Source organism: Variovorax sp. Root434 (genome assembly GCF_001426595.1).
Classification (GTDB): domain Bacteria; phylum Pseudomonadota; class Gammaproteobacteria; order Burkholderiales; family Burkholderiaceae_C; genus Variovorax.
The window spans coordinates 397,155-508,746 of sequence record NZ_LMEK01000012.1 but is presented as its reverse complement, the minus strand read 5'-3'; the positions used below and the strand labels follow the sequence as shown (position 1 = coordinate 508,746).

Sequence of the window (111,592 nt, the reverse complement as noted above, 5' to 3'; positions counted from 1 at the left end):
GCGTAGCGGATGCCGGTGCGCTCGCCGCGCAATTCCTGGCGCATCTCGTCGAACTTGAAGTACTCGCCGCCAAGCTCGGTGATGTGCACCAGGCCCTCGACGTACATCGCATCGAGCGTGACGAAGATGCCGAAGGTCGTGGCGGCGGTGACCACACCGCCGTATTCCTCGCCGAGGTGCTCGCGCATGTACTTGCACTTGAGCCACGCCTCGACGTCGCGGCTGGCCTCGTCGGCGCGGCGCTCGTTGGCGCTGCAATGCAGGCCCGCGGCCTCCCATGCCAGCACTTCCTTGCTTGGCGCCACGGTGGCTTTCTGCGGCTTGTTGGTCGGCGCCTTCACGCGCGACGCAAGCCGCTTGGCCAGCTTGGCGTGCGCCTCGCCGGGCGTGGGCAGCATCGGCAGCTGATAGCGCGTCTTGCCGAGGATCGCCTTGATCACACGATGCACCAGCAAATCCGGATAGCGCCGGATCGGGCTCGTGAAATGCGTGTAGGCCTCGTAGGCCAGGCCGAAGTGGCCGCTGTTGATCGGCGTATAGATCGCCTGCTGCATCGAGCGCAGCAGCATGGTGTGGATCTGCTGCGCGTCGGGGCGCTCTTTCGTGGCATCGGCAATCGCCTGGAACTCGCCCGGCCTGGGGTCGTCGGTGATGCTCAGGCCGACGCCCATCGCCTTCAGGTAGCCGCGCAGGATTTCCTTCTTCTCGGGCGTCGGGCCTTCGTGCACGCGGTACAGGCCCGGGTGCTTGCCTTCGGCGATGAAGTCGGCGCTGCAGACGTTGGCCGCGAGCATCGCTTCCTCGATCAGGCGGTGCGCTTCGTTGCGCGTGCGCGGAACGATCTTCTCGATGCGGCCGGCGTCGTCGCAGATGATCTGCGTCTCGGTGGTTTCGAAGTCGACCGCGCCGCGCTTGCCGCGCTGCTTGAGCAGCGCCTTGTAGACGTCGGCGAGGTTCAGCAGATCCTTGACGCGGTCCTTGCGCTTGGCGGCTTCGGGGCCGCGCGTATTGCCGAGGATGGCCGCCACTTCGGTGTACGTGAAGCGCGCATGGCTGAACATCACGGCGGGATAGAACTGGTAGGCGTAGATCTCGCCGTCTGCGGCCACGAGCATGTCGCACACCATGCACAGGCGCTCGACCTCGGGGTTCAGCGAGCACAAGCCGTTCGACAGCTTCTCGGGCAGCATCGGAATGACGCGGCGCGGGAAGTAGACGCTGGTGGCGCGGTCATAGGCGTCAATGTCGATGCCAGAGCCCGTCTGCACATAGGCGCTGACGTCGGCAATCGCAACCAGCAGGCGCCAGCCCTTGCCGCGGCCCACCTTCGCAGGCTCGCAGTACACGGCGTCGTCGAAGTCGCGCGCGTCTTCACCGTCGATGGTGACGAGCGGAATGTCGGTGAGGTCCACGCGCCCCTTCTTGTCGGCGGGACGGACCTTCTCGGGCAGCGCCTTGGCCTCGGCCAGGCACTCTGCGGAAAACTCGTGCGGCACGCCGTACTTGCGCACGGCGATCTCGATCTCCATGCCAGGGTCGTCGATCTCGCCCAGCACTTCCTTCACGCGGCCCACCGGCTGGCCGAACAGCGCCGGCGGCTCGGTGAGTTGCACGACCACCACCTGCCCCACCTTTGCAGGACCGGTTGCGCCCTTGGGAATCAGGACGTCCTGGCCGTAGCGCTTGTCTTCTGGCGCGACGAGCCAGATGCCGCCTTCATGCAAGAGGCGGCCGATGATGGGCTGCTCGGGGCGCTCGATGATCTCCACCACGCGCCCCTCGGGGCGGCCACGGCGATCCTGTCGCACGACGCGCGCCTTGACGCGGTCCTTGTGCAGCACCGCGCGCATCTCGTTCGGCGGCAGGTAGATATCTGCTTCGCCGTCGTCGCGCTGCACGAAGCCGTGCCCGTCGCGATGCCCTTGGACCGTTCCTTCGAATTCATCCAGCAAGCCGCTGGAAGTGACATTATTTTTGATATGATCTCCTTCTTTCCTGAAATTCAAAACATAACTGCTTCGGCAGTTCTGTGGGCCCAGATGGCGGAATTGGTAGACGCACTAGTTTCAGGTACTAGCGAGTAACATCGTGGAGGTTCGAGTCCTCTTCTGGGCACCAAGTTTAAACAGACCTTTACCAGGTCATTCGATTCAAGCCACCGGCCTCCGGTGGCTTTTTTCATGGCTGCTTGAATTTGCATCGAGCAGCCGGCGCAGCAAAGTTGCTTCGCAAAAATATGTATAATCGCAATCTTTGCTGAAAAGCAAAAACAAGCCCAGATGGCGGAATTGGTAGACGCACTAGTTTCAGGTACTAGCGAGTAACATCGTGGAGGTTCGAGTCCTCTTCTGGGCACCAGATTCAACAAGACCCTTACCAGGTCATTCGATTCAAGCCACCGGCCTCCGGTGGCTTTTTTCTTATCCGCTTGAATCTGAAGCATCAAACAGGCAGCGCGATCAGGTCATGGCCCTCGGCGCCCACGATGCGGGCGCGAGTGAACTCGCCCACCTTCAGCGTCTTGCTGATCTTCTCGGGCGGCAGCAGGCGAACCGTGCCGTCGATCTCCGGCGCATCGGCGTACGTGCGCCCCACCCCACCCTTGCGGCCCATGCCCGGCGCCGAATCGACCAGCACCTGCATCGTCGAGCCAACACGCTTCCGCAGCTTGGCGATTGATACGGCCTCCGCCACCTCCATGAAGCGAGCGCGACGCGCTTCACGCTCCGGCTCGGGCAGCATGCCGGGAATGTCGTTGGCGGTCGCGCCCTCGACCGGGCTGTAGGCAAAGCAACCGGCACGGTCGATCTCGGCTTCCCGGATGAAGTCGAGCAGATGCTCGAATTCCTGCTCCGTCTCGCCAGGAAAACCGGCGATGAAGGTGCTGCGGATCACAAGCTCCGGGCACACCTCGCGCCAGCGCGCCAGCCGCTCCAGATTCTTCTCGCCACTGGCCGGACGCTTCATGCGCTTCAGCACATCGGGATGGCTGTGCTGCAATGGCACGTCGAGGTACGGCAGCACCTGGCCACTCGCCATCAGAGGAATGATCTCGTCGACGCTCGGGTACGGGTACACATAGTGCAGGCGAACCCACGCGCCATACGGCTCGGCGATTTCACCCAGCGTGCGCACCAATTCGAGCATGCGGGTCTTGACCGGCTTGCCATCCCAGAACCCGGTGCGGTACTTCACGTCGACGCCATAGGCCGAAGTGTCCTGGCTGATCACCAGCAGTTCTTTCACGCCGCCTTCGAACAGGGCCTTCGCCTCGCTCAGAACATCTCCGACCGGCCGCGACACGAGGTCGCCGCGCATCGAGGGAATGATGCAGAAGGTGCAGCGATGGTTGCAGCCCTCGCTGATCTTCAGGTAGGCGTAGTGGCGCGGCGTCAGCTTGAGGCCGGCAACGCCGAAGGTGTTCGGCACCAGGTCGATGAACGGGTCGTGCGGCTTCGGCAGGTTCGCATGCACCGCATCCATCACCTCCTGCGTGGCATGCGGACCGGTCACGGCCAGCACGCTCGGGTGCATCTGGCGCACCAGGTTGCCCCCCTGATCGCCAGTCTTGGCGCCCAGGCAGCCAGTGACGATCACGCGGCCGTTCTCGGCCAAAGCCTCACCGATGGTGTCCAGGCTCTCCTTCACGGCATCGTCGATGAAGCCGCAGGTGTTGACGATCACCAGATCGGCGCCTTCGAAAGTCTTGGCGGTTTGATAACCCTCAGCACTCAGCTGGGTCAGGATCAGTTCGGAATCGGTAAGGGCCTTGGGGCAGCCCAGGCTCACGAATCCGACCTTGGGGGCGGCCGGCGTGGCCGTACGTTCGGGGGAGGCAACTTCGCTCATATGCCTCTATTGTCCCAGCTATCGGTGACGGCTGGGTATTCAAGGGCGCTTGATGCCAAAGGCCCCCAGTACCTGTTCGGTGTTTTTCTGCATCTGCTCCTGCATCTGCAAGAAAACGTTCTTCGATTGCTCGACGTAATTGCCCATCAGCCCCTGCAGCATCGGAGACTGCATGGTCATGAAGCGCGACCACATTTCGGGCGTCAGCCCCTCGGCCTTTTCGGCCAACTGCGCCTGCACCTCGGTCATGGCCTGGATGTTCTTCTCGAGATACGGCCCCATGTAGCCCTGCATAGCCTGCCCATAGAACCGGATGATGTTGGCCAGCACCTGCTCGGTGAACATCGGCGCGCCGCCCGCCTCTTCTTCGAGAATGATCTGCAGCAGGATGCTGCGAGTGAGGTCGTCGCCCGTCTTGGCATCGCGCACCACGAACTGGGCGTTCTGGATGACCAGCTGCTTCACCTCGGTCAGCGTGATATACGTGGATGTCTCGGTGTCGTAGAGCCTTCGGTTGGGGTACTTCTTGATCACACGCTGTACCGGCTTGACCCCGGACTTCTTGCTCTGCACTGCGGACTCCTTCACATGGACGCCCATGTCATCGGATGATTCTAGGGAGCGGTTTTGTTGCGCCGCGACAAGGTTTACCCTGACCGGGCTCGCCGCCTTCCTCAATCCAACGATGTTGCGTACTCCGCGCCGCACGCATGGCAGGCGGCCGACTCGGGCCGCTCTTCGTCGGCCTCCCGAAAACGCAGCGGTGTTTTTTGCCCGTAGACCACCCAGCAGCGCGGACAGTGCTCCTGCCCCACGGTCGGCAGGTAGGCACGAGCGCGCTGTTCGGCGCGCTCTTCGGTCAAGGGCATGCCCTGGCGTTGGGCACGCGCCACTTCGCGCGCCGCCATCGTGTCGGTGCGTCCGCCCGCGTGGTCGTTGATGCCGTAGACAGCACGCGCAAACTCGATGGGAGCCTGCCTCATCAGCGCCGCAAGGCGCTTGTCGGCATGAGCCCGATCAACCAGCGTTGATCGCGTATTCATCGGATCGCTTGTCAAGAAAAATGGAATGAGGATGCAGAGAGGCCAAGGTAGCACAACAACATGGCCGAGGGCTTCTTCTGAATCACCGCAAATGGGACGATATGCGCACCGGGGAACCCGGTGCATGCTCTGTTCAACGGGTCCGGTGGTTGGCCGGGGCTGAAGCAGAAATTGGTAGGCGCGATTGGACTCGAACCAACGACCCCCACCATGTCAAGGTGGTGCTCTAACCAGCTGAGCTACGCGCCTAAGGATGTGTCCGAGAAGCAGCTATTGTAGCAGGAGAAAACGCGCTTTTCAGCGACGACGTGCAGATCGCACACCAATAACTGCAGTGACCAGTCCAAGGACCTGCGTGAGCCGCGCGGCGTCGGCGATTTCAACAGTGAACGTCATCCACGCCGTGCCCTTGATCGACTGCGTCTGCACGCCGATGACGTTCATCTTCTCGCGCGCGAATACGTCGGAGATATCGCGCAGCAGCCCTTGGCGGTCGGCCGCCTCGACGGCCACGTCCACCGCATACACAGGTGCGTCGGCACCCTTCTTCGCAACGCCCCACTCCACATCGATGACGCGCTCGCCATCCTTCGCGGCCATCGTGCGGAAGTTGCTGCAATCGCCGCGGTGCACGCTGACGCCATGACCTCGCGTGACGAAGCCGCGAATCGCATCGGGCGGCGCGGGCTTGCAGCACTTGGCGAGCTGCGTCATCAATGAAGACACGCCCACCACCAGCACGCCACCCTTGCCCGATTTTTCGCTGCCGCGCGCCTTCTTGATAAGCACGCCGTCGTCTGGCCCCGGTGCGGGCTCGGGCGGACGCAGCAGCGTCTCGATGTTGCGCAGCGAGAACTCGTCCTTGCCCACCACTTCGAACAGATGGTCCGCCGACTTGAAGCCGAGCTGCGACGCTAGGTCTTCGAGCCGCACCGCAGTCTTGCCTTCGCGCTGCAGCAACTTCTCGACCGCTTCGCGTCCGCGCGCCACGGTCTCGTGCGTGATCTGTGCGTTGAACCATGCGCGCACCTTCGCGCGCGCACGGTGGCTGGCCAGATAGCCCAGCTCCGCATTGAGCCAGTCGCGCGACGGCCCGCCCTCCTTGGCCGCAATGATCTCGACCGTCTGCCCGTTCGACAGCGGCGTGTTCAACGGCACCATCGCACCATCGACGCGCGCTCCACGGCAGCGATGGCCCAGCGTGGTGTGCACGGTGTAGGCAAAGTCGACCGGCGTCGCACCCTGCGGCAACTCGACGATGGCGGCATCCGGTGTCAGCACATAGATGCGGTCGTCGAACAGGCCCTGACCCTGCAGGCCGCCCGACAGATCGCGCTCCCACGCCAGCAGTTGCCGAAGCACCGCAATCTTCGCGTCGTACTCGCCACTCGCCCATACGCCTGCGTAGCCCTTGTGGCCCGCTTCCTTGTAGGCCCAGTGCGCCGCCACGCCATGCTCGGCGTGGTCATGCATTTCTTCGGTGCGGATCTGGATCTCGATCGGTTTGCCCGCCTTGCCATCCACCAGCTCGCGCACCACCGTGTGCAGCGACTGATAGCCGTTGGGCTTGGGCCGCGCGATGTAGTCGTCGAACTCCTCGTCGATCGGCTGGAAGTGCGAATGCACCCACGCCAGCGCCGCATAGCAATCCTTGACGTCGGGCACCACCACGCGCAGTGCAAGGATGTCGAAGACCTGCTCGAAGTCGAGCGACTTGCCGCGCATCTTCTTGACGATGCTGTAGATGTTCTTGGGGCGCCCCTGCACAGTGGCCTTGACGCCTTCGGCTTGCAGTTCGCGCTCGAGCTGCGAGCGCAGTTGCTCGATGTGCCCTTCGCGCTCGATGCGCTTTTCGTCGAGCAGGCGCGCGATCAGCTTGTAGGTTTCAGGCTCGAGGAAGCGGAACGAGAGGTCCTCGATCTCCCACTTCACCTGCCAGATGCCCAGCCGGTTGGCCAGCGGCGCGAACACCTGCAACGACTCGCGCGCTACGCTCTCGGGCGCAGGCTGCTTGCTTGCGGCCGCATGCCGCAGCGTCTGCAGGCGCGAAGCCAGCCGCAGCATCACCACGCGAAGGTCGCGCGAGAACGCAAGCAGCATCTTGCGCACGTTCTCGGTCTGCGCGCCCGCGCCTTCGACGTGATGCCCCTGCGAGGCGGAGCGGGCCTGCTCCTGCACGCGCACCAGCTTGGTCGTCTCGACGGCGAGCGCCGCGAAGTTGTCGCCGAACACCTTGGCGATCACCTCCTGCGGGCGGTTCAGGTGCTGGCACGAATAAACCAGGTAGCTCGCCGCCTGCATGGCCTCGGAGCCACCCATCTTCGCGACGATGGCGGCCACCGCGTCGGCGTGCGCGAGCGAGTTCTCGCCCGTATCGAGCTTCTCGTCGGCGATCAGCGGTTCGGCGAACGCACGCGCGCGCGCCAGCATGTTTTCCATCACCGGCGCACGGTCGGCCGTTGCCGCGGACAACGGATAGTCGACCATGGCCGCGTCGGACATGGGTGCCGTCTGGAGACTCGAGGAATCGCGCTTCACGCTTCAATCAATCAATCGAACAGGAAGTTGGTGACTGCGGCGATCTGCAGGGGATCGACAAAGGTCGGCGCGTGGCCCACGCCTTCGAACTCGACCAGCGTAGCGCGCGGGCCGCGCTGTGTCATGGCCAGCGCGGTTTCGCGCGACAACAGATCCGATTCGGCGCCGCGCGTGACGAGCGTGCGCGCCTCGATGGCGTCGTACAGGCTCCACATGATCGCGCCGCCCTGCGCCGCGGCCTCGGGCGTGATGGCGCGCAGCGCCACGCCGATGGCAGGGTCGTAGTGAAGCAGCCAGGCCCCCTCGTCGCCGCCAGCCTCGGCCTTGGCCGAACCATCGGCCGTGCGCTGCGACGCGGGCACCACCATGTGCTGCGACAGCGCCAGCCACTGCGCGGGCGTGTGCGGGCCGAAGCTGGTCGACAGCGTCCACATGGCATCGGCCGCCGCTTGCACGCTCGCGTAGGAACCGTTCTTCCCTACGTAGGCGCCGATGCGCTGCACTGCGGCCGGCTCGATCGTCGGACCAACATCGTTCGCGACGAAGCGGCGGATGGGCCGCGCCAGCGGCAGCTCCTTGTGGCCTGCGAGCACGAAGCCGATCAGTCCGCCCATGCTGGTGCCGAGGTAGTCGAGCGTGCCGATGGCCTGCTCGCGATGGAGCTGCGCGATCAACGCGACCATGTCGGCCGCATACACCGGCACCTGATAGAAAGCGGGGTCGCGCAGCCAGTCGCTGCGCCCACGGCCCACCACGTCGGGGCAGACCACGCGCACATTGCCGCCAGCGCGCGCCACGATGGCCTGGGCCAACAGGTCGAAATCGCGGCCCTGCCGGGTCAGCCCGTGCACGCAGATCACGACATGCGCACTGCGCGCGTCGCCCCATTGCCAATAGGCCATGCGATGGCCGCCTTGGGCGTCATCGCACGCCACGTAATGAAGCGTCGGTTCTGTCATGAAAACGAAGTCGTCCTGGTGCGGATAATTGTCTCGTCGCATCCTAATTCATCCGGAGATTGATCTTCATGCTCAAAGGCAAAACCGCGCTTGTCACGGGGTCCACCAGTGGCATTGGCCTCGCCATCGCCAAGGCTCTCGCCCAGCAGGGCGCACACATCGTGCTCAACGGCTTCGGCGATGCCGAAGCTCCCAAGGCCCAGATCGAGGCGCTCGGCGTACGCGCCGAGTACCACGGCGCAGACATGAGCAAACCCGAACAGATCGAAGACATGATGAAGTTCGCCGCGTCGAAGTTCGGCCGCGTCGACATCCTCGTGAACAACGCCGGCATCCAGCATGTGGCCAAGGTCGAAGACTTCCCCACCGAACGCTGGGACGCGATCATCGCGATCAATCTCACCAGCGCATTTCATACGACACGGCTGGCGATTCCCGCGATGCGCGAAGCCAACTGGGGCCGCGTCATCAATATTGCGTCGGCCCATGGCCTCGTGGCATCCGCGCAGAAATCGGCCTATGTGGCCGCCAAGCACGGCATCGTCGGCCTGACCAAGTCGGTCGCGCTCGAAACCGCGACCACCGGCGTCACTGCCAACGCAATCTGCCCCGGCTGGGTGCTGACCCAGCTGGTGCAAAAGCAGATCGACGACCGCGCGGCGCGCGAAGGCATCACGGCGGCGCAGGCGCAGAACGAGCTGCTGGGCGAAAAGCAGCCATCGCTGCAGTTCACCACCGTCGAGCAGCTGGGCGGCCTGGCCGTCTTCCTGTGCTCGCCGGCGGCCGATCAGGTGCGAGGCGTCGCCTGGGCCATGGATGGCGGCTGGACTGCCCAATAAAGGGTAGCCTGCCGGTACGCGCGCCCCTTACTTGAGCTGCACCGAGCCCGACACGTTCACCACCACGCTGGTCTTGCCGGCTTCGACCGGCACCGTCGAGTCGGACGAGAACGACTTGGCCTGCACCGCCATCATGCGCGGGCGGATCGGACCACCGTCGTTCGCGTTCACCGATACCTCGCGCAGCGTGTAGCCGCTGAAGCCGAAGCCCTTGGCCAGCTCGCCGGCCTTCTGCTTGAAGTTCTCGATGGCGATGTTCTGCGCCTCGGTTTCGGTCTTGGCGCGCTGCTCGCGGCTCAAGCCGAAGCCCACGTTGCCCACGCTGAGCGTCGTGATGCGGCCGGCCGTCTGGGTGATGCGCGGGAAGTCGCGCCCCTCGAGCACCAGCTCGGTCGAGCCCTGCCAACCGTTGATCTTGCCGTCCTTGGAATAGCGCGGCGACAGGCTGAAGTTGCCGGTGCGCACGTCGAGCTGGCCCGCCTGGGCGTTCTTCTTCGCTTCGGCCAGGGCCGCGTCGAGCGCGGCCTTCAGCTGCGTCTGCACGGCGGCCGCGTCAGGGGCGTCGCGGGTGGTCACGAGCGTCATGCTCAGCATGTCCTGCTGCACTTCGACCGTACCGGAAGCCGCCAACTGCAGCACGTTCTGCGGTACCGGCGCAGCGGCGTTCTGGGCCAGTGCGGTGTCGGCGGCGGCCAGGGCGGCGCACGCCGCGAGCAATTTGATTGTTTTCTTCAAGACGAAGTACTCCCCTGAATTGGTATGAAAAGACAAGCCTGCGCCCCGCAGGCCCACGCATCAGCGGCGCTGGCTGCGCGGTGCAGTCAAGGACGGGCGAGCTGCGGGCGGTGGCACCGGCACGATCCGCTCGGCCGGCTGCGATTCTGCCGAATTGAGCAAAGCACCCGTCGCGGGCGGGGTCCATTGGCCGCGAACCTGCTGCCGCAGCTCGAACAGTTCGGCGGCGGTCAGGCGCCTGCCGGCGGCCGCCTGTTCGCGGCGGACCTCCTCGCGCTGCGCGGCACGATGTGCCGCCACCGCGTCCCGGACTTCGCTGCGGCGCACGTCGCCCACCCTGAAGAAATCGCCGGACATCGCCAGCGCCGGACCGCAGGCGAAAACGAGGATGAACGGGAGGGCGAAAAATGGACGTCTCATTGAGCGCAAATCATCAGGAAATGGGACTTTGCCACCTCCCCGCTAACGTCGGATGACCAGACCGCGAGCGTCCGCAAGTTTTGTAACTTAGTGTCAAACCATAAGTAAATCCGGCTCAACGGAGGCTTAACGCCTTCAGAATCGGCCCTGTTACAAATTCATCGTTGTAGAAATGACTCAAGTTCCCGCTCGCACCGACAAGATCGTGATCGTCGACGACGACGCCCGCATCCGCGACCTCCTGCGCCGCTACCTGACGCAGGAAGGTTTCGAAGTGATCGTGGCCGAGGACGGCAAGGCGCTCAACCGCATCCTGTTGCGCGACACGGTCGACCTGATCGTGCTCGACCTGATGATGCCCGGCGAAGACGGTCTCTCGGTCTGCCGCCGCCTGCGGGCCGCCAACGACCGCACCCCGATCATCATGCTCACCGCCAAGGGCGAGGACGTGGACCGCATCGTCGGCCTCGAAGTCGGCGCCGACGACTATCTCGGCAAGCCTTTCAATCCGCGCGAACTGCTGGCCCGTGTGCACGCCGTGCTGCGCCGCCGTCCGCCGCTGGAAGCGCCGGGCGCCCCATCTACCGAGAACGAGACCGTCACTTTCGGCCCGTTCGCCTTCGACCTCGGCTCGCGCACCCTGAAGAAGGATGGCGAAGAACTCTCGCTGACCACCGGCGAGTTCGCGATGCTGAAGGCGCTCGTGCGCCATCCGCGTCAACCGCTGTCGCGCGAAAAGCTGGCCCAGCTGGCGCGCGGGCGCGAGTTCGAGCCCTTCGACCGCAGCCTGGACGTGCAGATCTCGCGCCTGCGCAAGCTGGTCGAGTCCGACGCCGCGGCGCCGCGCTACATCCAGACCGTCTGGGGCGTCGGCTACGTGTTCGTGCCGGACGGCACGGCCTGACGCGCCGTTGACAGGTGGCCGTCGGCCAACCCACCAGACCCGGCGCGGCCCAGGAGGACGGCGTGCAGGTCACGATGCCGAGCCCGCTCGAAGCGAGCGCGCAACGTGACCGCCGCCCCGGCCTCAAGCTGGGTTTCAGCCTTTTCTGGCGCACCTTCTTTCTGCTGGCGCTGCTGCTCATCGGCTGCACGGTCGCCTGGCTGCAGACTTTCCGCTCGCTCGAATACGAGCCGCGCGCCATCCAGACCGCGCACCAGATCGCCTCGCTCGTGAACCTCACGCGCGCGGCGCTGGTGTATTCGGACGCGATCACCCGGGTGTCGCTGATCAAGACGCTGGCCGACCAGGAAGGCGTGCGCATCCTGCCGCGCGAACCCAACGACCGGTTCCAGCCCTACACCAGCGGCGCGCTCGACCTGCGCGTGACCGAGGAGCTGATCGAGCAGCTCGGTGAAGGCACCACGGTGGCCAGCCGCGTGAACGACGAGGCGGGTCTCTGGATCGGCTTCACCATCGAGAGCGACACCTACTGGCTGCTGCTCGACCCGACGCGCTTCAGCCGCGTGGGAGGGCGCACCTGGCTGGTCTGGCTCAGCACGGCGATGGCGCTCTCGCTGGCCGGCGCCGCGCTGATCACGCGGCTCATCAACCTGCCGCTCAAGCAGCTGTCGCGCGCGACCATGCAGGTGCGCGAAGGCGAGTACGAGGCGCACCGGCTTGACGAGCGAGCCCGCACCAACGAGATCCGCGCCGTCAACATCGGCTTCAACCGCATGGCGGACCAGCTCGCCAAGATCGAGCAGGACCGCGCCATCATGCTGGCCGGCATCTCGCACGACCTGCGCACGCCGCTGGCCCGGCTGCGGCTGGAAACCGAGATGAGCGTCGCCGACGAGGACGCGCGCGACCACATGGCGGCCGACATCGCCCAGCTCGACGCGATCATCGACAAGTTCCTCGACTACGCGCGCCCCGACCATGTCGATCCGCGCCCGGTGCTGCTGCGCGACGTGGTCGACGCCTGCACCTATGCGGTGCAGGACTACGAGGAGATGAACATCAAGGTCGAGGTTCCGTCCGACCTGCGCGTGATGGGCGACGAGGTCGAGCTCACGCGCGTGATCTCCAACCTGGTCGAGAACGCGCGGCGCTATGGCAAATCGCCCTCCACGGGCGTGGCCGACGTCACGATCCAGGCGCAGGCCAACAACGACGCGGTGCTGATCAAGGTGCGCGACCACGGCGCAGGCGTCGAGCCCGCCCTGCTCTCGCAGCTGACCAAGCCCTTCTTCCGCGGCGACACGGCGCGCACCTCGGCGGCCGGCGCGGGCCTGGGCCTGTCGATCGTGGCGAAGAACATCGAGCGCATGGGCGGCACCTTCGCGCTGACCAGCACACCGGGCCGCGGCCTGGCGGCGCACATCCGGATGCCGCGCGCGATGCCGGCACCGAAGCCGGGCGAACTGCCGGGAGGCAGGAAGCCGGCCTGAGCCTGCGGAGGCCTCAGCGATGCAGAAGTACGGCCGCGCGGGCTTCCATCGCGCGGCCCTCGCCCACCGGGCCGAGCTTCTCGGCCGTCTTGGCTTTCACGTTCACCTGGTCGACCGCAATGCCCAGCGTGCCGGCAATGCGCTGGCACATGAGCGGAATGTGCGGCGCGAGCTTGGGCGCCTGCGCGATCACGGTGCTGTCGACGTTGCCGATCTCCCAGCCCGCCGCGCGCACCCGGCGCGCCGCCTCGGCCAGCAGCACCGACGAATCGGCACCCCGGAACTGCTCGTCGGTATCCGGAAAATGCCGGCCGATGTCGCCGAGCCCCGCGCCACCCAGCAGGGCGTCGGTGATGGCGTGCAGCAGCACGTCGGCATCGGAATGTCCCAGCAGGCCGGTGGTATGCGGCACCTCGACACCGCCCAGGATCAGCTTGCGCCCCGCCACCAGTTGGTGAATATCCCAGCCCTCGCCGACACGGATGTTGAAGGCGCTCGTCATGCAATGCCCTTCTTGCGGCCCTGCAGGACCGCCTCGGCCAATGCGAAGTCCTCGGGGAACGTCACCTTGAAGTTCTGCGCGCTGCCCTGCACCAGCAGCGGCGACAGGCCGATGGCTTCGATGGCGCTGGCCTCGTCGGTCACGGTGTCGCCCGTGCGCTCCAGCGCGTCGAGCAGCATGCCGATGCGGAACATCTGCGGCGTCTGCGCCAGCCACTTGTCGGCGCGCGACAGCGTCTGGGCCACGCGGCTCTCGGCCGTCGACGCCTTCAGCGTGTCCGCCAGCCGGTGCGCCAGCAGGCCGCCGACGGCGTCGTGCTCGCAGGCCGCGATCAGCGCCTCGATCTGGCTCGACGTGACGAGGCAGCGCGCCGCGTCGTGCACCAGCACCCAGTCGTGCGCGCCGGCGCCCTTCTGCCGAAGTGCCACCAGGCCGTTGCGCACCGTGGCCGCGCGGGTCACGCCGCCCACGCGCAGCAGGTATTCGTTCTCGGCGGGAAAGCGCGGCAGCACCGCATCCACGTCGCGATCGTCCGGCGACACCACCAGCGCCAGCCCCGCGAAGCGCCCCGCCAGCGCGCGGAAAGCCTCCAGCGTGTGGGCCACCATCGGCAGGCCGGCCAGCCGCCGATACTGCTTGGGCAGCGTGGACTGCGCATGCCCCGCGCGATGGCCGGAGCCGGCACACGGAATCAGCACGAAAAGTCGGGAAGAGGACATGAGGGCCCGGCGCCGGCGCTGGCCAGCAAGCGAATAAGGGGCCGCCATTCTAGAATCGACCGCTACGCACACCCCTCGCCAACCGGCGCGGGGTGTTGTGCATTTCCAGTAAGCGTTCCATGGACCTCCCCCACCTCACGGCGGGCAAGCGTTTCACGCTGCCGCGCCCCCCGTTGTCGGCCGATGCCCTGCTGCTGGCGCAGTTGGCCATGCGCGAGAAAGCCGCCGGGCGCGCCACGGCGATGTTCACGGCCGACGCCAACGACGCCCAGCGCCTGATCGACGAAATCGCCTTCTTCGCGCCCGAGCTGCGCTGCGCCCTGTTCCCCGACTGGGAAACGCTGCCCTACGACAGCTTCTCGCCCCACCAGGACCTGATCAGCGAGCGCCTGGCCACCCTCTGGCGCATCAGCCAGAAGGAGGCCGACGTGGTGCTGGTGCCCGCCACCACCGCCCTCTACCGCCTCGCACCCCCGGCCTTCCTGGCCGGCTACACCTTCCACTTCAAAGCCAAGCAGAAGCTCGAGGAATCGAAGCTCAAGGCCCAGCTCACGCTGGCCGGCTACACCCACGTGACGCAGGTGGTGAGCCCGGGCGAATATGCGGTGCGCGGCGGCCTGATCGACCTGTTCCCCATGGGCTCGCCGGTGCCGTTCCGCGTCGACCTGTTCGACGACGAGATCGACACGATCCGCACCTTCGACCCGGACACCCAGCGCAGCCTCTACCCCGTGCCCGAGGTGCGGCTTCTGCCGGGCCGCGAATTCCCGATGGACGACGACGCGCGGGCGCGCTTTCGCAGCCGCTGGCGCGAACTGCTCGAGGGCGACCCGACCAAGAGCCGCATCTACAAGGACATGGGCAACGGCGTGGCCACCGCCGGCATCGAGTACTACCTGCCGCTGTTCTTCGACGAGACGGCCACGGTGTTCGACTACCTGGGCGCAGACGCCACGGTGGTGCTGCACGGCGACCTCGAACCTGCGTTCCAGCATTTCTGGCAGGACACGAACGAGCGCTACCGGCTGGTGCGCGGCGACCCCGAGCGCCCCGCCCTGCCGCCCGAGGCGCTGTTCCTGAATGCCGAGCAGTTCTACCAGCGCGCCAAGCCGCACGCGCAGCTCGCCATTCGTGGCGACGTGCCCACCGAAGCGCCCTACGCCGAGTTCGACAAGCTGCCGCCCTTCGCCGTGGTGCGCGGCGCGGAAGACCCGCTGGTCGGGCTCAAGGCCCACATCAGGGCCACGCCGCACCGCGTGCTGCTGATCGCCGAGAGCGACGGCCGCCGCGAGAGCTTGCTCGACTTCCTGCGCGCCAGCGGCGTGAGCCCGCCGGCCTTCGATTCGCTGGCCGAGTTCGAAGCCTCCGCCGACGAGAAGATCGGCATCGCCACTGCCGCGCTGGCCTCGGGCTTCGCCTGGCGCGAACAGGGCATCGACCTCGTCACCGAGACCGAGCTGTTCGCCACCGCGCCCACCACGCGCCGGCGCAACAAGAAGCAGGAGCAGGTCAGCGATGTCGAGGCGCTGATCAAGGACCTGTCGGAACTCAACGTCGGCGACCCCGTGGTCCACACGGCGCACGGCATCGGCCGCTACCGCGGCCTGATCCATATGGACCTCGGCCAGGGCAACGGTCCCGACGGCAAGCCGCTGCTGCAGGAGATGCTGCACCTGGAGTACGCCGACAAGGCCACGCTCTACGTACCCGTTTCGCAGCTGCACCAGATCAGCCGCTACACCGGCGTGAGCGCCGACGAGGCCCCGCTGCACAAGCTGGGCTCCGGCCAGTGGGAAAAGGCCAAGCGAAAGGCCGCCGAGCAGGTGCGCGACTCCGCTGCCGAGCTGCTCAACATCTACGCCCGCCGCGCCGCGCGCGAAGGCCATGCCTTCCGCTACTCGCCGGCCGACTACGAGGTGTTCGCCAACGACTTCGGCTTCCAGGAAACCGCCGACCAGAAGGCCGCGATCCACGCCGTGGTGCAGGACATGATCTCGCCCCAGCCCATGGACCGCCTGGTGTGCGGCGACGTGGGCTTCGGCAAGACCGAGGTGGCGCTGCGCGCCGCCTTCATCGCCGTCACCGGCGGCAAGCAGGTGGCCTTCCTCGCGCCCACCACGCTGCTGGCCGAGCAGCATTACCAGACGCTGGTCGACCGCTTCGCCAAGTGGCCCGTGAAGGTGGCCGAGATGAGCCGCTTCCGCTCGGCCAAGGAAATCACCGCCGCTGCCAAGGGCCTGGCCGAGGGCCAGGTCGACATCGTGGTCGGCACGCACAAGCTGCTGTCGCAGTCGGTCAAGTTCAAGAACCTGGGCCTGCTCATCATCGACGAGGAGCACCGCTTCGGCGTGCGCCACAAGGAGGCGATGAAGGCCATGCGCGCCGAGGTCGACGTGCTCACGCTCACCGCCACGCCGATCCCGCGCACGCTGGGCATGGCGCTCGAAGGCCTGCGCGACCTCAGCGTGATCGCCACCGCGCCGCAGCGGCGCCTGGCCATCAAGACCTTCGTGCGCAACGAAGGCACTGGCGTGATCCGCGAGGCCGTGCTGCGCGAGCTCAAGCGCGGCGGGCAGGTCTACTTCCTGCACAACGAGGTCGAGACCATCGAGAACCGGCGCCAGAAGCTCGAAGAAATACTGCCCGAGGCCCGCATCGCCGTGGCTCACGGCCAGATGCCCGAGCGCGAGCTGGAACGCGTGATGCGCGACTTCGTGGCGCAGCGCTACAACCTGCTGTTGTGCTCGACCATCATCGAGACCGGCATCGACGTGCCGACCGCCAACACCATCGTGATGAGCCGCGCCGACAAGTTCGGCTTGGCGCAGCTGCACCAGTTGCGCGGCCGCGTCGGCCGCTCGCACCACCAAGCCTATGCCTACCTCATGGTGCCCGACACCGAGGGCCTGACCAAGCAGGCGGCGCAGCGGCTCGACGCCATCCAGCAGATGGAAGAGCTGGGCTCCGGCTTCTACCTTGCGATGCACGACCTCGAGATTCGCGGCACCGGCGAGGTGCTCGGCGAGAACCAGAGCGGCAACATGATGGAGATCGGCTTCCAGCTCTACAACGAGATGCTCAGCGAAGCCGTGCGCTCGCTCAAGGCCGGACAGGAACCCGACCTGCTGGCGCCGCTGTCGGTCACCACCGAGATCAACCTGCACGCGCCCGCCCTGCTGCCCGACGACTACTGCGGCGACGTGCACCTGCGCCTGTCGTTCTACAAGAAGCTGGCCACGGCGAAGACGCCCGACCAGATCGACACGCTGCTCGAAGAAATCGTCGACCGCTTCGGCAAGCTGCCGCCGCAGGCGCAGACGCTGATCGACACGCACCGCCTGCGCGTGCTGGCACGGCCCTACGGCGTGGTCAAGGTCGATGCGGCGCCGGGCATCATCAACATCACGTTCAAGAAGGACGCACCGGTCGATGGCATGGCCATCATCCAGCTGATCCAGAAGAACAAGCACATCAAGCTCGCCGGCAACGAGAAGCTGCGCATCGAGCGTGAGCTGAAAGAGCCCAAAGAGCGAGCCCAGATGGTGCGCGACGTGCTGCGCAGCCTGGGCCAACCCCTCGTCAAGGAAACCGTCACCGCATGAGCGCTACCCAAGAAATCTCCCCCGGCCTCGTCATTCAGCGCGTAAAACCGCCGCTGCGGCTCGCCGACTTCAAGCTGATCGCCTTCGACATGGACTCGACGCTCATCAACATCGAATGCATCGACGAGATCGCCGACGCCGTCGGCAAGAAGGCCGAGGTCGCCGCCATCACCGAGGCCACGATGCGCGGCGAGATCAAGGACTTCAAGGAAAGTCTGCGCCGTCGCGTGGCGCTGTTGCAGGGTGTGCCGGTCGAGGCGCTGCAGCAGGTGTACGACGAGCGCCTGAAGCTCAACCCAGGCGCGGCCGAGCTGGTGTCGGCTTGCAAGGCGGCCGGCCTCAAGGTGCTGCTGGTGTCGGGCGGCTTCACCTTCTTCGCGAACCGGGTGAAGGACCGGCTGGGCATCGACTTTGCGCGCTCCAACCTACTCGACGAAGCCGACGGCAAGCTCACCGGCGAGGTGGTCACGCAGAGCTGGGGCGACATCTGCGACGGCGCCGAGAAGCGCCGCACGCTGCTCGAGGTGGCGTCGCTCATGGGCATCTCGCCGCAGGAAACCATCGCCGTGGGCGACGGCGCGAACGACCTGCCGATGATGGGCGAAGCCGGCCTCTCGGTGGCCTATCACGCGAAACCCAAGGTGCGTGAACAGGCAATGGTTGCAATCAACGAAGGCGGGCTGGACCGCCTTCTCGAAATACTGCAATGAGCGGCTGGGGGCGTGGTTCGGGGTGCGATCACGCCGGCGTGACCGATCAGAGCACTTGTTGATCGGCCTGCACAACGCCACGCCCATGGTGCACAGGGCACCGGGTGCTCCCCGCAGCGAAATAAAGGAGGAGCCGAAGGCGGGGGACATTCGCGGAGGGGAGTACCCGGTGGCCTGCGCACGCGCCCTGAACAACAGCGCCTAGAACAACCGACCCAACGAGACAAGGACCACTGACATGACCGACACCACCCCGCTCTATCGCGCCGAAGCCCTCAAGGACTACGCGAGCGCCCTGCTGCAAAAAGCCGGCCTCGCCGCGTCGATGGCCGACAGCGTCGCGCGCACGCTCGTCGAAGGCGACCTGCTGGGACACGACACGCATGGCCTCGCGCTGCTGGCCGGGTACGTCAAGGAACTGGAATCCGGTGGCATGACGCGCGACGGCACCCCCGAGGTGCTGTCCGACCGCCCCGCCGCCGTGCTCTGGGACGGCAAGCGCCTGCCCGGTCCCTGGCTCATGGGCCACGGCATGGACCTGCTGATTCCGCGTGCCCGCGAACTCGGCACCGCCTCGCTCGTCATCCGCCGCAGCCACCACATCGCCTGCCTCGCCGTCTACATGCTGCGCGCGCTGCAGGAAGACATGCTGATGCTGCTGGCCTGCTCCGACCCCAATGCCGCCAGCGTCGCGCCCTTCGGCGGCACGCAGGCCGTGTTCACGCCGAATCCGCTGGCCATGGGTTTTCCGCTCTCGCAAGGCGGCGTGATGGTCGACATCTCGGCCTCCATCACCACCAACGGCATGAGCAATCGCAAGCGCGCAGCGGGCGAAACCTTCGCCGAGGAATGGCTGATCGACGCTGCCGGCAAGCCGTCGAACGACCCGCAGGTGCTGTTCGACCAGCCGCCCGGCACGCTGCTGCCGGTCGGCGGATTGAGCCACGGCCACAAGGGCTACGGCATGGCGCTGCTGGTCGAGACGCTCACGGCCGGCCTCGCGGGCCACGGACGGGCCGATCCGCCCGAGGGCTGGGGCGCGACCGTGCACATCACGCTGTACGACCTGAATGCCTTCGGCGGCAAGGACGCCTTCCTGCGCCAGATGGACCATGTGGCGGCGAAGTGCCGCGGCAACGTGCCCATCGACCCGGCCAAGCCTGTGCGGCTGCCAGGCGAAGGCGGTTTGAAGCGTCGGGAAGCGCAGGCCAGGAACGGGGTGCGGCTGCACCCGTCGATTGCGCGCTCGCTGCAGGATGCGGAGCAGCGGTACGGCCTGCGGCTGGCGCAGGCGCAGGTCTGACGGGGGTTATTCCTGTTCGGAATCGGTGGCAGCGCCCTGTTCGCCTTCAGGCCGCGGCTTGCGTTTGCCGGGCTTGGCCAGGATCTCGATGTAGAACTGCTTGCCGCCTTCCTTCACCACGCCGTCGATGAGGCCCGTGATGGCAGAAAGGTGGATGACTTCGGCGGATTCCTGGGCCGCGCCGAACTTGCAATCGAAGTCCCAGAAATCGCTGCCTTCGGGCAATTCGCGCCGCCGCTCGCGCTTGATGTACTTGCGGATCTCGTGCTTGATGGCTTCGAGGAGACGGTCGGGGTGCTTGCCCTCGACCTGAAGCTGAAAGGTTTTTCTCATGGGTGATCGTAACCAATGTGGATGCCGCCGATTCGGGCGTCATCCGATGCCCTCGATGGGCACCGATCTTGCTCGCTACCATGGCTGCCGAGCAAATTCCACGGCGGCCATGCCGAATCGCCCATGCTGACCTACTTCCATCCAGAGCAGCTGCTGCACCATCCGCGCAGCTATCTGTCGCGCGGACAGATGCGCACCCCGCAGGAAATTCCCGACCGTGCGCTTCGGCTCGTCGCCGCCGTGCAATCGCTCGGCTTCGATCTCCGTACACCGGCCGATGCCGGCATGGCGCCATTGGCCGCCGTGCACAGCGCCGACTACCTGCGCTTTCTCGAGGACGCGCACGACGAATGGAAGCAGATGCCGCCCGACTGGGGCGACGAGGTGATGTCGAACGTCTACGTGCGCGAGCCCAACCGCCTGCGCGGCGTGCTGGCCAAGGCGGCGCGCTACCTTGCCGACGGCAGCTGCCCGGTCGGGGCCGAGACCTGGCGCTCCGCGTACTGGTCGGCCCAGAGCGCGGCGGCCGGGGCGGCGGCCATCGTCGACGGCGCCCCTGCAGCCTATGCACTGTGCCGCCCGCCCGGCCACCATGCGCGCGTCGATGCCGCTGGCGGCTTCTGCTACCTCAACAACGCAGCCATCGCCGCCCAGGCGTTGCGCGGGCACTTCGCTCGCGTGGCGGTCCTCGATACCGACATGCACCACGGCCAGGGGGTGCAGGAAATCTTCTACGACCGCAGCGACGTGATGTATGTCTCGATCCATGGCGACCCGACCAACTTCTACCCTGCCGTCGCCGGCTACGACGACGAGCGCGGGGCCGGTGACGGCGATGGCTTCAACGTCAATTTCCCGATGCCGCACGGGGCGACGGAAGCGACCTTCTTCGAGCGCGTCGACGATGCGGCGGGCGTGCTGCAACGCTTCGCGCCGGACGCGCTGGTCCTGGCCCTCGGGTTCGACATCTACAAGGACGACCCCCAGTCGCAGGTCGCGGTGACGACCGAGGGTTTCGGCCGTCTCGGCAAGGCCATAGGTGCGCTGGGCCTGCCTACGTTGATCGTCCAGGAAGGCGGCTATCACCTCGACAGCCTGGAGGCCAACGCGCGCGCTTTCTTCGGAGGATTTGCAGGCACGGCGTGACGGTCCCGGCGGCGATCGGCGCGGCGCTGTGTACAGTCGGCGCTTCGAACGAAAGCAGGTGAAGACATGGCGCGCGCAAACGACTGGGCAAGCAAGGTGATGGCATTGATCAACGGTGGCAACCCCGCCGCAGCCATCGCGCAGATCAAGGTCGCGCCATCGGTCAAGGACCTGAAGGCGCTGCAGACCATCATGACGTTGTCGAAAATGAAAGGCCGCTATCCGAACGTGGATGCGGCCATTTCAGACAACCTGGACCTGCTTGCAGCGCCCCGGCTGCACCGGTCCCCCTGACCGGATCGACTACAGCGCCTGACCCAGGCGCTTCACGCCCTCTTCGATCTTCGCCACGTCGGCCGTCGCAAAACTCAGCCGCAGCGTGGCCACATCGGGCTTCCCCGCGAAGAACGGCGCGCCGGGCACGAAGGCCACGAGCTTCTCGATCGCTCGTTTCGCCAGTTCGTTCGCATCGGCCAGCTTGCCGTTGGCGCCCGTGAGGCGCGCCCAGAAGAACAAACCGCCATTGGGCTGGGTGAAGGTCACTGCATCGCCCAGCTCGCGCTTGAGCGCCGCGCCCATGGCCTGGGCACGCTGGCCGTACACCTCGCGCACGTGCGCCAGCGTGGCCGGCATGCGGCCGCTCTTGAGGTATTGCGCGGCCGTGGCTTGCGAAAACGTGCTCGTGTGCGCGTCGCTGAACTGCTTGCACATCGTCGCCTTGGCCAGCAGCTCGGGCGGCGCGATCATCCAGCCGATGCGCAGGCCCGGGCTCAGCACCTTGCTCAGGCTGCCGCAGTGCGCCAGCAACTCGCGGCTGCCCGGCACGTCCTTGCTGAGGGCCAGGATGGAGGGCGGAGGTGCTTCGCCGAAATAGAGGTCGCCGTAGGGGTCGTCCTCGACGATCAGCGTCTGGTATTTCACGGCCAGCTCGAGCACCTTCTTGCGGCGCTCCAGCGTCAGCATCGCGCCGCTGGGGTTGCCGAAGGTCGGGATCAGGTAGACGAACTTGGGCTTGTGCTCGGCGATGAGCTTCTCGAGCTCGTCGGTCTTCACGCCGTTGGCATCGATGGGCGCGCTGATGAGCTGTGCGCCGTACAGGCGGAAGCACTGGATGGTCGCCAGGAAGGTCGGGCCCTCGACGATCACCTTGTCGCCGGGCGAGATCATGGTCTTGCCCAGCAGGTCGAGCGCCTGCTGGCTGCCGGTGGTGACGATCAGGCCGCTGGGGTCGACCTCGACGCCCTTGGTCTTCATGAAGGCGCTGAGCTGGCTGCGCAGCGGCTCATAGCCTTCGGTGGCGCCGTACTGCAGCGCGGCGCCGGGTTCTTCGGAGAGCGCCTTCTGGCTCGCCTCCTTGAGGCCCTCGACGTCGAACATGGCGCTGTCGGGAAAGCCGCCCGCGAAGCTGATGATGCCGGGCTTGCCCAGCAGCTTGAAGAGTTCGCGGATGGCGGAGGTCTCGACGTTGTCGAGGCGGGAGGCGAATTGCATGGTCGGTCTCACTTTCTGGGGTGCCATTGTCGCGAAAGCGGCGGGCAATAAAGCTGCGTAAGGCTATCGCCTTTCAACGATATATTGCGCGTGCCGCCCCCACGAAGCCCCATGAAAAAAAACGACATCCCCCTCTTCTTCGCCACCCTGCAGGCGGCCAACCCCGAGCCCGAGACCGAACTCGAATACACAACCCCCTTCGAGCTGCTGGCCGCCGTGCTGCTGTCGGCACAGGCCACCGACGTGGGCGTGAACAAGGCCACGCGCAAGCTGTATCCGGTGGCGAATACGCCGCAGGCCATTCTCGATCTGGGTGTCGAGGGGCTGGAGGAGTACATCAAGACCATCGGCCTGTACCGCAGCAAAGCGAAGCACCTGATCGAGGCCTGCCGCATGCTGGTGGAGCTGCACGGCGGCGAGGTGCCGCGCACCCGCGCCGAACTGGAGGCGCTGCCGGGCGTCGGCCGCAAGACCGCGAACGTGGTGCTCAACGTGGCCTTCGGCGAGCCGACCATGGCGGTCGACACGCACATCTTCCGCGTCGGCAACCGCACCGGGCTTGCGCCGGGCAAGACGCCGCTGGAGGTGGAACTCAAACTCGAGAAGCGCGTCCCACCCGAATACCGGCTGCATGCGCACCACTGGCTCATCCTGCATGGCCGCTATATCTGCGTGGCGCGCAAGCCGCGCTGCTGGGAGTGCGCAGTGGCCACTTTCTGCGCCTACAAGCCAAAGACACCGATGCCGAAGACGGCCTGAGACCGACGACGAATGACGACACGAAAGAACGACTCCCGGGCACTGCTGGTCGCCACGCTGCTCGCCGCCCTCCTTCCGGCCGCGGCATGGTCGCAGCAGGGCGGCGGCCTGCCGCCCGAGGCCATGGCGCTCTACGGCGGCCGCTGGTCGACGAACTGCGCCAACGCGGCCGCACCGACGCTGCAGGTGCGCCAGGACATGCTGATCGCCGAAAGCGGCAAGCGCCGCGTGACCGGCAACGAACCGCAGACCGCCCACAGCTTCTTCGGCAACCGCCCGCCGCCGGCGGGCTTCGACGTGGCGCTGATGAGCAGCGCGGGCAAGTCCGGCTCCATGACCTTCCTCGTCTACCGCGAAGCGCGCGGCCAGTACATCGCGCTGGACGCCGACAAGCCGGTCGCCGGCCAGCTCGGCCCCGACATGATGAAGCTGCGCTACTGGCGCTGCAACGGCGCAGTGCGGGCCGTGGCCCCGCCTGTCGAGCCCGCCGTCAAGGCGCCTCCCCCGCCCACGGGCAGCCCAGCGGCGCTGGCGCGGGGCCCGGCCATGGAGAAGGCCTGGCGCGTCGCCCTGGGCACGCGCGAGAACGACCGCTGGCTGGTGCGCCGCGAAGGTCCGGCGCCCGAGCCGCAATGGGTGACGGTCGAGGGAACGCGCTACCTCCTGCACGCCTTCTGCAAGCCGCACGACTGCTACGACAACAACGCGATCGCGCTCTACGACCAGGGCTCCGGCCGCCTCTACGGCCTGGTGCAGCGCCACGGCAGCAACCGCTTCCTGGGCACGCCGCCGGCTGCGCTGGCGCCGCAGCTGGAGCGGCTCTGGCGCGAACAGTGGCGGCAGAAGAACTGAGCCGCATCGACACTGTCCGACGGCAGCTAATTATCGAAAGTCAGCCAACCGCCGAAGGCCAGTTCCCCAGCAGGCCAGTCGGCGGCGGCTCCGGGGCAGCGGGTGCCGCGCTGCAGCAACGTTACCGCCCGCAGCACGCCTGCATGCGTGATCCACAGCGCATCGCCCTCGCCCGCAAGCCATTCGTCATGCGCGGCGGCCACGCGCTGCATGAATGCGCGCACGCTTTCGCCATGGCCGCCGGCAGGCGCATCGGCGAAATTGCCGGTCCACGCGTCGAATTCCTCGCGTGCGATGGCGGACCACGGCCGCCCTTCCCAGGCGCCGAAGTTCATCTCGGCCAGCCGTGCATCGTGCCGCACCCGAAGATCGGGGCGCAACGCGGCAATGGCATCGGCCAGCCCGGCACATCGCCGCAGCGGCGAACTGCGCACGGTGATGCCCGCAGGGAGCAAAGGCGCGATGCGCTGCGCAGCGGCGAGCGTGGCGTCTGCATGGGCTTCGAGGTCCGTGGCGCCGTAGCACAGGCCGGGCTCGGCCACCACGGGCGCGTGGCGCTGGAGCCAGAGCGTCCTTCGGGTGGCGTCGCTCATGCGCGCCACGCCAGTGCGAGGTAGATCGCCAGCTCGCAGACCTGCTGGGTCGCGCCAAGGCCATCGCCGGTGAAGCCCTGCAGCCGGCGCATGAAAAGACGCGCCATCCAGCCTGCAGCAACAACGGCCGCAAGCACGGCTGCCACGCTGTGCGCCACATCGTGTGCATACAGCAGCAGTGCCACCGCCGGCAGCGCCCACACCCCCGCGATCAGCAACGCGCCACCGCTGATCGCATCCGCCAGCGGCTTCGCCTTGCTCGCCCCGCTGTCGCCCACATAGGGCAACCACCGGATCAGGAACAGCGGCATCAGCCGCGACAGCACATGCGCGCCGACGATGGCGACAACAACCGCCTGCAAGCCGTGCCCCGCCAGCACTGCGAGCAGCGCGCATTTCAGGCCCAGCGCCAGCACCAGCGCCAGCGCACCGAAGGCGCCGATGCGCGAGTCCTTCATGATCTCCAGCGCCCGGTCGCGGTTGGCCGAACCGCCCAGGCCATCGGCCACGTCGGCCAGGCCGTCTTCATGGAAGGCGCCGGTCAGCATCACGGTGGCCGTGGTGCTCAGCACGGCAGCAGCCAGCGCACCGGCGACACCCGGCAGCCCCATGCCCACAGCAACGAACACCAGCGCCGCCACCCCGCCTGCCAGCCATCCGATGCCGGGCAGATGCGCCGCGCTCGAACGCAGCATCTGCGGACTGAAGCCGACCCACGCAGCCAGCGGCCCCGTCACCGGCACGCGCGTGAAGAATTGCAGCGCGAGCAGGAAATGGCGAACGCCGTTCATCCGCTTCAGCTGTCCTTGCGCGACACACCGGCCGACTCGAAGCTCGCCATCTCGCGCAGGATGCGGCAGGCCGATTCGAGCAGCGGCCAGGCCAGCGCCCCACCCGAACCTTCGCCCAGGCGCAGTTCGAGCTTGAGCAGCGGCTCCAGCCCCAGCCGCTCCAGCAGCAGCACGTGGCCGGGTTCGGCCGAGCAATGCGCGGCCACGCAGCGCTGCACCGCGTGCGGCTGCAGCGCCTGCGCCACCAGCACCGCTGCGCTGGCGATGAAGCCGTCGACCACGATCACGCGCCGCTCCTCGGCCGCCTGAAGCACCGCACCGACCAGCGTAGCCACCTCGAAACCGCCGAAGGCGGCCAGCGCGTCCAGAGGCGCGGTCGCGCCAGCGTGCAGCGCCAGCACCTGCCGCAGCACCTCGCGCTTGCGCGCCAGCCCGGCCGCATCGAGGCCGGTGCCGGCGCCGGTGCAGGCGTCGATGTCCAACCCGCCCAGCCGCGAGAGCAGCAGCGCGGCGGACGAACTGTTGCCGATGCCCATCTCGCCGAGCAGCAACGCGTTGCCCGGCAGCACGCGCACCACCTCGCGCCCGTTGGCGATGGCCTGGGCGCACTGCGCGGCCGTCATGGCCGGGCCTTGCGAAGCGTCTACCGTACCTTCGGCGATCCGGCGCGACACCAGCCCCGGGCGCGCCTGGAAGTCGCGCCGCACGCCGCAGTCGACCACCGTCAGCGCCAGCCCGTGCTGGCGCGCCAGCACGCTCACGGCCGCGCCGCCGGCGAGGAAGTTCTCGACCATCTGCCAGGTCACGTCGCTCGGGTACGCCGAGACGCCTCGTGCGGCGAGCCCGTGATCGCCCGCGCAGACCAGCATCTGCGGGGCTTCGAGCACCGGGCTTTCGGTGCCGAGGATGGTGCCGATGCGCAAGGCCAACGCCTCGAGCCGGCCCAGCGCGCCGAGCGGCTTGGTCTTGTTGTCGAGCGCGCTCTGCAGGCGGGCGGCGAGCGCGATGTCGGTGATGTCGGAAATGGTGGGGATGGTTTCGGTCATGCAATCAGTCCGGCAAGCACGCCGGCGTCGAAGTGGGTATCGATGAAGTCGGCCAGACCGTCGAAGGTGGCGTCGAGCGTGGGCACGGAGGCGCCGAAGAGCGCGTGCAGGGCGCGCGGGTCCTCGAACAGGCCGTGAAGATAAATGCCGAGCACGTTGCCGCGCGCGTTCTGCCAGGCCAGTCCGTCGGACATCACGGCCTGGCCGTGCTGCGCCATCTGCGGGTGTGCGGCGGTCTGGCCATGGTGGATCTCGTAGCCGGCGACGGGCACGTCCGACAGCGCGGCCCAGGCGCCGCTCAGCTCGCCGAAAGCCGCGGTGCGGTGCCGCACCGTCTTCTCGCGCGCGAACACCGTCACCAGCGGCAGCAGGCCCAGCCCCGGCGCATTGCCGTCGATGCCGTGCGGATCGACCAGCGCCTCGCCCAGCATCTGCAGCCCGCCGCAGATGCCCAGCACCGCGCCGCCGCGTTCGGCATGCGCGGCCACGGCGCTGTCCAGCCCTTGGGCGCGCAGCCAGGCCAGGTCGCCGCTGGTGTGCTTGGAGCCGGGTAGCACGATCCAGTCGGCGCCGGCCACGTCGGCCGGCGTACGAGCCCAGACCAGCCGCACGCCGGGCACGTTCTTCAGCGCCTGGAATTCGTCGAGGTTGCTGATGCGCGGATATGCCACGACCGCGACCGTGCGCGTCACGGTGCCGCTCGCACGGCTGCGGTCGTCGAATACGCCGTCTTCTTCGGGCAAGCCGTGCTGCCACCACATCGGCAGCGTGGCCACGGTGGGCACGCCGGTCAGCTCCTGCAACTGTTGCGGCGCAGGCGCGAGCAGCGAGGCGTCGCCGCGGAACTTGTTGAGCACGAAGCCGCGCAGCAGCACGCGGTCGGCCTCTGGCAGGAGCGCCCAAGTGCCGTACAGATGGGCAAAGGCGCCTCCGCGGTCGATGTCGGTCGTGAGCAGGCAGCGCGCCTGCGCGTGCCGGGCGATGCGCATGTTGACGATGTCGCTGGCCATCAGGTTGATCTCGGCCGGCGAGCCCGCGCCTTCGATCACCACCACGTCGTTTCCGGCGCGCAGTTCGTCGAGCGCCTGCGCGATCTGCGGCCAGACGCGCTCGCTGCGGCCGCGCCAGGGCAAGGCCGAGAGTTCGTCATTCACCTGCCCCATCAGCACCACCTGGCTGTGGGTATCGCGCTCGGGCTTGAGCAGCAGCGGATTCATCCGCACCTCGGGCACGGCATTGGCGGCCAGGGCCTGGAAGTACTGGGCGCTGCCGATCTCGCCACCGTCGACCACGCGGGCGTTGTTGCTCATGTTCTGCGCCTTGAAAGGCGCCACTTTCAGGCCCTGCCGCGCATACCAGCGGCACAGCGCCGTGGCCAGCCAGCTCTTGCCGGCGCCGCTGGTGGTGCCCAGGACCATGACGCAACGCGCCGGCCCGCTTTTCGCCTTTGAACTCATCGGCGAATTGTCGTTGAGCGCCACACCGGTCCGGGAAAGGCCAAATGGAAGCGACGAAATGCGACATCTTTCACATCGCAGGGCATTGCAAATACATCCGGCGCATCAAACAGTAGCATTTTTTGCGTACACCAGAGGCCACCACACCGCATTGCACCCGGGAACCCATGCCAGCCTTGAATGATTTGGCGCTAGCCGTCGAGGAACGCGAACCGGGCCAGTTCTTCTGGATCCTGCTCGAAGCCCACCATGGCGACGCCGCCTCCGAAACCTTCGACTACCGGGTCTACCGGACAGCGTCGAGGCCGCAGGCCAGCTATTCAAACGCCCTGGCCGTGGGCGCGGTGGAGCTGCAAAAAATAAGCGCCGCCGCGAATCCAGCCGGCAAGAAAACCGACTGAACCCACGGCGGCGCAAGACCGCCTTGCGGCGCTCAGGCTTTCAATTTCAATCCTTGATCGCGATTCAGCGCACGGCCACGGCCGTCCGCGCCGGGACAACCGCGACCGGCGCCGGCGCTTCCCAGCCGCCGCCGATGGCGCGGATCAGCCCCACCGCCGCCTGGTACTGCGCCGACTTCACCTGCAGTGCCTGCCGGCGGTTGCGCAATTCGCTGCGGCGCGCGTCCAGCAGGTCGAGCTGGCTGACGTAGCCGTTGCGATAGCGCGTGTCCGACAGGCTGGTGGCGCGCTGGGCCGAGGTCACGGCCTGTGCCTGCACGACCGACTGCTCCTGCAGGATGCGGATGGCGGCCAGTTGGTCTTCGACTTCCTGGAACGCCACCAGCACCTGCGTGCGGTAGCTCGCAAGCGCACCGTCGAGCTGGGCATTGGCACCCTGCACGCCGGCCTCGCGGCGGCCGCCGTCGAAGATCGGCAGCGACAGCAGCGCGCCCACGCCCCACGAGCGCGCCGACCACTTGAAGAGGTCGCCGATCTCGGGCGAGGCATAGCCGGCGGCGCCGGTCAGCGAGATGTCCGGGAACCACGCGGCCTGCGCCACGCCCACGCGGGCCTGCGCGGCCAGCACGGCGCTCTGCGCGGCCGACACGTCGGGGCGGCGCGTGAGCACCGTGGCGGGCACACCCGGCGGAATGGACGGGAGCGCCGTCGCCCACTCGTCGACACGCAAGCCGAAGCTCGAAGCCGAATCGCCCACCAGCACCGCGAGCGCATGCTCCACCTGGGCGCGCTGGCGGTCGAGCGCGAGCGCATCCGACTCGGTGGACGACACCTCGGTCTGCACGCGCGCCACGTCGAGCTCGGCGATGTCGCCGGCCTGCTCGCGGCGCTGCGACAGGCGCAGCGTGTCGCGATACGCCTCGACCTGCTCGCGCACCAGGGCGCGCTCGGCATCGAGCGCGCGCAACTGCAGGTAGGTCTGCGCCACTTCGGCCTGCACTGCCAAGCGCGTGCTTTGCAGCAGCGCCTCGCGGCCGGCCGCATCAAGCTTGGCCGCGTTGCTCGCGCCCGAGAGGCGGCCGAACAGGTCGACCTCGTACGAGAACGTGGCGCCGATGTTCGTCATCGTGGCCGGCCGGGTGCTGGCCGTGGCCTTGTCCAGGCCCGCGCCGCGGTTGGCGCCAGCGCCCAGGCCGATCTGCGGCAGGCGGTCGGCGTTGGCGCTGCGCGCCAGCGCGCGAGCCTCGGCCAGCCGCGCGGCCGCGGCCTGGATGTTGGTGTTGTTGACGTCGGCCTTCTCGATCAGTGCGTTGAGCGCCGAATCGTTGAACGCCAGCCACCAGGCGCCGCGCGGCAGCGCCTCGGAGGGCGCGGCCCGCGTGAAGCCGGCGGGCGGCGTCACCGCCTGGTCCTTGCCCTGCTCCTTGAACTGGGCGGTGGTCGTGATCTCGGGCAGGCCCGAGGGCGCGGTGGCACAGCCGGCGAGCACCAGGGCGGCCATCAGCGGCAGCAACGCGGTACGAAGCGGCTTCACCAGAGGTTGTACTGAAAATTTCATGATGCGCTTTCTCGATCGATCAGTCGTCATGCGAAGAACGCGGCGATGCAGGCACCGGATGCAGGCCGCCACCACCGGCGCCGCCATGCGAAGCCGGATGCCCGGCCGAGACGAAGTCGTCGCCATGCGGCACTTCGCCATGCAGCTTGAGTGGCCGGTTGCCCGCGAGGCGGCGCAGCAGCACGTAGAACACAGGCGTCAGGAACAGGCCGAAGGCCGTCACGCCGATCATCCCGGCGAACACCGCCACGCCCATGGCCTTGCGCATCTCCGAGCCCGCGCCGGTCGACAGCACGAGGGGCAACACGCCCATCACAAAGGCCAGCGAGGTCATGAGAATCGGGCGCAGGCGCAGGCGGCTGGCTTCGATGGCGGCCTGTATGGGTGTGCGGCCGGCAAATTCGAGCTCTCGGGCGAACTCCACGATAAGAATCGCGTTCTTCGCACTCAGCCCCACCAGCACGATCAACCCGATCTGCGTGAAGACGTTGTTGTCACCCCCCGATATCCATACGCCGGTCATCGCGGCCATGATGCCCATGGGCACGATCAGGATGATCGCGATCGGCAGCGTCAGGCTTTCGTACTGCGCAGCCAGCACCAGGAACACCAGCAGGATCGCCAGCGGGAACACCAGGAAGGCGGAGTTGCCGGCCAGGATTTCCTGGTAGGTCAGCTCGGTCCACTCGAAGCTCACGCCCTTGGGCAGCGTCTCGGCCGCGATCTTGGTGATCGCGTCCTGCGCTTGGCCCGAGGAGTAGCCCGGTGCCGGGCCGCCGTTGATGTCGGCGGCGAGGTAGCCGTTGTAGCGCATGGCGCGTTCCGGACCGAAGGTCGAATTCACCTTCATCAGCGCGGCCAGCGGCACCATCTCGCCCGAGGTCGAGCGCACCTTCAGCAGGCCCACGTCCTCGGCACGGGCGCGGTAAGGCGCATCGGCCTGGACGCGCACGGAATACGTGCGGCCGAACTTGTTGAAGTCGTTCGCATACAGGCTGCCGAGGTAGATCTGCATGGTGTCGAAGATGTCCGTCACGGGCACGCCGAGCTGGCGGGCCTTGGTGCGGTCGATATCCGCATAGAGCTGCGGCACGTTGACCTGCCAGCTCGTGAACATGCCGGCCAGTTCGGGCGCCTGGTAAGCCTTGGCCATGAAGGCCTTCACTGCCGCGTCCATCTGGTCGTAGCCCACCGAGCCGCGGTCTTCCAGCTGCAGCTTGAAGCCGCCCGTGGTGCCCAGGCCCGCCACCGGCGGCGGCGGGAACATCACGATGAACGCGTCCTGGATGCTCGAGAAGGCGCCGTTCAGCTGGCCCGCCACCGCACCGCCGCTCTGGTCGGCGCGCTTGCGCTGGTCGAAGGGCTTGAGCGTGGCGAACACGATGCCCGAGTTCGAGCTGTTGGTGAAGCCATTGATCGAAAGGCCCGGGAAGGCGATGGCGTCTTCCACGTTCGGGTTCTTCTTCATGATCTCGCCCATGCGCTGGATCACTTCGTCGGTACGGTCCAGCGTGGCGCCGTCGGGTAGCTGGGCGAAGCCGATCAGGTACTGCTTGTCCTGCGCCGGCACGAAGCCGCCAGGCACCGCCTTGAAGAGGCCGAAGGTCACGGCGATGAGCGCGACGTAGATCGCGAGCATCAGCACCTTGCGCGAGATCACGTTCTTCACGCCGCCGCTGTAGGCCTCGGAGCCGCGATGGAACAGCTTGTTGAAGCCGCGGAACAGCCAACCGAAAGCCTTGTCCATGCCGCGCGTCAGCGCGTCCTTGGGAGCGTCATGGCCGCGCAGCAGAAGTGCAGCGAGCGCAGGCGACAGCGTCAGCGAGTTGATCGCCGAGATCACCGTCGAGATCGCAATCGTCACCGCGAACTGGCGATAGAACTGGCCCGTGAGGCCGCTGATGAAAGCCAGCGGAACGAACACGGCCACCAGCACCAGCGCGATCGCGATGATGGGCCCGGACACTTCGCGCATGGCACGGTACGTGGCTTCACGCGGCGTGAGCCCGGCCTCGATGTTGCGCTCGACGTTTTCCACCACCACGATGGCGTCGTCCACCACGATGCCGATCGCCAGCACCAGCCCGAACAGGCTCAGCGCGTTGATCGAGAAACCGAGGACGTGCAGCACCGCGAAGGTGCCGATCACCGACACCGGCACGGCCAGCAGCGGAATAATCGACGCGCGCCACGTCTGCAGGAACAGGATCACGACCAGCACCACCAGCATGATGGCTTCGAGCAGCGTGTGGATCACCGATTCGATCGATGCGCGCACGAACTGCGTCGGGTCGTAGGCGATGCGGTATTCCAGGCCCTCGGGCATATTCTTGTTGAGCTCGGCCATCGTCTTGCGCACGTTGGACGAGATGTCCAGCGCGTTGGAGCCCGGCGCCTGGAACACGCCCATGCCGACGGCCGGGTCGTTGTTCAGCAGCGAGCGCAGCGAGTAGTCAGCGGCACCCATCTCGAGGCGGCCGATGTCGCGCAGGCGAGTCACGGCGCCATCGGTGCCGCTCTTGACGATGATGTCGCCGAACTCTTCCTCGCTCTGCAGGCGCCCTTGCGCATTGATCGACAGCTGCATGTCCACGCCCGACAGGCCCGGCGATGCGCCGACCACGCCGGCCGCGGCCTGCACGTTCTGGCCGCGGATGGCGGCCACCACGTCGCTCGCCGAGAGGCCGCGCTGCGCGACCTTCTGCGGGTCGAGCCACACGCGCATCGAGTAGTCGCCGCCGCCGAAGATCTGCACCTGGCCCACGCCTTCGATGCGCGCCAGCGGGTCCTTCACGTTCAGCACCGCGTAGTTGCGCAGGTAGTTGATGTCGTAGCGGTTGTTCGGCGAGACGAGGTGGACCACCATCGTCAGGTCGGGCGCGCTCTTGACGGTCGTGATGCCGAGCCGGCGCACTTCCTCGGGCAGACGCGGCTCGGCTTGCGAGACGCGGTTCTGCACGAGCTGCTGTGCCTTGTCGGGATCGGTGCCGAGGCGGAAGGTCACGGTGAGCGTGAGCACGCCGTCGGTCGTTGCCTGGCTGCCCATGTAGAGCATGCCTTCGACGCCGTTGATCTGCTCTTCGAGCGGCGTGGCCACCGTTTCAGCAATCACCTTCGGATTGGCACCGGGGTACTGGGCGCGCACCACCACCGAGGGCGGCGCGACTTCCGGGTACTCCGAGATCGGCAGGCTGCGCAGCGCGATCAGCCCGGCTATCAGCATCAATAGCGACAGCACGCCGGCAAAGATCGGCCGGTCGATGAAGAATTTTGAGAGATTCATGTTGGTTCTCCGGTGGGTGCGACTGCACTCCCCTCCGAGTTCAGGACTTCGCGGCCTCGGCCACGTGTTCCGGTTGCTTTGTGTCGGCCTTGGCGTCCATGGTCACTTGCTTCGGCGCCACCAGCGCACCCGGGCGGATGTGCTGCAGGCCGTTGACCACGACCTTGTCGCCGACCTTCAGGCCCTTGCTCACGACACGCAGCCCGTTGATCGACGCACCGAGCGTGACTTCGCGGTAGACCGCCTTGTTGTCTTCGCCCACGACCATCACGAACTTCTTGTTCTGGTCGGTACCGATGGCGCGCTCGCTCACGAGAAGCGCGGTGTCGTTGCGGGCCTGTCCCATGCGGATGCGGGCGAACTGGCCGGGGATGAGCGCGCCGTCCTTGTTGTCGAACGAAGCACGCACACGCACCGTGCCGCTCTTGGCATCGACCTGGTTGTCGATCAGCTGCAGCTTGCCGGTGAAGGGCGTGCCGTCGAGGCCGGCGGTGCCCATCTGCACGGGAATGCTCTCGATCTGGCCTCGGGCGCTGGAGCCGCTCGGCAGGTCTTTCAGGGCTCGCGTGATGACCTGCTCGTCGGCGTCGAAGCTCGCGTAGATCGGGCTCACCGACACCAGCGTGGTCAGCACCGGCGCGCCGGGGCCCGCGGCGACGAGGTTGCCCACCGTCACTTCGAGCTTGCCGATGCGGCCCGACACCGGCGCCCGCACCTGGGTGTAGCCCAGGCTCAGGCGCGCGGTCTGCAGCTGGGCCTGGGCGGCGCGCAGGTTGGCATTGGCTTCGCTGCCGGCATTCACACGCTCGTCGTACTCGCGCTGGGCAATGGCCTTGTCGTCCCACAGGCGCTTGGCGCGCTCCTGCTCGCTGCGGCTGAACGACTGGCGGGCCTGTGCGGAGGCCACCTGCGCTTCGGCGCGCTCGACCTCGGCCGCGTACGGCGCGGGATCGATGGTGATCAGCAGGTCGCCCTGCTTCACCAGTGCGCCTTCGCGAAAGTGCACCGACTGCACGGCGCCTGCGACGCGGGAGCGCACATCGACGCGCTGGACGGCTTCGAGCCGGCCCGAGAACTCGTCCCAGGCGTTGATCTCGCTCGACGCCACGGTGGCCACCGACACCGGCGTGGCCTGCGGCGCCGCCGGTGCGTTGTTGGCCTCGGCCTTGAAACTGTGCATGCCCAGCACGGCGGCCGCCACGGCCAGCAGTGCGGTAATGCCGGTCACGGCGGGCCACAGGCCCTTGCGGGCGACGGAAGACAGCTTTTTCTCGTTGTTCGACATGATGGTTCGTCCTTCTCGATGACTTCAGGGATGCAACAGGCCATCCCGGCGCTTTTGGCACCAGGCGGCGGAATTCAGAAAAAACAAGGCCCTCGCACGCTGCCGCGCTGGCGGCGTGTCGATCAGGCAGCCGGGATCGGCCGGGAACTAGCTGGGGTGGTTCGGCGCCGCACCCGGTGGCGTGGTCGCGCTGAAAAACTCGCGGAAGTGCTGCTGCACCGTGGCCTCACAGGCCACGCAACCCGTGTTCTCGGTGTCGTAGAGCGCCTTGGGCCAGTTGGAGGCGCTGGGCAGCACGCTGCTCGTGACCTCGATGCCGGCGGCACGCAGGCGGCCGGCGAAGGTCAGCGCCTCGTCGCGCATGGCGTCGTCCTGTCCCACCAGCACCAGCGCGGGCGCCAGGGCCGACAGCCGCAGCGAACCGCTAGGCACCGCATAGGGATGCGTGGCGTTCGAGGGGCAGCTCAGGTACTTCTCCCAGCCACTGGCCCAGCGGCATTCGGCTGCATCGCTGGTGGCCTTGCGCAGGGAGGCGGTGCCGGCGCACGGGTCGAGCATGGGCGACAGCAGGATCTGGCCGGCCACCGGCGGATGCGCCCGGTCGCGGGCGATCAGCGCCACCGCGGCCGCCAGGTTGCCACCGGCTTCCTCGCCGGCCAGGTACACCTGCGCGCCCTTGCCACCAAGCTTGGTGCGCTGCTTGTAAAGCCATTCGAGGGCGGCATAGCCCACCTCGATCGGCTCCGGGAACGGCGATTGGGGCGCCAGCGGATAGGCCACCGACACCACCACCGCCCCCGCGCCGGCCAGCAGCCGGGCCACGTTGCGGCCGTTGTCGAGGTCGCCGCACACAAAGGTGCCGCCATGGAAATGCAGCACCAGCGGTGCGACTTCCCCCTTGGCACGCTGACCGTACACACGGGCACCAACCGGTTCGCGGCCGGGCAGCTCGATCGACAGATCGGCTTCCACGCCCTGTACCGCCGCACGGGCGGCGGCTTCGGCAGAGCGGGACGATGGAACGGGTGACATGGGCGACCTCAGGGAATTGGGCGATGGTTGAAATATAAGTCGCCCGGTGCAGCGTTGAAACAGGCAAGCCGGCCCTACTCTGTTTCCAAACCGATAACAATCGGGGCCACCGCGAAGGGTTTGGCCGCTTGTGTGAGAATCCGCCTCCCCCGGTGTGGGCCGGGTACCAAGAACAGGCATTCAATGGATCAAATCCAGGCCATGCGGATCTTCGTCCGCGTCGTGGAAGCCGGCACATTCACCCGTGCGGCGGACTCTCTCGCCCTGCCCAAAGGCACGGTCACCAAACAGATCCAGGCGCTCGAATCGCGCCTGCGCGTGAAGCTGCTCAACCGCACCACGCGGCGCGTCACGGTCACACCCGACGGCGCGGCCTACTTCGAGCGGGCCGCGCGCCTGCTCAACGACTTCGACGACATGGAAGCCAGCATGACGAATGCGCAGGCCAACCCCACGGGGCGACTGCGCATCGACGTCGGCACCTCGGTGGCAAGGCAGATCATTCTGCCCGCGCTGGCCAGCTTCTGCGACCGCTACCCAGACATCCAGGTCGACCTGGGGGTGAGCGACCGCACTGTCGACCTGATCAGCGACAACGTCGACTGCGTGATCCGTGCCGGCGAGCTCAACGACCAGTCGCTGGTGGCGCGGCGCATCGGCACGCTGCACTTCGTCACCGTGGCATCGCCGGCGTACGTGAAGCGCTACGGCGTGCCGCAGCATCCGAGCGACATCGAGAAGCGCCACCACGTGGTGAGCTACTTCTCGGGCACCACGCGGCGCGTTTACCCGCACGAGTTCAAGAAGGGCGACGAGCAGATCGAGCTGAACGGGCCCTACCGCGTGTCGGTGAACGAGAGCAACGCGCACATCACCGCGGTGCTGGGCGGCTTCGGCATCTCGCAGTGCATCACCTTCATGGCCGAGCCGCTGCTGGAAAGCGGCGAGCTGATCGAGCTGCTGCCCGATTGGCATCGCGACCCGTTGCCGATCCACGTGGTGTACCCGCCCAACCGGCACCTGAGCGCGAAGGTGCGCGCGTTCGTGGACTGGGCGGCGGAGCTGTTCGCCAAGAATCCGCGGCTGCAGCGCCGCTGAATCGAACTACACCGGCTCGCAGCGCACCTCGGTCTTCACCGAGTTGGCGATGAAGCATTCTTCATGCGCCCGGTGGTGCATCTGCTCGATCTGCTCGCGCGTAGGAATGTTCTCGCCCGAGAACGCAACCTCCGGCCGCAGCGTGACCACCGTCATCGCCATCTTGCCGTCGGCGTTCTTCTCCATCACGCCGGTGGCCGCGTCGAAGTAGCGGTCGACCACGAACCTGCGCTTCACGGCCATCGTGAGAAACCACAGCATGTGGCAGTTGGAAAGCGAGGCGACGAACATTTCCTCCGGATCGACCGCCGACGCATCCGACATCGGCAGCGGCACTACGTGCGGGGACGACGAGGCCGCCACCTCCGCACCGCCGTCGAAGCGCAGCACATGCCTGCGGCTGTAGGTGTTGCCGAGAAAGTCCTGATCGCCCCGCTCCCAAAGGATTTCCGCGGTGTACTGGGCCATGGGTCGTGCTCCTTGCTCGAAAAAATTTCAGAGATGGATGAAGTATCGGTACTTGGTGAGGCTGCCCTGGCTGGGCAACGTGACGAAGGTCTCGGCCAGGAGGCCGCCATGGGCCGCGATCACCTTCTGCGACGCGAAGTTGTCCGGGCTGGTCGTGATCTCGACGCGGCTCAGCCCCTCGCGCGCGGCCAGCGTCAGCATGGCACCGAGTGCGCGCGTGGCGTAGCCTCTGCGCTGCTTCCACGGCACCACGTTGTAGCCGATGTGGCCCAGGCAGTAGATCGGCAAGGCGTCGGTGCCGGGCTGCCAGCGCAGGTCGATGCTGCCGCAGAACTCGCCGTCCCACATCCAGCACTTGTAGCCCGGCAGGCGCGGCACCTGCGTGCCGTCCGGCATGGTGATGGGCGCGCCCCTGGCCTCGCGGTCGACCAGGCTCGCGAGGAACAGGGCGGGGTCGGCCTTGATCGCGGCGCGTTCCTCGGCGCCCGATTCGGGGCGCGTCTCGTCGCGCGACCAGCCCCTGTTCAACGCCGAGACGTAGCCGGCCAGGTAAGGCCTCGCGGGCCAGACGAGCTCCATCGGCCGGGGATCGGTGACGGGACGGGATCGGTACAGCGGCACCTTCACGCTCCCATCAGTTTGACGACCAGCGGCACCAGCAGTGCGGTCGCGATGCCGTTGAGCCCCATGGCCAGCGCGGAAAATGCGCCCGCCGTCTCGTTCACCTGGATCGCCCGCGCCGTGCCGATGCCATGCGCGGCAAGGCCGACCGCGAAGCCGCGCACCGCGGGCTCCCTGATGCGCAGCAGGTTCAGCAGCCCCGTCGCCATGATCGCGCCCGAGATGCCGGCAATGGCCGCGGCCACCGCCGCCAGCGAGGGCAGCCCGCCGATCTTCTCGGCCACGCCCATGGCGATGGGCATGGTGGCCGACTTGGGCGCGAGCGACATCATCAGCTCGTGCGATCCGCCCAGCACCCACGCGATGCCGATGGCCGACACGATGGCCGCGACCGAGCCCACGAGCAACGCCACGCCGATGGGCAGCCACAGCCGCCGCAGCCGTCCGACCTGGCTGTAGAGCGGCACGGCCAGTGCCACGGTGGCGGGGCCGATCAGGAAGTGCACGAACTTCGCGCCCTCGAAATACGTGTCGTAGGGCGTGCGCGTGAGCAGCAGCACGCCGACGATGACGATCACCGAAACCAGCACCGGGTTGACCACTGGATTGCGTCCGCTGCGGGTGTGCAGCCACAGCGCGCCAAGATAAGCCAGCAGCGTGAGCGAAAGCCACAGCAGCGGCGACTGCGCGAGGAAGACCCAGATCTCGGAGAGCTTCGCGGGCGCTGTCATTCGGCGTCCTTGCCTGTGATGCGGATCATCCAGCGGAACGTGAGCGCGGTGACCGTCATGGTGAATGCCGCACCGGCGATGCCCGCCGCAAGGAAGGGCAGCCACTCGCGCCCCACGCGCTCGAAATGCAGCATGACGCCGGTCACGGCCGGAATGAACAACAGCATCAGGTTGCGCAGCAAGTGGCCCGAGGTGTCGGCCAGGACCTGTGGCACGCCACGTCGCACCAGCAGGCCGGCGAACAGCAGCACCATGCCGATCAGAGGGCCGGGGATGGGCAGGCCGAGCCACTGCACGAGCAGTTCGCCGGCCAGTTGGCAGATAAAGAGCGTGGTGATGGCGTAGAGCATTTTTTCTCGCGGGTGTATGTGGTCAGGACGTGTTTGTCCAGGCCTGCTTCAGCGCCTGCTGGCTGGCCGGGGGCAGTACGCCGAGGCGCACGTGGCCGGGCAGGCCGAAGGAGGTGCAGTCGCGCAGCTTGATGCCTTCGGTGCGCAGCGCGGCGGCCACGTCTGGGTATGGCCGCTCGGTACGTGCGCAAAAGAAATTGGCGTCGCTCGCAAGACACTGCCAGCCGAGCGATTCGCAGACCGCGCGCTGCCGGGCTTTCCAGCCCTTCAATGTCTGCCGGCTTTGTGCGAGCCAGCGTTGTGCCTCCTCGCCGGTCCAGGCCTCGAGCATCGCCACGCCGTGTGTGCCCAGCGGCCATGAGGGGGCCAGCCGTTCGATGCGTTGCACGAGGCTCGCATCGGCGTCTTGAGGGGCGATCGCGTAGGCGGCGCGGATGCCCGTCAGGCCCATGGCCTTGTTCGGCGTCCACAGCTGCCAGACGCGGTCGCGCTGAGTGACGTCGAGCGAAGCCTGGCCTTCGAGGCGCAACGGCTCATAGGCCAGGTCGAGCACACATGCGCCACCCGGGCTCGCAGCCAGCTGCGGCAGATCGGCTTGCGGCTGCCCCAGCGGGCTCGACGGTTCGCAGCACCAGCGCAGCGCGGCGTCGGTGTACGCCTGGGGTGCGCGAACCGTTTGCAAACCCCAGGCCTGCGCCGCACGCTCATAGTCGCCATAGCTGTGCGCCGGCAGCCAGACGCAACGACCGCCGCCTTGTGCGACAGCGGCGCTGATGCGATGAATGAACTCGCTCGCGCTCGCCGCGATGACGATGCGTGCGGCCTTTACACCATGAAAGGCCGCAAGCCTACTTCGAAGCGCCGTGTACTGCGGGTCCGGATAGTGCGCCGCATCGGCAGCGCGCAATGCGGACAGCACGGCCGGGCACGCGCCCACGGCATTGCCATTGGTCGAGAAGTCGTGCGGCGCGGCGCCGAATGCATCGGGGCCGCCGTGCAGGACCGCGCTCATACCCACCTCCAGCCGGTCGTCGCCGCGATGACCAGCGACGCGAACACGCCCAGCGCTGCAGCGGCGCGTCCGCCCAGTTGCGCAGTGCGTTGCATATCCGCCGCCGAAGGCGCGCGCCCCTCGGCATTCAGCGCATACACGCCCGGCTTGGCCAGCCGCACACCGAGCAGCAGCGCCATCGTCGCCATCGGCCAGCCGCTGTTGGGCGATGGTGTGCGGCGCGCCTCGCCGGACAACCCCGTGGGCCAGCGCCACGCCGCCAGCGCCAGCAGCCCCACGGTGATGCGCGCCGGAATCCACGAGAGCACATCGTCCGCACGCGCGGCCCATTTGCCGAGCCATGTCCAATCGCGGCCGTTGCGCTCGCCGCGGTAGCCCCACATCGCATCGGCGGTGTTGGCGAAACGGTAGAGCGCCGCACCAGGCAGGCCGAGCAGTACGAACCAGAACACCGGGGCCACGAGCGAGTCGTTGAGGTTTTCGGCGAGCGATTCGATGGCGCTCTCGCGCACTTCGCGCTCGCTGAGCCGGGAGACATCGCGGCTCACCAGACGCGCCAGTTGCTTGCGCCCGGCATCGAGCGACACGCTCAACGCCGCCTCGACCGCGAGCACTTCGTCGCGCAGCATGCGCCAGGCGAAAAGCGGCTTGAGCAGCAGGCCCAGCAGCAACGCGCCGGCCCATGCGGGCAGCGACAGCGCGATGAATGTCTGCATGGTCATGGCGACACCCCACACGGCCGCCGCGCCCACGCACCACGTCAGCGCGCCGATGAAGAACATCGGCAGATCCACCGGCTTCGCCTGGTACGCAGGCGGTGCAACGCTCAAACCGATCCAGCCGAGGTAGCGCCCCATCCACACGACCGGATGCAGGCGTGCAGGCGGCTCACCCAGCCAGCGATCGATGGCCAGCGCGAGCCACAGCGCGGTGGCGACAGCGATGCCGTGTTCAGGATTCAGGTAGGGCATGAGAGCCGCCATTCTCGCGAATCAGGCAGGCGCCCTGCCCCGGCGCCACTGCATCAGCGCACCGAGTGCGACAAGCAGTGCGGCGCCCAACGCGACCCAGAGCCGAAGGACGACCGCCTCGGCCTTGGGCGATGGCGCCTCGGCGGGCGTGGGTTCGAGCTTGAGGCCGCTGACGGGATGGGGACTATCGGGTGCAGGCTCAGCCGCCGGTGTTTGCACCGGTGCCGACGCCGATGCAGCCGCGACCACGGGTTCGACCGACGCGCTCGGCTTGTGCGAAGCCGCAGGCGGCGACAGCTCCGCCCGGGCGAACCGCTGCACACCCGCATTGCGCTCGCGCAGCCCGGTCGCGCGCACCGCCTCCTCATAGGCCCGCGCCAGCTCGCGCCGCGTGGCCGCATCCGGCTTCCAGTAATTCAGCCGCACCGCATCGAGCATGCGCTCCAGCGTCTGCGCGAAGGCCGCGCGATTGTTGCCTTCCAGCCATTCGCGCGTGCCCAGCTTGTATCTGTCGCGCACGTACACGTCGTGCAGCGACTGCCACTGGTCCTGCCGCACGGCCTGCGGCGCCGTGACCTGCCAGCCCCAGAGGAACTGCGCGGTCTTCAGCACCTGCAGCGTGCCGCTGTAGCCCTCGGCTTTCTGCGCCTCGATCCACTGCGGGTGCAGGTAGCGGGTCTGCATCTCGCGCGCGATGGCGCCTGCGGCCGTGTCGGTGCGCACCGCGCCGCCGTCGCGCAGGTTCTGTACGTACAGGGCCGGGTCCTTGCCCGTGAGTTGCCGCACGGCCTGCGCGATGCCGCCGAGGTACTGGAACGGATCGTCGTTGGTCAGCACGCCGTAGAGGTTGGAACTGCGCGCCATCAACGCCGCATCGACCTGCACGAGATTGCCCGCGTAGGCCCCCGGCCGCGCGGCGCCGTCGAGGCCCTTGCCGTAGGCGTGGCCCATGCGGTCCATGTAGAGCTGGGCCATCTGCGCGTCGCCGCCGCCGCGTTGCTGGCTCTTCCACACGTCGCTCGCAAGCGCGGCTTCCTCCAGCCCGGCGCCGTAGCTGCCCTGCTCGTTCGAGAACACGCGCGCCGTCGACCAGCGCTGCGCCTCCTGCGCTGAAGCGCCTTCCGCGCGGAGCCTGCGTGCCAGTGCCTCGCTGTGCTGCGCCACGGCGTTGCCCGATTCGTGCAGGGCCGCCACCTGCTGCACGGCCTCATCGAGCCAACGCATCGCGTTGGCAAACTGGTCGCGGTAGGAACCGGTGACACTGATCAGCACATCGATGCGCGGCCGCTTCAGCACCGACGCAGGAATCACCTCGATGCCCGCCATGCGCCCGCCCTCGTCCCAGCGCGGTTTCACGCCCATGGCGTAGAAGGCCTGGCTTTCCAGCACGCCCTGGTGGCGCGAGGCCTCGCCGGCCCAGAGCGTGAAGGCGATCTTTTCCGGCGGCTTGCCGGCATGGGACTTCGCGTGTTCGACGATCCACGCGTCCATGGCGGCCACGCCCGTGTCCCACGCCGCGCGCGTCGGCATGCGGCTCGGGTCGAAGCCGTAGAGGTTGCGGCCGGTCGGCAGACTGTCGGGGTTGCGCACCGGGTCGCCGCCGTAGCTCGATTTCAGGTAGCGCCCGTCGAGCGCGGTCAGCAGGCCTTCGATTTCCTCGTTGTGCGCGAGCACGGCGTCGAGCTTCTGCGCGCGTTCGGCCAGCAGCAGAAGACTTTGCTTCTCGGCGGCGGTCTTGCCCATGGCGCTTGCGGCCTGCGCATCGGTCAGTGCAAGCTCGACCCAGCGCGCGGGCCGCGAATCGGCAATGTTCTTCGCATCGACCAGGAAAGCCTCGTCGATGTCTTCGCCGAGCGCCTCGACCAGCGGCTTGCCGAGAATCTGCAGGATGGTCATGCGGCGGCGCTGCGCATCGGGCGCCTGACCGAAGGTCGCGAGGCCCAGCGACTGCGCGGTCTGTGCAAGTTCGTCGAGGTACGGATGCAGCACGGCGACGAAGCCCGCGAAGTCCACGCGAATGCGCGCGGGTGTCCAGCTCAGGTCGCGGTCGTAGTGCTGTTCGACGAACTCGGCCGCCAGCTGCTTTTCCATCGCGCTCTTCACCGGGCCGGGCGACAGCGTTTCCCAGTCATGCATGCGCTCGTGCATTTCCTGCACGCCGGGCCGGAAGCCGGCGGGTGCGAACATCGGCGTCGAATGGCTCACCATCGTCGCGCGGCCGCGGCGCTTGGCGGTGGTGGCTTCGCCGAGGTTGTCCATGATGAACGGATAGACGTTCGGCAGATCGCCAAGCGCAAGCAGCGGATCGTCCTGCACCGACAGCCCGCGCTCCTTGCCCGCCGACCATTCGAGCGTGCCGTGCGTGCCGACGTGCACCACCGCATTGGCACCGAACTGCGTGCGCAGCCAGAGGTAGGTGGCGAGGTAGCCATGGCTCAACGGCACGGCCGAGCGGTGGTAGACCTGCTCGGCCTTGCCCGCCACCTGAGTGCCGGGCTCGAAGCGCGGCGGCTGACGCAGCACGACGACGTTGCCGAACTGCACGCGCGGAATCACGAAGGCCGGCTCGCCCGCAACGGGGCGCAGCATGGTCGATTTTTCGGGCGAGCTCCAGTAGCTTTCGATGCGGCGTTGCGTCTCGGCGGGCAGCGCGCGAAACCACGCGAGGTAGCGCGACAGCGGCATCGCGTCGGCAAGGTTCCTGTCGAGCAGCGGCTGCAGTTCGTCGCCCTGCCCCGTCGGGTAGTAGGCCTTCATCGTGGCCTGCACCTGCGCGATCAGCGCGTCGGTGCCCGGCAGCTCGGTGCGGTAGCCGGCCAACTTCATCGCCGCGAGCATGTTGCTCACGCTGCGCGGCACGTTGAGGAAAGACGCGCCGAAGTTCGCCTCGCCCGGCGGATAGTTGTAGACCAGCATAGCCACGCGGCGGTCCGCAGCCGGCGTGCGCTGCAGGCGCAACAGCGCGGCGGCCTTGTCGGCCACGGCGTCGATCTGCGCGGGCAACGGCTGCAGCGTGCCGGCCGCGGCATCGCGGGCGCTGACGAGCATCGGGTCGGTCATGCCTGCCAGCTCGCTCGGGCTGTAGTAGGCGGCAATGTCGGTTTGCGAGAGGCCGTCCTTGCTCTGCGCCCAGTGCGCGGCGTCCATCGCCAGCGAAGGCAGCGTCTGCAGCACCGGCACACCGATGCGCTCGAGCTCGGCCTTGCGCTCGTTGGGGCTGAAGACCAGCGAGGCATTGACGATCGCATCGGCCATGCGCCGTTCGCCGGCATGCGTCATGCGGAAGAACAGATCTTTCTGCTGGCGCGGGCCGTAGAAGGCATAGGCGCGCAGGCCACGCCGTTCGAGCGAGGCGATCAGCGTGTCGAGCCAGCCGGTGTCGTCGCCCGTCACGGTGGCGCTGTTGACGGCGATGGCGACCGTGCCGCTGCCGGCCAGCCGCTCGATGGCGGTGATCTCGGTTTCGATGCGAGGCCAGGCCGGGTGATAGAGGCCGGCCAGCGGCAGCGGCACGGCATCGGGCAGGCCAGCGAGATTGCCGGGCTGCGCCAGTGCCTTCATTGCCGCGTCGAGGTTGGCGGTACCGGCAAAGCGCCAGTACTCGCGCACCCGCTGCGCCCACGCCGCATCGACACCGCGTTCAGCCGCCAGCGGCGCGGCGGCGGAGGTCTGCCCCCTGGCCACCAGCGCGAACTCGCCGATCAGCACATACGGCGCAGAGCTCTGCGCAATCGTGTCGCCGAAGCGTGCCGCCGCCGCCTGCGCGACGCTGATGTGCGGCGCATCGATGACGAGCAAACGCGCGCCTTCGAGCGCGGCGGCCAGCGTCCCGGGCGAATCCTGCGACGCCGACACCACCTGCAGCGGCAGCCCCGCCTCGCGCGCCGCGGCCTGCAACCTCACCACACGCGCCGGAGACACCAGCGACGTGCTCAGCACCACGACGCGGGAAGGAGCCTGCTGCGCCTGGGCCGGCGAAAAAACGCCCAGCCCCAGCATCAACAACCAGAAGAGGAATCGCGTCACTTCCCGCCCTGCGCCGGCACCGCATCGGCCGGCACATAAACCATCGTGCCGTCCTTCAGCCGCCATGCCGTGCCGGCCTTCTCGCCGTCGCCCTGCCCCGTCGCGCCGCTAGCCCTGAAGCGTGTGATCTTGCGGCCCTCGCGCGTGACGATCTCCATGTTCGGCTGGCCTTCGTTGCGGATGATCGTCACCTTGTCCTGCGCGAAAGGGTTCATCGGGTTGTTGATGACCGCGATCATCAGCATGCCGATCACCACCATGAACACGTCGATCAGGTTGATGGTCGAGAGCACCGGGTCGTCGTCGTCGCTGTCCAGGCTGCTCAGTATGGAAAACTGGCGACGACTGCTCATGACAGCCGGTCCCGCGCGTCGAGCACCGCCACCAGCTCGCGCATGAGCCAGCGGCGGCGCACGGTGTAGACCACGAAGGCGATCGAGGCCGAGGCCAGCGCCACGATCACGCTCGCGAACGCGGGCGCCAGGCTCTGCGCCACGCCCTGCGATTCGCCCGAGGCCACGGCCACGAGCGCGGGGCCCATCGGGATCATGGTGGCGATCAGCCCCAGCATCGGCGCCACGCGGCTGCACAGGCGCACGCCTTCGAGCTGCTTGAGCACGACCAGCTCCATCTGCTCCTGGCTGGCCTGCGCGTGGCGCTGCAGCACCAGCGCGCGCAACGGATCGCGGCGCCGCTGCAGATACTCGATGCCGAACGCGCCGAGGCAGTACACGGCATAGACGAAAGACAGCAGCACGCCCAGCGTCACCGGCCAGAGAAACAGGCGCGCAAGCTCGAAGAGAACGGTATCGAAAGCCAGCATCAGGTGGGCTCCACGGCAGGCGGTTGATCGAAAAGGTCCGAAGGCCGGCCCCAGCCTTCGTCGAACACCAGCGAAGCGAGCGGCTCGCGCTTCGCCCAGCGTTCGCGCTGCAGCATCGGCTCTTCGTAGAAGCCATGCACGGGGCCAAGGCACAGCAGCGCGATCGGCTCGGCGCCTTCGGGCAGGCCGAGCAGCACCGACACCTCGGCCGGATCGAACAGCGACACCCAGCCCATGCCCAGCCCCTCGGCACGCGCCGCGAGCCAGAGGTTCTGGATGGCGCACGAGGCCGAAGCCAGATCCATCTGCGGCAGCGTGCGCCGGCCGAACACATGCTTCTCGCGGCCGTCGGCCAGCGTCACCGCCAGCAGTTCGGCGGCGTCGAGCAGGCCCTGCACCTTGAGGCGCATGAACTCGTCTTCACGCTCGCCCAGAGCACGGGCCGTGAGCACACGTTCCTGTTCGACGACGTGGTGCAATTTCTGTCGCAGCGCTTCACCGCGAATGCGGATGAAGCGCCAGGGCTGCATGAAGCCGACGCTGGGCGCGTGGTGGGCCGCATCGAGCAGCCGGCGCAGCACTTCGGGCTCGACCTGCCCGCCTGCGAAGTGGCGCATGTCGCGGCGCTCGTGGATGGCGCGGTAGACGGCCTGCGTCTCGTCTTTTGGGAAAGCGTGATGCGTCATTCGGGGTGCGTGCACAGGCCACCGGGTACTCCCCTCCGCGAATGTCCCCCGCCTTCGGCTCCTCCTTTATTTCGCTGCGGGCAGCACCCGGTGCCCTGTGCACAACCAGCGCTGCTCTTGTGCTGGCCGATCAACAAGTGCTCTGAACGATCACGCCGGCGGAGTGCCTTGCGCAGCGAAATAAAGGAGGAGGCCGAAGGCCGGGGGACATTCGCGGAGCAAGGTACCCCGTCGGCGTGATCACGCCCCGAACGACGACGACGACAGCTATTCACCTCAGTCCTCGATGCCGCGCTGCGCCGGGATGCCCGCCTTGAAGGCGTGCTTCACCAGCGTCATCTCGGTCACGGTATCGGCCAGCTCGATGATCTCCGGCGGGCAGCGCCGCCCCGTGAGCACCACATGCACATGCTTGGGCCGCGCGCGCAATGTTTCGAGCACGCCTTCGAGCGGCAGCCAACCGTAGATCAGCGGGTAGGTGATCTCGTCGAGCACCACCAGGAAGTGCTCGCCCGACAGGATCGCCGCCTTGGCCTTCTCCCAGCCGTCGCGGGCGAGCTGGCCCGAACGTTCGAGGTCCTGGCTCTTCCAGCTGAAGCCGTCGCCGAGGCCTTCGATCGGAATGCCGATCTGCTCGAACATGCGGTGTTCGCCGAAGCGCGCCGACGGCACCTTCATGAACTGGTAGATCTTCACGGCCTTGCCGCGGCCGTGCGCGCGCAGCGCAAGGCCGAAGGCCGCGGTGCTCTTGCCCTTGCCGTCGCCGGTGTTGACGATGACGAGTCCGCGGCGTTCGCCGTCGGGCTTCTCGTAGGGCTTCTCGCTGGGAGGGGTTTCTATTTGCATGGGTTCTCTTGTCAGTTTCGGGGCTGCTGTTTCGGGGTGTGCGCGCACCCCGAACAACGCGCAAAAAACACAGCGCACGTCATAGCGGCAACGCAATCCACTGGTCCGCCACCCGGTGCACGCGGATGCGGTGGTCGAACACCTGTTCCAGTGCGGCGTGAGTGATAGGGTCGCCGCAGCCGCCATGGTGAACCACACGGCCGCGGTCCATCACGACCAGCTCGTCGGCAGCCAGCGCCATCGGCAGCTCGTGCAGCACGCTGACCACGGTCTTGCCGCCGGCCACGAGCGCGCGCGCAGTCTGCATCCAGTCGGCCTGGTGCGGTGGGTCGAGGTTGGCGAGCGGCTCGTCCATCAGCAGCAGTTCGGCCTCGACCGCGAGCGCGCGCGCCAGCAGCACGCGCTGGCGCTCGCCGCCGGAAAGCTGGCCCAGCGGACGATCGCGCCAGTCCCAGGCCTGCGTGCTGCGCAGGGCACGCTCCACGGCCTCGCGGTCGGCCGTGCTGGGCGCAGCCAGCCAGCGCTGGTGCGGCAAGCGGCCGAGCATGGCGACGTCGTAGACCATCAGGTCGTCGGCACTGCCCTCGCCCGTGCCGCTCTGGCCGAGCCACGAGAGGCGCTGGGCGCGGATGCGCGCCGGTACCTTGGCCTGCGCCTCGCCGAAGAGCCGCACCTCGCCGCGGTGCGCGAGCAGGCCCGCGAGCGCCTTGAGCAGCGTCGACTTGCCCGCGCCGTTCGGGCCGACGATGCTGGTCCAGCGGGCGGCGGACAGCGCCAGGTCGATGTCGTGCAGGACCTCGGTAGCGCCCAGCGTGGCGCTCACGCGGCGCGCTTCGAGGGCGGGTGTGTGCCGCTCGCTCATGCCACGCCACTCCGCGCGCCGCGCCGGTGCATCAGCCACAGCAGGTAGCTGCCGCCCAGCACCGCCGTGAGCACACCCACCGGCAGTTCCTGCGGCGCGATCAGCCAGCGCGCCAGCAGGTCAGCCGCCATCAGCAGCAGCCCGCCCATCAGCGCCGACAGCACGATCAGCCGCGCGTGCGTGGTCTTGACGACCGAGCGCACGAGGTGCGGCGCGGCCAGGCCGACGAAGGCGATCAATCCGGTTTGCGCCACCGCTGCACCGGTAGCCAATGCCAGCACCACCACCAGCGCCGCGCGCATCGCGCCGAGCGGCAGGCCCAGGCTGCGCGCCGTGGCCTCGCCGAGCGCGAGCCCGTCGAGCACCGGCGCCAGCGCCCAGGCCAGCAGCAGGCAGACCGCGCCGACCATGGCCATCACCGCGCAAGCGCTCCAGCCGACGAGGCCGGTGCTACCCAGAATGAAGCCCTGGATCGCCTGCAGGATGTCGGCCGAGGCGATGGTGATGAGGTCTTTCGCGGCGCCGAGCACCACGCCGACGATCACGCCGGCCAGCAGCAGCCGCAGCGTCTGCTGCACGCCGCGCGCCAGCATCAGCGTGAGCATCACCGCCAGCACCGCACCGAGGAAGGCCGCGCCCGTGAGCCCGAGCCGCATCACCCACTGAGCGCTGGCGGCCGAGCCGCCGAACATCAGCAGCGCCAGTGCCACGCCGAGCGAAGCGCCCGAGGCGCTGCCCAGCAGGTACGGATCGGCCAGCGGATTGCGGAACAGCCCCTGCGCGACCGCACCCGCCAGCCCCAACAGCGCGCCGGCCAGCCATGCACCGAGCGTGCGCGGCAGACGGATCTCCCACACGATCTGCAGCGCCACCGGGTCGTGCCGCGCCGCGAACAGGCTTTCGAAACCGGTGCTGCCGATGCCCAGCCCCAGCGCCATCAGCGCCGCGCCGAGTACCAGCAGGCCCGCGCCGAGCAGCAGGACGCGGCGCAGGTGGGCCGTATGCCTGAGCGCCGCGTTCACCGCTTGCCGCCCTTGTCGCTCAGGCACTGCGCCATCAGGCGCGCAGCCTCGTCCATGCGCGGGCCGGGGCGCACGAGCACGTCGGATTGCGCAGCGTCGAAGCGGCAGATGCGGCCTTCGCGCACCGCGCGGATGCCGGCCCAGCCGGGGCGCTGCTCCAGCCCCTGCGCACTGCGCACGCTGACCATGATGAGGTCGGGATTCGCGCGCACCACGTACTCGGGGTTGAGCTTGGGAAACGGCCCCAGCGATGCCGGCACGATGTTCTTCGCCCCGAGCCGCTTGAGCGTCTCGCCGATGAACGACGACTCGCCCGCCGCATACGGCGCGCTGTTCACCTCGAAATACACGCGCAGCCCCTTCGCACTCGCGGGCACCGACTGCGCGGCGGCCGACACGCTGGCATCGATCACGCGCCACACCTTGGACGCTTCATGCGTGCCCAGCACCTGGTCGAGCTTGTCGAGCACGCGCTGCACATCGGCGTGGCTCTTGGGTTCGAGCACCAGCACCTTCAGGCCCAGCGCTTCGAGCCGCTGCGTCACGCGCGACGACTTGGCGAGCAGCACCGCATCGGGCCTGAGCGCGGCGATGGCTTCCACGTTCGGGTCGATGCCGCCGCCAAGCTGCGGCAGCGCCCTCACCTGCTCGGGCGAATTGGAGTAGCGGTCGACGCCTACCAGCCTGTCGCAGGCGCCGAGCGCGCAGACCGATTCGGTCAGCGCAGGCAGCAGCGAGACGATGCGCTGCGGTGGTTGCGGCAGGCTCACGGTTGCGCCACGTTCGTCGACCACGTCGAGGGCGTGCGCGCCAAGTGCGAACAGGGCCAGGCCCAGCGCAGCCAGTGGAATGCGGATCGTCTTCTTCATGCGGCAGGCGCTTTCAGGCTCAACGGCAGGCCGGCCGCCATCAGGGTGACGCGGTCGCAGGCGGCGGCCACGTCCTGGTTCAGTCGGCCGAGTGCGTCGACGAAGGCGCGCGTCTCGCGGCCCAGCGGAATCACGCCCAGCCCGATCTCGTTGCCGACCAGCACCACCGGCCCGCGCGCCTCGCGCAGCGCGGCCAGCAGCATCGCCACGTGCGTTGCCGGTGTGCGCGTCACGGGCGGGGCGTCTTCGGAAGGCATGGGCATCAGCAGGTTGGTGAGCCACAGCGTGAGGCAGTCGACGACGACCAGCGTCTCGGGCGAGCTCTGCGTGACGATGGCGCGCGCGAGTTCGATCGGCTCCTCGATGGTGCGCATGCCGGGCACGCGCTCGGCACGGTCGGCCTGGTGGCGCACGATGCGCTCCAGCATCTCGTCGTCGTAAGCCTGCGCGGTGGCGATCAGCACGGCGCGGTGCGTGCGAGGCTCGGCGGCGAGCCAGTCGATGGCGCGCTGCTCGGCCCGGCGCGACTTGCCGCTCTTCTGGCCGCCCAGGATGAATTCGTGCTCGGCGGTCTTCGGCTTACTCGGTTGCGGCATCGCTCTCCCACTCGATGGGCATGGCGCCGAAAAGGCGGGCTGTGGCTTGCGGACTGGAGGCAAACCACGCGTGGAAATAGCTCGCGCGCACCGAGCCGTGCACGTACAGCGCTTCACCGCTGCGCGCGCCCACGGCCTGCGTTGCGCCAGGCCGAGCGGTGTGGGCGGCAGGCGCGAGCGTCGTTTCGCAGCGCGAATAGTGGAAGGTGTGGCCGCGCAAGGTGTCGCTGCCGAGCGTGAGCTGCTGGGGGCCGAGGCCCGCGAGCCGCTTCTGCATCGTCACGCGGCCGGGCAGCAGGCCCCAGAGGCGGTGGACCTGTGCACCGTCTTGCGTGGCCAGTTCGTCGAACAGCGCCATCATGCCGCCGCACTCGGCCCAGACCGGCTTGCCCGATGCGGCATGCGCGGCGAGCGATTCGCGCATCGGCACGCAGGCGGCCAGCGCTTCGGCATGGAGCTCAGGGTAGCCGCCGGGGAGCCAGACGGCGTCGCAGGCCGGCAGGGCATCGCCGGCGAGTGGCGAGAAAAAGGACAGCCGCGCGCCCAGCGCAGTGAGCACGTCGAGGTTCGCGGGATAGATGAACGAGAAGGCCGCATCGCGCGCGATGGCGATGGTGCGCCCCGCCAGCAACGCCGGAATGGCTGCTTCAGGTTCAGTCGCTTCGAAGCGCACCTGCGGCAGCTGACTGGCCTGCATCCGGCCGAGCGGCGTGGCGGCCAGCACATCGGCCACCGCATCGAGCCGCGCCATCGCATCGCCGAGTTCGGTGGCGGCAACGAGGCCCAGGTGCCGCTCGGGCAGCGTGAAGCCTGCGTCGCGCGGCAAGGCGCCGAGCCATTGCGAAGGCTCGCGCAATGCGTCCTTCAGCATGCCCGCATGCCTTTCGCTGGCCACCCGATTCGCCAGCACGCCCGTCCATGGCAATCCGGGCCGGAAGTTCTGCAGCCCGTAGGCCAGCGCGCCGAAGGTGCCCGCCATGGCGTGCGCATCGATCACCGCGAGCACCGGCAGGCCGAAACGCTCCGCCAGGTCGGCCGCGCTGGGCGTGCCGTCGAACAGCCCCATCACGCCTTCGACGATCAGCAGGTCGCATTCGGCCGCTGCGGCGCGCAGGCGCGCGCGGCAATCGGCCTCGCCGGTCATCCACAGGTCGAGCGAATGCACCGGCGCGCCGGTGGCCAGCGCGAGCCAGTGCGGATCGAGGAAGTCGGGCCCGCACTTAAAGGCGCGCACCCGGCGGCCCTGGCGCGCATGCAGCCGCGCCAGGGCCGCCGCGATGGTGGTCTTGCCCTGCCCCGAGGCCGGAGCGGCCACCAGCACGGCGGCGCACGAGGCCGCCTCGGCACCGGCGGCGCCGCTTCGTGGCGAGGGTTGGCTTAGTGAGGCGTCCACTTGAGACCGACGTACGCGGTGCGGCCGGCATTGGCGTACAGCCGCGCGTACTGGTAGTCCTTGTTGCTCACATCGTCGACGCGCGCCACGAGGTTGAGGTCGCGCGTGATCTGCGTGGAGGCCGACAGGTTCAGCACGGTGTATCCGCCCAGCTTCACGCTGTTGGCTGCATCGTCGTAGCGGCGGCTCGATGTCTGCACCTCGGCGCCCAGCGTCCAGCCGGCAATGCGCCAGTCGGCGCCCAGGGTGGCGTGGCGCTGCGCGCGGCGGGCCAGCAGGTTGTGGGTGGCGAGGTCGCGCGGGTCCTGGAAGTCGAACGAACTGCGCAGCGTGACGTCGCCGAAGCGCTGGCTGCCCGACAACGTGACGCCCTGGTAGCGGGCGCGCGCGGTGCTCGAGTAGCAGCCGAACGAGGAGGCGCAGCCCTTGGCCGTTCCATCGAACCCGATCAGGTTCCGCACGCGGCTGCTGTAGACGACGATGCCCGCCTGCGTGGCGCCTTCGGTGTACTGCAGGCCCAGCTCGACGTTGCGGCTCGATTCCGGCTTGAGCGTGGCCAGGCCGAATTCGCTGAAGCGCTGATACAGCGTGGGCACGCGGAAGGCCGTGCCCGCAGAAGCCGTAAAGCGCAGCGATGGCGTGATGGCATAGCCGTAGGCCGCGCTGCCGGTGGTCTTGCCGCCGAACTCGCTGTCCTTGTCGTGGCGCACGTGCAGCTGCAGCGAATGCGGGCCCTGCACGAAGCCGTAGCCGAGCGAAATTGCATCCTGCGAACGGTCGCGCGACAGCAGTTTGGATGTAGTGGTGGGCGCGTTTTCGAGTGCGTCCTCACGGCGTTCGAGCGTGGCCGTCAGCAGGTGCGGGCCGAAGCGGAACTCGTTCTGGAACAGGTAGCCGCGCAGGTTGGTTTCGGTGCGGTAGAACGAAGGCTGCGTCTTGTAGACCGACTGCGAATCGGTCACCTGCACGCGGGTGCTGTAGACGTCGTTCCACTTGGCCGACCAGGTCAGGCCGGCGGTGCGCAGGGTGTTGGTCGACTGGTCGTCGCGGAACAGGACGGGCGGCCTGGTCCTGTAGGACACGGCGGCGTCGTAGCCGGCCTTGATCTCGCTGGTGAGCAGCGTGGCATCGATGCGCTGGTCGGGCGTGATCTGGAAGCCCAGCTTCACGTTGCCCGAGGTGCTGGTGTAGCCGTCACGGTCGGGGCTGGCGTAGCCGTCCTTGACCACGTTGCGCTTGTTGGCGGGCTGCACGTTGTAGCCCTTGCTTTCTTCATGCGCCACGCCGAACGAATAGTCGAACAGCCCCGACTTGCCGCTCACGCCGCCTTCGATCTTGCGCAGGCCGTTGCTGCCGAAACCGATGCCCGCGTAAGGCGCCACGCCCTCTTCGCCGCGCCTGGTGAAGAGCTGGATCACGCCGCCGATGGCATCCGAGCCATAGACCGCGGCGGCCGGGCCGCGCAGCACTTCGATGCGGTCGATCTGCGAGAGCGGAATGCCTTCCCAGCCGGCGCCGCCGGTCGATTGCGAGTCGATGCGCACACCATCGAGGTAGACCGCCGTGAAGCGCGTTTCCGCGCCGCGGATAAACACGCTGGTGGCGTTGCCCAAGCCGCCCGAGCGCGAGATCTCGATGCCGGGCAGGCGCGAGAGAACGTCGGCCGCGCCGGTCGCGCCGCTGCGCTCGATGGTCTGCCGGTCGACGATGGACACGTCGCCCACCAGGTCCGACAGCGCCTGCGGCGTGCGGTTGGCCGTGACCACCGTTTCGCCGAGCGTGGGGGCCTCCTGTGCATGGGCCAGGCCGCCGAAGGCGGTAGCCAGCGCCAGCGGCAGGCAGGCGTGGCGGAAACGGCGCGCAGGAGCGCGGCCGCGAGAAAAGCAAACGTGGGAAATCATGGAATGAGCCGAACGAACGTCAATACCCCTCGCCGGCCTCCCCGCCGGCGCCTGGGCGCCATGGCCGCCCCATGCATCGATCACGCATGCGGCAGCCGCCTTGTTGGCCGGTATCCGGGCTGGCAGAACGACCCCTGCCGCCTTCCCAGGCGCCTGTTTCAGGGCACCCAGTGGCTTCGATGGAAAGGGGTTGGCGCCTTGCGGCGCCGTCTGCTTGACCGTTGCGGGGGCAGCGCAGGCGGCTTCGGCCTTGTTCCGACCAGATGAGGTCGGGGGCTTCCACTCCTGCTTCCCGTTGAACCGCGGCGCGTGAACCACGCCGCAGGCACCAACGGACGGGATTTTAGAGCCTGACGGCAGCCAGTTAATTCGAAAGTTGCGGTCGCCGCTAACATCGGCGGCCATGATGCGGCCCGCCTCGGTCTTCCTGGATCTTCGTTCTGCGCTGCAGCGTCTCTTCGGCATCTCGGGCTGGCAGTCGATGCTGCTGTGGTCCATCGGGGCCGGCCTGCTGGGCACGCTGGCGACCGAAGTCTTCCGCGCGGCGCTCCTTGCCTTCGAGCACCTGGTGCTCGGGCCGGGCGAAGGGCTGGTGGCGACGGCCAAGCACCTGCCGTGGTGGGCGCGCGTTGCCTGCCCCACGCTGGGCGGGCTCGTGGCCGGGCTGCTGCTCGTGCTGGCGAAACGCGTCGCGCAGCGCAGCGCCACCTCCGACTACATGGAGGCCATCGTGCTCGGCGACGGACGCATCCCGGTGGCGCAGACGCTGGTGCGCAGCGCGTCGTCGCTGGTCAGCATCGGCAGCGGCGGCTCCATCGGGCGCGAGGGCTCGATGGTGCAGCTGGCAGCGCTGGCGGCTTCGCTGTTGGGTCGGGTGTTTCGCTTTCCGGTCGAGCGGCTGCGGCTGCTGGTGGCCTGCGGCGCGGCGGCGGGCCTGACCGCGGCCTACAACGCCCCTATCGCCGGCGCCTTCTTCGTCGCCGAGATCGTGCTGGGCTCGATCGCAATGGAGAGCGTGGGGCCGATCATCATCGCCTCGGTGGTCGCCAATGTGGCGATGCGGGCGCTGCCCGGCTACCAGCCGCCTTACAGGATGCCGGCGTTCCCGGAGATCCATGGCGCCGAGGTCGTGCTGTTCTGCGTGCTCGGCGTGCTGCTGGGCTTTTCTGTGATCGGCTTCCTGCGTGCGCTGCAGGGCAGCCGCGCGCTGTTCTCGCGGCTGCCGCTGGCGCTGCCGTGGCGGCTGGCCCTGGGCGGGCTGGCGATGGGCTTGGTGTCTGTGCCCGTGCCCGAGGTCTGGGGCAATGGCTACAGCGTGGTCAATGCGGTGCTGCACACGCCCTGGGCGTGGACGCTGATCGCGATGGTGCTGGCGGCCAAGGCGGTCGCCACGCTGGCCACGGCGGGTTCGGGCGCGGTGGGCGGCGTGTTCACGCCGGCGCTGTTCTTCGGCTGCATGGTGGGTGCGCTGTTCGGCCAGGGCGTGCAGGCGCTGTGGCCGGCCGCAAGCTCGGCGCCGTTCGCCTACGCCATCGTCGGCATGGGTGCGTTCCTGGCGGGCGCGACGCAGGCGCCGCTGATGGCGATCCTGATGATCTTCGAGATGACGCTGAGCTACCAGGTCATGCTGCCGCTGATGGCGGCGAGCGTCATCGCGTATTTCGTCGCGCGCTCGGCCAACGCCGGCTCGATGTACGAGATCACCCTGCGCCGCAACGAACAGCGCGACGCGCAGATGCGCCTGCGCGGGCTGCACATGCGCGACCTGGTGCAGCCAGCCGAAACGGTGGTCAGGCCCGAGGCGGACCGCGAGGCGATGAGCAAGCTCTTCCTGCAGCACCCCGTGAAGTATCTGTACGTGGTCGATGCGGACAACCGCTATCTCGGCGTGGTGCCGCTGTCGGCTCTTGGTATGGCACCCATCGAGACGACCGCGGGCGCCCTGCTCTCGCAGGCCATCCTGCCGCTGACCGCCGACACCGGCCTGGGCGAAGCGCTGCAGCGCTTCCTGGAGCACCTGGGCGAGCGGCTGCCGGTGATCGAGAGCGCGGCCAACCCGGTGCTACTGGGCGTTGCAGCGAAGAGCGCGCTGCTCGCCACCTACGTGCGGCTGAGCGAATAGCGCGCCGGCTTCCCCCTTTCTTACTTCTCCGGCTTTTCCGGCTTGGCGCGGCGCACCGCGACCACCTCGATCTCCACCAGGTAGGCCGGATTGGCCAGCGCCGCGACCTGCATGGCCGAGCGCGACGGCAGGTTGGGCTGCGCGGTGGTGCCGAAGAACTGGGTGTAGCCCTCCATGAAGCCGGCGAAGTCCATCTTGTTGTCCTTGGCCGGGTCGCCGACCAGGAACACCTGCATCTTCACCACGTCGCCCATCGTCAGGCCAAGGCCCGTGAGGCTCTTCTCGATGGCCTTGAGCACGCCGACGGTCTGGCCCTTGGTGTCGCCACCGTAGGCTGCCGCGCTGTTCTTCGGTTGCGTCGCGTCCTGCAGCGGCGGCACCTGGCCGGAGAGGTAAACGTTCGTGAAGGAACCCGGTACCTCGACCGCCGCCGAGATCGGGAAGGTGGAGTTCGGAATGCGATGGCGGATGACGTCGTCGGCCGCATGGGCGGCGCCTGCGGCGGCGGTGGACAGGGCGGCGGCGAGCGCCAGCTTCCTTGCGAGGGGGGGCATGGTCATGGGTGTTGTCTCTGCACGGGTGAGTGAAAAAAAGATCTCAAGGCCGCAGCTTCTTGACGGTCTCGGCGGGAATCGCCTCGGGGTACTGGTTGCCGAAATGGGTGCGCGCATAGCCGACCACCGCGGCGATCTGCTCGTCGCTCAGCATCTTGCCGAAGGCCGGCATGCCCTTCTGGCCATTGAGCACCACGTAGAGGGGGTATTCGGGTGCCGCCAGCCTCGGGTTGGAGGCCAGCGCCGGGTAAGTCCCCGCGCCTTTCGCGCCCTGCCCCTGCGCCATGTGGCAGCCCTGACAGGTGGCGCGGTAGATCGACTCGCCCGACAGCTCCTGGAATTTCGGGCCGACCGAGAACGCCGGCTCCGGCGATTGCGCGAGGGCCGTCGCGGCCAGCGCCCCGAGCGAAACGGCGAGCAGCGCGCGCTTGAAAAAACTCATCATGGTCTTGCAGTTGTTCATGGTGGGTATGTCCTTCACTCGGCGGCTACGCGGCAACCGCGCGGGCATGCAGGCGCTGGATGGCGTCCAGCGAGGAGAGCAAGGCCCCTTCCTGCCACGCCGGGATGTAGGACGCGTGTTCACCCGCGAGCGCGATGCGCCCGTCGACCTGGCACAGGTTCTTGTAGTGTTTGGCGCGCGTCTCGTCGGTCCACATGCCGTAGCAGCCATGCGTGCCCGGCACGCGGTGCCAGCCGACGGAGATGCCGTTGTCGAACTCGCTCGCGTACTGCGGATGCAACTGCGTGCCGAACTCGACCGCGCGGCGCACGCGCTCCTCGGGCGCCATGGCGGTGAATTCATAGGAGTTGGGGCCGTCGAACACATAGGCGCCGAGCACCACCGCCTTGCCCTTGGCGCCGTAGCGCGTCGAGGGGTACGAGATGCGCGAGATCGGCAAGTCGGTGTAGCTGATACCGCCGTAGATGTGCTCGTCTTCTTCCCAGAAGCGGCGCTTGAACTGCAGGCCCACTTTCACCGATGCGCCATAGGGCACGGCGTTGATGGCCTCCTGCATCGCGCTGCCGACCTGGATGTCGATCTGGCTGAGTACCGACAGCGGAATGGTGCACAGGCACCAGTCGGCCTTGGCCTGCGTGATTGCGCCGCCCTTGGCCTCGTCGGTGTAGGTGACGGTGACGCCGCGGTCGTTCTGCTCGATCCTGGTGACCTTCGCGCCGTATCGGATGAGGCTGCCGACTTCTTTGGCGAAGGCCTTGGCGATCATGTCCATGCCACCTACGGGCTGGAAGATCGCGCTCTGGAATTCGTAGTCTTGGCCGCTCGCGATGTAACGCCAAAGGTTTGATTGCAGCAGCTCGCTCATGTCCAGCGGCTTCGAGGGCTTGGCCAGCGGCATGAGGCCGCCGCCCGCATCGACTTCGTAGCCGCGGCGGTCGCTGCTGATGGTGCCTTCGCGGTAGCGGAACTGCGTATCGAGCGCGCCCCAGCGGCGCAGGCCCTCGAGCAGCTTCTCCTTGTCTTCCTTCGTCAGCGCCGTGTCGAGGCTGCCCTGCGAGGAGGCCTTGCCGAGCAGTTCGGCCACATAGCCCTGGTAGTCCGCCTGCACATGGCGGTAGCGCTGCGGCTTGCCGCCGTAGGCCTTGCTCGAATGCACGAGCGCGTTGTAGTTGACCTGCACGAAGGGCTCGAGCGCCACGCCCAGCCGCTTGCAGTAGCCGAGCACCGCATGGTGGTGGTAGGGAATGCGCCACGGCCCGGGGTTGAAGTACTCGCCCTCGGCGAAGCCGCAATGCTGCACCGCGCCGCCCAGTTCGGTGAAGGTGTCGCCGCCGCGCAGTGTCCAGCAGCGGCCGCCCGCGCGCTGGCTGAATTCGAGCACCTTGACGGAATACCCGGCATTGCGCAGTTCGAGCGCGGCGGCCATGCCGGCCAGGCCAGCGCCCAGGATCAGCACCGATGCGCCCTTCTTCGCACCGTCGAGCCGGGGCGGCCCCGCGTAGTTGGACTCGGCAGCAAAACCCAGCGAACTCATCGCCTGGTACATCGCACCGCCTCCCGCGGTCTTGCCGATGAGCGTGAGAAGGTCACGCCGGCTGAATAAAGTGTTGCTCTTCGTGGTCATTGGTTGCTTCTGGGAGTTTGAAAGGCAACTGGAAGGCAGCAGAATCCATGCCACGAAGGTGCCGCGCCCGGCCTCGGCGGGACCGCCTCCCCGTGAAACTACAATCGCCAACCATGCCCGCCTCCAGCCCCATCGATCAGATCGCCGAGCGTGTTGAACGACTGCTCGTGCGTCACGAAGAGGTGCAACGCACCAATGCGTTGCTGCAGGAGCAGGTCGATGCGCTCACGCGCGAACGCGACGGCCTGAAATCGCGCCTCGCCGCGGCTCGCACGCGCCTCGACGCCCTGCTCGAACGGCTGCCGGCTGAACCACCTTCCGAAGATTCCCCCGCATGAAGCAGATTGAAGTACAGATCATGGGCCAGAGCTATCTGCTCGGCTGCCCCGATGGCGGCGAGGCGCAGCTACGCGAAGCCGTCGAACGCGTGGACGCGGCCATGTGCAAGATCCGCGATGCGGGAAAAGTCAAGGCCCGCGATCGCATCGCGGTGCTGGCCTCGCTGAACCTGGCGTTCGATCTGGCGGCACAGCAGCAGGCCGCAGCCGTGCCAATGGCGGCGCCCGCCGTTGCCGCCACAGCGGACAGCGGCGACACAGACCCGAAGGCCGCGCAACTCATTCAAAGACTCGATCAGGCCCTGGCCGGCGATGGACATTTACTCTGAATGAATCCCGCAGAGGGACAGACGAAGCGTAAAATCCACTCCGTCTGCAGACTGTGTCGGGCTTAATATTTCCTTGTTCCAATGCTCTCCGGAGCCGGGCTTGGTACATCGCTCGACGGGCGTGATCATCTCGCGTCAGATGAACCCGAAGTCCTGCTGCCCTCGCCCACCTGAACCCTGGTTCAGGATGCGGGTCCGGCACATCACCTGCAGACACCTATTCCTGCCACGGCCCCCTGCATTCACTGCACGGGGCCGTTGCTTTTTCCAAACTCCCCTCGCCTGACCTTCCCGTGAACTTCGCTGCCCTGCTCGACCCCATCCTGATCGCCGAACTCGCCGCCCTGGGCCTGGGCACCGGTTTTCTCGCGGGCCTGCTGGGCATCGGCGGCGGCATGCTGATGGTGCCGTTCATCACGATCATCATGGGCCATCGCGGCGTGCCGGCCGACCTCGCAGTAAAGATGGCGATCGCGACCTCGATGGCGACGATCATCTTCACGTCGGTGTCGAGCGTGCGCGCACATCACAAACGCGGCGCGGTGCGCTGGGACATCGTGCGGCGGCTCGCGCCCGGCATCGTCATCGGCAGCCTCGCGGGCAGCCTCGGCGTGTTCGCGCTGCTCAAGGGCACGGCGCTCGCCATCTTCTTCGCGCTGTTCGTGGGCTTCTCGGCCACGCAGATGTTCCTCGACAAGAAGCCCGCGCCCACGCGGCAGATGCCGGGTGCGGGCGGCCAGCTCGCGGCGGGCGGTGCGATCGGCTTCATCTCGGGCCTCGTGGGCGCGGGCGGCGGCTTCATCAGCGTGCCGTTCATGACGTGGTGCAACGTGTCGATCCACAACGCGGTGGCGACCAGCGCGGCGCTGGGCTTTCCGATCGCGGTGGCGAACGTGCTGGGCTATGCGGTCAGCGGCCAGTCGGTGCAGGGCCTGCCGGCGGGCTCCTTCGGCTACATCTGGCTGCCCGCGCTGGCGGTGATCGCCATTTGCAGCGTGTTCACCGCGCCGCTGGGCGCGAAGGCCGCGCACAGCCTGCCGGTGAGGAAGCTCAAGCGCGTGTTCGCGAGCATCCTGTACCTGCTGGCGGCCTACATGCTCTGGAAGGGGCTGCACGGCTGATCCGTCGGGCGGGCGAAAAGGCCCTTCGCGCCCGAGGTCCGTCCCATTGCGGCGCGCAGGACCGCGCCGTATAACGGCCTCATGAAAATCCTCATCGCCGTCGATGGCAGCGCCTACACCCGCAAGGCGCTCGATTACCTGTTGTCCAACCGGGGCATGTTCGTGGACGGGCATCAGCTGGTGGTGGTGAACGTGTGCACCGGCATCTCGGGCCACGTCTCGCGCCACCTGAGCAAGGAGATCGTCGCGGACTACTACGCGGAGGAAAGTGCAAAGGTGCTCGACCCCGTGAAGGCGCTGTTCGCCGAGAGCGGCGTGAGTAATTACACGGTGGAATCGCGCCACGGCCACGTGGCCGAGGAAATCCTCAAGTCGGCCACTGCAGCGCAAGCGGGGCTGATCGTGCTCGGCACCCACGGCCATGGCATCTTCGGCCGCGCGCTGATGGGCTCGGTCGCCACCAAGGTGATCGCCGAGACGAACACCACGGTGCTGCTGGTGCAGTAGTTTTCTTCGTCGCTACTGCGTGCGCTGCTGCCGCCATTCGCGCGGCGAGCAGCTGAAGCGCTCCTTGAACGCGCGGCTGAAATGCGCCGCGTCGTTGAATCCCCGGCCGTAGGCGATGTCGGCCACGGGGCGGCCCGCGAGGCGCGGCTCCAGCAGGTCGCGGCTGCATGCCTCCAGCCTGCGCTCCCAGATGTACTGCGAGGGCGTGAGCGGCTCGCTCTTGAACACGCGGTGGATGTGGCTCACCGACACGCCCAGCCCGGCTGCCAGCGTGCTCACCGACAGCGATGGGTCGGCCAGCTGCTCGTCGATGCGCCGCTTCACGCGCGCGAGGTGGTAAGCCGCGAGATTGCTCAGCGATGGCGCGCTCGCCGCCGGCAAGGTCTGCAGCCCGGCCACCAGGATGTTCTGCACGCCGTTGGCCACCGCGAGGGCCGAGGCCGGCTGCAGCGTGTCGATGTCCTCACGCAGCGTGCGGATCATGCCCAGCAACAGGTGCCCCGCGCCTTCGCGCCCCGAAACCGTGGTGGCCGTCAGCGCCTCGGTGTCGCGCAACTCGCTGCGCAGGCGCTCGCCGGGCAGCTTGAGCACGATCTGCTCGAAGGACTGGTCGAACAGCAGTTGGTAGGGCCGCGTGCTGTCGTACAGCGCGAAGTCGCCGGCCGACAGCACCGCGTCGCGGCCGTCCTGCCGCACCACGCCCTGGCCGCGCGCCTGGATGCTCACGAGGAAGTAGTCGTCGCTGGAATGCGAGATATGCCCCGGCGTGCGCATCACCTTCTGCGGTCCCGAGGTGACGACCGACACATCGAGCCCGGGCAGCGTGTGCTGGCGGATGCTGCCTTCGAAATCGCCGGCCTCGCCCTCGCGCACCGGGTCGCAACCGAGCTGCACGTAGACGTTGCAGATCATGTCGGTCCAGTAGGCGAGCCGCTGGTCGCGCGGGACGGCGTCGGTGCTGAGCAACTGGGTCATCGGGGGTTCCTCGGAAAGCCTGGCTGCAAAGGCATGCAACGCAGGAACAAGAACGCCGCCAAACCGGGTCAAGGCGTTCCGGCGGCGCGAATCTACGCTTCAAGCAACCCGCATGCCACAGCGCAAACCCGGTGCTTGCGGCCCACGCCCCGTTACTTTCATTGCATCTGGAGAAGCTTCATGCCGACCACCGTCCATCCCAAGCTGCGCGTTGCCGCAGTGCAGGCCGCCCCCGTGTTCCTCGACCTCGACGGCACCATCGACAAGACCATCGATTTGATGACGCAAGCCGCCAGACAGGGCGTGAAGCTCATCGCCTTCCCCGAGACCTGGGTGCCCGGCTACCCGTGGTGGATCTGGCTCGACTCGCCGGCCTGGGGCATGCAGTTCGTGCAGCGCTACCACGACAACTCGCTGGTGGTCGGTTCGGCCGAGTTCGACCGCGTCAAAGAGGCCGCGCGCAAACTCGGGATTTGGGTGTCGCTGGGCTACAGCGAGAAGGCCGCGGGCAGCCTCTACATCGCACAGGCGCTCATCGACGACCAGGGCAACACGGTGCAGACGCGGCGCAAGCTCAAGCCCACGCACGTCGAACGCACGGTGTTCGGGGAAGGCGACGGCTCCGACCTCGCCGTGGTCCAGACGCCGCTGGGCAACATCGGCTCGCTCTCTTGCTGGGAGCACCTGCAGCCGCTGAGCAAGTACGCGATGTATTCGCAGAACGAGCAGATCCACTGCGGCGCATGGCCGAGCTTCTCGCTGTACCGCGGCGCGGCCTACGCGCTGGGCCCCGAGGTCAACAACGCCGCGAGCCAGGTCTATGCGGCCGAGGGCCAGTGCTTCGTGATCGCGCCCTGCGCCACCGTGTCGAAGGCCATGAGCGAACTGATGTGCACCGATGCCGGCAAGCAGCAGATGCTGCGCACCGGCGGCGGCTATGCGCGCATCTACGCACCCGACGGCTCGCCGCTGGGCACGCCCTTGGCGGAAGACGAGGAAGGCCTGGTCGTTGCGGACATCGACCTCGGCATGATCTCGCTCGCCAAGGCTGCCGCCGACCCCAGCGGCCACTACTCGCGGCCCGACGTCACGCAGCTGCTGCTCAACAAGACGCGCCGCGAGCCGGTGGTGGTGCAGCAGGCGTCATCGCCCGAACCCGAACTCAGCGTTCCCGAAGCGGTCGTCGCCTGAATCCCCGGAGGCACGCCATGGAATCCGCTATCGACGAGCACCTGAAGTGCCCCCGCACGCGCCACCGCCGCGTGGAAGACGACTACGTGCCGCCCTACCCCGTGTGGTCGGCGCGGGCCCCGATCTCGGTGAAGCAGGTCGTGATGGGCTACTTCGGCGTGCAGTCGCGCGGCCCCGAAATGCAAGGCCGGGCCTGCGCCGCGCTGATGAAGATCGCGCGCGACTTCGCGCTGCCCGACGGCCCCGGCCATCACGACCTGACGCACCATGTCGATGCCGAAGGCTTCGACAACATGATCGCCATCGCCTACTGGAGCGACCCAGCCGCCTACGCGCGCTGGTGCGCGACGCCCGCGGTCGATGCCTGGTGGCGCTCCGACGAGCGCCTCGCGGAGGGCCTGGGCTACTTCCGCGAAATCGCCTCGCCGCGCGTCGAGCACTTCGAGACCATGTTCAACACACCCGACCGCTTCGAAGGGGTCGGTATGGTGATGGGCGGGGTCAGCGGCGAGCTGCAGGAGCACGGCTACTGGGGTTCGATGCGCGACCGCATTCCACTGTCGCAGACCGACGCGATGGCGCCCTCGGGCACGCGCGCGGTGATCGCGGGCACGCCGGCGCCGGGACAGCGCGTTCGCATCGCGGGCCACGAGAACGTCGCGATGATCCGCTCGGGCCAGGAATGGACCGACACCACCGGCCAGGAACGCACGCTCTACCTGCAGGAGATGGAGCCGGTGCTGCGCGAAGGCATGGACTTCCTGCGCGACCAGGGGTTAGGCATCGGCTGCTACAGCAACCGCTACATGCGCCACCTCGACGCGCAAGGCGCGCCGCTGCAGAAATCATTCGGCCTGAGCTACTGGCGCTCGCTGGCCGACATGGAGCGCTGGGCCGAGTCGCACCCCACGCACGTCGCGATCTTCGGCAGCTTCATGCGCTACGTGCAGGCGCTGAACTTTCAGCTGCAGCTGCGCGTGTACCACGAGGTGTCGGTGCTCAAGGCCGACGAGCAGAGCTACGAGTACGTCAACTGCCACGCGGGTAGCGGGCTGATGAACGGGCTCGCGCCCGCTTCGTAGGCAGTCTCAGGCGGCAAACAGCCCCTTGTGCTCAGCGCGCAGCAGCGCCTTCTGCACCTTGCCCATCGTGTTGCGCGGCAGCTCCGGCACCACGAAGCAGCGCTTGGGGATCTTGAAGTTCGCGAGCTTCGACTTGAGCTCGGCCACGATGGCATCGGCATCGAGCGAGGAGCCTGCCTTGGGAATGACGATGGCCACGCCCACCTCGCCGAAGTCGGGGTGCGGCACGCCGACCACGGCGCTTTCCGCCACGCCGGCCATCTCGTTGATGTAGCCCTCGATCTCCGCCGGGTACACGTTGTAGCCGCCGCTGATGATCAGGTCCTTGCTGCGCCCGACGATGGTGATGTAGCCCCGGCCGTCGATCTTGCCCACGTCGCCGGTCTTGAAGAAGCCGTCGGCGGTGAACTCTTCCTTCGTCTTCTCGGGCATGCGCCAGTAGCCCGCGAACACGTTGGGGCCGCTGACTTCGATGTTGCCGATCTCGTCGGTGGCGCAGCTGCGGCCGCTGTCGTCGCGCACGCGCAGCTGCACGCCCGGCAGCGCAAAGCCGACGGTGCCGCCGCGGCGTTCGCCCTGCTCCGGCCTGTAGGGGTTGGACGTGAGCATGGCCGTCTCGCTCATGCCGTAGCGCTCGAGGATGGTGTGGCCGGTGCGCTCGCGCCATTCGTCGAAGGTCTCGATCAAGAGCGGCGCCGAGCCCGCGACGAACAGCCGCATGTTGCGCACCGCCTCGCGCGTGAGGCCCGGCTCGGCCAGCAGCCGCACGTACAGCGTGGGCACGCCCATGAACACCGTCGCTTCGGGCAGCTTCGCGACGACGCGCTTCGGCTCGAATTTCGAGAACCACAGCATCTTGCTGCCATTGATCAGCGCGCCGTGCAGCGCCACGAACAGGCCATGCACGTGGAAGATGGGCAGCGCGTGGATCAGCACGTCGCCTTCGGTCCAGCCCCAGTAGTCCTTCAGCACCTGGGCGTTCGACAGCAGGTTGCGGTGCGTGAGCATCGCGCCCTTGCTGCGGCCCGTGGTACCGCTGGTGTATAGGATGGCGGCCATGTCGTCGGCCTTGCGCTGCGCCACCGTGTGCCGGTCGCTGCACTGCGCGGCCACTTCGAGCAGCGTGCCGGTGCGGTCGTCGTCCAGCGTGAAGACGTGCTTCGTACCCGCCGCGGTGGCAATCGGCGCGACCCACGAGGCATTGCGGCTGGTGCACACCACCACGGCCGGTTCGGCGTTGCCGATGAAGTATTCGATCTCGGCACTCTGGTAGGCGGTGTTGAGCGGCAGGAACACATAGCCCGCGCGCAGCGTGGCGAGGTACAGCAGCATCGCCTCGACCGACTTCTCGACCTGCACCGCGATGCGTGCGCCCTTCTCCAGGCCCAGCGCGTCGAGCAGGTTCGCGATCATGGCGCTGGCGCGCTCGATGTCGCGCCACGAGTAGAACAGGCCGTTGTCGGTCTCGACGGCGATGCGGTCGAGGTCGGCGGGAAACGCCGCGCGCAAGGCGGCGAACAGGTTGGCGTTGGCGGTCTTCTTCATCGGACGGTTTCTTCTCTTCAGAAATTCGGGGGCCGCTTCGCGAGGAAGGCGGCGATGCCTTCGCGGTGCTCCGCGGAGTCGGCGTAGTCATAGGCACTGGCAAGCAGGCCGTGAGCGGATGGGGCGCCGGCACGCAGCGCGGCAAAGGTCTTCTTGTGCAGGCGTGCGGCCTGGGGGGCGAGCGCGGCGATGCGCGCAGCATGGGATTGCACCGCGAGCGCCACTTCGTTGTCGGGCAGCACCTGCAGCAGAAAGCCCGCGTCGTACAGGCGCTGCGCACCGTGCACGCCGGCGGCCAGCAGCATGTCGCGCGCGAGCACGTCGCCGACGGCGCCATGAACCAGCGCGGCTTCGCGCGGTGCCATCGGAAAACCGAGCCTGGCGATGGGCGCGCCGAACTTCGCCGACGCACCGGCCAGGCGGATGTCGCAGCAGCTCGCGATCTCGACGCCCGCGCCCATGCAGGCGCCCTCGATCTGCGCGACCAGCGGCAGCGGGCAGTCGAGCATGGCCTGCAGCGCGGCCCACACTTCGTTCTCGTGGAACTCGCGCAGGCTCGGCTCTTCGAAGCGGAACGACGGATATTCGGAAATGTCGCCACCCGCGCAGAAGGCTGCGCCCTCGCCGCGCACGACGACGCAGCGCAGGCCATCGTCGTCACCGCCGAGGCCGTCGAACACGGCGCGCAGCTCGCGCCACATGGCGCGCGTCATGGCATTGAGGCGCCCCGGGTTCGACAAAATGACGACCGCGATGGCGCCTTCCCGGCGCAGCGAAATGCAGCTGTCAGTCATTCGAGCTTGGCGCCCGATGCCTTCACCACTGCGGCCCAGCGCTTGATCTCGGCATTGACGAAGCTGCCATAGGCGGTGGTGGTGAGGTTCGGGATCTCGGAGCCGTTCTGGGCCCAGATGGCTTTGAGGTCATCGGTGGCGAGCGCCTTCTTCATGTCGTCGATCGCGCGCGCCTGCGCTTCGGCTGGCGTGCCCTTGGGTGCCCACAGCCCGTACCACGTGGTGACGGTGTAGTCGGGCAGGCCCACCTCGGCGGCGCAGGGCACGTCGGGGAAGGCGGGGTTGCGCTTGCTGCCCGCGACCATCAGCGCCTTGATGCGGCCGCTCTTGATGTGCTGGGCCGAGGAGCCCAGGCCGTCGAACATCAGGTCGACGTTGCCCGAGATCAGGTCGGACAGTGCCGGGCCCGCGCCGCGGTACGGAATATGGGTAATGAAGGTGCCTGTCTGGAGCTTGAACAGCTCGCCCGCGAGATGGTGCGAGGTGCCCGAGCCGGCCGAGCCGTAGTTGAACTTGCCGGGGTTGCGCTTGGCCAGTGCGATGAACTCCTGGACCGTGTTGACCTGCACGCGCTTCGGGTTGATCACCACCACCTGCGGCACGTTGGCCAGCAGCATCAGCGGCACGAAGTCTTTCTCGAGGTCGTAGTCGAGTTTCGGGTAGATCGACGGCGCGATCGCGTGGTGCACCGCGCCCATGAACAGCGTGTAGCCGTCGGCCGGCGCCTTGGCGGCGATGCTCGCGCCCAGCGTGCCCCCTGCCCCACCGCGGTTGTCGATGACCAGCGTCTGCCCCGCGATGCGTGAGAACTGGCCCGAGAGCGGCCGCGCGAACGCATCGGTCCCGCCGCCGGCCGGGAACGGCACGATCATCGTCACCGGCTTCGTCGGCCAGCCCTGCTGGGCCCGGGCAGCACCGCAGAGAACGGCCGCACCGGCGGCAGCCGCGCGCAAGACGTCGCGGCGTTGAAAGCTTGGATTCATTTGTCTCATCTCCAGTTTGTCGTTGTGGATCTTGCCGCCCGATGCGGTGTCCGGCGTACTGTTTGCCACCGGCCTGCGAACGCCATCAGCCTTTTTTGAAGTACAGGCTTTCGATGTCTCCCGATACTGCCACCTTGCCGTCCGCCAGCCAGGTGCGATGTTTGTCCAGGCGTTTGAGGTCGTAGAGATAGTTGACCATGAGCCCGTACGACTGCTTGTGCCCCTTGGGCGACGGGTCCCCGGCCCAGTTCAGGCGCTCCACGCGGGCGCCGTTGCCCAGGTGGAAGCGCGCGACCGGGTCGGCCGGCGTGCCGTCGACCAGCGCGCGGCCGAGGTATTCGGCGGCGGCCTGCATCAGCCATTGGCGCAACGGCGACTTCGCGTCGAAGGTGGCGGCCGAGTCCGCCGCGGCGAGCAGGCGCTCGGCGGTCGGCGGCAGCGAGCCGACGAGGCGGCCGAGCTCGGCTTCGCGCTTCTCGTCCAGGCGCGGCAGCAGGTCGACCACATTCTTCGCGAGCCAGGTGCGAAAGCCCGGAATGGGCGACAACGTGGCGAAGGTCTTCAGGCGCGGCAGTTCGTCCTGCAGCGTCTCGACCACGCGCTTGATGAGCGAGTCGCCGAAGCTCACACCGCGCAGGCCGTTCTGCGTGTTGCTGATCGAATAGAAGATGGCGGTGGTGGCCCTGGCCGGCAGCACGGGCACGGCAGCCTCGTCGAGCAGCGGCGTGATGCCGTCGCTGATGCGGTCGACCAGCGCCACCTCGACGAAGATCAGCGGCTCGTTGGGCAGGCGCGGATGGAAGAAGCCGTAGCAGCGGCGGTCGCTGTCGTCGAGCCGGTTCTTCACGTCGGACCAGCTCTTGATGTCGTGCACCGCCTCGTAGCGGATGAGCTTCTCGATCAGCGAGGCCGGCGAGTCCCAGTCGATGCGGCGCAGTTCGAGGAAGGCCACGTCGAACCAGGTGGAGAACAGGTGCTCCAGCTCGGCATCGAGCGCGAGCAGGCGCTTGTCGGCCTTCAGGCACGGCAGCAGGTCGGCACGCAGATCGACCAGGAAGCGCATGCCTTCAGGCTCGACCGCGAAACGCTGCAGCAGGCGCATGCGCGGCGACACCAGCGCGCGGCGCAGGCGCAGCTCGGCCTGGCCTTCGTCGGGCGTGCCCACGGCAGCCTGGTGCTGGTTGCGGGCGGTCTCGAGCTTTTGCGCGTCGGCAGCGAAATGCTCGCTCATCAGGGCCCAGTAGTCGCGGCGCTCCTCGGGCGTGGCGGCGCGATAGGCGTCGGCGATGGCATGCGCGCGGCGGCCGCCCTCGACCTCGCTCACGCGCGGATCGATCACGGCCTGCAGGTCGGCCAGCACGCGGCGCAGCGCGCGCGGCGACAAGGCTTCGTCGGCCTTGCGCAGCGTGGCCTGCAGGCGCTCGGCTGTGGAACGTGCGCTGGGCTTGGGCGCGCTCTTCGACGCGCCCTTGGCGGCGCCTTCGGACGCCACCGGCACCTTGGACTTTTCGCCAGAACGCAGCCGCGCCTGGAACCATTCGGTCGCACTCATCAGGGCACTCCAATGCTTGAGGGGGCGGGCATGGCGCGTTCGGCGGTCACGGCATTACCCTGGATTTCTGCTGGCGCGCGACTTCACGCAGCGCCTCGCGCTGGCGCGTCATGTGCGTGCGCATGGCGGCGTCGGCGCCTTCGCTGTCGCGCGCCTTGAGCGCCGCGAACACGGCCAGGTGCTCGGACAGGCTCTGGTCGAGCCGCCCCGGCGCATGCAGCTGCTGCAGCCGCGCGAGTTTGAGGATCTTGCGCAGGTCGCCGATCACCTGCGCCAGCCACTTGTTGTCGGCGAGCTTGATGATCGCCTCGTGAATGATGTGGTTGGTGGCGTAGTAGTCGTTGATGCGGCGCCCCCTGGCGTGGCGCACCAGCCGCTCGTGCAGCGCATCGAGTTCGTTCAGCTCGGCGTCGCTGGCGTTGCGCGCGGCCTCGTAGGCACAGCGGCCCTCGAGCAGCGCGATGACGGGAAAGATTTCGTCGAGATCGCGCTCGGTCACCTCGTTGACGAAGCAGCCGCGCCGCGGCTCGTGCCGCAGCAGGCCCTCGGCGGTGAGCACCTTGAGTGCCTCGCGCAACGGGGTACGGGAAATGGAGAGCCGCTCGCACAGCGCCACCTCGTCCACGAAGCTGCCGGGCGCCAGCGTGCCGTCGAAGATCTGCTCGCGCAGCGTGGCAGCGACTTCGTCGTGCAGGGAGTTGGGAACCAGGCGCATGGGAATCGCATAATTTCCTGTAATTACGCGTAATTCTGAGCCTGCCGGGCATTTGGCGCAAGAGCCGCGCACGCCCTGCGCGGTTGGGACTTACCCTGCAAGCTTCCGGCTGAACGACCTCACGCTCGCGCGGTGGCGGTCTTGTTGTTGGCGCGGCCGAACCAGAACCACAGCGCGATGCCGGCGATCACCATCGGCACGCTGAGCCATTGCCCCTGGCTCAGGTTCAGCGCGCGCAGCCCGAGGAAGTCGTCGGGCTCGCGGAAGTACTCGGCCACGAAGCGCAGCACGCCGTAGCCGATGAGGAACACCGCGGCCACCTGCCCCTGCTTGCGCTCCTTGCGCGCATAGAGCCACATCACCACGAAGAGCAACAGCCCCTCGAGCAGGAACTGGTAGACCTGCGAGGGATGGCGCGGCAGCATCGATCCGCTTTGCGGAAACACCATGCCCCAGGGCAGATCGGGGCTGCTGAAGCGGCCCCACAGTTCACCGTTGATGAAGTTGCCCACGCGGCCGGCTGCAAGCCCGGTCGGCACGCAGGGCGAGACGAAGTCCATCACCTGCCAGAACGGCCGCGCACGCGAACGCGAGAACCAGACCATGGCACCGATCACGCCGAGCAGTCCGCCATGGAAGCTCATGCCGCCTTGCCACACGTAAAGGATTTCGAGCGGATGCGTCAGATAGAACTCTGGCTTGTAGAACAGGCAGTAGCCCAGCCGCCCGCCGACGATGACGCCCATCACGCCGAGAAAAAGAATGTCCTCGATGTCCTTGCGCTGCCACACCCCCGCGCCCACCAGCGAGCGGTACGGCTCATGGTGCAGCCGGCGCGTGCCGAGAAAATAGAACAGCGCAAACGCGGCCAGGTAGGTCAGGCCGTACCAGTGGATGGCCACCGGCCCGAGTTGCAGGGCGATGGGATTGATCTGCGGATACATGAGCATCCGCAGATTGTGCCCGCTGCAAATGACTCGCCCCCAGGCTTCGCGCACTTCGTGTCGCTTCTCCTTCCCCCTACCGGGGGCAACACCAGCGGCCCGGCAAAGCCGGTTCCGCGGTGTTCTGCGAATTTGCTGGTCAGCGAGCGGACCCTGCGCCCTGCTTGGCCTCCGCCGTGCGCTCGCGCACGAACGCCACGAACCGCGCCAGCGCCGGATGCGCGGCCTGCGCCGGCCATACGAGGCTCGTCTCACAAGCCGGCAGCGCCACGCGGCGCCGGCCCACGCCCTTGAACTCGCCGGCCTGCCGGTAGACGACGCCTGCGCGCCGGAACTGCATCACGCTGTGCGGCACCCAGGCCACGCCGATGCCGCCCGACACGAGGTTGACGATGGTCTGCATCTGGATCGCCTCCTGTGCCACCTGAGGCACTCGGCCAGCTGCGTGATAGAGGTCGAACACCGCGTCGTGCAGCGACGGCACGATGCGGCGCGGAAAGATCACCAGCGGCTCGGCCAGCACCTCCGCCAGCGGCACGGGCCGTGCGCGGGCAAGCCGGTGCTGCGCCGGCAGGGCCAGCACCAGCCCCTCTTCTTCCACCGGCAGGCGGGACAGGCCGGGCGGCGCCGCGCCGGGCGAATGCAACATCAGCCCGGCATCGATCTCGCCGCGCGCAAAGGCTTCGAGCTGCACGTCGCCGGTGGCCTCGACCAGTTCGAGCGCAACCTCCGGGCACAGCACGCGAAACTCGCGCACCCAGGCCGGCAGCTGCTCGAAGCCGACCGTCGAGACAAAGGCGATGCGCACCCGCCCCACCTGCCCCGCCGCTGCCGCCCGTGCCCGCGCGGGAAGCGCCTGCGCGCGCGCCAGCAGCTCGCGCACGTCGGGCAGCAGGGCCTCGCCGGCGGGCGTGAGCGCCACGCGTCTTCGCGTGCGGTCGAACAGCACCACGCCCAGCGTCTTCTCGAGCTGGGCAATGGCCTGCGTCACCGGAGGCTGTGTCATGTGCAGCCGCAGCGCGGCGCGGCCGAAGTGCAGTTCCTCGGCCACGGCGACGAACTGGCGCCAGGCCCGCAGGTCGATCAGGGCTTCATTCATATGCCGAGCATATCAATCCGTGCTTGAAAATGGATTGGAACCAATCAATCAGAAGTCCGATACTTGGGCTCCCCCCGATCCCCACGACAGAAGAGACACCATGGACACCAAGCCGATCCAGATCAACCGCCGCAGCGCCAACATCGTCGAAGGCAAGAGCCGCGCGCCCAACCGCTCCATGTTCTACGCCATGGGCTACGAGGAAGGCGACTTCAAGAAGCCGATGGTCGGCGTCGCCAACGGCCACAGCACCATCACGCCCTGCAACTCGGGCCTGCAGAAGCTGGCCGACGCTGCCATCGCCGGCATCGAGGAAGCCGGCGGCAACGCACAGGTGTTCGGCACGCCCACCATCTCCGACGGCATGGCCATGGGGACCGAGGGCATGAAGTACTCGCTGGTCAGCCGCGAGGTCATTTCCGACTGCATCGAGACCTGCGTCGGCGGCCAGTGGATGGACGGCGTGCTCGTGGTCGGCGGCTGCGACAAGAACATGCCCGGCGGCCTGATGGGCATGCTGCGCGCCAACGTGCCGGCCATCTACGTGTACGGCGGCACCATCCTCCCCGGCCGCTACAAGGGGCAAGACCTGAACATCGTGAGCGTGTTCGAGGCTGTGGGCCAGAACGCCGCGGGCAACATGAGCGACGAAGACCTGCACGAGATCGAGAAGCGCGCCATTCCCGGCACCGGCTCGTGCGGCGGCATGTACACGGCCAACACCATGTCCAGCGCCTTCGAGGCGCTGGGCATCTCGCTGCCCTACTCGTCGACCATGGCCAATCCGCACGACGAAAAAGCCAACTCGGCCAAGGAATCGGCCAAGGTGCTGATCGAAGCCATCAAGAAAGACCTGAAGCCGCGCGACATCGTGACCAAAAAGGCCATCGAGAACGCAGTGGCCGTGATCATGGCTACCGGCGGCTCGACCAATGCGGTGCTGCACTTCCTGGCGATCGCGCACGCGGCCGAAGTCGAATGGACCATCGACGACTTCGAGCGCATGCGCAAGAAGGTGCCGGTGCTGTGCGACCTGAAGCCCTCGGGCAAGTACCTCGCGGTCGACCTGCACAAGGCGGGCGGCATTCCGCAAGTGATGAAGGTGCTGCTGAACGCAGGCCTGCTGCACGGCGATTGCATCACCATCTCGGGCCAGACGATTGCCGAAGTGCTGAAGGACGTGCCCGACGTGCCACGCGCCGACCAGGACGTGATCCGCCCGATCGACAAGCCGATGTACGCCGAGGGCCACCTCGCCATCCTGAAGGGCAACCTCTCGCCCGAAGGCGCGGTCGCCAAGATCACCGGCCTGAAGAACCCCGTCATCACCGGCCCGGCGCGCGTGTTCGACGACGAGCAGTCGGCGCTGCAGGCCATCCTGGCCGGCAAGATCGTGGCCGGCGACGTGATGGTGCTGCGCTACCTCGGACCCAAGGGCGGCCCGGGCATGCCGGAAATGCTGGCACCCACGGGTGCGTTGATCGGCGCGGGCCTCGGCGAAAGCGTCGGCCTGATCACCGACGGCCGTTTCTCCGGCGGCACCTGGGGCATGGTGGTCGGCCACGTGGCGCCCGAAGCGGCCGCCGGCGGCACCATCGCCTTCGTGAACGAAGGCGACTCGATCACCATCGATGCCCACAAGCTGGTGCTCGAACTGAACGTGCCCGAAGCCGAGATCGCGAAGCGCCGCGAAGGCTGGAAGGCACCGGCACCGCGCTATACGCGCGGCGTGCAGGCGAAGTTCGCGTTCAATGCGTCCAGCGCCAGTTCGGGCGCAGTGCTCGACAAGTTCTGATCGGGGCTGTTGCGTGAAACACCGAGGAACCGGCTGCGCCGGGCCTCGGGTGTTGCCCCCGGCTGGGGGGAAGGCGAAGCGGACGCGAAGTGCCGCGCAGCCAGGGGGCGGGCCCTACTTCCGGCGCTGCCCGTTGCCGGTCTTCATGCCCATGTTGGTCTTCTGGCGGTCGATGCGATCCTGCTTGCGTCGGTCTTCCCGCTCGATCACCCTGCGTTTGGTATAGCCCGACGAATCGGCCCAGGCCCACCATGCGACGGCCATTGCAAACGGCGACAGCACGATCCACCAGCTCCAGCCGGCGACCATGCCCACTTCCAAATACTTGAGGGCCAATCCAAGCAGGCCCAGCGCCAGAAACCACATCGCGAATCCCTCCGGGTTGTATTGGCACGCACCCGTACGACGTGCACGGCGCTACCTACAATCGCGTTGAGTCGAATGTAACTCAGCCCTTACGAAATACGCCCCATGAAAAGAGTCTTGTTGTCGGCAGCCCTCGGCCTCGGCCTTGTCGGACTCGCCGCGCCCGCCTTCGCCGACCTGGCCCTGGCAACCTCGAAGAACTGCATGAGCTGCCACGCGGTCGAGCGCAAGGTGCTCGGCCCGGCATTCAAGGACGTGGCCGCCAAGTACAAGGACGACAAGGGTGCCGTCGACACTCTTGCCAGCAAGATCGTCAAGGGCGGCTCCGGCGTATGGGGGCCGGTGCCGATGCCGGCGAACAATCAGGTCAGCGAAGCCGACGCCCGGAAGCTCGCAGCCTGGGTGCTGTCGACGAAGTAGGTTCCGGGGGTATCACGCCTGCGGGTTGATGTCCACCGGCAGCGGCCGGCGCTCGATGCGGTCTTCGAGTTGGCCGATGTGCGCGGCCACAGTGTTGTCGGTCTGGTCCGAGCGCAGGCGGATTGCGGTTTCGAGCTGCTCCAGGCGCGCCAGCATCGCCGCCTGCCGGTCGGCGTTCTGCGCCATGTGCTTGTTCTCCTGCGCCTCCAGGAAGTTGCGCAGTTCGGTGAAGCGCGAGGCCTCGGCCTTGTCCGCAAGGTCGCGCTGGACCTGCATTTCCTTGGTGTGGCGTTTGGTTTCGATCAGCACCGAGCTGTGCAGGTACAGCACGTAGACGAGGAAGAAGGCAGCCAGCACCACCGTCAGGCCTAGCATGATCAGGCCCAGCGGCGCCGAGACGGTCATGAACCCCAGCCATACGTTGGTGGGTGCGGACAGCGTGCCCCAGTTCAGCGCGGCGAGCGCTGCGATGAACAGCACGATGACAAGAAGAAAAGCAGATCTCACGCCCATGGGGGCCTCCTTCGGAAAGATCGAACACATGGAAACCCGCGCGCTTCGAGGCGCGCGGTGATCCGATAGTTTTACCTCAGCGAAGAGCCCTGTTCGGCGCAAATGGCCGCATAAACGGCCACGTCCTACAGCACTAATGCACTGCTGGTCAGTTCGTCTGCGAGAGCTGCTCCAGAATGGCCGGATTCTCGAGCGTCGAGGTGTCCTGCGTGATCGCCTCGCCCTTGGCGATGCTGCGCAGCAGGCGCCGCATGATCTTGCCGCTGCGCGTCTTGGGCAGGTTGTCGCCGAAGCGGATGTCCTTGGGCTTGGCGATGGGCCCGATCTCCTTGGCCACCCAGTTGCGCAGTTCGTTGGCGATCTGCTTGGCTTCCTCGCCGGTCGGGCGGGCCCGTTTCAGCACGACGAAGGCGCACACGGCCTCGCCTGTCACGTCGTCGGGACGGCCGACCACCGCGGCTTCGGCCACGAGGTCGGTCTTGGACACGAGGGCCGACTCGATCTCCATCGTGCCCAGGCGGTGGCCCGACACGTTCAGCACGTCGTCGATGCGGCCCGTGATGCGGAAGTAGCCGCGGTCGGCGCTGCGCACCGCACCGTCGCCGGCCAGGTAGATGGTGCCGCCCATTTCCTCGGGGAAATAGCTCTTCTTGAAACGCTCGGGATCGTTCCAGATGGTGCGGATCATCGAGGGCCACGGCCGCTTGATGACCAGCATGCCACCGGCGCCGTTGGGCAGGTCCTTGCCGGTCTCGTCGACGATGGCGGCCATGATGCCCGGCAGCGGCAGCGTGCACGAGCCCGGCACCAGCGGCGTGGCGCCCGGCAGCGGCGTGATCACGTGGCCGCCGGTCTCGGTCTGCCAGAAGGTGTCGACGATCGGGCAGCGCTCGCCGCCGATATTGCGGTGGTACCACATCCAGGCCTCGGGATTGATGGGCTCGCCGACCGAACCGAGGATGCGCAGGCTCGTCAGGTCCCAGTTCTTCGGGTGCACCTTCTCGTCGCCCTCGGCCGCCTTGATGAGCGAGCGGATCGCGGTGGGTGCCGTGTAGAACACCGACACCTTGTGCTTCTCGATCATCTGCCAGAAGCGTCCCGCGTGCGGGAAGGTGGGAATGCCCTCGAACACCACCTGCGTGGCGCCGGCCGCGAGCGGGCCGTACGCGACGTAGGTGTGGCCGGTGATCCAGCCGATGTCGGCGGTGCACCAGAACACGTCCTCGGGCTTGATGTCGAAGGTCCAGTCCATCGTGAGCCTGGCCCACAGCAGGTAGCCGCCGGTGGCGTGCTGCACGCCCTTGGGCTTGCCGGTGGAGCCCGAGGTGTAGAGGATGAAGAGCGGGTGCTCGGCATTCACCGGCACCGGGGCGCATTCGGTGCCCTGCCCTTTCAGCGCCTCGGCAAAGGTCTTGTCGCGACCCTCGACGCGCGTCCATGCGGTGGGCGTGCGCTCGTAGACGAACACGGTCTTGATCGATTCGCAGCCGCCCAGCGCGATGCCGTCGTCCACGATGGCCTTGAGCGGCAGTTCCTTGCCGCCGCGCATCTGGTAGTTGGCCGTGATGACCGCCACCGCGCCCGCATCGATGATGCGCTCCTGCAGCGCCTTGGCCGAGAAGCCGCCGAACACCACGCTGTGGGTGGCGCCGATGCGCGCGCAGGCCTGCATGGCGATCACGCCCTCGACCGTCATCGGCATGTAGATGACGACGCGGTCGCCCTTCTGGATGCCCGCGGCCTTCAGCGCGTTGGCGAACTGGCTCACGCGGGCGAGCAGTTCCTTGTAGGTGACGTTGGTGACGGTGCCGTCGTCGGCTTCGAAGATGATGGCGGTCTTGTTCTCGACCGGGGTACCCATGTGCCTGTCGAGGCAGTTGGCGCTGGCGTTGAGTTCGCCGTCGCCGAACCATTCGTAGAACGGGGCCTTCGATTCGTCCAGCGTCTTCGTGAAGGGCTTGGTCCACTGCAGGTTGCCCTTGGCCAGGCGGGTCCAGAACCCTTCGAAGTCCTCCTCGGCCTCCTTGCACAGGGCCTCGTAGGCGGCCATGCCGGAGATGCGGGCGCCTTCGGTGGCGCGGGCATCAGGGGGAAACACACGGTTCTCGACGAGGACGGATTCAATGTTCTTCGATGCGCTGCTCATGCTTTTTGTCTCCTGGAGGGTGCGGCCGTAATGTCGGTGGCCGCACTTACGGGTCACTGACGGGTTCGATGTTAGTTCGCAGGGTTATCACGAGTACGACACAGGGGCACACCTAGAATCCGCGGTCTTTCATCTCTCGCCCGCCAATGTCCGCTACCGATCCTTTCGACACCCGGAACCCGCCCGTACCAGCCCGTGGTTCGCCGCTGCGTCCTCTGCCCAAGCTGATTTTCGCGAGCCGCTGGCTGCAGTTGCCGCTCTACCTGGGCCTGATCGTGGCGCAGGCGGTGTACGTGGTGCACTTCCTGGTCGAACTGCTGCACCTGGTCGAAGCCGCCTTCGGCAGCCAGGATGCGCTGCAGGCGTTGGTCACCAGCATCGGCTACAAGACCACGGCGCCGGTGGGCACGCTCAACGAGACTGTGATCATGCTGGTGGTGCTCGCGCTGATCGACGTGGTGATGATCTCGAACCTGCTGATCATGGTGATCGTGGGCGGCTACGAGACCTTCGTGAGCCGCATGGACCTCGAAGGCCACCGCGACCAGCCCGAATGGCTGAGCCACGTGAACGCCTCGGTGCTCAAGGTGAAGCTGGCCACCGCCATCATCGGCATCAGCTCGATCCACCTGCTGAAGACCTTCATCAACGCGGACAACTACACCGACCGCGTGCTGATCGCGCAGACCGCGATCCACATCGCCTTCCTGTTCTCGGCCATGGCGATCGCCTACACCGACAAGCTGATGAACGAAGCCGCAGCCGCCAACACGCGCCACTAAGGCGTGTCCCAGGCCGGCGTTTCGGTGAAGCGCGCGGCCAGGAAATCGAGCATCGTGCGCAGCGCGGCCGGCATGTGCTTGCGAGAGGCATACACCGCGTACATGCCCACCACCTGCGGCTCGAAATCGCCGAAGAGCCGCACCAGTTCCCCTTCCTGAAGCAGCGGCGCCGCCAGATAGGTCGGCAGCATCGCGATGCCGGCCCCGGCCCGGGCCAGGCACATCAGGCTGGCTGCATCGTTGGCCGAGACATTGCCGCCCACGGCCACCGAGGCCGGCTCCCCCGTGTCCTTGCGCGTGAAGTTCCAGAGGCTGCGCCCGAAGTACGAATGCGTGAGGCAATTGCGCTGCGCCAGTTCTTCCACGCGCAGCGGCTGGCCGTGCTCCTTCAGGTACGCCGGTGACGCGCACACGACCGAGCGGCAGTCGGTGAGCCGGCGCGCGATCAGGTTGGGATCGATCTCCGCGGCCACGCGAATGGCCAGGTCGATGCGTTCGTCGACGAGGTTCACGGCCCTGTCGAGCAGCACCAGGTCGACAGCCACACCCGGGTAGAGCCGCACGTAGTCGGCCACCGCATCGGCCAGTTGCGCCTGGGCGAACGAGGTGCTGGCCGTGATGCGCAACTGCCCGCGCGGCGCCTCGGCCGGATGTCGCACCGCGGCCTGCATGTCGCCGGTGAGCTCGAGCACCTGGCGACAGCGCGGCAGCAGTTCTTCGCCCGCGGCGGTGAGGCTCAGCCGGCGCGTCGTGCGGTGCAGCAGGCGCGCGCCGGTCCATTGCTCCAGCTCGGCCACGTAGCGCGTGACGACCGGCCGGGACAGGTCGAGCTTGTCGGCCGCGGCCGAAAGGCTGCCCGAGTCGACCACGTTCACGAACACGCGCATTGCATTCAATCGATCCATTCGAACGATTTTAGGAATAAACAAGCGCGCAAATCGAGGTATTTCTTTCGAAAACGGAAACCTAAGATGCGGCTCATCCCATCCGATCCTTTCGATCTTTCACAGGAGTCCCTCATGAGCCACATCGCCATCATTGGTGCCACCGGACGCGCCGGCGGCCGCCTTCTCGAAGAAGCCCTGCGCCGCGGCCACACGGTCACGGCCATCGCGCGCAAGGCCAGCGCCAAGCTGGCGGGCCGCGCCAACGTGAAGGCCGTCGACCTCGACGTGCTCGACGGCGCCGCGCTCGAGAAAGCCCTGGCCGGCCATGACGCCGTGTTCAGCGCCGCGCACTTCTCCACCGTGCCGCCTGCGGCCATCATCGAACCCGTGAAGCGCGCGGGCGTGAAGCGCCTGCTGGTGGTCGGCGGCGCCGGCAGCCTGTTCGCGGCACCCGGCCTGAAGGTGATCGATACGCCGAACTTCCCCGACGCCTATCGCGCCGAAGCCTCGGCCGGTGGCGTGTTCCTCGATGCGCTGCGCAACGAGAAGGAACTCGACTGGACCTTCCTGTCGCCCTCCGCCGAGTTCGTCGAAGGCGAGCGCACGGGCAAGTTCCGCCTCGGCAAGGACGACCTGCTGGTGAGCGCCGAAGGCCGCAGCTGGATCACGTTCGAGGACTACGCGATCGCGTTCATCGACGAACTCGAAAAGCCGGCGCACTCGCGCCAGCGCTACACGATCGGATATTGAGGCTCGCCCCCAGGCTGCGCGCACTTCGTGTCGCTTCGCCAACCCCCTACCGGGGGCGGGCCGGCCGCTTCGGGCGGCCGTGCGCGGCGCCCCCACGAAAAGACCGGTGAGGCTCAGCGACCGGTCATGTTCTCCGGCACCACCCATTGGTCGAACTGCTCGGCCGTCAGGTGCCCCGACGCAATCGCCGCCTCGCGCAGGCTCGTGCCTTCCTTGTGCGCCTTCTTCGCGATGTACGCCGACTTGTCGTAGCCGATGTGCGTGTTCAGCGCCGTCACCAGCATCAGCGAGCGCTGCACCAGCTCAGTGATGCGTTCGCGGTTCGGCTCGATGCCCACGGCGCAATGGTCGTTGAAGCTCACCATGCCGTCGGCCAGCAGGCGCACGCTCTGCAGGAAGTTGTGCGCCGCCATCGGGCGGAACACGTTCAGCTCGAAGTTGCCCGAGGCGCCGCCGATGTTGATGGCCACGTCGTTGCCGAACACCTGCGCGGCCAGCATCGTGACGGCTTCGCTCTGGGTGGGGTTGACCTTGCCCGGCATGATCGACGAGCCGGGTTCGTTCTCCGGGATGCTCAGTTCGCCGATGCCGCTGCGCGGGCCGCTCGCGAGCCAGCGCACGTCGTTGGCGATCTTGTTCATGCTGGCGGCCAGCGTCTTGAGCGCGCCGTGCGCGTGCACCAGCGCGTCGACGCTGGCCATGGCTTCGAACTTGTTCGGCGCGGTGACGAAAGGCAGGCCCGTGAGCTTGGCCAACTCGGCGGCCACCTTCTCGGCATAACCCTTGGGCGCATTGAGCCCGGTGCCGACGGCCGTGCCGCCCAGCGCCAGTTCGCACAGGTGCGGCAGCGCGGCACGCACATGCGCTTCGCCGTGCGCCAGTTGCGCCACGTAGCCCGAGAACTCCTGGCCCAGCGTGAGGGGGGTGGCGTCCTGCAGATGGGTGCGGCCGATCTTCACGATGTCCGCAAAGTCCTTGGCCTTCTGGTCGAGCGTGCCGCGCAACTTGGCGATGGCCGGCAGCAGCTTGTGCGTGATCGCCTCGACGGCGGCCACGTGCATGGCGGTCGGGAACACGTCGTTGCTCGACTGGCTGCGGTTGACGTCGTCGTTCGGGTGCACGAGGCGCCCTTCCCCGCGCTCGCCGCCGAGGATTTCGCTCGCCCGGTTGGCCAGCACCTCGTTGACGTTCATGTTGGTCTGCGTGCCCGAGCCGGTCTGCCACACGACCAGGGGGAATTCGCCCGGGTGCTTGCCGGCGATGACTTCATCGGCCGCTGCCACGATGGCGTTCGTCTTCTTCTGGTCCTGCAGGCCCAGCGCATGGTTGACCACGGCCGACGCGCGCTTCACCTGGGCCAGCGCCTTGATGATCTCGCGCGGCTGCTGCTCCCCGGAGATGTCGAAGTTCTGCAGCGAGCGCTGCGTTTGCGCGCCCCACAGCTTGTCGGCCGGCACGTCGATCGGGCCGAAGGTATCGCGCTCGGCACGGGTCTTGGGGGAAGTCGTCATGGTGGAAAAGCTCCGCAGTCTTGGATGGTCGCGCCGCCTGATCGGGCGCGAGCCCGAGTATCGGCCAATAAGAATAGCTCGCATCTGACGGGGCCATTGGGCCGCCGCCGACATTACGTTACGCCCGTTGGGTTGACTCGCGTCATGTCAAAAAGTTATAATCATGGGCTTCAGACGACCAACAAGTCATGTTGATCGGCCCTGCACTACTCGCGGATCTCCGAATCCCGTCGCGGTGCAAGGTTCTCCCCGCCGGGCCCTGCCCGGCAAACCGGCCGGATCGTTTCCGGCCCCACTGCCACGCCACCTTTCGGCGGGCACTGGTTTCGTCGCCACGTCGTCTTCAGTGCCTGTCGGCAGCCCCAGAGGCTCGCCGGGCCATTGCACGCGTTTCCCTCACGCGCTCTCTGTTCGGACAGCCCCATCGGCTGATGGCGTGACCGTTGCCGTCCTCCGGGGCGGTGCTGTGTCCAACCTTCACACAAGGAGCCCCGGCATATGGCCAAAGGAATTCTCATCGACCATGTTTTCAAGGTGTTCGGCGACGCGCCCGAGCAGGCCCTGGAACTCGTGCGGCAAGGTTTTTCGAAGAAGGAAATCCTCGCCGAGACGGGCCAGTCGATCGGCGTGTTCGATGCCACCTTCGAGATCCAGGCCGGCGAGATCTTCGTGATCATGGGCCTCTCGGGATCGGGCAAGTCGACGCTGGTGCGCCTGTTGAACCGGTTGATCGAGCCGACCGCCGGCCGCATCGTGATCGACGGCGCCGACATCAACGAGCACTCCGACGCCAAGCTGCGCGCGCTGCGCCGCAAGGACATCAGCATGGTGTTCCAGTCGTTCGCGCTGATGCCGCACATGACGGTGCGCGAGAACACCGCCTTCGGCCTCGAACTGTCGGGCACGAGCAAGAAGGAGCGTCTCGCACAGGCCGACCTGGCGCTCGCGCAAGTAGGCCTTGCAGGCTGGGGCGACAGCTATCCGGACGAACTCTCCGGCGGCATGCAGCAGCGCGTGGGCCTGGCGCGTGCGCTGGCCTCGGACCCGTCGATCCTTCTGATGGACGAGGCCTTCTCGGCGCTCGACCCGATCATCCGCACCGAGATGCAATCGGAGCTGCTGCGGCTGCAGCAGGCGCAGCGCCGCACCATCGTCTTCATCTCGCACGACCTGGATGAAGCGATGCGCATCGGCGACCGCATCGCGATCATGAAGGACGGCCAGGTGATCCAGGTCGGCACGCCCGACGAGATCCTGCGCAGCCCCGCCGACGACTACGTGCGCAGCTTCGTGCGCGGCGTGGATGCGGCGGCCGTCTTCAAGGCCGCGGACATCGCGCGCAAGTCGCTCACCGTCGTGTGCGAGCACCCGGAGCGCGGTGCGCGCGCGGCGCTCAAGGTGCTGGAAGACCAGGACCGCGACTTCGCCTACGTGACCAGCCCGAACAGGCGCTACCTGGGCGTGGTGTCGGCGGACACGCTGCGCAGCGCGCTCGATGGGCATTCGGGTCCGTTGGGGCTGCAGCACGCGTTCCTCGACGACCTGCCGCGCATCGACGCCGAAGCCCCCGTGGCAGGCCTGATCGGCCAACTCGCGCAGGCACCGTGCGCACTGCCAGTGGTGGCGAGCGACGGCCGCTTCTGCGGTGCGATCAGCAAGACGACGCTGCTCAAGTTCCTCGACCGCGACACCCCGCCGATCGAGCCCGTCTTGCCCAACGCCGCCCCCGCGCTCGCCGCCGAGCCGCACTGAATTCACGGAGGACCTTGAACGATGAACGACAACACACTTCCTTCCGACCTGGGCACGCCGGTGCTGGACACGCCCGCAGTCCCCACCTTCGTCGATCCGTGGGAAGCACTCTCGGCCGCACCCGACACCTCCGCCACCAGCGCCTGGCTCGATGCCCCCGTCGACACGGCCCACCAGCTGGCCGGATCGGCCAATGCCGCGACCGACGGCTTCCCGCTGCACCGCCTCTGGGACGGTTCCCTGCCCGTCGAATCCTGGATCAACCAGGGCCTCGGCTGGGTGGTGGAACATTTCCGCCCCTTCTTCCAGACCGTGCGCCTGCCCATCGACAGCACGCTGAACTGGGTACAGGGCCTGCTCACCGGCCTGCCCACGCTGGCGATGATCGCGTTGATCGGCCTCTTCGCCTGGCAGTTCGCCGGCCGCGCGCTGGCCATCGGCACCACGGTCGCGCTGCTGCTCGTGGCGATGCTGGGCATCTGGCCCGAAGCCATGGTGACGCTGTCGCTGGTGCTGACCTCGCTCGTGTTCTGCATGTTCATCGGCCTGCCGCTGGGCGTGCTGCTGGCCAGCAGCGACCGGGCCCAGCGCCTCATGCGCCCGCTGCTCGACGCGATGCAGACCACGCCTGCATTCGTGTACCTCGTGCCGGTGGTGATGCTGTTCGGCATCGGCAACGTGCCGGGCGTGATCGTGACGATCATCTTCGCGCTGGCGCCGCTGGTGCGCCTGACCAGCCTGGGCCTGCGCCAGGTGCGACCCGACCTCATCGAGGCCGCGCGCGCCTACGGCGCTTCGCCATGGCAGATGCTGGTGAAGGTGCAGCTGCCGCTGGCCATGCCGTCGATCATGGCGGGCATCAACCAGGCGTTGATGCTGTCGCTGTCGATGGTGGTCATCGCCTCGATGATCGCCGTGGGCGGCCTGGGCCAGATGGTGCTGCGCGGCATCGGCCGGCTCGACATGGGCCTGGCGACGGTCGGCGGCCTGGGCATCGTGCTGCTGGCGATTTCGCTCGACCGGTTGACGCAGGCGATGGGCAAGTCGCGCCGCAGCGCGGGTCGCCGCTGGTGGCACACCGGGCCGGCCGGCTTCTCGCTGCGCGTGCTGCAGCGCTTGCTGGGCACGCCGTCGCGCGGTGCGAACGCGCCTGTTCCCGCCTTGTCCACGCAAGCGCAATGACCCGCCACGGAGGAATTCAACGCATGAAGAAAACCACTCTCATCGCACGCAGCTTTCTGGCCCTGGGCTTCGTCGCCTTCGGCGTGGCCGCGCAAGCCGCCAACGACCTCCCCGGCAAGGGCGTGACCGTGCAGCCGCTCAAGAGCTCGCTCGCCGAAGAGGCGTTCCAGACGCTGCTGGTGATGCGCGCGCTCGAAAAGCTCGGCTACACGGTCGAGCCCATGAAAGACCTGGAGCCCGCCACCGAACACCTCGCCATCGCCAACGGCGACGCCACCTTCATGGCCAACCACTGGAGCCTGCTTCACGCCGACTTCTACAAGAACAGCGGCGGCGACGCCAAGCTGTGGCGCAAGGGCGTGTACTCCGACGGCGCGGTGCAGGGCTACCTGATCGACCGCAAGACGGCCGAGCAATACAACATCACCAACATCGCGCAGCTGAAGGACCCGGCCATTGCGAAGCTGTTCGACACCGACGGCGACGGCCGTGCCGACCTCACGGGCTGCAACCCCGGCTGGGGCTGCGAACTGGCGATCGAAAAACACCTGACGGCCTACCAGCTGCGCGACACCGTCACGCACAAGCAGGGCAGCTATGCCGCGCTGATGGCCGACACCATCGCCCGCTTCAGGCAGGACAAGCCGGTGCTGTACTACACCTGGACGCCCTACTGGGTAAGCGCCGTGCTGCGGCCGGGTGCGGACGTGGTGTGGCTGCAGGTGCCGTCCTCTTCGTCGCAGGGCGACGGCGCCGAAACGCGGCTGCCCAACGGCAAGAACTACGGCTTCCAGGCCAACCAGGAGCAGATCGTCGCCAACCGGGCCTTCGTCGAGAAGAACCCCGCGGCCGGCAAGCTGTTCGAAGTGATGAAGCTGCCGATCGGCGACATCAATGCCCAGAACCTGCGCATGAGCCAGGGCGCCAACACCCAGCAAGACCTGGAGCGCCACACCGATGGTTGGATCAAGGCGCATCGGCCGCTGTTCGACGGCTGGATCGAGGAAGCCCGGGCCTCGGCGAGGTAGGCGCGGCGGCTGAGATAATCGGGGGGCGTTCCACACTCCAAAAAACTCCCCCCACCATGACGACCACGATCCAGCAGGCCGACCTGATCGAATCGATCAGCGCCGCGCTGCAGTACATCAGCTACTACCACCCCGCCGACTACATCGCCCATCTGGCCAAGGCCTACGAGCGCGAGCAGAGCCCAGCGGCCAAGGACGCCATCGCGCAGATCCTGACCAACAGCAAGATGAGCGCCACGGGCCACCGCCCGATCTGCCAGGACACCGGCATCGTCAACGTGTTCCTCAAGGTGGGCATGGACGTGCGCTGGGGCGGCTTCACCGGCAGCCTGGACGACGCCATCAATGAAGGCGTGCGCCGCGGCTACAACCACCCCGACAACACGCTGCGCGCATCGGTCGTGGCCGATCCGCAGTTCGACCGCAAGAACACCAAGGACAACACGCCGGCGGTGATCTTCACGGAGATCGTGCCGGGCAACACCGTCGAGGTGACGGTCGCGGCCAAGGGCGGCGGCAGCGAGAACAAGAGCAAGCTGGCCATGCTGAACCCCGGTGACAGCGTGGTCGACTGGGTGCTCAAGACCGTGCCGACCATGGGCGCCGGCTGGTGCCCGCCGGGCATGCTGGGCATCGGCATCGGCGGCACCGCCGAGAAGGCCGCGCTGATGGCCAAGGAAAGCCTGATGGACGACCTCGACATGCACGAGCTGCAGGCCAAGAAGAAGTCGGGCGCCGAACTCAGCAAAGTCGAAGCGCTGCGCATCGAGCTGTACGAGAAGGTCAACGCGCTGGGCATCGGCGCGCAAGGCCTGGGCGGCCTGGCCACCGTTCTCGACGTCAAGATCCAGATGTACCCGACGCACGCGGCCAGCAAGCCCGTGGCGATGATCCCCAACTGCGCGGCCACCCGCCATGCACACTTCGTGATGGACGGCAGCGGCCCGGTGTACCTCGATCCGCCGTCGCTCGACCTGTGGCCCAACGTCAACTGGGCACCCGACGAAAAGAAGAGCAAGCGCGTCGACCTCGACAAGCTCACGCCCGCCGAAGTGGCGAGCTGGAAGCCTGGCGACACCCTGCTGCTCAACGGCAAGATGCTCACCGGCCGCGATGCCGCGCACAAGCGCATCCAGGACATGCTGGCCAAGGGCGAGAAGCTGCCGGTGGACTTCACCAACCGCGTCATCTACTACGTCGGCCCGGTCGATCCGGTTGGCGATGAAGCCGTGGGCCCCGCCGGCCCCACCACGGCCACGCGCATGGACGGCTTCACCGAGATGATGCTGGCCCAGACCGGCCTGATCGCGATGATCGGCAAGGCCGAGCGCGGCCCGGTCGCCATCGAGGCCATCAAGAAGCACAAGAGCGCCTACCTCATGGCCGTGGGCGGCGCCGCCTACCTCGTGAGCAAGGCCATCAAGACCGCCAAGGTGGTGGGCTTCGCCGACCTGGGCATGGAAGCGATCTATGAGTTCGACGTGGTCGACATGCCCGTGACGGTGGCGGTCGACGCCGGCGGCACCAGCGCGCACATCACCGGCCCGGCCGAGTGGCAAAAGCGCATCGCCAGCGGCGAGTTCAAGACCATCATGATGGAAGAAGCCTGAGTTGAGCCCGATAGGCGTCTTCGACAGCGGGGTCGGCGGCCTCAGCGTGCTGGCCGCGCTGAGGGCCGAGCTGCCGCAGGAGAACTTCGTCTACTTTGCCGATACGGCCTATGCGCCGTACGGCGAGCGCGGGGACGCCTACGTGATCGAGCGCTCGCGCTCGGTGGTCGAGCATCTGCGGCGGGAGCATGCAATCAAGGCGCTCGTTGTGGCTTGCAACACAGCCACCACGGCCGCCATCCACTTGCTTCGGGCCGAGCATCCCGACCTGCCAATCGTGGGGCTGGAACCCGGCCTCAAGCCCGCAGTGTCGGCCAGCCGTACCGGACGCGTGTCGGTGATGGCCACGCGAGGCACCCTGGCCAGTGCCAAGTACGCGGCCCTGCGCGCATCGTTCGCCGGATCGGCAGACGTACGCCCCGTGCCGTGCGACGGGCTCGTGAAGGCCATCGAAGGCTTCGACGCCGAAGGCATCGCGGCGCTGTGCGAGCGCTACATGAAAGAGGCCGGGCCTTTCGGCGACGGCCCCGATGGCGTCGACACCGTGGTGCTGGGCTGTACCCACTACCCGCTCGTGAAAGACGAATTGAGCCGGCATGCGCCGGCGACGCTGCGCTTCATCGACACCGGCGTGCCAGTCGCGCAGCAGGCGCGGCGCCTGCTCGCTTCGGCCGGCCGGCTCGCGGATGGCGGCGTCGGCAGCCTGCTGCTGCAAAGCAGCGGCAACGTCGCCGTGCTCGAAGCGGCGGCCACACGCTGGCTCGGGCTTCCCACGGCCACCGAGGCCTGACCTCGATGCGCCTGCTGCGCCACGCCGCTCTTCTCTTCTGCCTCTCGGCCGCCGGGCTGAGCCACGCGGCCTGTGAAAGCGGACTCGCCGAGCGCATGCATGCCAAGCTGCATCCCCACCGGCCGCTCGACGAGCGGCTCGCGGCCTGCAAGGTCTGGCCGGCTTTTCCGGGGCGCAGCATCGTCGTGCTGCCCATGCCGCGCGAAACGACCGACCACGGCGCCAAGGTCTTCGATCTCGAGATCCTGCTGATCCAGCGCCCCGACAACGGCAACACCGAGCGCGACACCATCATCGCCCGGCTCGTCCAGCCCGAAGCGCTCGACGAGGACGCCACCACTTCGATACAGGACATCCGCATCGACACCGCGCGCTACGTGCTGTCGCCCGAGGCCCGCGCCTTCGGCCTGCGCGTGCGCTACCGCGGCAGCAACGCGCCCGGCAGCCCGCTGGCCAGCGAGACCGTGCGGCTCTACGTGCACCATGGCAAGCAGTTGCGCGAGGTTCTGCAGGAGATCGAGCTGGACCACGACCACGGCGGGTGGGACACCACCTGCACCGGCCACTTCGACAAGCTGCGCACTATGCTGTCCGTCGGCAAGGGCAGCAGCAACGGCTTTGCCGACCTGCAGCTGTCGCGCACGCTGCTGCAGAGCCGCGCGCAGGAGCAGGAAGACCAGGGCTGCGTGGAAAAGGCACTGCCCCCGAAGTTCAACACCGTCACGCTGCGCTACGACGGCGAACGCTTCAAGGTGCCGAAGTCGCTGCGCCAGCAGGTGCCCTGAACGCCTTCAGGCCGGGCTGCGAAGAGCGGCAGCGCGGCCCCGCTCCATGCGGATCGGCAGCAACAGCAGCAACCCCGCCACGAACAGCACCGCCGTCGAGAGAATCGCGATGCGCTGGTTGCCGCCCGTCATCCAGGTGATCGCGCCGAAGCTCAGCGGACCGATGATGCTGGCGAGCCGGGTCGCGAAGGTCCAGAGCCCGAAGAACTCCGCGAGCTGCTGCGGCGGCGCCAGATAGCCCGTCATGGCGCGACCGGCCGACTGGCTCGATCCCATGGCCAGCCCCGCAATGGTGGCCGCCCACCAGAAGCCGCCCTTGGTCGTCACCAGCGCGGCGATCACGCAGACCGCGATCCACGCGGCCAGCGTGGCGGCCAGCGAAATCTTGTGGCCGATGCGGTCCTGGATGTAGCCGAAGCCGAAGGCGCCCAGCGCCGCCGCGATGTTGAGCACGAAGATCAGCACCATGGTCTCGCTCGCGACGAAGCCGATCACCTGCTCCGCATAGATCGCAGCAAGCGTGATGGCGACCGCCACGCCCCCCTGGTAGCACACCGTGCAGGCCAGCAGCCACATGAAGTCGCGGTATGCCCGCGCCTGCCGAAACGTGGCGCGCAGTTGCTGCCAGGCACCGAGTTCGACATCCACTGTTCGAGGCTGCGCGCGCTCGGGCAGCAGCACGAAGGTGGCGCAGGCGGCCGCGCCGTAGATGGCCGCCGTGATCAGCATCGTGACCGGCACGAAGTGCGCCGCCGGCAAGCCCTTCGATTGCGACCACAGCACATAGGCCAGGCAGATGCCCAGGGCCAGCATGCCGCCGACATAGCCGAAGGCCCAGCCCCACCCGCTCACCTTGCCCATGCCCTCGGCGGTGGCGAGTTCGGGCAGGAAGGCGCCCGTGAGGGACTCGCCATAGGAATAGAAGGCGTTGGAGACAATTACCAGTGCCATCGCCAGTGCGACGCCGGAAGTGCCCGAAAAACCGGGCGTGATTGCAAGCGCTGCCGTGGCAAGGACGCAGCCGACGGTCGCGCAGACGAGCACCCGCTTCTTGGCCGCATGCAAGTCGGCCCAGGCGCCGATGGCGGGCATCGTAAGCATCACGATGGCGTAAGACGTGCTGAGTGCAGCTGTCCATGCGAAGGCTGCCCAGGGCGCGCCCCTGGCGATGCCGCCGACGAAGTAGGCGGCGAACACTGCCGTGATGACGACCGTGGTGTAGCCCGAATTGGCGAAGTCGTACATCGCCCAGCCGAACACCTCGCGCTTGCGTACCCCAGGGCGCAGCGCGGAGGCGGGAAACAGGGCCATGAGGCCTTGTCTATGAAGCGCGGATCAATGCAGGTGGCGCGGACGGCGGCCGCCGCCGTGGCCACCGCCGCTGCCGGGACCGCCCGTGCCGCGCGGACGCTTGCCGATCTCGAGCGAGTTCACGAGCGCGTCGAAACGGTCGCTGAAGAGGCGGTCGATCTCGGAGACCACGCCACCCAGTTCGGCGCCGTCGAAGTGGCGCTCCATGAGGTTGACGACGTCTTCCACCAGCAGGTCACGCTGCACCTGCATGATCGCGGCCGGGTTCGGGCCGACGAACAGCATCAGGAAGTCGTCGCGCGATTCTTCCTCGGGGTCGCCCTCTTCCTCGTCGAAGTCGGTGTCGTAGAAGGTGACCTCGATGGCCGCACCGCGCTCGGAGAGCTCGTTCAGGGCCATGCACATCTCGTCGAGGGCCTGGCGGAAGTCTTCATCGCCGGGCACGGTCCAGCACATCTGCAGCGTGTGGTCCTTCTGCTCGAAGCGAATGCCGGGCTCTTCCTCGTAGGTGCTGGTCGCACCGTCGGCCAGCGATTTGGCGCCAGCGTACTTCCAGAGCGGCTTGAGCGCTTCCTGGATCTGGTCGAAGGTCACGTCCGAACGCAGCGGCACGTCGCCGTGCACATGGATCTCAAATGGAGCGTTGTAGCGAGGCATCGAATGCTCCCTTGTAAGTGTGGTACCCGGAACGGGGGTCGAACCCGTATGCCCCGATTAAGGAAGCGGCGGATTTTAAGTCCGATGTGTCTACCAATTTCACCATCCGGGCGTCAGGTTGAACATCGACGATAACCCAAACAAAACAAGCCCCGGCAACGTGGGTTGGCGGAGCTTGGTCGTCGGGGTCGATTCGAGTTGAACGAGAAGGTGGAGGCGCGACCCGGAGTCGAACCGGGCTAGACGGATTTGCAATCCGTTGCATAACCGCTTTGCTATCGCGCCACGCAGAAATACGAAATCGAACTAGCGAAAAAAAGGGAAGCTGCTGCTTCCCTTTTTCAAAACTGGAGCGGGAAAAGAGTCTCGAACTCTCGACCTCAACCTTGGCAAGGTTGCGCTCTACCAACTGAGCTATTCCCGCGTTTCGAGCCTCGAATTATATAACAATTTTTCGAGGCTCCACAAGTTTTGCGATCAACCGGTCAGTGCTTGACCGAACCTTCCACGGCGGGTGCCGCCGCGCGCTGCTTGGCCAGTTCGGCCACGGCCGCAGCAGATGCAGCGACTTCTTCGTCGGACAGCGGCTCGGGCATCTTCTCGAGCGCGATCTCGAGGACCTTGTCGATCCACTTCACGGGCACGATCTCGAGGCCGTTCTTCACGTTCTCGGGGATGTCCTGCAGGTCCTTGGCGTTCTCCTCCGGGATCAGCACGGTCTTGATGCCACCGCGCAGTGCCGCCAGCAGCTTTTCCTTCAGGCCGCCGATGGCGGTGACCTCGCCGCGCAGCGTGATCTCGCCGGTCATCGCGACGTCGCCGCGCACGGGAATGCCCGTGAGCGCCGACACGAAGGCCGTCGTCATCGCCGCGCCCGCGCTCGGGCCATCCTTCGGCGTCGCACCATCGGGCACGTGGATGTGGATGTCGCGCTTCTCGAACACCTCGTCCTTGATGCCCAGGCGGCGCGAGCGGCTGCGCACCACGGTGCGTGCAGCCTCGACCGATTCCTTCATCACGTCGCCCAGCGAACCGGTACGGCTGATCACGCCCTTGCCGGGCATGGTCACGGCTTCGATCGTCAGCAGGTCGCCGCCGACTTCGGTCCACGCAAGGCCGACCACCTGGCCCACCTGGTTCTGCTTCTCCGCGAGGCCGAAGCTGAACTTGCGCACGCCCAGGAACTCGTTGAGGTTCTTGCCGTCGACCGTGACCTTCGGCGCGAGTTGCTTCAGCAGCAGGCCCTTCACCACCTTGCGGCAGATCTTGGACAGTTCGCGCTCGAGCGAACGCACACCCGCTTCACGCGTGTAGTAGCGCACGATGTCGCGCACGGCCTCTTCGGTGACGAAGAGCTCGTCGTCCTTCACGCCGTTGTTCTTCATCTGCTTGGGCAGCAGGTACTTGATGGCGATGTTGGTCTTCTCGTCCTCGGTGTAGCCCGAGAGGCGGATGACTTCCATGCGGTCCAGCAGCGCCGGCGGGATGTTCATCGAGTTCGAGGTGGCGACGAACATCACGTCGCTCAGGTCGAAGTCGACTTCCACATAGTGGTCGCCGAAGGTGTGGTTCTGCTCCGGATCGAGCACTTCGAGCAGCGCGCTCGACGGGTCGCCACGGAAGTCCGTGCCCAGCTTGTCGATTTCGTCGAGCAGGAACAGCGGATTGCGCGTGCCGATCTTGCTCAGGCCCTGCAGCACCTTGCCCGGCAGCGCGCCGATGTAGGTGCGGCGATGGCCGCGGATCTCGGCTTCGTCCCGCATGCCGCCCAGCGCCATGCGGGTGTACTTGCGGCCGGTCGCCTTGGCGATCGACTGCCCGAGCGAGGTCTTGCCCACGCCAGGTGGGCCGACCAGGCACAGGATCGGCGCCTTCACCTTGTCCACGCGTTGCTGCACCGCGAGATATTCCAGGATGCGATCCTTGACCTTCTCGAGGCCATAGTGGTCGGCATTGAGCACCGCCTCGGCATTGGCGAGGTCGTGCTTGATCTTGGTCTTCTTGCTCCACGGCAGGCCGATGAGCACGTCGATGTAGTTGCGCACCACGGTGGCCTCGGCCGACATGGGCGACATGAGCTTGAGCTTCTTGAGCTCGCCCTCGGCCTTCTTCAGGCCTTCCTTGGACATCTTGGCGAGCTTGATCTTCTTCTCGATCTCTTCGATGTCCGCGCCCTCTTCACCTTCGCCGAGCTCCTTCTGGATGGCCTTGACCTGCTCGTTGAGGTAGAAGTCGCGCTGGTTCTTCTCCATCTGGCGCTTCACGCGGCCACGGATCTTCTTGTCGACGTTGAGGATGTCGACCTCGCGCTCGAGTTGGCCGAACAGGTTCTCCAGGCGTGCCTTGACGTCGTCGAGGTCGAGCACGGCCTGCTTGTTGTCGAGCTTGAGCGGCAGATGGGCGGCGATGGTGTCCGCGAGGCGGCCCGGATCGTCGATGCTCGAGATCGAGGTCAGGATCTCGGGCGGGATCTTCTTGTTCAGCTTGACGTACTGGTCGAACTGCTGCATCACCGCGCGGCGCAGCGCCTCGACCTCGGTGCCCTTCTCGCCGCCTTCGGGCACCTCGACGGGCGTCACGTTGGCCGAGAAGTGCGTCTCGCCGTCATCGATGCGGTTCACGCGTGCGCGCTGCTGGCCTTCGACCAGCACCTTCACGGTGCCGTCGGGCAGCTTGAGCATCTGCAGGATGGTCGAGACGCAGCCGACTTCGAACATGTCCTCGACCGAGGGCTCGTCCTTGGCGGCGGCCTTCTGCGCCACCAGCATGATGCGGCGCTCCGCCTCCATGGCAAGTTCGAGCGCCTTGATGCTCTTGGGGCGTCCCACGAAGAGCGGAATCACCATGTGGGGAAACACCACGACGTCGCGCAGCGGCAGCAGCGGCAGGTCGAGGGCTTCGGAAGGCAGAGGGGTGTGGCCAGACATGCAGATCCTTCGCGTCTTTGGCTTTACGCCTTTTTCGCCGCTTCGCGGTACACGAGCAGCGGGGGCTTGTTTTCGTCGATGGTCGATTCCTCGACCACCACCTTGTCGACATTGGTCGCGTTCGGCAATTCGAACATGGTGTCGATCAGCGACTGTTCAAGGATCGAGCGCAGGCCGCGTGCGCCGGTCTTGCGGGCCAGCGCCTTGCGTGCGATCGCCTTGAGCGCCGCCGGACGGATCTCCAGGTCCACGCCTTCCATCTGCAGCAGCTTGGTGAACTGCTTCACCACGGCGTTCTTGGGCTCGGTCAGGATCTGCACCAGCGCGTCCTCGCTGAGTTCCGCGAGCGAGGCGACCACGGGCATCCGGCCCACCAGTTCGGGAATCAGTCCGAACTTGATCAGGTCTTCAGGCTCGACCTCACGGAACACCTCGGTGATGCTGCGCTGCGCCTTGCTCTTGACTGCGGCGCCGAAGCCGATACCCGAGGCCTCGGTGCGGTTTTCGATGACCTTCTCCAGGCCCGCGAACGCACCACCGCAGATGAACAGGATGTTGGTCGTGTCGATCTGCAGGAAGTCCTGGTTCGGGTGCTTGCGCCCGCCTTGCGGCGGCACGCTGGCCATAGTGCCTTCGATGAGCTTCAGCAGCGCCTGCTGCACTCCCTCGCCCGACACGTCGCGCGTGATCGAGGGGTTGTCGGACTTGCGCGAGATCTTGTCGATTTCGTCGATGTAGACGATGCCGCGCTGGGCGCGCTCGACCTCGTAGTTGCAGCTCTGCAGCAGCTTCTGGATGATGTTCTCGACGTCCTCGCCCACGTAGCCGGCTTCGGTCAGGGTGGTGGCGTCGGCCATCACGAAAGGCACGTCGAGCATGCGCGCGAGCGTCTGCGCCAGCAGCGTCTTGCCCGAGCCCGTGGGGCCGATCAGCAGGATGTTGCTCTTGCTGAGTTCGACGTCGTCGCCCTTGGCCTTTTCCTTGTGGCGCAGGCGCTTGTAGTGGTTGTAGACGGCCACCGACAGCATGCGCTTGGCCGGCTCCTGGCCGATCACGTAGTTGTCGAGGTTGGTCTTGATCTCGAGCGGCGTCGGCAGGTCGCTGCGTGCTTCACGCGCTTCTTCGCCCGCGGGGAGCTCATCGCGGATGATCTCGTTGCAAAGGTCGATGCACTCGTCGCAGATGAAGACCGAAGGGCCCGCGATCAGCTTCTTGACCTCGTGCTGGCTCTTGCCGCAGAACGAGCAATAAAGCGTTTTTTCGCTGGAGGAGCCTTTTTTATCGGCCATGGACTTTTGCCTCGTTACAGGGTAGGGACAATGATAACTAAACAAAAACGGCGTTTCCCGTGTGGAAAACGCCGTTTTTCGCCTTTTGCGCCACAGGGCGCCGGGCAGTTTTAACCGCGCTTGGCAACGACCTGGTCGACCAGACCGTATTCCTTGGCCTCGTCGGCCGTCAGGAAATAGTCGCGTTCGGTGTCGGCCTTGACTTTTTCCAGCGGCTGGCCGGTGCGTTCGGCCAGGATGCGGTTCATCTGGTCCTTGGTGCGCAGGATGTCGCGCGCATGGATCTCGATGTCCGTCGCCTGGCCGCGTGCGCCGCCGAGCACCTGGTGGATCATGATCTTCGAGTTGGGCAGCGAGAAGCGCTTGCCCTTCTCGCCGGCCGCCAGCAGGAAGGCGCCCATGCTGGCCGCGAAGCCGAGGCACATGGTCGACACGTCGGGCTTGATGAACTGCATGGTGTCGTAGATCGCCATGCCGGCGCTCACGCTGCCGCCCGGGGAGTTGATGTAGAACGAGATGTCCTTGTCCGGGTTCTCGCTCTCGAGGAACAGCAACTGCGCCACGACGAGGTTGGCCGTCTGGTCGTTGACCTCGCCCACCAGGAAAATGATGCGCTCCTTGAGGAGGCGCGAATAGATGTCGTAGGACCGCTCGCCGCGGCCCGATTGCTCGATGACCATCGGGACCATGCCGAGGCCTTGGATTTCCTGTGCGCTCATGAATTTGCTCTCCGAGAAATGGAATCGTTCGCTGTTTCTGAACTGTACGCCTGAGTGAAATGGGGCTCGTGCCGCAAAGCACAAGCCCCATTGGCGTTACCGGAGCGGCGGATCAACCTTGCTGCTGCGCCATCAGCTCGTCGAACGACACCGACTTTTCGTTGACCTTGGCCTTGCCCAGGACGAAATCGGTCACGTTGTTCTCGATGACCACGGCTTCGACTTCGGCCAGGCGGTTGTTGTCGCTGAAGTACCAGCGCACCACGTCGGCCGGCTTCTCGTAGCTGGCGGCCAGCTCGTCGATGTGGGCCTTGATCTGCTCGGGCTTGGCCTGCAGGTTGTTGGCGCGCACCAGTTCGGCCACCACCAGGCCCAGGCGCACGCGGCGCTCGGCTTGCGGGCGAAACACTTCGTCGGGGATCGGAGCCTTGTCGGCGTCCTTGATGCCGCGCTGCTTCAGTTCGGCGCGGGCGCCTTCGACCATGCGGTTGACTTCCGACTGCACGCTGGCGTTCGGCAGGTCGAGTTCGGCGTTGGCCACCAGAGCGTCCATCACGGCGTTCTTGTTGCGTGCCAGCAGGCGGAACTTCACTTCGCGCTCGAGGTTGCGCTTGATGTCGGCGCGCAGGCCTTCGACGGTGGCTTCGGCGATGCCGAGCGACTTGGCGAGCTGTTCGTTGACTTCGGGCAGATGCGAGGCTTCGATCTTCTTCAGCGTGACCATGAAGTCGGCCTGCTTGCCGGCCACGTCCTTGCCGTGGTAATCGGCCGGGAACGACAGCGGGAAGGTGCGGCTGTCGCCGGCCTTCATGCCGCGCACGGCGTCTTCGAATTCCTTCAGCATCTGGCCTTCGCCGACCACGAACTGGAAGTCTTCGGCCTTGCCGCCCTGGAAGGGCTCGCCGTCGATCTTGCCTTCGAAGTCGACGGTCACGCGATCGTCGTCCTGCGCAACGGCGTCTTGCGCGCGCTGGGCGAAGGTGCGGCGCTGCTTGCGCAGGATGTCGAGCGTCTTGTCGATGGCTTCGTCGCCCACTTCGGCCGAGAGCTTCTCGACTTCGGCGCCGGTCAGGTCGTTGATCTTGACTTCGGGGAACACTTCGAACACCGCGTCGAAGGCCAGCTCGCCTTCGGGCGACTCTTCCTTCTCGGTGATGCGGGGCTGGCCGGCCACGCGCAGCTTGGCTTCGTTGGCCGCTTGCGAGAAGGCCTCGCCGACCTTGTCGTTCATGACTTCGTAGTGCACCGAATAGCCATAGCGCTGGGCCACCACGTTCATCGGCACCTTGCCGGGACGAAAGCCGTCCATCTTGACGGTGCGCGCGAGCTTCTTGAGGCGCGAATCGACTTCGTTCTGGATGGTGCCGACCGGCAGGGTCAGCGTGATCTTGCGTTCGAGCTTCTCGAGAGTTTCAACGGTCACGGTCATGATGTCTTCCTGGTAAGGGGGCCGGTGCGCGGGGCCTGCATCTTTTTTATCAATACAGATCAAGGACTTACACGCGCTGGCGGGATTTATGCGGAGGCACGCGGGTGCCGCCTGCAAAACTGGGCAACCCGAGATTCTAATCCGCCGGGAAAGCGGGTTTTCACGGGGCCCTGGCGCGGCGCGGACGATGGTCAGGCTTGACCAATATTCCAGCCGTAAAGTCAGTTCCGATTCGTCCCCTCTCCACAGGAACGCACAGGAAAAATCATGCTTCAGCGACTGTTCGCCGCCCTCACCTTCACCCTTATCGTGGCATTCGGCATGCCCTCGTTGGCACAGGCCAAGTCCGATTCGCCCGCCCCGGCCGAGCCCACCATCCAGCAGATCTACGAGGCCGCGAACGGCGGCAGGATGGCCGAGGCCGACACCATGATCGCAAAGGTGCTGAAGGACCACCCCAAAAGCGCCAAGGCTCATTTCGTCCAGGCCGAACTGCTCGCGGCGCAAGGCAAGCTCGACGGCGCGCGAAGCGCGCTGGCCCAGGCGAAGGCGCTCGCGCCCGACCTGTCTTTCGCCAAGCCCGAGGCCGTCGAGCGGCTGACCAGCAAGCTCGACAAGCCCGCCGCCGCACCGACCCGGACCGAACCCGCGCGCATGAGCACACCAGCCCCGGCCGCGCCGCAGACCGAAGCCAAGAGCGGCTCGACGCCATGGCTGCCGATCGCGCTCGTGGGCTTGCTGGTCGTGGGCTACCTCGCCTTCCGTCGCCGGGTGGCGCCGCCTGTAGCCCAAGCTGTAGCCCAAGCCCCGTCGTACGGCCCTGCAGCGGGCGCACCAGGCGCCGGATACGGAAGCTACGCGCCGGGCGGCAACTGGGCGCCCGCGGCCCCTCCCGCAGCCGCTCCCCGCATGGGCCTGGGCTCGGCGCTGGCCACCGGTGCGGCGGTGGGCATAGGCGCGGTGGTGGCCCAGGAGGCCGTGCGCCACTGGATGAACAACCGGTCGGACAACACCGATCGGAACGACACATCTCACGTCGCCGACAGCGGCAACGCCGAGATGGGCCGCAGCCTCTGGCCTTCATCCTCGCCCTCCTCCGACCAGGCGCCCGAACGCATCGTCGACAACGACTTCGGCATCACCGATACCGGTTCGTGGGACGACGGGGGCAGCAGCGGCGGCGACAACAGCGACTGGTGAAGGCCCGCAAGAAAGAAAAAGCCCCCGTCTCTCTCGAAACGGGGGCTTCGTCAATGCCCGATGGAACGGGCTACTCGGCAGGCTGGTGCGCGGGGCCGGACTCGAACCGGCACGTTCTTGCGAACGTCAGGACCTAAACCTGGTGCGTCTACCAATTTCGCCACCCGCGCGATGCCAATCTTCAGGTGAATGCAAAAGCGGACGGCTCTTTGCGCCGTGGAACCCCACGGGCCAAAGACCATCCGCTTGAAATCGGTCAGCTTTCGATTTTAAACGCTAATCGGCGCCTCTTTCGGCTCCCGCTTCACACGAAATGCCGCGGCATACATCGCCGGCAAGGCCAGCAGCGTCAGCACCGTCGCGACGATCAGGCCGCCCATGATGGCCACGGCCATCGGGCCCCAGAACACGCTGCGCGACAGTGGGATCATGGCCAGCACCGCCGCCGCGGCCGTCAGCACGATCGGCCGCAACCGCCGCACCGCCGACTCCACGATCGCGTCCCAAGCCGGCACGCCCGCCGCGCGGTCGAGCTCGATCTGGTCGATCAGGATCACCGCGTTGCGCTGGATCATGCCCATGAGCGCGATCACGCCCAGCAGCGCCACGAAGCCGAAGGGCCGGTTCAGTACCAGCAGCGCACCGGCCACGCCGGCGATGCCCATCGGGCCGGTGACGAACACCAGCAGCGAGCGGCTGAAGCTGTGCAGCTGCAGCATCAGCAGCGTGAACACCAGGAACAGCATGATCGGCACGCCCGCCACGATCGAGGCCGAGCCCTTGCTGCTTTCTTCCACCGCGCCCGCCACCTCGATGCGGTAGCCGCCCTGCCCGGCCTCTACCCAGCCGGCCTCGAGTTGGCGCAACTTCGGCAGCAGTTGCGCCGTCACGGTCGCGCCCTGCAGTCCCTCGATCACGTCGCCCTGCACGGTGATGGCGTAGTCGCGGTTCTCTCGCCACATCACGCCCGGCTCCCAGGTGAACACGGGCTTGGCGATCTGCGTGAGCGGAATCGAGCGGCCCGAGGTGGTTGGGATGTAGGCGTTGCCGATGTCCGAGATGGCCTGGCGCTCGTCGGGCGCCTGGCGCAGCACGATGTCGATCAGCAGGTCGTTCTCGCGGTACTGGCCCACTGTCGTGCCGCTGAACATGGTCTTCGAGGCCTGCGCGATGGCCTGGCTCGTCACGCCGAGCGCGCGCGCCTTGGCCTGGTCGACTTCGAGGCGGATCACCTTGACCGATTCGTTCCAGTTGTCGTTCACGCCGCGCATGTTGGCGTTCTCGCGCAGCACGGCCTTCACCTCGTCGGCATGGCCGCGCAACTGCGCCGGGTCAGTGCCGATCACGCGGAACTGCACCGGGTACGGCACCGGCGGCCCGTTGGGCAGCAGCTTGACGCGCCCGCGCACCTCCGGAAATTCCTGCGCCAGCACCTGCGGCAGCTTCAGGCGCAGCGTCTCGCGCACCTTCAGGTCCTTGGCGAGCACGATCAGCTGCGACACGTTGGTCTGCGGAAACACCTGGTCCAACGGCAGATAGAAACGCGGCACGCCCGAGCCGATCCAGGTACTGACCGTCTTCACGCCAGCTTCCTGCATGAAACGCTTCTCGACGCGCTTGGCCACCTCTTCGTTGGCCGCGAACGAGGTGCCCTCGGGGAACCAGATGTCGACCAGGATCTCGGGCCGGCTCGAATCCGGAAAGAACTGCTGCTGCACCTTACCCATGCCGAAGATGCCGAGCGCGAAGATCAGCACCGTGGCGCCGATGGTCATCCAGCGGTGCTGCACGCACCAGTTCACCGCGCGGCGGAAGGCGTTGTAGAAGGCCGTGTCGAACAGCTCGTGCGGCGGCGCCTCGGGGTCGTGCGGCTTCACCTTCAGCAAGAGCGTGCCGAGGTAGGGCACGAAGTACACCGAGACGATCCACGACAGCACCAGCGCGATCACCGTCACCGCGAAGATCGCGAAGGTGTACTCGCCCGTCACCGACTTGGCGATGCCGATCGGCAGGAAGCCCGCGGCCGTGATGAGCGTGCCCGTGAGCATCGGCTTGGCCGTCACGTCGTAGGCGAAGGTGGCGGCGCGGACCTTGTCGTAGCCCTCTTCCATCTTGCGCACCATCATCTCGACCGCAATGATCGCGTCGTCCACCAGCAGGCCGAGCGCGATGATCAGCGAGCCCAGCGATATCTTGTGCAGCCCGATGCCGAAGTAGTTCATCGCCAGGAAGGTCACGGCCAGCACCAGCGGAATGGTGATCGCCACCACCAGCCCGGGTCGCATGTCGATGTACCAGCCGAAGCGCCCGCCCTTGTGCAGGCCCAGCGAGATGATGCTCACGGCCAGCACGATGGCCACGGCTTCGATCAGCACGCCGACGAACTCGTTGACCGAGCTGGCCACCGACACCGGCTGGTCCTGCACCTGCGCCAGCTTCACGCCGGCCGGCAGGCGCTGGTCGATGGTGGCGGTGGTGGCCTTCAGCGCCTTGCCCAGCGCGATGATGTCGCCGCCCTTGGCCATCGACACGCCAAGTGCGATCACTTCCTTGCCCTGGTGGTGCACCTTGACCGCCGGCGGATCGATGTAGCCGCGATGGATGTCGGCGATGTCGCCGAGCTTGATCTGGCTGCCCGAGCTGCCGCGGATGGGCATCTCGCGCAGCTGGTCCACGCTGGTGAACTGGCCGGCCACGCGCACCTGCACCACGTCGAGCGGCGACTGGATCGAGCCCGCGCTCTCGATCGCGTTCTGCGAGCCAAGCTGCGCCAGCACCGCGTTGAAATCGAGCCCCAGCTGCGCCAGGCGCTTCTGCGAGATCTCGATGTAGACCTTCTCGTCCTGCACGCCGAACTGGTCGACCTTGGCCACGTCCTTCACGCGCAGCAGCTGCTGGCGCGTGTCGTCGGCCAGCGTCTTGAGCTCGGCGTAGCTGAAGCCTTCGCTTTCCAGCGCGTAGATCACGCCATAGACATCGCCGAAGTCGTCATTGAAGAACGGGCCCTGCACGCCGGCGGGCAAGGTCGCGCGCATGTCGCCGATTTTCTTGCGCACCGTGTACCAGACGTTGGCCACCTCGGTGGACTTCGACGAGTCCTTGATGTTGAAGATGATCTGCGACTCGCCGGGCTTCGAGTAGCTGCGGATCTTGTCGGCGTACGGCGCTTCCTGCAGCGTGCGTTCGAGCTTGTCGGTGACCTGCTCGGCTACTTGCTGCGCGGTGGCGCCGGGCCAGTAGGTGCGCACCACCATCGCGCGGAAAGTGAACGGCGGGTCCTCGTCCTGGCCGAGCTGGAAGTACGCGAAGGCACCCAGCACCATCAGCACCACCATCAGGTAGCGCGTGAGGGGCGCGTGGTCCAGCGCCCACTTGGAGAGATTGAAGCCGGCGGGCTTTTCAGCGGGGGGAGTTGCTGCGCCGCCGCTCATTTGGCGGCACCCGCTGCGATCTCCTTGTTCGTCGCAGCGACAGCCGCCACGGGCTGTGCCGAGTCCTTCGCACCGGCATTGGCGGCGGCCGCGGCCGCCTCCTTGGACTGGTAGATGGTGACCTTCTGCCCAGGCGACAGCACGTGCACGCCCGCAGCCACGACCATCATGCCGGGGGCGATACCACTTGCAATCACCGCCTCGTTGCCGTCAGCCGTGGCGACCTGCACAGTCTGCGAACGCACCGTCATGGTCTGCTTGTCGAGCACCCACACGGCGGAGCCCTTGCCCTCCTGGCGCAGTGCGCTGGTCGGCAGCTTCATCACCGCGGTGGTGCCATGCGCGAGCGCCTGCGGACGCGCATAGACCGTGGCGCCGAGCGGCGGCGAGGCGGCCGCATCGATGGCGACCTTGACCGAGTAGGTGCGCGTAACCGCGTCGGCGCTGGCCGCCACTTCGCGCACCTCGCCCTGCAGCTCGCTGCCGCCGGACCAGCCGCGCACCGTGACAGGTGACCCCGCCTTGATCAGCGTGGCGCGGTCTTCGGGCACCGCGAACACCACGTCGCGCGCGCCGTCCTGTGCGATGCGCACGACCGGGGTGCCGGCCTGCACCACCTGGCCCGGCTCGGCCTCGATGGCCGTGATGATGCCGGCCACGTCTGCCACCAGCGTCGTGTAGTTGGCCTGGTTGCCCTGCGAGGCGAGCTGCGCCTGCGCTTGTTCGAGCTGAGCCTGCGCGGCCTTCCAGGTCGTTTCGCGGCGCTCGAGCTCGGCGCCGCTGATGAAGTTCTGCTGGCGCAGTTCGGTGTAGCGCTTCAGGTCGGCGGCCGCCAGATCGCGGTTGGTCAGCGCGGCGGCCTGCTGGGCTCGAGCGGCCTCAGCGGCGAGCTTGTAGTCCTGCGGATCGAGCTGGGCCAGCACCTGGCCGGCCTGCACATGCTGGCCGAGTTCGGCCTGGCGCCTGGTGATCTTGCCGGCCACGCGGAAGCCCAGGCGCGATTCGACACGCGCCCGAACCTCGGCCGAGAACTCGGGCTGGGCATCGAATTCGCTCGTGCCCACGGTCACGAACTTGACCGCGCGCACGGGGTCCTCGGCGGCGGGTTTCGGCGAGCAGCCGGCCAGAAAAATGGCGGGAAGCAGCAGCCATGCGGCGCTGCGGACACGGGACGAGAAGAAGGCGGAGGCGGTCATGAGACACCCTGGAAAGGACGAACCGGATCATTAATGACCTACTGGTTAGTAATTTAGGGTAAACGTGAAGCACTGTCAATGACCCGCCGGTCACTAGGTTCGTTGGCCCATCTCCACGAGGCGGTTGTCAGGCAGCTCGAAATAGTCCGAAGCGCGCCCCGCGTTGCGCTGCAGCCAGCCGAACAGGGCACGCCGGATCGGGTTCATGCCAGGCAGGGTTTCCTCGCCGATCGAGGCGCGCGAAACGAAGTAGGAGGTCTTCATCGAATCGATCGCCAGCGTCTTCTGGTAGGCCAGGATGCGGATGAATTCCGGCACGTCGGGCCGCTCCATGAAGCCGTGGCGCGCCGTGACCATCCAGATGCCGTCCATCAGTTGCTCTGCCTCGATGCGGATGCGTGCGTCGACGCGCGGCGTGTCGCAAGGCAGCACGCGCAGCACGATCACCTGCTCGTGCAGCACCTGGTTGTGCTTGAGGTTGTGCAGCAGCGCGTGCGGCACCGCGGTGGCGTCGGGGTTCAGGAATACCGCCGTTCCGCTCACCCGGTGCGGCATGTGCAGCGCCAGCGACTCGACGAACGGCCGCAGCGGCAGGCTCTCGGCCGCGGCCGCCTCCAGCCCCAGGCGACGGCCCTTGGCCCAGGTGGTGAACACCACCATCACCACCACGGCCACCGCCAAGGTGAGCCAGCCGCCCTCAGCGACCTTAAGGCTGTTGGCGATCACGAAGGTCAGGTCGACCACAGCGAAGGCCGCCACGCCGACCACCACCGCCACCTTGTTCCAGCGCCACAGCCCCCAGGCCACGATGCCGGCCAGCAGCGTGGTCGTCACCATCGTGATCGACACCGCGATGCCGTACGCCGCCGACAGCGCGCTCGAGCTGCGGAAGCCCAGCACCAGCAGCAGCACGCCCACCATCAGCATCCAGTTCACGGCTGGCACGTAGATCTGCCCGATGGCCGCACCCGAGGTCTGGATCACCCGCATGCGCGGCAGGTAGCCCATGCGCATCGCATGCGCCGTGAGCGAGAAGGCGCCCGAGATGACCGCCTGCGAGGCGATCACCGTGGCCATCGCGGCCAGCACCACCATCGGCAGCACGCCCCACGAGGGAAAGAGCCGGAAGAAGGGGTTGTCGATGGCGCCGGGGTTGGCCAGCACCAGCGCGCCCTGCCCGAAGTAGTTCAGCACCAGCCCCGGCAGCGCGATGAACAGCCATGCCAGCCGGATCGGCCGCGCACCGAAGTGCCCCATGTCCGCATACAGCGCCTCGCCGCCCGTGAAAGCCAGGAACACCGCGCCCAGCACCGCCAGCGACTGCGCCCGGTGCTCGACGAGAAAGCCCACGGCCCGCCGCGGATCGAGCGCCGCCAGAACCTGCGGCTGCTGCAGCACCTGCCACAGGCCGGCCGCGGCCAGCACCAGGAACCACAGCAGCATGATCGGCCCGAACACCTTGCCGACCACGCCCGTGCCCTTCTTCTGTAGCGCGAACAGCGCGATCAGGATCATGATCGTGATCGGAATCACCACGCGCTGCAGCACCGGCGCCTGCACCTCCAGCCCTTCCACCGCCGAGAGCACCGAGATGGCCGGCGTGATCAGGCTGTCGCCGTAGAACATGGCCGCGCCCACCAGGCCCAGCATGCCGATCACGTTCCACACCCAGGGCTTGGTCTTCGGTCCGGCCACCGCGCTGCGTGCCAGGGCCTGCAACGCCAGGATACCGCCCTCGCCGTCGTGATCGGCGCGCAGCACGAACACCACGTACTTCAGCGTCACCACGAACATCAGCCCCCAGAAGATCAGGGAGAGCAGCCCCAGCACCGAATCGGCCGAGAACGGGATGCCGTGCTCGGGGTTCATCGTTTCCTTGAAGGCATACAGCGGCGAGGTGCCGATGTCGCCGAACACGACGCCCAGGGCCGCGATCATGAGCACCGGGCCTTTCGGGTGCGCCGCCTCGCCGTACGCGGAAACCTGGGGCCCGGAAGCCGGAGCGGATGCTTTCATGAAGCGGGGAATTCAGAGTGGCGACGCTGCGAGCATAGTGCCGGAGCATGGCGTCGTCGCTGACAATCGTGGCGTGTCCGCCACTCCCCACCTTGCCGCGCCGTCCGCGCACTACGAGAACTTTCCGGTCGCCTCTTGGCTGTGTCCGCCGCACCTGCGCCCGCCGATCGCCGCCATCTACCACTTCGCGCGCACCGCCGACGACATCGCCGATGAAGGCAATGCCTCGCCCGGCGAACGCCTGGCCGACCTGAATGCCTACCGCGAGGAACTCGCCGCCGCCGCCCGGGGCGAGGTGCTGCCCGCATCGCGCTGGCCACAGGTGTTCGGGCCGCTGGCCCACAGCATCGCCCGATACGGCCTGCCCGAAGACCTGCTCGCCGACCTGCTGAGCGCCTTCATGCAGGACATCGAGAAGACCCGCGATCGCGGTACATACGCCGACCGCGCCGAGCTGCTCGACTACTGCCGCCGCTCCGCCAACCCGATCGGCCGCCTGCTGCTGCATCTCTACGGCGTGCACGACGCACAGGCCCTCTCTCAGAGCGACGCCATCTGCAGCGCGCTGCAGCTCGTCAATTTCTGGCAGGACCCGAGCGTCGACCTGCCGCGCGACCGCTTCTACTTTCCGCTGGCCGACTGCGAGCGGCGCAGCCTGACACGCGAGAACTTCAAGGTTTTTGCGCCGCTCGCGAGCGGCCCGCCTCCGCAGGAGGCCATCAACCTGATGGCGATCGTGTCGCACTGGGCGCGCGAACTCATGCACGAGGGCGCCCCTCTCGTGCACCGCCTGCCGGGCCGCGCCGGCTGGGAGCTGCGCCTCGTGGTGCAGGGCGGCCTGCGCATCCTCGACAAGATCGAGGCCCTGGGCTTCGACACCTTCTCGCAGCGCCCCACCATCGGCAAATTCGATGCGCCCGTGCTGCTCTGGAAGGCCATGCGGATGCGGAGACAATTGCGGCCCATGAAAGCAGCGCCTCCCCGATGAATCCCGAGCAATACGTACAAGACAAGGCCGCCGCCTCGGGCAGCAGTTTCTATTACGCCTTCCTGTTCCTTCCCAAGCCGCGCCGCGCCGCGATCACGGCCTTCTATGCGTTCTGCCGCGAGGTCGACGACGTGGTCGACGAGGTCTCCGACCCCGGCGTGGCCGCCACCAAGCTCGCCTGGTGGCGCACCGAGGTCGCCCAGTCGTTCGCAGGCACGCCGCGCCATCCAGTGATGCAGGCGTTGATGCCGCATGCCGCGGCCTACGGTATCGAGGCACGCCAGCTCAACGAAGTGATCGACGGCTGCCAGATGGACCTCGAGCAGACCCGGTATCTCGACTTTCCCGGCCTTGCGCGCTACTGCCACCTGGTGGCCGGCGTGGTCGGCGAAGTCGCGGCGCGCATCTTCGGCCAGACCGATCCGCAGACCACCGCTTACGCCCACAAGCTCGGCCTGGCACTCCAGCTCACCAACATCCTGCGCGACGTGGGCGAGGACGCCCTGCGCGGACGCATCTACCTGCCGGTGAACGAGTTGCAGAAGTTCGACGTGAAGGCGCACGAGATCCTCAACCGCGTGCACTCCGATCGCTTCGTCGCGCTGATGAAGTTCCAGTCCGAGCGCGCCCACGCGGCGTACGACGAAGCGCTCGCGCTGCTTCCGCTGGCCGATCGCCGCGCGCAGAAGCCCGGGCTGATGATGGCCAGCATCTACCGCACCTTGCTGCGCGAGATCGAGCGCGACAACTTCCAGGTGCTCAACCAGCGCGTGAGCCTGACGCCGGTGCGCAAGTTCTGGCTGGCCTGGAAGGTTCAGGCGCTGGGGAGGATATGACTCGCCCCCAGGCTTCGCGCACTTCGTGTCGCTTCGCCTCCCCCCTGCCGGGGGCAACACCTGAGGCCCGGCAAAGCCGGTTCCTCGGTGTTTCTGGAAATGGGGCCGGATCACTGTCGTGTCGCGAGGACGGCCACTTCGGCGCCGCAAACCAGTGTCCATGAGAATCGCCGTCATCGGCGCGGGATGGGCCGGCCTCGCCTGCGCGGTGGAGGCCACGCGGCTCGGGCACGCCGTGACGCTGTTCGAGGCCGCGCACATGCCGGGCGGGCGCGCACGTCGGGTCGACAACATGCACGGGCTGGCGCTCGACAACGGCCAGCACATCCTGATCGGCGCGTACACCGCCACGCTGAAGCTCATGCGAGACGTCGGCGTGGACGTCGATGGCGCGCTGCTGCGCATGCCTCTCTCGCTGCGCTTCGCCGATGGCGGCGGGCTCAAGTTGCCGCGGCTGCCTGCGCCGCTCGACCTGCTGGCCGGCATCTTCACGGCGCGCGGCTGGACGTGGCGCGACAAGTCGTCGCTGCTGCGCACCGCGATCCGGTGGCGGCTGGCAGGCTTTCGCTGCGCCAGCAGTACCACGGTCGCAGACCTGTGCGCCGGCCTCACGCCGCGCGTGATGCAGGAATTGATCGAGCCGCTGTGCGTTTCCGCATTGAACACGCCCGTCGCGCAATCGAGCGGCGAGGTGTTCCTGCGCGTGCTGAACGACGCCTTGTTCAGCGGCAGCGGCGGCGCCGACCTGCTGCTGCCATGCGCCGACCTCGGCGCCCTGATGCCCGATGCCGCCATCCAATGGCTGACGGAGCACGGCGCGGCAGTGCGCATCGGCGCCCGTGTGCGTGCCATCGCGCCTGAAGCCGGACAGTGGCGCGTCGACGACGAGGTCTTCGACAAGGTCGTGCTGGCTTGCGCGCCATGGGATGCTGCGCGGCTGGTCCGCGCATCCGGACTGCCGGCCGAGCGCTGGTGCGAAACCACCGAAGCCCTGCGCTTCGAAGCCATCGCCACGGTCTACGTGCGCGGTGCGACGCCGCTCGCCGAACCGATGCTCGCGCTGCGCAGCGATCCGGCCAGCGCACCCGCCCAATTCGCGTTCGATCGGGGCCAGCTCAGCGGCCTGCCCGGAGTGCTCGCCATGGTCGTAAGCGCCAACGAAACGCCGCGCGAAGCGCTGGAAGAACAGGTGATCGCGCAAGCGGTTGCGCAGTTGGGCCAGACGAAGCTGCAGCTCGTGCAGACCGTGGTCGAGAAGCGCGCCACATTCGCCTGCAGCCCCGGGCTGTCGCGGCCGCCCATGGACATTGCCCCCGGCCTGCGAGCCTGCGGCGACTACATCGAAGGCCCCTACCCCGCCACGCTGGAGGGCGCGGTGCTCAGCGGACTGGCAGCGGCGAAGGCATTGAACGCATGACGACCGAACTGCGCTATCTCGACTTCGACTACAGCGAGGACACCGAAGGCCACGGCACCTTCGACGCGATGGCGTCGACCACGCCGGACAAGACACCCGAAGTGCAAGCTGAAATCGCGCAGGTGCTCGACTGGGCCGAAGCCACGTTTCCCCATGCGCGCGGCGCCCTCGACGAAGGCGCGACCTGGGACTACGACCTGCAGCAGACGCACGAAGACAACCCGCGCTTCGACACCCTCACCCTCTCGCTGAGCGGCACCGCCGATTTCTGCGCCGCGCTGCGCGAGCAGTTCGCGCTGGACTGAAAAAGATCAGGCCGCCTTGTTGCGCAGGCGCAGCAGGCTCAGCCCCAGCAGCACGAACGCCCCGCCCGACAACTTGTTGAAAACCCGCGTGCGGCGCGGGTCCGACAGCTGCTTGCGCAGCAGGCGCGCCAGCAGCACATAGAACCCATGCGACAGCACCGCGGCCGTCGCGAAGGTGGTTGTCAATACCGCGAACTGCATGACGAGCGGTGCGTCCTGCGTCAGGAACTGCGGAAACAGCGCCGAGAAGAAAAGAATGCCCTTCGGGTTTGTGAGCGCCACCGTCAGGCCGTGCCCGAACAGCCGCCAACTGGAGCGCGGCGAACCCTCGGCCGACGTGCCCTGCAGGTCGGCGAACACGCTGCCCTGGCTGCGCCACTGCTTGATGCCCAGATAGATCAGGTAGGCCGCGCCGGCCACCTTCAGCACCATGAACGCATTGGCCGAGGTGGAGAGCACCACGCCCAGCCCGGCCATTGACGCGGCGGAGACCATGAACAGCCCCATCGCGTTGCCGAGCGAACCGATCATCGCGCGGCGCGGACCCACGCTCATCGAATTCGAGACGGCGAGCAGCACGGCCGGACCCGGCGTGAACACCACGAGCAGCGTCACGCCGCAGAAGAGAAGCCAGTTGGAGAAATGCATGTGGGGTTTTCCTGGCCGGAGTGCAGCCGCGAGACGTCGAGGCGCAAACTATAGTCAGGCCCATGAATCGCCGCAGACGCGGCGGCAATACCCCCTGACAGCCGGAACAACATTCATGGTCACCTGCTACCTGCGCTACATCGTCGACCCCTACAAGCTCAAGGAGTTCGAGCACTACGGCAGGCTCTGGCTTCCGCTGGTCGAGAAGTTCGGCGGCCAGCACCACGGCTACTTCCTGCCCTCCGAGGGGGCGAACGACGTGGCGCTGGCGATGTTCAGTTTCCCGAGCCTGGCCGCTTACGAGAAATACCGCGCCGACTCGATGCAGGACCCCGAATGCCAGGCCGCGTTCAAGTACGCGCAGGACACGCGCTGCTTTCTCAGCTACGAACGCAGCTTCTTCCGACCGGTCTTCAAGTAGCGCTCAGCCGCCCAGTGCCATGCACAGCGCGTGCAGGTTGGGCACGATCAGCTGCGGCCGCGCGCCATGCACCCAGGGCCGCTCGTCGCGCACCAGCCAGGCCGCCTGCATGCCGGCGTTGAGCGCGCCCACCACGTCGAGCTCGGCGTCGTCGCCGACGTGCAGCACGTCCTTCGGCAACAGGCCGACCGAAGCGGCGGCGGCGCGGAAGATCGGCGCGTGCGGCTTGCCGCTGCCGAAGGCGCGTGCATTGAAGGCGGTGCGAAACCAGCGGCCGACGCCGGTCTTGTGGATGTCTGCATTGCCGTTCGAGACCGCGACCAGCGGATAGCGCTCGCTGAGCCACTTCAGCGCGGGCAGCGCGTCGTCGTACAGCGTCACGCGCTGGCGCTCTGCGAAGAAGGCGTCGAAGGCCGGATCGGCCAGCGCCGGGTCTTCGCCAGCCCGCGTGAGCGCGGTGCGGATCGACTCGCGGCGCAATGCGCTCAGGTCATGCGCGAGGTCGGAGCGCTCCTTGGCTGTGGCTTCGCGCAGCTCGCGCAGGATGCCTGGCGTCATCAGCAGCGACGCCGTCTTCGGCGCCTCGCGCAGCAGCCATGCATGCAGCACGGCCTCGGCGCGTTCGATGGTCGGCCAGATCGGCCACAGGGTGTCGTCGAGGTCGAGAGAGATCGCCGAGATGCGCTTGAGATCGAGGGGCGCGGCGCCCGCAGGCACCGGGGAAGCGGAAGTCATGCCCGAGAATATCGCATGCCTTCGACCCACGAGAACGCCTCTTCGAGTACCCCGCGCACCGCTGTGCTTTGGTGCAACCTGGGTTCGCCCGACGCGCCCACCGCAGCCGCCGTTCGACCCTATCTCGCCGACTTCCTGGGCGACCCGCGCGTGGTCGAAATCCCGAAGGCAATCTGGGCATTGATCCTGCACGGCATCATCCTGCGCACGCGCCCGGCGAAGTCGGCCGCCAAGTACGCGAGCATCTGGATGCCCGAGGGCTCCCCCCTGAAAGTGTTTACGCAGAAGCAGGCCACGCTGCTGGCCGGCTGGCTTGGCGAGCGCGGCCACCGCGTGACGGTGCGCGACGCGATGCGCTATGCCAACCCGTCCATCGCTTCCCGCCTCGACGCACTGCAGGCCGAAGGCGCCACGCGCGTGCTGGTGCTGCAGGCCTACCCGCAATACTCGGCCACCACCACGGCCAGCGTGATCGACGCGGTGAACGACTGGAGCCGCAGGCAGCGCCGCCTGCCGGAGTTCCGCTTCGTCAACGACTACCACGACGACCCGGCCTACATCGAAGCGCTGGCGCAAGGCCTCGAGAAGCACTGGAAGGCCGAAGGCCGCGGCGAAGTGCTGCTGATGAGCTTCCACGGCATTCCCGCGCGCAACATCGCGCTGGGCGATCCGTACCAGTCGCAGTGCCTCGAGACCGCGCGCCTGCTCGCGGCGCGGCTCGGCCTCACGGCCGCCCAGCACCGCGTCACCTTCCAGTCGCGCTTCGGCCGCGCCAAGTGGCTCGAGCCCTACACCGAGCCCACGCTGCGCGAACTCGGTGCCGCCGGCATCAAGCGGGTCGACGTGGTGTGCCCGGGCTTCCCGGCCGATTGCCTGGAGACGCTCGAAGAAATCGCCATGGAAGGCCGCGAAGCCTTCATGCACGCGGGCGGCCAGGCCTTCAGCTATATCCCCTGCCTCAACGACAGCCCGGCATGGATCACTGCGCTCGCGAACATCGCCGAACGCAACCTGGCGGGCTGGCCCACGCAACAGACATCCGTCGCGACATGAAGCGCATCGTCTCGTCGCCGGAATGACCGGTCGCGCTCAACCCGCCGGCCTGCGCGCCAGCAACACCTCGATGGCGGCCTCCATCTCGGCGTACTCCCCTTCGCCGAAGTGCTGCCGCATCACCTGCCCCTTGCTGTCGACCAGATAGAACGCTGGCCAGTACTGGTTGTTGTAGGCCCTCCAGGTGGTGAAGCTGTTGTCCTGCGCCACCGGGTAGCGGATGTTGAAGCGCTCGATCGCGTCCTGCACGTTGCGCGTCGATTTTTCATACGCGAACTCGGGCGAGTGCACGCCCACCACCACGAAGCCCTGTTCCTTGTACTTCTCGTACCAGCGCACCACGTGCGGCAGCGTACGGATGCAGTTGATGCAGGAATAGGTCCAGAAATCGACCAGCACCACCTTGCCGGCCAGCCCCTGAAGCGTGAGAGGCTCCGAGTTGAGCCACTTGTCGATGCCCGCGAACTCGGGCGCCTTGCCGTAGTCGCGCAGGCCCGGCGACGCGGCCAGTGCACTGCGCGCCGGCCACGCGCCGCCTGTTGCCGCGACAAGCGCCGAGGCCCCCACGGCGAACCCCGAGAACGCCCTTCTGGACACCATGCTCTTCATGATCGCAACCTTGTTCGTGTCAGACCGACAGCGGTCAGGCGCGATTGTTTGCGGCGCACGCGCTGCGTGCGCATGTGTCACGGCAATTTGAAGTTTGTCCCGGCGCCGTGAGGGCGCCCGGTCTTCAGAACTTGCCCAGAAAGTCCATCTTGCCGATCGGCATGCCCTTGTGGCGCAGCACGTCGTAGGCCGTGGTCACGTGGAAGAAGAAGTTGGGCAGCGCAAACTGCAGCAG

At 67.3% G+C, this 111,592-nt stretch carries 102 protein-coding genes, 7 tRNA genes and 1 riboswitch (2 of these 110 only partly in view); of the genes, 38 read left to right on the top strand and 71 right to left on the bottom strand.

Annotated features, from left to right (window positions below; translation table 11 throughout):
• On the bottom strand, positions 1-1,952 hold the 5' portion of the coding sequence (gene rnr, locus ASD05_RS12905; RefSeq protein ID WP_235507955.1) for a ribonuclease R. 310 nt of this gene lie to the left of the window's left edge; 1,952 of the gene's 2,262 nt are visible here — the first part of the coding sequence; the start codon lies at positions 1,950-1,952; the stop codon falls past the left edge of the window.
• Between the two features lie 81 nt (positions 1,953-2,033).
• On the opposite strand from rnr, the gene ASD05_RS12900 reads away from it, so the two are divergent.
• Both ASD05_RS12900 and ASD05_RS12895 read left to right on the top strand, forming a co-directional pair.
• Positions 2,034-2,118 (top strand) — tRNA-Leu (locus tag ASD05_RS12900).
• Between the two features lie 155 nt (positions 2,119-2,273).
• A tRNA-Leu gene (locus ASD05_RS12895) sits at positions 2,274-2,358 on the top strand.
• Between the two features lie 84 nt (positions 2,359-2,442).
• Here ASD05_RS12895 and rimO read toward each other — a convergent pair.
• The 6 genes from rimO to ASD05_RS12865 form a co-directional block, all read right to left on the bottom strand.
• On the bottom strand, positions 2,443-3,849 hold the full coding sequence (gene rimO / locus ASD05_RS12890; protein WP_056592627.1) for a 30S ribosomal protein S12 methylthiotransferase RimO: 1,407 nt from the start codon (positions 3,847-3,849) through the stop codon (positions 2,443-2,445).
• A 39-nt stretch (positions 3,850-3,888) separates the two neighbouring features.
• A complete protein-coding gene (gene phaR / locus ASD05_RS12885; protein ID WP_007837005.1) occupies positions 3,889-4,449 on the bottom strand; it encodes a polyhydroxyalkanoate synthesis repressor PhaR in 561 nt (186 codons plus the stop codon).
• Positions 4,450-4,523: 74 nt separating this feature from the next.
• Positions 4,524-4,907, bottom strand: coding sequence for a hypothetical protein (locus ASD05_RS12880; RefSeq protein ID WP_235507954.1), 384 nt, complete (start codon positions 4,905-4,907; stop codon positions 4,524-4,526).
• Positions 4,908-5,064: 157 nt separating this feature from the next.
• Positions 5,065-5,141, bottom strand: a tRNA-Val gene (locus ASD05_RS12875).
• Between the two features lie 48 nt (positions 5,142-5,189).
• A complete protein-coding gene (locus ASD05_RS12870) occupies positions 5,190-7,394 on the bottom strand; it encodes a RelA/SpoT family protein (RefSeq protein WP_056592622.1) in 2,205 nt (734 codons plus the stop codon).
• A 47-nt stretch (positions 7,395-7,441) separates the two neighbouring features.
• Positions 7,442-8,431 (bottom strand): alpha/beta fold hydrolase, encoded by a 990-nt coding sequence (locus ASD05_RS12865; RefSeq protein WP_056592619.1) that lies wholly within the window; start codon positions 8,429-8,431, stop codon positions 7,442-7,444.
• Between the two features lie 26 nt (positions 8,432-8,457).
• On the opposite strand from ASD05_RS12865, the gene ASD05_RS12860 reads away from it, so the two are divergent.
• The gene (locus ASD05_RS12860; RefSeq protein WP_056594347.1) at positions 8,458-9,228 is read left to right on the top strand and encodes a 3-hydroxybutyrate dehydrogenase; all 771 of its coding nucleotides are present in this window, start codon (positions 8,458-8,460) and stop codon (positions 9,226-9,228) included.
• A gap of 27 nt (positions 9,229-9,255) precedes the next feature.
• Here ASD05_RS12860 and ASD05_RS12855 read toward each other — a convergent pair whose 3' ends face one another.
• Together ASD05_RS12855 and ASD05_RS12850 are read right to left on the bottom strand one after the other, a co-directional pair.
• Positions 9,256-9,963, bottom strand: coding sequence for an SIMPL domain-containing protein (locus ASD05_RS12855; protein ID WP_056592615.1), 708 nt, complete (start codon positions 9,961-9,963; stop codon positions 9,256-9,258).
• Positions 9,964-10,023: 60 nt separating this feature from the next.
• Positions 10,024-10,383 (bottom strand): hypothetical protein, encoded by a 360-nt coding sequence (locus ASD05_RS12850; protein ID WP_056592612.1) that lies wholly within the window; start codon positions 10,381-10,383, stop codon positions 10,024-10,026.
• Between the two features lie 172 nt (positions 10,384-10,555).
• Between ASD05_RS12850 and ompR the strand changes: the two genes are divergently transcribed.
• Positions 10,556-11,287, top strand: coding sequence for a two-component system response regulator OmpR (gene ompR / locus ASD05_RS12845; protein WP_007837017.1), 732 nt, complete (start codon positions 10,556-10,558; stop codon positions 11,285-11,287).
• Positions 11,288-11,361: 74 nt separating this feature from the next.
• Entirely contained in the window at positions 11,362-12,777 is a 1,416-nt protein-coding gene (locus ASD05_RS12840; RefSeq protein WP_056594344.1) for a sensor histidine kinase, read from the top strand.
• Between the two features lie 13 nt (positions 12,778-12,790).
• On the opposite strand, the gene ispF is transcribed toward ASD05_RS12840, so the two are convergent.
• Positions 12,791-13,279, bottom strand: coding sequence for a 2-C-methyl-D-erythritol 2,4-cyclodiphosphate synthase (ispF, locus tag ASD05_RS12835; protein ID WP_007837020.1), 489 nt, complete (start codon positions 13,277-13,279; stop codon positions 12,791-12,793).
• Entirely contained in the window at positions 13,276-13,998 is a 723-nt protein-coding gene (ispD, locus tag ASD05_RS12830; protein ID WP_056592608.1) for a 2-C-methyl-D-erythritol 4-phosphate cytidylyltransferase, read from the bottom strand. Before ispD ends, ispF begins: the two co-directional genes overlap by 4 nt.
• A gap of 119 nt (positions 13,999-14,117) precedes the next feature.
• On the opposite strand from ispD, the gene mfd reads away from it, so the two are divergent.
• From mfd to ASD05_RS12815, 3 genes are all read left to right on the top strand, one after another.
• Entirely contained in the window at positions 14,118-17,600 is a 3,483-nt protein-coding gene (gene mfd / locus ASD05_RS12825; RefSeq protein ID WP_056592606.1) for a transcription-repair coupling factor, read from the top strand.
• A complete protein-coding gene (gene serB / locus ASD05_RS12820; RefSeq protein WP_056592603.1) occupies positions 17,597-18,310 on the top strand; it encodes a phosphoserine phosphatase SerB in 714 nt (237 codons plus the stop codon). Before mfd ends, serB begins: the two co-directional genes overlap by 4 nt.
• A gap of 238 nt (positions 18,311-18,548) precedes the next feature.
• A complete protein-coding gene (locus tag ASD05_RS12815) occupies positions 18,549-19,613 on the top strand; it encodes an Ldh family oxidoreductase (RefSeq protein WP_056592600.1) in 1,065 nt (354 codons plus the stop codon).
• Positions 19,614-19,619: 6 nt separating this feature from the next.
• Here ASD05_RS12815 and ASD05_RS12810 read toward each other — a convergent pair whose 3' ends face one another.
• The gene (locus ASD05_RS12810) at positions 19,620-19,946 is read right to left on the bottom strand and encodes a DUF6172 family protein (protein ID WP_056592597.1); all 327 of its coding nucleotides are present in this window, start codon (positions 19,944-19,946) and stop codon (positions 19,620-19,622) included.
• 123 nt (positions 19,947-20,069) lie between these two features.
• Here ASD05_RS12810 and ASD05_RS12805 point away from each other — a divergent pair, with 123 nt between their 5' ends.
• Both ASD05_RS12805 and ASD05_RS12800 read left to right on the top strand, forming a co-directional pair.
• Positions 20,070-21,092, top strand: coding sequence for a histone deacetylase family protein (locus ASD05_RS12805; RefSeq protein ID WP_056592594.1), 1,023 nt, complete (start codon positions 20,070-20,072; stop codon positions 21,090-21,092).
• 66 nt (positions 21,093-21,158) lie between these two features.
• Positions 21,159-21,386 carry a hypothetical protein gene (locus ASD05_RS12800; protein ID WP_007837035.1) on the top strand — a complete coding sequence of 76 codons (228 nt, stop codon included), beginning with the start codon at positions 21,159-21,161 and terminating at the stop codon, positions 21,384-21,386.
• A gap of 9 nt (positions 21,387-21,395) precedes the next feature.
• Here the strand turns inward: ASD05_RS12800 and ASD05_RS12795 are convergent, their stop codons facing one another.
• Complete coding sequence (locus tag ASD05_RS12795; RefSeq protein WP_056592591.1) at positions 21,396-22,583, bottom strand: PLP-dependent aminotransferase family protein; 1,188 nt, start codon at positions 22,581-22,583, stop codon at positions 21,396-21,398.
• A gap of 111 nt (positions 22,584-22,694) precedes the next feature.
• Between ASD05_RS12795 and nth the strand changes: the two genes are divergently transcribed.
• Entirely contained in the window at positions 22,695-23,342 is a 648-nt protein-coding gene (gene nth, locus ASD05_RS12790; RefSeq protein ID WP_056592586.1) for an endonuclease III, read from the top strand.
• 12 nt (positions 23,343-23,354) lie between these two features.
• Entirely contained in the window at positions 23,355-24,194 is an 840-nt protein-coding gene (locus ASD05_RS12785) for an Ivy family c-type lysozyme inhibitor (protein ID WP_056592583.1), read from the top strand.
• Between the two features lie 26 nt (positions 24,195-24,220).
• Here the strand turns inward: ASD05_RS12785 and ASD05_RS12780 are convergent, their stop codons facing one another.
• The 4 genes from ASD05_RS12780 to ASD05_RS12765 are packed head-to-tail and all read right to left on the bottom strand — an operon-like array spanning position 24,221 to position 28,081.
• Positions 24,221-24,787, bottom strand: a complete 567-nt coding sequence (locus ASD05_RS12780) for a histidine phosphatase family protein (RefSeq protein ID WP_056594341.1) — start codon at positions 24,785-24,787, stop codon at positions 24,221-24,223.
• Positions 24,784-25,578 (bottom strand): adenosylcobinamide-GDP ribazoletransferase, encoded by a 795-nt coding sequence (locus tag ASD05_RS12775; protein ID WP_056592580.1) that lies wholly within the window; start codon positions 25,576-25,578, stop codon positions 24,784-24,786. The genes ASD05_RS12780 and ASD05_RS12775 overlap by 4 nt, the downstream gene beginning before the upstream one ends.
• Before the next feature lie 5 nt (positions 25,579-25,583).
• Positions 25,584-26,624, bottom strand: a complete 1,041-nt coding sequence (gene cobT, locus ASD05_RS12770; protein ID WP_056592577.1) for a nicotinate-nucleotide--dimethylbenzimidazole phosphoribosyltransferase — start codon at positions 26,622-26,624, stop codon at positions 25,584-25,586.
• Positions 26,621-28,081 carry a cobyric acid synthase gene (locus ASD05_RS12765; protein WP_056594337.1) on the bottom strand — a complete coding sequence of 487 codons (1,461 nt, stop codon included), beginning with the start codon at positions 28,079-28,081 and terminating at the stop codon, positions 26,621-26,623. The genes cobT and ASD05_RS12765 overlap by 4 nt, the downstream gene beginning before the upstream one ends.
• Positions 28,082-28,248: 167 nt before the next feature.
• Between ASD05_RS12765 and ASD05_RS12760 the strand changes: the two genes are divergently transcribed.
• Complete coding sequence (locus ASD05_RS12760; RefSeq protein WP_056592574.1) at positions 28,249-28,482, top strand: hypothetical protein; 234 nt, start codon at positions 28,249-28,251, stop codon at positions 28,480-28,482.
• Between the two features lie 64 nt (positions 28,483-28,546).
• On the opposite strand, the gene ASD05_RS12755 is transcribed toward ASD05_RS12760, so the two are convergent.
• The 4 genes from ASD05_RS12755 to ASD05_RS12740 all read right to left on the bottom strand — a co-directional run bounded on the left by ASD05_RS12755 (position 28,547) and on the right by ASD05_RS12740 (position 35,640).
• On the bottom strand, positions 28,547-30,040 hold the full coding sequence (locus tag ASD05_RS12755; RefSeq protein ID WP_056592571.1) for an efflux transporter outer membrane subunit: 1,494 nt from the start codon (positions 30,038-30,040) through the stop codon (positions 28,547-28,549).
• 19 nt (positions 30,041-30,059) lie between these two features.
• Positions 30,060-33,323, bottom strand: coding sequence for an efflux RND transporter permease subunit (locus ASD05_RS12750; protein WP_056592568.1), 3,264 nt, complete (start codon positions 33,321-33,323; stop codon positions 30,060-30,062).
• 40 nt (positions 33,324-33,363) lie between these two features.
• A complete protein-coding gene (locus ASD05_RS12745; protein WP_056592565.1) occupies positions 33,364-34,608 on the bottom strand; it encodes an efflux RND transporter periplasmic adaptor subunit in 1,245 nt (414 codons plus the stop codon).
• A 147-nt stretch (positions 34,609-34,755) separates the two neighbouring features.
• Entirely contained in the window at positions 34,756-35,640 is an 885-nt protein-coding gene (locus tag ASD05_RS12740; RefSeq protein WP_007837053.1) for an alpha/beta hydrolase, read from the bottom strand.
• A 183-nt stretch (positions 35,641-35,823) separates the two neighbouring features.
• Between ASD05_RS12740 and ASD05_RS12735 the strand changes: the two genes are divergently transcribed.
• Positions 35,824-36,738, top strand: coding sequence for a LysR family transcriptional regulator (locus ASD05_RS12735; protein WP_056518855.1), 915 nt, complete (start codon positions 35,824-35,826; stop codon positions 36,736-36,738).
• Between the two features lie 6 nt (positions 36,739-36,744).
• Here the strand turns inward: ASD05_RS12735 and ASD05_RS12730 are convergent, their stop codons facing one another.
• From ASD05_RS12730 to ASD05_RS12650, 17 genes are all read right to left on the bottom strand, one after another.
• On the bottom strand, positions 36,745-37,206 hold the full coding sequence (locus ASD05_RS12730; protein WP_056592561.1) for an OsmC family protein: 462 nt from the start codon (positions 37,204-37,206) through the stop codon (positions 36,745-36,747).
• Between the two features lie 27 nt (positions 37,207-37,233).
• Entirely contained in the window at positions 37,234-37,785 is a 552-nt protein-coding gene (locus ASD05_RS12725) for a GNAT family N-acetyltransferase (protein WP_056592558.1), read from the bottom strand.
• Between the two features lie 44 nt (positions 37,786-37,829).
• The gene (locus ASD05_RS12720) at positions 37,830-38,558 is read right to left on the bottom strand and encodes an LrgB family protein (protein WP_056592554.1); all 729 of its coding nucleotides are present in this window, start codon (positions 38,556-38,558) and stop codon (positions 37,830-37,832) included.
• Positions 38,555-38,908 carry a CidA/LrgA family protein gene (locus tag ASD05_RS12715; protein WP_056592551.1) on the bottom strand — a complete coding sequence of 118 codons (354 nt, stop codon included), beginning with the start codon at positions 38,906-38,908 and terminating at the stop codon, positions 38,555-38,557. Before ASD05_RS12715 ends, ASD05_RS12720 begins: the two co-directional genes overlap by 4 nt.
• 22 nt (positions 38,909-38,930) lie before the next feature.
• Complete coding sequence (locus ASD05_RS12710) at positions 38,931-39,920, bottom strand: pyridoxal phosphate-dependent aminotransferase (protein ID WP_056592548.1); 990 nt, start codon at positions 39,918-39,920, stop codon at positions 38,931-38,933.
• Positions 39,917-40,891, bottom strand: coding sequence for an adenosylcobinamide-phosphate synthase CbiB (gene cbiB / locus ASD05_RS12705; RefSeq protein ID WP_056592544.1), 975 nt, complete (start codon positions 40,889-40,891; stop codon positions 39,917-39,919). The genes ASD05_RS12710 and cbiB overlap by 4 nt, the downstream gene beginning before the upstream one ends.
• Before the next feature lie 21 nt (positions 40,892-40,912).
• The gene (gene cobN, locus ASD05_RS12700) at positions 40,913-44,917 is read right to left on the bottom strand and encodes a cobaltochelatase subunit CobN (protein ID WP_056592541.1); all 4,005 of its coding nucleotides are present in this window, start codon (positions 44,915-44,917) and stop codon (positions 40,913-40,915) included.
• On the bottom strand, positions 44,914-45,270 hold the full coding sequence (locus ASD05_RS12695; RefSeq protein ID WP_056592538.1) for a DUF2149 domain-containing protein: 357 nt from the start codon (positions 45,268-45,270) through the stop codon (positions 44,914-44,916). The genes cobN and ASD05_RS12695 overlap by 4 nt, the downstream gene beginning before the upstream one ends.
• A complete protein-coding gene (locus ASD05_RS12690; RefSeq protein ID WP_056518872.1) occupies positions 45,267-45,740 on the bottom strand; it encodes a MotA/TolQ/ExbB proton channel family protein in 474 nt (157 codons plus the stop codon). Before ASD05_RS12690 ends, ASD05_RS12695 begins: the two co-directional genes overlap by 4 nt.
• A complete protein-coding gene (gene bluB / locus ASD05_RS12685; protein ID WP_056592536.1) occupies positions 45,740-46,426 on the bottom strand; it encodes a 5,6-dimethylbenzimidazole synthase in 687 nt (228 codons plus the stop codon). Before bluB ends, ASD05_RS12690 begins: the two co-directional genes overlap by 1 nt.
• 276 nt (positions 46,427-46,702) lie before the next feature.
• Positions 46,703-47,272, bottom strand: coding sequence for a cob(I)yrinic acid a,c-diamide adenosyltransferase (gene cobO / locus ASD05_RS12680; protein ID WP_056592532.1), 570 nt, complete (start codon positions 47,270-47,272; stop codon positions 46,703-46,705).
• 79 nt (positions 47,273-47,351) lie between these two features.
• Complete coding sequence (locus tag ASD05_RS12675; RefSeq protein ID WP_056592529.1) at positions 47,352-48,134, bottom strand: ABC transporter ATP-binding protein; 783 nt, start codon at positions 48,132-48,134, stop codon at positions 47,352-47,354.
• Positions 48,131-49,156, bottom strand: a complete 1,026-nt coding sequence (locus ASD05_RS12670) for a FecCD family ABC transporter permease (protein ID WP_056592526.1) — start codon at positions 49,154-49,156, stop codon at positions 48,131-48,133. The genes ASD05_RS12675 and ASD05_RS12670 overlap by 4 nt, the downstream gene beginning before the upstream one ends.
• A complete protein-coding gene (locus tag ASD05_RS12665) occupies positions 49,153-50,025 on the bottom strand; it encodes an ABC transporter substrate-binding protein (RefSeq protein ID WP_056592523.1) in 873 nt (290 codons plus the stop codon). Before ASD05_RS12665 ends, ASD05_RS12670 begins: the two co-directional genes overlap by 4 nt.
• Positions 50,022-50,621: a bifunctional adenosylcobinamide kinase/adenosylcobinamide-phosphate guanylyltransferase gene (locus ASD05_RS12660; protein WP_056592520.1), complete on the bottom strand. Its 600-nt coding sequence runs from the start codon at positions 50,619-50,621 to the stop codon at positions 50,022-50,024. Before ASD05_RS12660 ends, ASD05_RS12665 begins: the two co-directional genes overlap by 4 nt.
• Positions 50,605-52,014: a cobyrinate a,c-diamide synthase gene (locus ASD05_RS12655; protein WP_056592517.1), complete on the bottom strand. Its 1,410-nt coding sequence runs from the start codon at positions 52,012-52,014 to the stop codon at positions 50,605-50,607. Before ASD05_RS12655 ends, ASD05_RS12660 begins: the two co-directional genes overlap by 17 nt.
• Positions 51,999-53,915, bottom strand: a complete 1,917-nt coding sequence (locus tag ASD05_RS12650) for a TonB-dependent receptor domain-containing protein (RefSeq protein WP_056592513.1) — start codon at positions 53,913-53,915, stop codon at positions 51,999-52,001. Before ASD05_RS12650 ends, ASD05_RS12655 begins: the two co-directional genes overlap by 16 nt.
• A gap of 87 nt (positions 53,916-54,002) precedes the next feature.
• Positions 54,003-54,263, bottom strand: a riboswitch (cobalamin riboswitch).
• 55 nt (positions 54,264-54,318) lie between these two features.
• On the opposite strand from ASD05_RS12650, the gene ASD05_RS12645 reads away from it, so the two are divergent.
• Entirely contained in the window at positions 54,319-56,037 is a 1,719-nt protein-coding gene (locus ASD05_RS12645; protein WP_056592510.1) for a ClcB-like voltage-gated chloride channel protein, read from the top strand.
• A 20-nt stretch (positions 56,038-56,057) separates the two neighbouring features.
• Here ASD05_RS12645 and ASD05_RS12640 read toward each other — a convergent pair whose 3' ends face one another.
• The 3 genes from ASD05_RS12640 to ASD05_RS12630 are packed head-to-tail and all read right to left on the bottom strand — an operon-like array spanning position 56,058 to position 58,678.
• A complete protein-coding gene (locus tag ASD05_RS12640) occupies positions 56,058-56,597 on the bottom strand; it encodes a RidA family protein (RefSeq protein ID WP_056592507.1) in 540 nt (179 codons plus the stop codon).
• A gap of 37 nt (positions 56,598-56,634) precedes the next feature.
• Positions 56,635-57,054, bottom strand: coding sequence for a c-type cytochrome (locus tag ASD05_RS12635; RefSeq protein WP_235507953.1), 420 nt, complete (start codon positions 57,052-57,054; stop codon positions 56,635-56,637).
• Positions 57,055-57,079: 25 nt separating this feature from the next.
• Entirely contained in the window at positions 57,080-58,678 is a 1,599-nt protein-coding gene (locus ASD05_RS12630) for a flavin monoamine oxidase family protein (RefSeq protein ID WP_056592503.1), read from the bottom strand.
• Between the two features lie 113 nt (positions 58,679-58,791).
• Between ASD05_RS12630 and ASD05_RS12625 the strand changes: the two genes are divergently transcribed.
• The 4 genes from ASD05_RS12625 (at position 58,792) to ASD05_RS12610 (ending at position 60,973) form a co-directional block, all read left to right on the top strand.
• On the top strand, positions 58,792-59,016 hold the full coding sequence (locus tag ASD05_RS12625; RefSeq protein WP_007829722.1) for a hypothetical protein: 225 nt from the start codon (positions 58,792-58,794) through the stop codon (positions 59,014-59,016).
• Positions 59,013-59,345 carry a cell division protein ZapA gene (locus ASD05_RS12620; RefSeq protein WP_056592500.1) on the top strand — a complete coding sequence of 111 codons (333 nt, stop codon included), beginning with the start codon at positions 59,013-59,015 and terminating at the stop codon, positions 59,343-59,345. The genes ASD05_RS12625 and ASD05_RS12620 overlap by 4 nt, the downstream gene beginning before the upstream one ends.
• 293 nt (positions 59,346-59,638) lie before the next feature.
• On the top strand, positions 59,639-60,466 hold the full coding sequence (locus tag ASD05_RS12615) for a sulfite exporter TauE/SafE family protein (protein WP_056592497.1): 828 nt from the start codon (positions 59,639-59,641) through the stop codon (positions 60,464-60,466).
• 81 nt (positions 60,467-60,547) lie between these two features.
• Entirely contained in the window at positions 60,548-60,973 is a 426-nt protein-coding gene (locus ASD05_RS12610) for a universal stress protein (protein WP_007829729.1), read from the top strand.
• A gap of 12 nt (positions 60,974-60,985) precedes the next feature.
• Here ASD05_RS12610 and ASD05_RS12605 read toward each other — a convergent pair whose 3' ends face one another.
• Positions 60,986-61,948, bottom strand: a complete 963-nt coding sequence (locus ASD05_RS12605) for a helix-turn-helix domain-containing protein (protein ID WP_056592494.1) — start codon at positions 61,946-61,948, stop codon at positions 60,986-60,988.
• Between the two features lie 180 nt (positions 61,949-62,128).
• Between ASD05_RS12605 and ASD05_RS12600 the strand changes: the two genes are divergently transcribed.
• Together ASD05_RS12600 and ASD05_RS12595 are read left to right on the top strand one after the other, a co-directional pair.
• Positions 62,129-63,139 carry a carbon-nitrogen hydrolase family protein gene (locus tag ASD05_RS12600; RefSeq protein WP_056592491.1) on the top strand — a complete coding sequence of 337 codons (1,011 nt, stop codon included), beginning with the start codon at positions 62,129-62,131 and terminating at the stop codon, positions 63,137-63,139.
• 17 nt (positions 63,140-63,156) lie between these two features.
• Positions 63,157-64,221 (top strand): phenylacetaldoxime dehydratase family protein, encoded by a 1,065-nt coding sequence (locus ASD05_RS12595; protein ID WP_056592488.1) that lies wholly within the window; start codon positions 63,157-63,159, stop codon positions 64,219-64,221.
• A gap of 6 nt (positions 64,222-64,227) precedes the next feature.
• On the opposite strand, the gene ASD05_RS12590 is transcribed toward ASD05_RS12595, so the two are convergent.
• The 7 genes from ASD05_RS12590 to ASD05_RS12560 all read right to left on the bottom strand — a co-directional run bounded on the left by ASD05_RS12590 (position 64,228) and on the right by ASD05_RS12560 (position 71,853).
• Positions 64,228-65,766 (bottom strand): malonate--CoA ligase, encoded by a 1,539-nt coding sequence (locus ASD05_RS12590; RefSeq protein WP_056592485.1) that lies wholly within the window; start codon positions 65,764-65,766, stop codon positions 64,228-64,230.
• Positions 65,767-65,783: 17 nt separating this feature from the next.
• Positions 65,784-66,560, bottom strand: coding sequence for an enoyl-CoA hydratase/isomerase family protein (locus ASD05_RS12585; protein WP_056592482.1), 777 nt, complete (start codon positions 66,558-66,560; stop codon positions 65,784-65,786).
• Positions 66,557-67,543, bottom strand: a complete 987-nt coding sequence (locus ASD05_RS12580; protein ID WP_056594331.1) for a Bug family tripartite tricarboxylate transporter substrate binding protein — start codon at positions 67,541-67,543, stop codon at positions 66,557-66,559. Before ASD05_RS12580 ends, ASD05_RS12585 begins: the two co-directional genes overlap by 4 nt.
• 85 nt (positions 67,544-67,628) lie before the next feature.
• Complete coding sequence (locus tag ASD05_RS12575) at positions 67,629-69,095, bottom strand: malonyl-CoA decarboxylase (RefSeq protein WP_056592479.1); 1,467 nt, start codon at positions 69,093-69,095, stop codon at positions 67,629-67,631.
• A 46-nt stretch (positions 69,096-69,141) separates the two neighbouring features.
• Positions 69,142-69,810: a GntR family transcriptional regulator gene (locus ASD05_RS12570; protein ID WP_056592476.1), complete on the bottom strand. Its 669-nt coding sequence runs from the start codon at positions 69,808-69,810 to the stop codon at positions 69,142-69,144.
• Between the two features lie 119 nt (positions 69,811-69,929).
• Positions 69,930-70,760, bottom strand: coding sequence for a prolipoprotein diacylglyceryl transferase (gene lgt / locus ASD05_RS12565; protein ID WP_056592473.1), 831 nt, complete (start codon positions 70,758-70,760; stop codon positions 69,930-69,932).
• 133 nt (positions 70,761-70,893) lie between these two features.
• Positions 70,894-71,853, bottom strand: a complete 960-nt coding sequence (locus tag ASD05_RS12560) for a LysR family transcriptional regulator (RefSeq protein WP_056592470.1) — start codon at positions 71,851-71,853, stop codon at positions 70,894-70,896.
• A 100-nt stretch (positions 71,854-71,953) separates the two neighbouring features.
• On the opposite strand from ASD05_RS12560, the gene ilvD reads away from it, so the two are divergent.
• Positions 71,954-73,648: a dihydroxy-acid dehydratase gene (gene ilvD, locus ASD05_RS12555; RefSeq protein WP_056592467.1), complete on the top strand. Its 1,695-nt coding sequence runs from the start codon at positions 71,954-71,956 to the stop codon at positions 73,646-73,648.
• A gap of 114 nt (positions 73,649-73,762) precedes the next feature.
• On the opposite strand, the gene ASD05_RS12550 is transcribed toward ilvD, so the two are convergent.
• Positions 73,763-74,014, bottom strand: a complete 252-nt coding sequence (locus ASD05_RS12550) for a TIGR04438 family Trp-rich protein (protein WP_007829747.1) — start codon at positions 74,012-74,014, stop codon at positions 73,763-73,765.
• Positions 74,015-74,119: 105 nt separating this feature from the next.
• On the opposite strand from ASD05_RS12550, the gene ASD05_RS12545 reads away from it, so the two are divergent.
• Positions 74,120-74,434: a c-type cytochrome gene (locus ASD05_RS12545; RefSeq protein ID WP_007829749.1), complete on the top strand. Its 315-nt coding sequence runs from the start codon at positions 74,120-74,122 to the stop codon at positions 74,432-74,434.
• Between the two features lie 12 nt (positions 74,435-74,446).
• Here ASD05_RS12545 and ASD05_RS12540 read toward each other — a convergent pair whose 3' ends face one another.
• Positions 74,447-74,947: a hypothetical protein gene (locus ASD05_RS12540; protein ID WP_056592464.1), complete on the bottom strand. Its 501-nt coding sequence runs from the start codon at positions 74,945-74,947 to the stop codon at positions 74,447-74,449.
• Positions 74,948-75,095: 148 nt separating this feature from the next.
• On the bottom strand, positions 75,096-77,093 hold the full coding sequence (gene acs, locus ASD05_RS12535; protein ID WP_056592461.1) for an acetate--CoA ligase: 1,998 nt from the start codon (positions 77,091-77,093) through the stop codon (positions 75,096-75,098).
• Between the two features lie 146 nt (positions 77,094-77,239).
• Between acs and ASD05_RS12530 the strand changes: the two genes are divergently transcribed.
• Complete coding sequence (locus ASD05_RS12530) at positions 77,240-77,875, top strand: YqhA family protein (protein ID WP_056592458.1); 636 nt, start codon at positions 77,240-77,242, stop codon at positions 77,873-77,875.
• Here ASD05_RS12530 and ASD05_RS12525 read toward each other — a convergent pair.
• Positions 77,872-78,780: a LysR family transcriptional regulator gene (locus ASD05_RS12525; protein ID WP_056592456.1), complete on the bottom strand. Its 909-nt coding sequence runs from the start codon at positions 78,778-78,780 to the stop codon at positions 77,872-77,874. The two genes, ASD05_RS12530 and ASD05_RS12525, sit on opposite strands and share 4 nt — an antisense overlap.
• Before the next feature lie 114 nt (positions 78,781-78,894).
• Here ASD05_RS12525 and ASD05_RS12520 point away from each other — a divergent pair, with 114 nt between their 5' ends.
• Positions 78,895-79,512, top strand: coding sequence for an NAD(P)-dependent oxidoreductase (locus ASD05_RS12520; protein ID WP_056592453.1), 618 nt, complete (start codon positions 78,895-78,897; stop codon positions 79,510-79,512).
• A gap of 113 nt (positions 79,513-79,625) precedes the next feature.
• Here the strand turns inward: ASD05_RS12520 and fumC are convergent, their stop codons facing one another.
• Positions 79,626-81,023 carry a class II fumarate hydratase gene (fumC, locus tag ASD05_RS12515; protein WP_056592449.1) on the bottom strand — a complete coding sequence of 466 codons (1,398 nt, stop codon included), beginning with the start codon at positions 81,021-81,023 and terminating at the stop codon, positions 79,626-79,628.
• A gap of 498 nt (positions 81,024-81,521) precedes the next feature.
• On the opposite strand from fumC, the gene proV reads away from it, so the two are divergent.
• From proV to ASD05_RS12485, 6 genes are read left to right on the top strand one after another with little or no spacing between them, the layout of a single operon-like run.
• Positions 81,522-82,775, top strand: coding sequence for a glycine betaine/L-proline ABC transporter ATP-binding protein ProV (proV, locus tag ASD05_RS12510; protein ID WP_056592444.1), 1,254 nt, complete (start codon positions 81,522-81,524; stop codon positions 82,773-82,775).
• Between the two features lie 21 nt (positions 82,776-82,796).
• Positions 82,797-83,957, top strand: coding sequence for a glycine betaine/L-proline ABC transporter permease ProW (gene proW / locus ASD05_RS12505; RefSeq protein WP_056592442.1), 1,161 nt, complete (start codon positions 82,797-82,799; stop codon positions 83,955-83,957).
• 23 nt (positions 83,958-83,980) lie between these two features.
• Positions 83,981-84,985: a glycine betaine/L-proline ABC transporter substrate-binding protein ProX gene (gene proX, locus ASD05_RS12500; protein ID WP_056592439.1), complete on the top strand. Its 1,005-nt coding sequence runs from the start codon at positions 83,981-83,983 to the stop codon at positions 84,983-84,985.
• Between the two features lie 56 nt (positions 84,986-85,041).
• Positions 85,042-86,595: a fumarate hydratase gene (locus ASD05_RS12495; protein WP_056592437.1), complete on the top strand. Its 1,554-nt coding sequence runs from the start codon at positions 85,042-85,044 to the stop codon at positions 86,593-86,595.
• 1 nt (position 86,596) lies between these two features.
• Positions 86,597-87,385, top strand: a complete 789-nt coding sequence (gene murI, locus ASD05_RS12490) for a glutamate racemase (protein WP_056592434.1) — start codon at positions 86,597-86,599, stop codon at positions 87,383-87,385.
• Between the two features lie 5 nt (positions 87,386-87,390).
• Positions 87,391-88,170, top strand: a complete 780-nt coding sequence (locus tag ASD05_RS12485; RefSeq protein ID WP_056592431.1) for a hypothetical protein — start codon at positions 87,391-87,393, stop codon at positions 88,168-88,170.
• A 6-nt stretch (positions 88,171-88,176) separates the two neighbouring features.
• Here the strand turns inward: ASD05_RS12485 and ASD05_RS12480 are convergent, their stop codons facing one another.
• From ASD05_RS12480 to tig, 9 genes are all read right to left on the bottom strand, one after another.
• The gene (locus tag ASD05_RS12480) at positions 88,177-89,481 is read right to left on the bottom strand and encodes an MFS transporter (RefSeq protein WP_056592428.1); all 1,305 of its coding nucleotides are present in this window, start codon (positions 89,479-89,481) and stop codon (positions 88,177-88,179) included.
• Positions 89,482-89,505: 24 nt separating this feature from the next.
• Positions 89,506-90,138, bottom strand: a complete 633-nt coding sequence (locus ASD05_RS12475) for a DUF6806 family protein (protein ID WP_007829779.1) — start codon at positions 90,136-90,138, stop codon at positions 89,506-89,508.
• Between the two features lie 20 nt (positions 90,139-90,158).
• Positions 90,159-90,250 (bottom strand) — tRNA-Leu (locus ASD05_RS12470).
• A 99-nt stretch (positions 90,251-90,349) separates the two neighbouring features.
• Positions 90,350-90,423 (bottom strand) — tRNA-Cys (locus tag ASD05_RS12465).
• 63 nt (positions 90,424-90,486) lie between these two features.
• Positions 90,487-90,562 (bottom strand) — tRNA-Gly (locus tag ASD05_RS12460).
• Between the two features lie 61 nt (positions 90,563-90,623).
• The gene (gene lon / locus ASD05_RS12455; protein WP_056592425.1) at positions 90,624-93,065 is read right to left on the bottom strand and encodes an endopeptidase La; all 2,442 of its coding nucleotides are present in this window, start codon (positions 93,063-93,065) and stop codon (positions 90,624-90,626) included.
• Between the two features lie 23 nt (positions 93,066-93,088).
• Positions 93,089-94,354, bottom strand: a complete 1,266-nt coding sequence (gene clpX / locus ASD05_RS12450; RefSeq protein WP_007829783.1) for an ATP-dependent Clp protease ATP-binding subunit ClpX — start codon at positions 94,352-94,354, stop codon at positions 93,089-93,091.
• A 110-nt stretch (positions 94,355-94,464) separates the two neighbouring features.
• Positions 94,465-95,073: an ATP-dependent Clp endopeptidase proteolytic subunit ClpP gene (clpP, locus tag ASD05_RS12445; RefSeq protein WP_056592422.1), complete on the bottom strand. Its 609-nt coding sequence runs from the start codon at positions 95,071-95,073 to the stop codon at positions 94,465-94,467.
• 112 nt (positions 95,074-95,185) lie between these two features.
• A complete protein-coding gene (gene tig / locus ASD05_RS12440; protein ID WP_007829791.1) occupies positions 95,186-96,502 on the bottom strand; it encodes a trigger factor in 1,317 nt (438 codons plus the stop codon).
• A gap of 267 nt (positions 96,503-96,769) precedes the next feature.
• Here tig and ASD05_RS12435 point away from each other — a divergent pair, with 267 nt between their 5' ends.
• Positions 96,770-97,702: a hypothetical protein gene (locus tag ASD05_RS12435; RefSeq protein ID WP_056592419.1), complete on the top strand. Its 933-nt coding sequence runs from the start codon at positions 96,770-96,772 to the stop codon at positions 97,700-97,702.
• A gap of 83 nt (positions 97,703-97,785) precedes the next feature.
• Here the strand turns inward: ASD05_RS12435 and ASD05_RS12430 are convergent.
• The 4 genes from ASD05_RS12430 to ASD05_RS12415 all read right to left on the bottom strand — a co-directional run bounded on the left by ASD05_RS12430 (position 97,786) and on the right by ASD05_RS12415 (position 104,267).
• Positions 97,786-97,872 (bottom strand) — tRNA-Leu (locus ASD05_RS12430).
• A gap of 99 nt (positions 97,873-97,971) precedes the next feature.
• Positions 97,972-101,133 carry an efflux RND transporter permease subunit gene (locus tag ASD05_RS12425; RefSeq protein ID WP_056592416.1) on the bottom strand — a complete coding sequence of 1,054 codons (3,162 nt, stop codon included), beginning with the start codon at positions 101,131-101,133 and terminating at the stop codon, positions 97,972-97,974.
• A complete protein-coding gene (locus tag ASD05_RS12420) occupies positions 101,130-102,329 on the bottom strand; it encodes an efflux RND transporter periplasmic adaptor subunit (protein ID WP_056592413.1) in 1,200 nt (399 codons plus the stop codon). The genes ASD05_RS12425 and ASD05_RS12420 overlap by 4 nt, the downstream gene beginning before the upstream one ends.
• A gap of 93 nt (positions 102,330-102,422) precedes the next feature.
• The gene (locus ASD05_RS12415) at positions 102,423-104,267 is read right to left on the bottom strand and encodes a potassium transporter Kup (protein ID WP_056594328.1); all 1,845 of its coding nucleotides are present in this window, start codon (positions 104,265-104,267) and stop codon (positions 102,423-102,425) included.
• A gap of 151 nt (positions 104,268-104,418) precedes the next feature.
• Here ASD05_RS12415 and hpnC point away from each other — a divergent pair, with 151 nt between their 5' ends.
• From hpnC to ASD05_RS12395, 4 genes are all read left to right on the top strand, one after another.
• Positions 104,419-105,333, top strand: coding sequence for a squalene synthase HpnC (gene hpnC, locus ASD05_RS12410; protein WP_056592410.1), 915 nt, complete (start codon positions 104,419-104,421; stop codon positions 105,331-105,333).
• Positions 105,330-106,169, top strand: a complete 840-nt coding sequence (gene hpnD / locus ASD05_RS12405; protein ID WP_056592407.1) for a presqualene diphosphate synthase HpnD — start codon at positions 105,330-105,332, stop codon at positions 106,167-106,169. The genes hpnC and hpnD overlap by 4 nt, the downstream gene beginning before the upstream one ends.
• 160 nt (positions 106,170-106,329) lie before the next feature.
• Positions 106,330-107,586, top strand: coding sequence for a hydroxysqualene dehydroxylase HpnE (hpnE, locus tag ASD05_RS12400; RefSeq protein ID WP_056592404.1), 1,257 nt, complete (start codon positions 106,330-106,332; stop codon positions 107,584-107,586).
• A complete protein-coding gene (locus ASD05_RS12395; RefSeq protein ID WP_056592401.1) occupies positions 107,583-107,891 on the top strand; it encodes a hypothetical protein in 309 nt (102 codons plus the stop codon). The genes hpnE and ASD05_RS12395 overlap by 4 nt, the downstream gene beginning before the upstream one ends.
• Before the next feature lie 6 nt (positions 107,892-107,897).
• Here the strand turns inward: ASD05_RS12395 and ASD05_RS12390 are convergent, their stop codons facing one another.
• Positions 107,898-108,539, bottom strand: a complete 642-nt coding sequence (locus ASD05_RS12390; RefSeq protein WP_056592398.1) for a LysE family translocator — start codon at positions 108,537-108,539, stop codon at positions 107,898-107,900.
• Between the two features lie 115 nt (positions 108,540-108,654).
• On the opposite strand from ASD05_RS12390, the gene ASD05_RS12385 reads away from it, so the two are divergent.
• Entirely contained in the window at positions 108,655-108,960 is a 306-nt protein-coding gene (locus ASD05_RS12385) for an NIPSNAP family protein (RefSeq protein WP_056592395.1), read from the top strand.
• Between the two features lie 3 nt (positions 108,961-108,963).
• Here the strand turns inward: ASD05_RS12385 and ASD05_RS12380 are convergent, their stop codons facing one another.
• Positions 108,964-109,695, bottom strand: a complete 732-nt coding sequence (locus ASD05_RS12380; RefSeq protein ID WP_007829818.1) for an HAD family hydrolase — start codon at positions 109,693-109,695, stop codon at positions 108,964-108,966.
• Positions 109,696-109,710: 15 nt separating this feature from the next.
• On the opposite strand from ASD05_RS12380, the gene hemH reads away from it, so the two are divergent.
• Complete coding sequence (gene hemH, locus ASD05_RS12375) at positions 109,711-110,748, top strand: ferrochelatase (protein WP_056592392.1); 1,038 nt, start codon at positions 109,711-109,713, stop codon at positions 110,746-110,748.
• Positions 110,749-110,784: 36 nt separating this feature from the next.
• Here the strand turns inward: hemH and ASD05_RS12370 are convergent, their stop codons facing one another.
• Both ASD05_RS12370 and ASD05_RS12365 read right to left on the bottom strand, forming a co-directional pair.
• The gene (locus tag ASD05_RS12370) at positions 110,785-111,357 is read right to left on the bottom strand and encodes a thioredoxin family protein (protein ID WP_056592389.1); all 573 of its coding nucleotides are present in this window, start codon (positions 111,355-111,357) and stop codon (positions 110,785-110,787) included.
• Positions 111,358-111,481: 124 nt separating this feature from the next.
• On the bottom strand, positions 111,482-111,592 hold the final stretch of the coding sequence (locus ASD05_RS12365) for a DUF1993 family protein (protein WP_056594325.1). The gene runs 396 nt beyond the window's last position; the window shows 111 of its 507 coding nt (coding positions 397-507); the start codon falls outside the window, past its right edge; it ends in the stop codon at positions 111,482-111,484.

Bases quoted from the DNA above. Each gene is read 5' to 3' on its own strand.
- rimO (WP_056592627.1), bottom strand. From the start codon at position 3,849: ATGAGCGAAGTTGCCTCCCCCGAACGTACGGCCACGCCGGCCGCCCCC.
- phaR (WP_007837005.1), bottom strand. From the start codon at position 4,449: ATGGGCGTCCATGTGAAGGAGTCCGCAGTGCAGAGCAAGAAGTCCGGG.
- ASD05_RS12870 (WP_056592622.1), bottom strand. From the start codon at position 7,394: ATGTCCGACGCGGCCATGGTCGACTATCCGTTGTCCGCGGCAACGGCC.
- ASD05_RS12865 (WP_056592619.1), bottom strand. From the start codon at position 8,431: ATGCGACGAGACAATTATCCGCACCAGGACGACTTCGTTTTCATGACA.
- ASD05_RS12860 (WP_056594347.1), top strand. From the start codon at position 8,458: ATGCTCAAAGGCAAAACCGCGCTTGTCACGGGGTCCACCAGTGGCATT.
- ASD05_RS12850 (WP_056592612.1), bottom strand. From the start codon at position 10,383: ATGAGACGTCCATTTTTCGCCCTCCCGTTCATCCTCGTTTTCGCCTGC.
- ompR (WP_007837017.1), top strand. From the start codon at position 10,556: ATGACTCAAGTTCCCGCTCGCACCGACAAGATCGTGATCGTCGACGAC.
- ASD05_RS12840 (WP_056594344.1), top strand. From the start codon at position 11,362: ATGCCGAGCCCGCTCGAAGCGAGCGCGCAACGTGACCGCCGCCCCGGC.
- ispF (WP_007837020.1), bottom strand. From the start codon at position 13,279: ATGACGAGCGCCTTCAACATCCGTGTCGGCGAGGGCTGGGATATTCAC.
- ispD (WP_056592608.1), bottom strand. From the start codon at position 13,998: ATGTCCTCTTCCCGACTTTTCGTGCTGATTCCGTGTGCCGGCTCCGGC.
- mfd (WP_056592606.1), top strand. From the start codon at position 14,118: ATGGACCTCCCCCACCTCACGGCGGGCAAGCGTTTCACGCTGCCGCGC.
- serB (WP_056592603.1), top strand. From the start codon at position 17,597: ATGAGCGCTACCCAAGAAATCTCCCCCGGCCTCGTCATTCAGCGCGTA.
- ASD05_RS12815 (WP_056592600.1), top strand. From the start codon at position 18,549: ATGACCGACACCACCCCGCTCTATCGCGCCGAAGCCCTCAAGGACTAC.
- ASD05_RS12810 (WP_056592597.1), bottom strand. From the start codon at position 19,946: ATGAGAAAAACCTTTCAGCTTCAGGTCGAGGGCAAGCACCCCGACCGT.
- ASD05_RS12805 (WP_056592594.1), top strand. From the start codon at position 20,070: ATGCTGACCTACTTCCATCCAGAGCAGCTGCTGCACCATCCGCGCAGC.
- ASD05_RS12800 (WP_007837035.1), top strand. From the start codon at position 21,159: ATGGCGCGCGCAAACGACTGGGCAAGCAAGGTGATGGCATTGATCAAC.
- ASD05_RS12795 (WP_056592591.1), bottom strand. From the start codon at position 22,583: ATGCAATTCGCCTCCCGCCTCGACAACGTCGAGACCTCCGCCATCCGC.
- nth (WP_056592586.1), top strand. From the start codon at position 22,695: ATGAAAAAAAACGACATCCCCCTCTTCTTCGCCACCCTGCAGGCGGCC.
- ASD05_RS12785 (WP_056592583.1), top strand. From the start codon at position 23,355: ATGACGACACGAAAGAACGACTCCCGGGCACTGCTGGTCGCCACGCTG.
- ASD05_RS12780 (WP_056594341.1), bottom strand. From the start codon at position 24,787: ATGAGCGACGCCACCCGAAGGACGCTCTGGCTCCAGCGCCACGCGCCC.
- ASD05_RS12775 (WP_056592580.1), bottom strand. From the start codon at position 25,578: ATGAACGGCGTTCGCCATTTCCTGCTCGCGCTGCAATTCTTCACGCGC.
- cobT (WP_056592577.1), bottom strand. From the start codon at position 26,624: ATGACCGAAACCATCCCCACCATTTCCGACATCACCGACATCGCGCTC.
- ASD05_RS12765 (WP_056594337.1), bottom strand. From the start codon at position 28,081: ATGAGTTCAAAGGCGAAAAGCGGGCCGGCGCGTTGCGTCATGGTCCTG.
- ASD05_RS12760 (WP_056592574.1), top strand. From the start codon at position 28,249: ATGCCAGCCTTGAATGATTTGGCGCTAGCCGTCGAGGAACGCGAACCG.
- ASD05_RS12755 (WP_056592571.1), bottom strand. From the start codon at position 30,040: ATGAAATTTTCAGTACAACCTCTGGTGAAGCCGCTTCGTACCGCGTTG.
- ASD05_RS12750 (WP_056592568.1), bottom strand. From the start codon at position 33,323: ATGAATCTCTCAAAATTCTTCATCGACCGGCCGATCTTTGCCGGCGTG.
- ASD05_RS12745 (WP_056592565.1), bottom strand. From the start codon at position 34,608: ATGTCGAACAACGAGAAAAAGCTGTCTTCCGTCGCCCGCAAGGGCCTG.
- ASD05_RS12740 (WP_007837053.1), bottom strand. From the start codon at position 35,640: ATGTCACCCGTTCCATCGTCCCGCTCTGCCGAAGCCGCCGCCCGTGCG.
- ASD05_RS12735 (WP_056518855.1), top strand. From the start codon at position 35,824: ATGGATCAAATCCAGGCCATGCGGATCTTCGTCCGCGTCGTGGAAGCC.
- ASD05_RS12730 (WP_056592561.1), bottom strand. From the start codon at position 37,206: ATGGCCCAGTACACCGCGGAAATCCTTTGGGAGCGGGGCGATCAGGAC.
- ASD05_RS12725 (WP_056592558.1), bottom strand. From the start codon at position 37,785: ATGGAGCTCGTCTGGCCCGCGAGGCCTTACCTGGCCGGCTACGTCTCG.
- ASD05_RS12720 (WP_056592554.1), bottom strand. From the start codon at position 38,558: ATGACAGCGCCCGCGAAGCTCTCCGAGATCTGGGTCTTCCTCGCGCAG.
- ASD05_RS12715 (WP_056592551.1), bottom strand. From the start codon at position 38,908: ATGCTCTACGCCATCACCACGCTCTTTATCTGCCAACTGGCCGGCGAA.
- ASD05_RS12710 (WP_056592548.1), bottom strand. From the start codon at position 39,920: ATGAGCGCGGTCCTGCACGGCGGCCCCGATGCATTCGGCGCCGCGCCG.
- cbiB (WP_056592544.1), bottom strand. From the start codon at position 40,891: ATGCCCTACCTGAATCCTGAACACGGCATCGCTGTCGCCACCGCGCTG.
- ASD05_RS12695 (WP_056592538.1), bottom strand. From the start codon at position 45,270: ATGAGCAGTCGTCGCCAGTTTTCCATACTGAGCAGCCTGGACAGCGAC.
- ASD05_RS12690 (WP_056518872.1), bottom strand. From the start codon at position 45,740: ATGCTGGCTTTCGATACCGTTCTCTTCGAGCTTGCGCGCCTGTTTCTC.
- bluB (WP_056592536.1), bottom strand. From the start codon at position 46,426: ATGACGCATCACGCTTTCCCAAAAGACGAGACGCAGGCCGTCTACCGC.
- cobO (WP_056592532.1), bottom strand. From the start codon at position 47,272: ATGCAAATAGAAACCCCTCCCAGCGAGAAGCCCTACGAGAAGCCCGAC.
- ASD05_RS12675 (WP_056592529.1), bottom strand. From the start codon at position 48,134: ATGAGCGAGCGGCACACACCCGCCCTCGAAGCGCGCCGCGTGAGCGCC.
- ASD05_RS12665 (WP_056592523.1), bottom strand. From the start codon at position 50,025: ATGAAGAAGACGATCCGCATTCCACTGGCTGCGCTGGGCCTGGCCCTG.
- ASD05_RS12660 (WP_056592520.1), bottom strand. From the start codon at position 50,621: ATGCCGCAACCGAGTAAGCCGAAGACCGCCGAGCACGAATTCATCCTG.
- ASD05_RS12650 (WP_056592513.1), bottom strand. From the start codon at position 53,915: ATGATTTCCCACGTTTGCTTTTCTCGCGGCCGCGCTCCTGCGCGCCGT.
- ASD05_RS12645 (WP_056592510.1), top strand. From the start codon at position 54,319: ATGATGCGGCCCGCCTCGGTCTTCCTGGATCTTCGTTCTGCGCTGCAG.
- ASD05_RS12640 (WP_056592507.1), bottom strand. From the start codon at position 56,597: ATGACCATGCCCCCCCTCGCAAGGAAGCTGGCGCTCGCCGCCGCCCTG.
- ASD05_RS12635 (WP_235507953.1), bottom strand. From the start codon at position 57,054: ATGAACAACTGCAAGACCATGATGAGTTTTTTCAAGCGCGCGCTGCTC.
- ASD05_RS12630 (WP_056592503.1), bottom strand. From the start codon at position 58,678: ATGACCACGAAGAGCAACACTTTATTCAGCCGGCGTGACCTTCTCACG.
- ASD05_RS12625 (WP_007829722.1), top strand. From the start codon at position 58,792: ATGCCCGCCTCCAGCCCCATCGATCAGATCGCCGAGCGTGTTGAACGA.
- ASD05_RS12620 (WP_056592500.1), top strand. From the start codon at position 59,013: ATGAAGCAGATTGAAGTACAGATCATGGGCCAGAGCTATCTGCTCGGC.
- ASD05_RS12610 (WP_007829729.1), top strand. From the start codon at position 60,548: ATGAAAATCCTCATCGCCGTCGATGGCAGCGCCTACACCCGCAAGGCG.
- ASD05_RS12605 (WP_056592494.1), bottom strand. From the start codon at position 61,948: ATGACCCAGTTGCTCAGCACCGACGCCGTCCCGCGCGACCAGCGGCTC.
- ASD05_RS12600 (WP_056592491.1), top strand. From the start codon at position 62,129: ATGCCGACCACCGTCCATCCCAAGCTGCGCGTTGCCGCAGTGCAGGCC.
- ASD05_RS12595 (WP_056592488.1), top strand. From the start codon at position 63,157: ATGGAATCCGCTATCGACGAGCACCTGAAGTGCCCCCGCACGCGCCAC.
- ASD05_RS12590 (WP_056592485.1), bottom strand. From the start codon at position 65,766: ATGAAGAAGACCGCCAACGCCAACCTGTTCGCCGCCTTGCGCGCGGCG.
- ASD05_RS12585 (WP_056592482.1), bottom strand. From the start codon at position 66,560: ATGACTGACAGCTGCATTTCGCTGCGCCGGGAAGGCGCCATCGCGGTC.
- ASD05_RS12580 (WP_056594331.1), bottom strand. From the start codon at position 67,543: ATGAATCCAAGCTTTCAACGCCGCGACGTCTTGCGCGCGGCTGCCGCC.
- ASD05_RS12575 (WP_056592479.1), bottom strand. From the start codon at position 69,095: ATGAGTGCGACCGAATGGTTCCAGGCGCGGCTGCGTTCTGGCGAAAAG.
- ASD05_RS12570 (WP_056592476.1), bottom strand. From the start codon at position 69,810: ATGCGCCTGGTTCCCAACTCCCTGCACGACGAAGTCGCTGCCACGCTG.
- lgt (WP_056592473.1), bottom strand. From the start codon at position 70,760: ATGCTCATGTATCCGCAGATCAATCCCATCGCCCTGCAACTCGGGCCG.
- ASD05_RS12560 (WP_056592470.1), bottom strand. From the start codon at position 71,853: ATGAATGAAGCCCTGATCGACCTGCGGGCCTGGCGCCAGTTCGTCGCC.
- ilvD (WP_056592467.1), top strand. From the start codon at position 71,954: ATGGACACCAAGCCGATCCAGATCAACCGCCGCAGCGCCAACATCGTC.
- ASD05_RS12550 (WP_007829747.1), bottom strand. From the start codon at position 74,014: ATGTGGTTTCTGGCGCTGGGCCTGCTTGGATTGGCCCTCAAGTATTTG.
- ASD05_RS12545 (WP_007829749.1), top strand. From the start codon at position 74,120: ATGAAAAGAGTCTTGTTGTCGGCAGCCCTCGGCCTCGGCCTTGTCGGA.
- ASD05_RS12540 (WP_056592464.1), bottom strand. From the start codon at position 74,947: ATGGGCGTGAGATCTGCTTTTCTTCTTGTCATCGTGCTGTTCATCGCA.
- acs (WP_056592461.1), bottom strand. From the start codon at position 77,093: ATGAGCAGCGCATCGAAGAACATTGAATCCGTCCTCGTCGAGAACCGT.
- ASD05_RS12530 (WP_056592458.1), top strand. From the start codon at position 77,240: ATGTCCGCTACCGATCCTTTCGACACCCGGAACCCGCCCGTACCAGCC.
- ASD05_RS12525 (WP_056592456.1), bottom strand. From the start codon at position 78,780: ATGGATCGATTGAATGCAATGCGCGTGTTCGTGAACGTGGTCGACTCG.
- ASD05_RS12520 (WP_056592453.1), top strand. From the start codon at position 78,895: ATGAGCCACATCGCCATCATTGGTGCCACCGGACGCGCCGGCGGCCGC.
- fumC (WP_056592449.1), bottom strand. From the start codon at position 81,023: ATGACGACTTCCCCCAAGACCCGTGCCGAGCGCGATACCTTCGGCCCG.
- proV (WP_056592444.1), top strand. From the start codon at position 81,522: ATGGCCAAAGGAATTCTCATCGACCATGTTTTCAAGGTGTTCGGCGAC.
- proW (WP_056592442.1), top strand. From the start codon at position 82,797: ATGAACGACAACACACTTCCTTCCGACCTGGGCACGCCGGTGCTGGAC.
- proX (WP_056592439.1), top strand. From the start codon at position 83,981: ATGAAGAAAACCACTCTCATCGCACGCAGCTTTCTGGCCCTGGGCTTC.
- ASD05_RS12495 (WP_056592437.1), top strand. From the start codon at position 85,042: ATGACGACCACGATCCAGCAGGCCGACCTGATCGAATCGATCAGCGCC.
- ASD05_RS12485 (WP_056592431.1), top strand. From the start codon at position 87,391: ATGCGCCTGCTGCGCCACGCCGCTCTTCTCTTCTGCCTCTCGGCCGCC.
- ASD05_RS12480 (WP_056592428.1), bottom strand. From the start codon at position 89,481: ATGGCCCTGTTTCCCGCCTCCGCGCTGCGCCCTGGGGTACGCAAGCGC.
- ASD05_RS12475 (WP_007829779.1), bottom strand. From the start codon at position 90,138: ATGCCTCGCTACAACGCTCCATTTGAGATCCATGTGCACGGCGACGTG.
- lon (WP_056592425.1), bottom strand. From the start codon at position 93,065: ATGTCTGGCCACACCCCTCTGCCTTCCGAAGCCCTCGACCTGCCGCTG.
- clpX (WP_007829783.1), bottom strand. From the start codon at position 94,354: ATGGCCGATAAAAAAGGCTCCTCCAGCGAAAAAACGCTTTATTGCTCG.
- clpP (WP_056592422.1), bottom strand. From the start codon at position 95,073: ATGAGCGCACAGGAAATCCAAGGCCTCGGCATGGTCCCGATGGTCATC.
- tig (WP_007829791.1), bottom strand. From the start codon at position 96,502: ATGACCGTGACCGTTGAAACTCTCGAGAAGCTCGAACGCAAGATCACG.
- ASD05_RS12435 (WP_056592419.1), top strand. From the start codon at position 96,770: ATGCTTCAGCGACTGTTCGCCGCCCTCACCTTCACCCTTATCGTGGCA.
- ASD05_RS12425 (WP_056592416.1), bottom strand. From the start codon at position 101,133: ATGAGCGGCGGCGCAGCAACTCCCCCCGCTGAAAAGCCCGCCGGCTTC.
- ASD05_RS12420 (WP_056592413.1), bottom strand. From the start codon at position 102,329: ATGACCGCCTCCGCCTTCTTCTCGTCCCGTGTCCGCAGCGCCGCATGG.
- ASD05_RS12415 (WP_056594328.1), bottom strand. From the start codon at position 104,267: ATGATCGCGGCCCTGGGCGTCGTGTTCGGCGACATCGGCACCTCGCCG.
- hpnD (WP_056592407.1), top strand. From the start codon at position 105,330: ATGAATCCCGAGCAATACGTACAAGACAAGGCCGCCGCCTCGGGCAGC.
- hpnE (WP_056592404.1), top strand. From the start codon at position 106,330: ATGAGAATCGCCGTCATCGGCGCGGGATGGGCCGGCCTCGCCTGCGCG.
- ASD05_RS12395 (WP_056592401.1), top strand. From the start codon at position 107,583: ATGACGACCGAACTGCGCTATCTCGACTTCGACTACAGCGAGGACACC.
- ASD05_RS12390 (WP_056592398.1), bottom strand. From the start codon at position 108,539: ATGCATTTCTCCAACTGGCTTCTCTTCTGCGGCGTGACGCTGCTCGTG.
- ASD05_RS12385 (WP_056592395.1), top strand. From the start codon at position 108,655: ATGGTCACCTGCTACCTGCGCTACATCGTCGACCCCTACAAGCTCAAG.
- ASD05_RS12380 (WP_007829818.1), bottom strand. From the start codon at position 109,695: ATGACTTCCGCTTCCCCGGTGCCTGCGGGCGCCGCGCCCCTCGATCTC.
- hemH (WP_056592392.1), top strand. From the start codon at position 109,711: ATGCCTTCGACCCACGAGAACGCCTCTTCGAGTACCCCGCGCACCGCT.
- ASD05_RS12370 (WP_056592389.1), bottom strand. From the start codon at position 111,357: ATGAAGAGCATGGTGTCCAGAAGGGCGTTCTCGGGGTTCGCCGTGGGG.